Consider the following 112,172-nt stretch of genomic DNA (forward strand, 5'->3'; position numbering starts at 1 on the left):
CCCGTTGCGTCTGTGTGCCCGCTGCGTCCGTCGCCGCGTCCGTCGTTGCGTCAGTTCTGGTGCGACTCGTAGTGGGCGACCGCGTCCGCGGTGCGCCCGGCGCCGTACACCCGGAGGAACTCTGCCAGTTCCGGGTGGGCCGGGGCGAGGGAGTCGGCGGCGTCGATGATGTCGCCCGCGGCGGACACGGAGCGCAGCAGCGACTGGATCTCGCGGACGACGCGGCGCACGGTCGGGGCGCCCGTCCCGGCGGCGGCCTGGGTGGTACCGGTGAGGACGGAGCCGCCCTGGGACTTCTTGACCTCGTCCATGCGGGCGGTGGCCTCGGCGGCGCTGACGCTGCCGTCGGCGACCTGGACGGCGAGCTCCTGGAGGGCCTGGACGCGCTGGACGACGGCGGGGTTGCCGATCTTGGCCCGCTGGCCGCTCATCAGCTGGGACAGCATGGGCGCGGACAGTCCGAGCACGGCCGCGAGCCGGGCCTGGTTGAGCCCGAGGTCGTCGATCAGGCGGCGGAAGAGCGCCCCCAGCGGCTCCCCGTACCAACTGCGCTGAAGCTCTCTGGCTCTTGCCGTGGCTTCCTGCTGCGCTGCGTCCATTACTGCTTCTCCCCATCCCTTAGGTTCGCCACTGCGAACCTCGGGAGCATCTTACGGAGCGTGGTCGTGGACCGGGAGTCCCAATCCTTTTGCCGGACATGGGGGGAGACCCGGTACGCTGTTCTCGTTCCGGGGCCTTAGCTCAGTTGGTAGAGCGCTGTCTTTGCATGGCAGATGTCAGGGGTTCGACTCCCCTAGGCTCCACGGAAGAGCACCCCTCTGACCTGCGTTAACGCGGTCAGGGGGGTGTTTTCGTGCGGCGTCGGGGCCGGCGCCGGGGGCCGGGTCGGGGGCCGGGGCGGGGGCCGGCGTGGGCTTCGGGCGCCGGGGCAAGGTCACGGGGTGAGGGCGGCGATGCCCTCCCGGGCCAGGGCCTCCGCCGGGCGGTTGCCCAGGTCGAGGGCGAGCGCGAGGGCCTCCCGGTGGAGGCGGAGGGCCTCGTCGGGGCGGCCCGCAAGTCGGCAGGTCTCCGCGTAGCCGTCGAGGAAGTGGATCTTCCAGTGGGCCTCGAAGACCTCGTCGAGCAGGGTGAACGCCTCCTCGTGGGCGGCGAGCGCCTCCTCGTACCGGCCCATCCGGCGCAGCGCGACCCCCCGGCAGTTCAGGCACCACGCCTGGTTGTGGAGATGGCCGTCGGCGCGGGCCGCCGCGAGGGCGCGGTCCAGGTGGGTCACGGCCTCGTCGGGGTGCTCGTGGGCGACGGCCACGCCCAGGGTGATCCGGGCCGTCAGGACGGGCGGCCAGGCGGGGTCGGCGTGGGGGTCGGCGAGGAGCTCCCGGGCCCGGGCGGCGGCCTCCTCGCGGTGGCCGAGCTGGAGCATCGCCCAGGCCTCCGACGCGGCGGCGTGGGCCGCCCCCGCCGGGCTGCCGGCCTCCTCGAACAGCGTCCCGGCCCGGCGGAACAGGTCGAGTGGCTCCTCGACGTGGCCCGCGTCCCAGCTGAGGTAGCCGCGGCGCAGGGCGAGTTCGGCCTCGGCGCGGGGGTCGCCCGCCCTGGCCGCGTGGCGTCCGGCCTCCTCGTACTGCGCCGAAGCCTCCGCCATGCGGCCCGCGTTGTAGCGCGCGAACCCCAGGTCGCTGTGGGCCTCGGCGAGTTGGAGCGGGTCGCCGAGCCGCTCGGCGGCGGCGAGGGAGCGCTCGAACAGGTGGTTGAGGTGCGAGGTGCCGCAGCGGCGGGCGAAGTACGCCCGGAGGAACCGGGGCAGTTCGCACACGTGGGTGTCGGCCCCGAGGGCGGCCGCCGTCTCGAAGGCGGCGATGAGGTTTCCGTACTCCGTGACGAGCCAGCCGATCGCGGTGTTCTTGTCCGCGAACACCGGCAGGGCGGTGGGGACTTGCCCGGCCGAGGCCGGCCGGCCGGGCGCCAGGAAGGGGATCGCGGTGTCCGCCGCGGCCGTCGCGTGGACGTAGTAGTCGAGGGCGCGGTGGAGGGCGCGCCGCTGCTCGGACGGCGCGTCCTGCTCGGCGCACGCCCGGCGTGCGTGCTGGTGCACCAGGTCGTGGAGGCGGTAGCGGCCGGGCACCGGCTCCTGGACGAGATGGGCGTCGACCAGGTCCTCCACGGCGTCCCTCGCCTCGTACAGCGGCAGGTCCGCGAGGGCCGCCGCACCGTACGCGTCGAAGGACTCGCCGGGGAGCAGGCCGAGAAGACGGAACACGCGCGCGCGTGGAGGGTCGAGCTGGCGTACGGACATGGCGAAGGCGGCGGCGAACTCGGCGGCGAAGGCGTTGCCCGGCGGCGTGCCGGGGGCGGGAGGGCCAGCGGCGGTGCCGGGCCCCTCCGCGCCGTGCTCCGCGCCCTCCGTCATGCGGTCCACGAGGACGCCCACCGTCCACCCCGGCCGGTGCCGCAGCCGGGCCGCCGCGAGCCGCAGGGCCAGCGGCAGCCGGCCGCACAGCCGCAGCACCTCCGCCGTGGCCTCCGGGTCCCGGGCCAGCCTGCTGTCGGGGCCCCCGGGGTCGCCACTGGCCCGGGCGAGGAGCTCGGCGCTCTCCTCCGGGGTCAGCACGTCCAGGGAGACCGGGGGCACCTCGTCCAGGCCGACGAGGCGGTTGCGGCTGGTCACCAGGGCGACCGAGGGACCGGCCCCCGGCAGCAGCGGACGGACCTGCTCGGCGTCGGCGGCGTTGTCGAGGACGACGACGACCCGCCGCCGCGCCAGCTCCGAGCGCCAGCAGGCGGCGAGCTCCTCGATGCCCTCCTGCGGGACCTTCTCGGAAGGGACGTCGAGCGCGGAGAGCAGCATCCGCAGCGCCGAGTCCGGGTCGAGCGGCGGACGGCCCTCCGTGAAGCCGTGCAGGTCAACGTAGAGCTGGGCGTCCGGGAAGGCGGCGGCCAGCCGGTGCGCCGCGTGCACCGCGAGGCAGGTCTTGCCGACGCCCGCCATGCCGTCGACCGAGACCGCCCGGTGGCTCTCCACGGCCGCGAGGACGGCCGCGAGCCGCTCCTCGCGGCCCGTGAAGTCGGGTGCGTCCCTGGGCAGGTCGTTGCGGGGCAGCGGACGGATCTGGCGGCTGCTCTTCGGGGGAGCGGGGAGCGGGTTCGATGCCCGGTCCCACAGGGGCCGCAGGGGGCGCGGATCGCGTTTGACCAGGCGGCACAGGGCGACCACCGCGGGCCAGGGCGGCACGGTCAGGCCGTTGAGGTAGCGGGAGAGGGACGAGGAGCTGAGGCCCGTGTCCCGCGCGAGAGCCCGTACGCCGAGCCCGGACAGCTCGTGGAGCAGGCGCAGCCGGGCGGCCAGCTCGTCCTTCGGGTCCTTCGGGATCTTCGGGCCCTTCGGGATCTTCGGGTTCTTCGGGTCCTTCGGGTTCTTCGGGTCCTTCGGGTCGGCGTCGGTCACGTACGCGTCCATTTGCTGGTCCCCCGTCGTCAGGTGCGGTCTTCCGTCCCGTACGGGCCGAAATCCTCCGAGCCAATTCCTCGCAGGTCAAGGGTGGTTCACCTGTCCCACGGTGTCCCACGCGCGTGGCGGGGGCGAGCGGGACGGGCTGTCATGGGGTCACCGAGAACGGCGGGCCCGAAGAAACGACGGGCCCGAAGAAACAACGGACCCGAAGAGGTGAGGAGCGGACATGAGGTCCCGACTGCGCGACCCCGTCGCCGTCCTGCCCGCCGCGGACCGGCCGGCCAGGGAACTCCTGGACGCCGTGCGCGCCGGCGGCGTCGACGTGCGGACGCTCGAACTGGTCCGGCTGCGCGTCAGCCAGATCAACGGCTCCGCCGCCGGGGTCGAGGCCGCCGCGGGGGCGGCCCGCGCCGCCGGAGTGGGCGACGCGCCGCTGACCGCGGTCGCCGTCTGGCGGGACAGCCCGTGCTTCACCCCCGCGCAGCGGGCGGCCCTGGGCCTCGCCGAGGCCGCGACGCGGCTCGCCGACCGGCCCGAAGCGGTGAGCGACCGGGTCTGGGACCGGGCCGCCACCCACTACGACGAGAAGGGGCTGGCCGCGCTGATCCTCCTGATCGGCGTGACCAACCTGTTCGACCGGCTGGACACCACGACGCGCCGGATCGCCGGCGCCGCCGCACCCCGTAACTGAACTCCGTAACTGAACTCCGGCACTGAACTCCGGCACTGAACTCCGGCACTGAGAGAAGGACACCACCATGGCGAACGACCAGAAGACCCAGAAGACCCAGAAGACCCAGAAGACCGCCGCCGAGACGTTCACCGCCGACGAGCGCGCCGCGATGAAGGAGCACGCCAAGGAGATGCGGGCGGCCGCTCGCCGCGCCGCGTCCGCCGACAAGGCGGCGGCGGACGAGGCGGACGTGCTCGCGAAGATCGCCGAGATGCAGGAGTCGGACCGGGTCATCGCCGAGCGCCTGCACGTCATCGTCAAGGAGGCGGCCCCGGAGCTCGCGCCGAAGACCTGGTACGGGATGCCGGCGTACGCCAGGAACGGCAAGGTCCTCTGCTACTTCCAGAGCGCGCAGAAGTTCAACGCGCGGTACGCGACCTTCGGCTTCAACGACGTGGCGAACCTCGACGACGACGCCCTGTGGCCGGTCGTCTTCGCCGTCAAGGAGCTGAACGCCGAGGTCGAGGCGCGGATCGCGGAGCTGGTGAAGCGGGCGGTGAGCTGAGGACCGGAGGGGCCACCTGCAGGTGGCCCCAGGCCGGACAGCTCCGGACAGCTCCGGAGATCCGGGCTGCTCCGGAGATCCGGACTGATCCGGACGGGTGGTGTTCATCGGAAGAACTGCGCGGCGACGGCGTCGCTCCGCGGAATCCCGGCCCGCGTCCACATCATGTGGAAAGTACGTAAAGCGCGCAAACCGGAATGAATCATCCGAGAACACCACGAAAGTGAGGGGTCATGGCCACCGCCAAGGTCAAGCAGTTCTGGACCGCCTTCGTCTCCGTCCTCTTCGCCCTGCTCGCCTCCGTCGGCCTGGCGAGCCCCGCCGCCGCCTCCCAGCAGCCGGCCGTCCGGCAGCCCGAGGGGCCGACCGGGACCACCGCCGGGACCGCCGTCGCGGCCGCCGCCTCCGTCGCCCCGCCCGAGAAGCAGCGCGCCGCCGTCCCCGTACCGGCCCAGCGGACGCACCGCCTGCCGATCGCCGGTGACCGCTCGCTGCCGCCCACCATCAAGCAGCGCATCGGCGCCGAGGCGCACGGTTCCTCGCCGTCGGTCCGTCAGCGCCGTTCGGTCGACGCGGCCGGCGCGGCCGAGAACGACCCGGCCGCGCTGACGGAGCTCGCCCTCGCCGCGACCGCGGCGTGAGTCAGCGACGCTCGTCCGGCTCCACGGCGTCGGCCTCGGCGACCTCGGTGGCACCCGTGATGTCCTCGACATCGGTGACACCCGACGGATCGGCCCCGGCCTCCTCGTCCCGTACCGGCTCCGTCTCCAGCACCGAAGCACCCGAACGGTCCTCCACCTCGGTGGGAGCGGGTGGCTCGACCAGCCAGTCGGGATTGGACTGCTTGTCCCACCACTTCCACACGGCGAAAGCCGCCCCGGCCACCAGGCCGATGACCGCGAGGCCCTTGGCGAGGCGCCCGGCCCGGGCCCGCCGCTCATGCTTCTTCACGATCTTCTCGATGTCCCTCGGCGTCACCTGACCGCGCAGCGCGGCCCAGGCGGCGGTGGAACGCGACCCGGCCTCCTCCAGGACGGGACCGGTCGCGGCGACCGCGTGCTCGACACGCGGAACGGTGTAGTCGGTCGCCTGACGGGCGGCCGAGCGGGTCATGTCCACCGCGCGGTGAGCGGCGGCGTCGACCTTGGGCGGCACATGCGGTGCCACGTAGCACCTGTACTGCGCACGCGCCTGTACTCGGGCCTTCTTGGCGGCCCTCGAGACCTTCGGCGCGATGCGCACCCGCGCTTCGTGCGCGTAGTGCGTGGCCTGATCCCTGGCTGTCTCCGCGTACGGCGCCACCACTTCCGCGGCGTGCAGGACGCTCTCCTTCGCCGAATCAGTGGCGGCGCGCACGCTGTCCATGCGGGTCACAGGATTCCTCCTCCTCGGTGGCGACGATACTGGTTTGTCACCTTTCCACCCTTTCCGGAATCATGCCCGTCGGACCGGCGTCCGGCATGCGGGGCGGGCATCCGGGGCATGCGAGGATCGGGACGCCAGAGACAGACGAGGCGTCACATGACGTGGACGGAAGGCGACCGTGGCCGAGCAGCTGTACGCGATCCTCAAGACGAGCCTGGGTGACATCGAGGTCCGCCTCATGCCGTTCCACGCGCCGAAGACGGTCCGCAACTTCGTCGAGCTCGCGAGCGGCGAGCGCGAGTGGACCGACCCGGCGACCGGCAAGGTCTCCTCGGACCCGCTCTACGACGGCACGGTCTTCCACCGGGTCATCAAGGACTTCATGATCCAGGGCGGCGACCCGCTCGGGAACGGCACGGGCGGCCCGGGCTACCAGTTCGCCGACGAGTTCCATCCCGAGCTCTTCTTCGACCGCCCCTACCTGCTGGCGATGGCCAACGCGGGCCCGGGCACCAACGGCTCCCAGTTCTTCGTCACCGTCGGCGCCGCGACCTGGCTGAACCGCAAGCACACGATCTTCGGCGAGGTCGTCTCCCCGGAGAGCCGGAAGGTCGTGGACGCCATCGCGGCCACCGCGACCGACCCGCACACGGACCGTCCGCTCCAGGACGTGGTGGTCGAGTCCGTGGTGATCGAGAAGCGTTGACGACGTCGATGGATCCGACTGCCGGGCTCGCGCGCTGCTACCGCCATCCGGAGAGGGAGGCCGGCGTCCGCTGCACCCGCTGCGACAAGCCCGTCTGCCCCCAGTGCATGATCTCCGCCTCCGTCGGCTTCCAGTGCCCCGACTGCGTCCGGGGCGGCTCGGGCACGGGGCACGCCGCCGACGCCAACGTGCCGCGGACGCTCGCGGGGGGCAGGGTGGCGGCCGACGACCGGTTCGTCACCAAGCTCCTCATCGGGATCAACATCGCGGTCTACGGCCTGGTGCTGCTGCTCGGCGAGCGGTTCGTCGACGAGCTCGTGCTCATCGGCTACGCCTACAGCCCGTCGCTGGGCGAGGTCGTCGGCGTCGCGGACGGCGAGTGGTACCGGCTGCTCACGGCGACCGTCCTCCACCAGGAGGTCTGGCACATCCTCTTCAACGTGATGGGCCTGTGGGTGATCGGCGGGATCGTCGAACCCGAGCTCGGCCGGATCCGCTACGCGGTCCTCTGCCTGCTCTCCGGGCTCTCCGGCTCCGTGCTCGCCTATCTCGTCGCCCCGCAGAACCAGGCCTCGCTGGGCGCGTCCGGCGTGGTCTACGGCCTGATCGGCGCCTGGGTCGTCCTGGCCCGCCGCAAGCGGCACGACATGGGGCCCGTGGTCCTCTTCGTGGCGCTGTCGCTGCTCATGACGTTCACCCGTCCGGGGATCTCCTGGGAGGCGCACGTCGGCGGTCTCGTCGCCGGCGCCCTGGTGACGTACGCGTTGGTGAGCGCCCCGCGGGCGCGCCGGGACCTCGTGCAGTACGGCGCCTGTGGACTGCTGCTGGTGGTCGACGTGGGGCTCGTCCTGGCCAGGTCCGCAGCGCTCACCTGAGCGCGGGGGCGTGTGGACGAGCTTTTCCACGAGCTTTCCCCAGAGTTATCCACAGTGCGTGGCGGCTCGTCCCCGCTCTGTGGGGAAACACTGCACCCCTCGCCTCTGACCTGGTATTTCACCAGAGAGGCGAGGGGTGTTTTCGATATTCGAGACCGTGAGCGAGCTCATATATCGGTCATACCGGCGTCAATCCCGTGCGAGTTATCCACAGATCTTCGTAAGTTATCCAGTGCTGTGCACAACGCTGTGGATAAGTTCTGGGGAGAGCTTGACGAGGGGCCGGGACGGGCCCTACGGCCGGGCTACTTCCACTGTGTGGAGACGCCGAACCCGGCGGCGATGAAGCCGAAGCCCACGACGATGTTCCAGTTGCTGATCGACTCGATCGGCATCGACCCGTCGGTGACGTAGAAGACCACGATCCACACCAGCCCGATGGCGAACAGCGCCAGCATCACGGGCGCCACCCAGCTGCTGTTCGTCAGCTTGATGTTGGTGGCCTGCTTGGCGGGCGGAGGCGTGAAGTCGGCCTTCTTGCGGATACGTGACTTCGGCACGAGGGACTCTCCTGTCGATGCGCTGCGTGACCGCGCAGGGAACTGTGGCTGGCGCCGGGATGTGACGCAAGAGGATGCAAGCGGAAACCTGCGTCCCCCGGGCGTCCGTTAGCGTAGTGGTTCCGCGGCACCGAAGGGGATCAGGGTACGTTGAGCAATTCCGCCGACACTCCCGCCGGGCCGGGCCGCACCAGCAGGTGGCGCCCCGTCCGGGTGCTCACGCTTGCCGTTTTCGCCCTCGCCGGACTGATCTTCGTCACCAGCTTCAACACCGCCAAGGGCACCAACATCCGCACGGACGCCTCGCTGCTCCGGCTCTCCGACCTCATCGAGGAACGCAGCCACAAGAACGCCGGCCTCGACGAGTCCACCGCCGCCCTCCGCTCCCAGGTCGACGGCCTCGCCGCCCGCGACGACGGTTCCACCCGCGCGGAGGACGAGAAGCTCGCCTCCCTCGAAGCGACCGCCGGCACCTCCGAGGTCTCGGGCTCCGGCCTCACCGTCACCCTGAACGACGCCCCGCCGAACGCCCAGGCGGCCCCCGGCTACCCCGAGCCGCAGGCCAACGACCTCGTCATCCACCAGCAGGACCTCCAGGCCGTCGTCAACGCGCTCTGGCAGGGCGGCGCCACCGGCATCCGCGTCATGGACCAGCGCCTCATCTCCACCAGCGCCGTGCGCTGCGTCGGCAACACCCTGATCCTCCAGGGCCGCGTCTACTCGCCCCCGTACAAGATCACGGCCGTCGGCGACCGCGGAAAGCTGGAGGACGCCCTCGCCGAGTCCCCGGCCCTGCAGAACTACCAGCTGTACGTGAAGGCGTACGGGCTCGGCTGGAAAGTGGACGAGCACAAGGCGGTGACTCTTCCCGGCTACTCCGGCACAGTGGACCTCCACTACGCGAAGCCGGTGAGCTGACGGCCGACATTCGGGGGAGGGGCGCGCGGTGGCCTTGCGTCTCGTCGTACGGAGCCTCAGCGAACTCTGCCTGACCGTCGGCACCCTGATCGTCCTCTTCGTCGTCTACGTCCTGTACTGGACCGGCGTCCAGGCGCAGGGCGCGAGCGCCGACCAGATCGACAGCCTCCAGCGGGAGTGGACGACGGCCCCCGTCGAGAACGCCCCGGCGCCCGGTTCCGGGCCGGGTTCCGGGCCGGGTTCCGGGCCCGATTCCGTTCCCGCGCCCGTGGGCGAGCCCTCCGCCGCTCCCCCACGCGCGCGCGTGGCCCCGTCCCCGCCGCCCCCGTACACCCCCGGCAAGGGCATCGCCGTCATGTACGTCCCCCGGCTCGGCGCCGACTGGAAGTGGCCCGTCCTCGAAGGCACGGGACCCGCCGTCCTCAAGAAGGGCCTCGGCCACTACGCGGGCACCGCCCGGCTCGGCGAGACCGGCAACTTCTCCGTCGCGGGGCACCGCAGGACGTACGGCGACCCCTTCAAGGACTTCCCCCGGCTCCGCCCCGGCGACGCGGTCGTCCTCACCGACGGGACGACCTGGTTCACGTACCGCGTCGACCGCGGTCCGTACCGGACCGTCCCCGGCGACGTCGGCGTCGTCGCGCCCGTCCCCGAGCCGTTCAGGAAGAACGCGGCCGGCTTCACCGGTCCCGGCCGCTACCTGACCCTCACCACCTGCGACCCCGAGTGGGGCAGCAGCCACCGGCTCGTCGTCTGGGGCCACCTCGACGCGACGCAGCCCGTGACCGACGGTCGTCCACAGGCTTTGGACAGCTGACCCCCCGCCGCCCGCCGGACCCGTACTCTGGTCCCCGTAACGAACGGAAGGGGCGGTGGTCGACGTCATGTACGGCTGGATCTGGCGGCATCTGCCGGGCAACGCGTGGGTACGGGCGCTGATCTCGATCGTGCTGGTCCTCGCGGTCGTGTACGTCCTCTTCCAGTACGTGTTCCCCTGGGCGGAGCCCCTGCTTCCGTTCAACGATGTGACGGTGGACGGCCAGTGAGCGCGCGAATTCTCGTCGTCGACAACTACGACAGCTTCGTCTTCAACCTCGTTCAGTACCTCTACCAGCTCGGCGCCGAGTGCGAAGTGCTCCGCAACGACGAGGTCGAGCTGAGCCACGCCCAGGACGGCTTCGACGGCGTCCTGCTCTCGCCGGGCCCCGGCGCCCCCGAGCAGGCCGGCGTCTGCATCGACATGGTCCGCCACTGCGCCGACACCGGCGTGCCCGTCTTCGGCGTCTGCCTCGGCATGCAGTCGATGGCCGTGGCCTACGGCGGGGTCGTCGACCGCGCGCCCGAACTGCTCCACGGCAAGACCTCGCCGGTCACGCACGAGGGCAAGGGCGTCTTCGCCGGCCTGCCCTCGCCGTTCACCGCGACCCGCTACCACTCGCTCGCCGCCGAGCCCGCCGCCCTGCCGGCCGAGCTCGAGGTCACGGCGATGACCGAGGACGGCATCATCATGGGGCTCCGCCACCGCGAGCTGCCCGTCGAGGGCGTGCAGTTCCACCCCGAGTCGGTCCTCACCGAGCACGGTCACCTGATGCTGGCCAACTGGCTGGAGCAGTGCGGCGACGAAGGGGCCGTGGGCCGGTCGGCCGGGCTCGCGCCGGTGGTGGGCAAGGCCCTCGCGTGACGACGGGCTCGCCCTGGTTCCGGGACGAGACAGTCCGGGGACCCGAGCCGATACCCGCGCCCGTCACCCCGCCCGCGCCCGCACCCGCGGAGCCGTACGACCAGCCGTACGACCAGCGGTACGACCCGTACGGGCAGCAGCAGACGTACGAGCAGCAGCCCGCGTCGTACGAGCCGTACGCCTCGTACGAGCAGCGCAGCCCGTACGAGGCGGGGCCCGCCGCCTACGCGCAGCCCGCACAGCCGGCACAGCCCGTACAGCCCGTGCAGCCGGCACAGCCCGTGCAGCCGGCACAGCCTGTACATCCCGTACAGCCGGCGCAGGAGAACCCCTACGAGCCCGCCTACGGCTCCTACGAGCCCGAGGAGGCCCCGCAGGCCGCCGCGGACGAGACCGCCGTCCTGCGGGCCGTGGAGCCCCTTCCCGGGCCGGGGCGTGCCGAGCGACGCCGCGCCGCCAAGGGCGGCGGCAGGGACCGGGGCAGGGGTACGGCTCCGGCGCCTGAGCCGCAGCCCGACGGCCCCCGCCCACCGCTCTCCCGCGTCGAGGCCCGGCGGGCCGCCCGCGCCGCCAAGGACAGCGTCGGCGTCATCGCCAGCCGCTTCGTCGGCGAGCTCTTCATCACCCTCGGCGTCGTCATGCTCCTCTTCGTCACCTACCAGCTGTGGTGGACCAACGTCCTCGCCGGCCAGGAGACCGACCGCGCCAAGGAGCGGATCGCGGACACCTGGGCGAAGGAGGACGCCGCCGGCACGCCCACCGACGACGACAAGCCCGCCGCCTTCGAGCCCGGCGAGGGCTTCGCCATCATGTACATCCCCAAGCTCGACGTCGTCGTGCCCGTCGCCGAGGGCATCAGCAAGCCCAAGGTCCTCGACAAGGGCATGGTCGGCCACTACGCCGAGGGAGCGCTCAAGACCGCCATGCCCGCCGACAAGCAGGGCAACTTCGCGGTCGCCGGCCACCGCAACACCCACGGCGAACCGTTCCGGTACATCAACCAGCTGAAGCCCGGCGACCCGATCGTCGTCGAGACCAAGGACGCGTACTACACGTACGAGATGACGAGCATCCTGCCGCAGACCGCGCCGTCCAACGTCTCCGTGATCCAGCCCGTCCCCAAGGGCTCGGGCTTCACCAAGCCCGGCCGGTACATCACCCTGACCACGTGCACTCCCGAGTTCACCAGCACGTACCGGATGATCGTCTGGGGCAAGATGGTCGAGGAGCGCCCGCGGGCCGAGGGGAAGCCGGCCGCGCTCGTAGGCTGAGACCCCACATCGAGCACTCCTCCGGACGGGACGACCTAGTGGCACGCGCGCGCAACCGGATCGCCGGGATCATCAGCCTCTTCGGCGAATTCCTCATCACGGCGGGCATCGTGCTCGGCCTCTTCGTCGTCTACTCGCTGTGGTGGACGAACGTCCTCGCCGACCGCGCCGCCGACAAGAACGGCGACAAGGTCCGCGACACCTGGGCCGCCGAGGAGGCGCCCGGCGCCCTCGACACGAAGAACGGCATCGGCTTCCTCCACGTCCCCGCCATGGGCGACGACGAGGTCCTCGTCCAGAAGGGCACCACCAGCGACGTCCTCAACAACGGCGTCGCCGGCTACTACACCGAGCCGATCAAGTCGGCCCTCCCGCAGGACAAGCAGGGCAACTTCACGCTCGCCGCGCACCGGGACGGCCACGGCGCCAAGTTCCACAACATCCACAAGCTGAAGACCGGCGACGCGATCGTCTTCGAGTCCAAGGACACCTGGTACGTCTACAAGGTCTACAAGACGCTGCCGGAGACGACGAAGTACAACGTCGACGTCCTCCAGCCCGTCCCCGAGGAGTCCGGCAAGACCCGCCCGGGCCGCTACATCACCCTGACGACCTGCACCCCGATGTACACCTCGGACTACCGGTACATCGTCTGGGGCGAGCTGGAGCGCACGGAGAAGGTCGACCACGACCGCACCCCGCCGGCTGAGCTGCGCTGACCGCGCGGCGTACGGGAAGGGCCCCGGCATCCGTGGGGATGCCGGGGCCCTTCTCGTACACCTGACGGGGTCAGCCGAAGAAGCCGCCGCCGCCGTCGCTGTCACCGTTGTTGCCGCCGTCGTTGCCGCCGGTCTGACCGTTGGTCTGACCGCCCGGCTGACCGGTGGGTTCGCCGGTGGTCTGGCCCGTGGTGCTCGGGTCGCCGCCACCGCCCACGGTGATGACCTTCACCGTCTCGCCCTGGTTGATCATCGAACCCGGACCCGGGTCCGTGGTGATCACCAGTGCGTCCTCCTTGTCGGAGCCCTCCTGGACGACGGCCAGACCCAGCGCCTCAAGGGTCGCCTTGACGTCCTTGAACTGCTTGGTCGCCAGGTCCGTGGGGATCTGGACCTGGGTGACCTGCGGGCCCTTGGAGACGCGCAGCTTGACCTCGGAGCCCTTCGGGGCCGTCGCGTCGCCCTCCGGCGTCTGCCCGATGACCTCGTCCTTGGGCTTGTCCGAGTCGACGTACTCGGTGACCACGGTGAACCCGAGGTTCTTGAGCTGCTGATCGGCCTGGGCGAGCGGATTGCCGACGACCGGCGGGACCGTCGTCTGCTCCTGCTTGGCGACGGTGATCGTCACCTCGGAGTTCTTCTCGGCCTTGGTGTTGCCCTGCGGGTTCTGCTTCAGGACGGTGCCGGGGTCCTCGTCGGACTCCTCCTGCTCGACCTTCACCGTGAAGCCCTTGTCCTTGAGCTGCTTCTCGGCGCTCTCCTGGGACTTCTCGGTGACGTCCGGGACCTCTTCGAGCGGCGCGCCCTCGGAGACCCACACCTGGATCGAGCCGTTGGTGTCCATCTTCGCGGTGCCGTCCGCCACCGGCAGCTGCCGGCAGATGGAGCCCTTGGGCTCGTCGCACCGCTCGTTGCCGGACTCGACCAGCTTCACCTGCGCGTTGGCCGCGTACCCCTCGGCCGCCTTGACCGTCTGGCCGACGAGCTGGGGGATCACGACCTGCGGGGTGCCCTCGTCCTTGTCGAAGACGGCGACTCCGATGAAGATCGCGCCGATCAGGACGAGCACGCCCGCGAGCGCCAGCAGGATCGTCGAGGTGTTCGACTTCTTCTGGCCACCGCGACGTCGGTCGGGACGGTCGTCGTACCCGTCGTTGTAGCCGTACCCGTCGTTCGGGTTGACCGGCGGCATCATCGAGGTCTGCCCGCCCGGGTCGGCCTGGCGCAGGGCGGTGGTCGGCTGGTCCTCCGGGTAGCCGTAGCCCCCGCCGTAGCCGGGGCCGCCCGCCATGCCCATTCCCATGCCCATGGCGGCAGCCGCGGCGACCGGCTGGCCGTCGAGGCACGCCTCGATGTCCGCGCGCATCTCGTCGGCGGACTGGTAGCGGTAGTCGGGGTCCTTGACCAGGGCCTTCAGGACGATGGCGTCCATCGGCGGCGTGATCTCGGGGTCGAAGTTCGACGGAGGCTGCGGCTCCTCGCGGACGTGCTGGTACGCGACCGCGACCGGGGAGTCGCCGATGAACGGCGGCCGGACCGTGAGGAGCTCGTACAGCAGGCAGCCGGTGGAGTACAGGTCGGAGCGGGCGTCGACCTGCTCGCCCTTGGCCTGCTCGGGGGAGAGGTACTGGGCCGTGCCGATGACCGCGGCGGTCTGCGTCATGGTCATGCCCGCGTCGCCCATGGCGCGCGCGATGCCGAAGTCCATGACCTTGACCTGGCCGGTGCGCGTCAGCATGACGTTCGCCGGCTTGATGTCACGGTGCACGATGCCGGCGCGGTGCGAGTACTCCAGCGCCTGGAGGATGCCGACCGTCATCTCGAGGGTGCGCTCGGGCAGCAGCTTGCGGCCGGAGTGCAGCAGCTCGCGCAGGGTCGACCCGTCGACGTACTCCATCACGATGTACGGGATGGAGACCCCGTCGACGTAGTCCTCGCCGGTGTCGTAGACCGCGACGATCGCCGGGTGGTTCAGCGAGGCGGCGGACTGTGCCTCACGGCGGAACCGGGCCTGGAAGGACGGGTCGCGGGCCAGGTCGGCCCGCAGCGTCTTCACGGCGACGGTGCGGCCGAGCCGGGTGTCCTGGGCGAGGTACACCTCGGCCATGCCACCGCGGCCGAGCACCGAGCCCAGCTCGTACCGGCCGCCGAGGCGACGCGGCTCTTCCATAGCTAATCCAGCCCTCTCCGTCTGTCCCGACCGCACCCTTGGGTGGTCCGGCGGTGTGTGCTGTTCGCGCTGTTCGCGCATACGCTACCGGCCCCGGACAGGCGTTCCGCCCGGGGCCGGTAGCTGATACCTGACTGGTACCCGGCTCGTACGGTGCCGGGGATCAGCCCCGGCTCTTGATGACCGCCTTCATCACGGCCTTGGCGATCGGGGCCGCGAGACCACCACCGCTGATGTCCTCACGGTTGGTGCCGGCGGAGTCCTCGACGATGACGGCGACGGCGACCGGGGAGCCGCGGTCGTCCTTCGCGTACGAGATGAACCAGGCGTACGGGCGCTTCGCGTTCTTCTCGCCGTGCTGGGCCGTACCGGTCTTGCCGCCGACCTTCACGCCCCTCATGTTCAGGTCGGCGTTGCCGCCGGTGCCGTTCGAGACGACGTTCTCCATCATCTTCTGGAGCAGCTGCGCGTTCTCCGGGGAGACCGGGCGGCTCATCTCCTCCGGCTCGTTCTGCTTGATCACGTCCAGGTTCGGCGCGACCAGCTTGTCGATCATGTACGGCTTCATCAGCTTGCCGTCGTTCGCGATCGCGGCCGTGACCATCGCCATCTGGAGCGGGGTCGTCGCGGTGTTGAACTGACCGATCGAGGAGAGCGCGTTGCCACCGCGGTCGGCGTTCTTGTCGTAGACGGACGCGGCGGAGCGGACCGGGGTGAACTGCTCGGCGTTGAAGCCGAACTTCTCGGCCATCTCGACCATCTTGTCCCGGCCGACGTCGTCACCGAGCTTCGCGAAGACCGAGTTGCAGGAGATCTCCAGCGCCCGGTTCAGGCTCGCCTTCGCACACCCGCTGGCGTGGTTCACCATCTCCTTGGTGGAGAGGGGGATCTTCCAGCCCTCGGGGGTGTCGGTCGGCGCGTTGATGTCCGTGACCTTGCCGTTCTCCAGCGCGGCGGCGGCGGTGACGACCTTGAAGACGGAGCCGGGGGGGTAGATCTCGCGGATGGCGCGGTTGAGCTTCGGCTTGCTCTTGTCCTTCTCCAGCGCCACCCACGCCTTCTCGTCCTTGCCGGAGTAGCCGGCGAAGGAGGAGGGGTCGTACGAGGGAGTGGACGCGAGCGCCAGGATCTTGCCGGTGGAAGGCTCGATCGCGACGACGGCACCGGTGTTGTTGCCGAGGCCCTCGAAGGCGGCCTTCTGAGCGGCCGTGTTCAGGGTGGTGACGACGTCGCCACCCTTCTTCTTGTCGCCGGTGAACATGGCGAGCGTGCGGTCGAAGAAGAGCCGGTCGTCGTTGCCGGTGAGGATGCCGTCCTCGATCTTCTCGATCTGGTTGGCGTCGTAGGCCTGCGAGGCGAAGCCCGTGACCGGGGCCCACATGGGGCCGTCGGTGTAGGTCCGCTTGTACTTGAAGTACTCGTCGCCCGAGTCGACCGAGCCCGTGATCGGCTTGCCGTCGACCACGATGTTGCCGCGCTCGTTCGAGTAGCGCTCGATCTGGACGCGTCGGTTCTTCGGGTGGGCGTTCAGCTCGTCGGCACGGACGAACTGCAGCCAGTTGTCCCGCAGGAGCAGCGAAAGGACGAGGAGGCCGCAGAAGATCGCGACCCGGCGCAGAGGCTTGTTCACGGACGGACCACCTGCGTCATCTCGGCGTCGGAGTTCGGGGCGGGGGCGGGGGCCGGGCGGCGCGCGGTGTCGCTGATCCGGATCAGGATGCCGATGAGCGCCCAGTTCGCGATCACGGAGGAACCGCCGTACGCCAGGAACGGCATGGTCATACCGGTGAGCGGGATGAGGCCCATGACGCCGCCGGCGACGACGAAGACCTGCAGGGCGAAGGCGCCGGAGAGGCCCATCGCGAGGAGCTTGCCGAAGGGGTCGCGGGCGGCGAGGGCGGTGCGGATGCCGCGCTCGACGATCAGACCGTAGATCAGCAGGAAGACCATGACGCCGGCGAGACCGAGCTCCTCGCCGACGGTGGCGAAGATGAAGTCGGAGTTGGCGGCGAACTGGATCAGGTCGGAGTTGCCCTGTCCGAGTCCGGTGCCGAGGATGCCGCCGGAGCCGAAGGACATCAGCACCTGGGTCATCTGGTCACAGGCGTACGCCATGTTCGAGCCCTCGGGTGCCGTCTTGAGGCACTCGAAGGGATCGAGCCAGGCGGCGACGCGCGACTGTACGTGGCTGGCGGTGGAGCCGACGACCACCGCGCCCGCGACGGCCATCAACAGACCCATGACGATCCAGCTCGTGCGCTCGGTCGCCACGTACAGCATGATCACGAACATGCCGAAGAACAGCAGCGAGGTACCGAGGTCGTTCTCGAAGACCAGGATGAGAAGGCTGACCGCCCAGATCGTCACGATCGGGCCGAGGTCGCGGCCGCGCGGCAGGTAGAGCCCCATGAAGCGGCGGCTGGCCAGCGCCAGCGCGTCCCGCTTCACCATCAGGTACCCCGAGAAGAACACGGCCAGGACGAGCTTGGCGAACTCGCCGGGCTGGATCGAGAAGCCGCCCACGCGGATCCAGATCTTCGCGCCGAAGACGTCCGCGCCGAGGCCCGGGACGAGAGGCAGCAGCAGGAGGACCAGCGCCACGACCATGGAGATGTAGGTGTACCGCTGGAGGACCCGGTGGTCCTTGAGCAGCAGCAGCACGCCCACGAACATGGCGATGCCGATCGCGGAGTACATCATCTGGTTGGGCGCCGAGGGGCTGAACGCCCCGTACTGACGCTTCGCCAGGTCGATCAGCCGCGGCGACTGGTCGAGTCGCCAGATCAGCACCAGGCCCATACCGTTGAGCAGAGTGGCGAGCGGCAGCAGCAGCGGGTCCGAGTACGGGGCCCACTTGCGCACCACGAGGTGCGCGACGCCCGCGAGGAGGGTGAGGCCGAGTCCGTAACCGAGCATGCCGGCCGGGACCTTGCCGTCGATGGCCAGGCCCACGTTGAGGTACGCGAACACCGGGATGGCGACGGCGAACGCGAGCAGCGCAAGCTCGGTGTTGCGGCGGCTCGGTGCTTCGATCGCGCCGATGGTGGTCGTGTTGGTGACAACGCTCATGGTGGTGAAAGGCCCCCTACGGGTCTTACTGCTTGCCGCAGTTCGAGGCGAGCTTCTGCTCCTCCGCGGTGAGGGTGGGACCCGGGGACGGAGCGGCTGCGGTGGGCTTGGAGTCGGGGGTGGCGGCGCCCTCGGGCGTGCCTTCGGCCGTCTCGGCCGGCGGCTTGCTCGCCTGGTCCGCGGCCTTCTCGGCGGCGGCGTGGCGCTGCTCGGTCTTCTTGCACGCCGAGGCCTGCGTCGCCAGCTCGGAGATCTTCGTCTCGGCCTTGCCGAGGCTGCCACCCGCGATCGTGTCCTCGACCTGCTTCCGCTGGTAGGCGGGCAGGTACTTGAGTTCGATCTCGGGGTGGTCCTTCTCGACCTTCGACAGCGAGATCCAGGCCAGGTCCTGGCTGATGCCCTGGTAGAGCGCCACGTGCTCGTCCTTGGCACCCACGTAGTACTGCGTCTGCGTCCACCGCCAGGCGCCGTACAGACCGCCGCCGAGGACGGCGAGGCACAGGACGAGGAAGAAGGAGCGCTTGAGCCACTTGCGGCCGGTGCGCGGCTTCTGGAAGTCGTCGTCCGTGTACGACTCGTACGAGCCCTGCGGCGGCATGCCGCCGTAGCCGTACCCGTGGTCGTCGCCGCTGCCGGGCGGGCCGAAGGCGCCACCGGCGGGCGGCTGCTGCTGCGGGGCGGGACGGCCGAGGCCGGAGGCACGGCCGGCGGGGGTCTGCATCGCCCCGCCGTCGTTGAGCTGCGCCGCCTGGTTCTCGGCGACGGCACCCACGATGACGGGGGTGTCGCTGAGGTGGCCGGCGAGGGTGTCGCCTCCGTCGACGTCCAGGACGTCGGCGACGATCACCGTGATGTTGTCGGGGCCGCCGCCGCGCAGCGCGAGCTGGATCAGCTCCTGCACGGTCTCCTGCGGACCCTGGTAGCTGGCGAGGGTGTCCTCGAGGGTCTGGTGGGAGACCACGCCGGACAGGCCGTCGGAGCAGATCAGGTAGCGGTCGCCGGCGCGGACCTCGCGGATCGAGAGGTCGGGCTCGACGTGGTCACCGCTGCCGAGCGCGCGCATGAGCAGCGAGCGCTGCGGGTGCGTGGTGGCCTCCTCCTCGGTGATCCGGCCCTCGTCGACGAGCCGCTGGACCCAGGTGTGGTCCTGGGTGATCTGGGTGAGGACACCGTCGCGGAGCAGGTACGCGCGGGAGTCGCCGACGTGCACCAGGCCGAGGCGCTGGCCCGTCCACAGCAGGGCGGTGAGCGTCGTGCCCATGCCCTCCAGCTGCGGGTCCTCCTCGACCATCATCCGGAGCTGGTCGTTGGCGCGCTGCACCGCCGTACCGAGCGAGGTGAGGATGTCGGAGCCGGGGACGTCGTCGTCGAGCGTGACGAGGGTGGAGATCACCTCGGAGGAGGCGACCTCACCGGCGGCCTGACCGCCCATGCCGTCGGCGATGGCGAGGAGACGGGGGCCGGCGTAACCGGAGTCCTCGTTGCCCTCGCGGATCATGCCCTTGTGGGAGCCCGCGGCGAAACGCAGGGACAGAGTCATGCGCACCTGCCCTGTCGACGCTGCATCGGGGTACAGCCGGTCTCGACCCACACTGCCCACCCTCCGGTCGCTCCGCTCATTGTCGTACTACTTCCGCAGCTCGATGACGGTCTTGCCGATGCGGATCGGCGCGCCCAGCGGAATCGGCGTGGCGGTGGTGAGGCGGGTCCGGTCGAGATAGGTGCCGTTCGTGGACCCGAGATCCTCGACGATCCATTGGCCGTCCCGGTCCGGGAAGATCCTGGCGTGCCGGCTCGACGCGTAGTCGTCGTCGAGCACGATGGTGGAGTCGTGCGCCCGGCCCAGCGTGATCGTCTGGCCCTGGAGGGCGACGGTCGTGCCGGTGAGGGTGCCTTCTGACACGACCAGCTTCGTCGGGGCGCCGCGGCGCTGCCGCCCGCCGCCCGTCGGCTGCTGGCCGCGCTGCTGCGGGGGCGCGGAGGCCTGCTGCTGGCGCGCGTTCTGCTGCGGACGGGCGTCCTGGCGCCGCGAACCGCGCTGCGTCACCCGTGTTCCGAACAGGTCGCTGCGAATGACCTGGACGGCCACGATGACGAACAGCCACAGAACGGCCAGGAAACCCAACCGCATGACCGTCAGGGTCAGCTCTGACATTGCCCCCGCTTCACCCTTCGGCTTGCCGGTAAACGATGGTGGTGCTGCCCACGACGATCCGCGAGCCGTCGCGGAGCGTAGCGCGGGTGGTGTGCTGCCCGTCCACCACGATGCCGTTGGTGGATCCGAGATCCTGGATCGTCGAGGGCGTGCCGGTCCGGATCTCGCAGTGCCGGCGGGAGACGCCGGGATCGTCGATCCTCACGTCCGCGTCGGTGCTGCGGCCGAGGACCAGGGTCGGGCGGGAGATCTGGTGGCGGGTGCCGTTGATCTCGATCCAGCGACGGACCTGGGAGCCCTGTCCGCCCGCGGGCACGCCGGCGGTGCGGCCGGGCGTCGCCGGCCGGGCGCCGGGGGCGCCGGGCGGCGGGGACGCGGGCATGGGCGGGGCGCCGGCCGGCGGGTACCCGTAACCGCCGCGGCCCTGGGGCTGCTGCTGGTGCTGCTGGTGCTGCTGGTGCGGGGCCGGGGACGGCTGCGGCTGTGACGTACTCGACGCGAGGGTGCGGCTGCGCACCCGGTACAGACCGGTGTCGAGGTCGTCGGCCTTCTCCAGGTGGACCTTGATCGGCCCCATGAAGGTGTACCGCTGCTGCTTGGCGTAGTCCCTGACCAGGCCGGCGAGCTCGTCGCCGAGCTGGCCCGAGTAGGGGCTGAGACGCTCGTAGTCCGGCGTGCTCAGCTCCACGATGAAGTCGTTGGGGACGACGGTCCGCTCGCGGTTCCAGATCTGCGCGTTGTTGTCGCACTCGCGCTGGAGCGCGCCGGCGATCTCGACAGGCTGGACCTCGGACTTGAAGACCTTGGCGAAGGTGCCGTTGACCAGACCTTCGAGGCGCTGCTCGAATCGCTTCAGGACTCCCATGGGGCACCTCCTCCGTCGTTGTCGTCCTGGTACTGCTTACTGATCGTATCCACGCGTCGGGAAATCGGCTGGTTCCCCTTCTCTGCCCTGTGGACGAGTGTCACCTCTCACAGGCCGTTCCCCCGGATCGTAGAGGCGGCCTGTGGACAGTGTCCCGCACGCGGCCGCGGGACCGAAGGCTCGGTGCCAAGAGGAAGGGTGCGGTCCGTCACCTTCCTCCCCCTTCCTCTCTCTCCTTGTTCTGCGGGAGCGGGAGCGAAACAAGGGATGTGAATCCATGGCCTGCGACGTGCTAATCTTCAGATGTCGCCAGGCGCTCGCACCGGAAGGTGAGAGGGCAGGGAGACCACCCAATGCGCGGGTGGCGGAATAGGCAGACGCGCTGGATTCAGGTTCCAGTGCCCGAAAGGGCGTGGGGGTTCAACTCCCCCCTCGCGCACCAGTCGAAACGGCCGGCATCGTCTTCACGATGCCGGCCGTTTCGCGTTTCCCGCCTGTCGCCCCTCCCCCTCTGCGCCGGGGCTTCGCCGCGCGACTTTCGTCGGGGGAGGGCGAGACGAAAGGCGGACGCCGGTGCGGGCGGAGCTGCCTAGGGTGCGAGCGTGGACGTCATGTCGAAGCCGGGGGCCGGGGGCGCGAGCCTGACCGGGATGAAGGCCAGGGTCGCCGCCTGGTGGGAATGGTTCGTGGTGCCGGGGCAGTGGTCCCGCAGCAGGACCGTCGGCGAGTTCGCGCTCGCCGCGGTCGTCGCCCTGCTCGCCGCGGGCACCGAGGAGTTGCTCGGCGGCGAGGGGTGGCGGCTCGCCGGGGTCGCCGCCGCCGCCGGCGTGCTGTCGCTGCTCCGTCGGAGACTGCCCGCGAGCACCCTCGTCGTCTCCGCCGCGCTCGCTCCCTTCCTTCCCGGCTTCGGCCCGCTCCTCGTCGTCGTCAGCTGGTCCGCCGGCCGGTACATCGCCGGGGCGGGGCACGCGCTGGCCGCGTTCATCGCCGCGTTCGCCCTGAACATCGGCGGGACCCTCCTGGAGACCTGGGAGCAGCAGCGGCTGCTCACCATGGCCTTCCTCGCCACGCTCTACTACCTCGGCACCACCCTCGCGCCCGCGCTCGGGCACCGGTACTGGACCCAGCGGCGGACCCTGCTGCACGCCCTCCAGGAGCGCAACGCCCAACTGCTCTGGGAGCGGAGCATGGTGGCCTGGCAGGCGCGGCTGCGGGAGCGGCAGCGGATCGCGCAGGACATGCACGACAGCCTCGGCCACCAGCTGGCGCTGATCGCCGTGCACACGGGCGCCCTCGAAGTGGACCCGGAACTGACCCCGCGGCAGCGCGAGGCGGTCGGCGTCCTGCGGAACGCCTCGGTGACCGCCATGCGCGAGTTGCGGGAGGTCGTCGGCATACTGCGCGACGGCGTCGAGGCGACGGGCGGAACGGCCGCCGCACCCGCGCCGGCGGGGGACGAGACGGGGCGGGCGGCGCGGGGCACCGCCGGCATCGAGGGGCTGGTGGCGGCGGCCAGAGCGGCCGGCACCACCGTCGACCTGCGGCGGGTCGGCGAGGAACGCACGCTGGAACCGGCCGCCGACCACGCCGCGTACAGGATCGTGCAGGAGGCCCTCACCAACGCCTACAAGTACGCGCCGGGGGCGTCGATCGAGGTCGAGCTGCGGTACGAGCCGGACACCTTCGTCGTGGAGGTCACCAACGAGACGCCGGTCGCCGGGCCGGCGAAGGACGTGGTGAGCGGCGGACAGGGGCTCACCGGACTCGTCGAGCGGGCCCGGCTCGTCGGCGGCATGTGCCACGCGGGCCCGGCCGACGCCGGCGGGTTCCGGGTGGCGGGGATGCTGCCGTACGGGGCCGCGCCCGTCGCCCAGGCCGCGCCTTTGGTCGACGCGGCCGACGACTTCCGGCAGCAGTCGACGAAGCGCCTGGTGGGCGATGGTCGTCCGGCCGGGGTCGGGGTCGGGGTCGGTGTCGGCGTCGGGGCCGGGGGCGGGGTCGGACCGACCGACTGGACGATCGCGGAACGGGAGCTGGCGATGGCGCTGAGCGGGGGCACGGGCAGGAGCCGGGGCAGCGGGATCGCCCTGGGCTGCGGGATCGCGTTCGCCGTGGCCGTCCTTCTGGTGGTGGCGGCGGGCTTCGGCGTCTACTTCCTGGTGGGGACGTTCCAGAAGGGAATGATCGAGCCCCGGCAGTACGACGCGGTGAAGGTCGGCATGAGCGAGCGGGAGGTCCGGGACGCACTGCCTTCGGGTGACACGATCGCCACCATAGGCCTCGACGTCGGCGGGCCCGCGAGACCCGAAGGGGCCGACTGCCTGGTGCTGCTCTCCACGGAGACGGGCGAAGACTTCGACCAGGAGCCCGTTTTCCGGTTCTGCTTCAAGGACGGCAAGCTGATCGAGAAGAAGTCGTACGTGGTCGAGCAGTAGGAGCGCTGCTCAGGCCCTACCGGAGTCATGGGGGAGCAGCAGTGGCAGGGCAGCGCATCAGGGTCGTGATCGCCGACGACGAGCCGCTGATCCGGGCCGGGATCCGGATGATCCTCAACTCGGACCAGGACATCCTGGTGGTCGGCGAGGCGGCGGACGGCCGCGCGGCGGTCGAGGCGGCGCGGGCGCACGCCGCGGACGTCGTGCTGCTCGACATCCAGATGCCCGTTCTCGACGGGCTCTCGGCGCTGCCGGAGCTCCGCAGGGCCGCGCCCGCGGCCCGGGTGATCGTCCTGACGACCTTCGGGGAGCGGGAGAACGTGCTGCGGGCCCTGGAGCACGGGGGCGTCGGGTTCCTGCTCAAGGACACGGCCCCGGCCGAGCTGATCCTCGCGGTACGGGCTGCCGCCGCGGGCGACGCGTATCTGTCGCCGGCGGCCACCCGGCACGTGGTCGAGCGGCTCGCCGAGGGGCGGGAGGCGGCACGGTCCGAGCAGGCGCGGACGCGGGTGGCGGCGCTGAGCGAGAAGGAGCGCGAGGTGCTGTCGGTCCTGGGGGAGGGGCTGTCCAACGCGGACGCGGGGAGACGGCTCCACATGAGCGAGGCCACGGTGAAGACGTACGTGAGCCGGATCCTCGCCAAGCTGGACTGCGAGAACCGCGTGCAGGCGGCGCTGCTCGCCCGCGACGCCGGGATCTGACCGGCCGCGGCCGGCCCGGGCAGGTTCGGCGCGGCCCGGCGGCGGGTGGGCGGTCGGTCCGTACTGGGGGCGGCGGATCCGCACGGGGCGGCGGTCCGGGCCGGGGGCACGCGGGTCCGGGCCGGGAGGACGTGGGTCCGGGCCGGGGCACGCGGGTCCGGCCGGGGGGTGGGTCAGCGGGCCGGGGGCTCGGGGAAGTCGGCCGTGCTCGTGGAGTTGTAGCGGAGCAGGTAGTCGGCGAAGCGGGCGAGGTCGTCGGCCGACCAGTCCTGCAGGCGCTCCTGGTAGGCGGCGAGGCGGCTCGCCTGGGCCGAGGCGAGTAGCTTCGCGCCCGCCTCGGTGGGATGCAGGACCTGCACGCGGTGGTCGTCGGGGGCCGGACGGCGCTCGACGAGGCCGAGCTTCTCCAGGCTCGCCACCTGGCGGCTGACCGTGGACTTGTCCAGCAGGTAGTGGGCCGCCAGGTCGGTGGCGCGGCAGCCCCGCTGCTCCTCGATGTGGGCGAGGAGCGTGTAGGAGACGAGCGGGAGCTCGGGGTGGACGCGGGCCGCGGCGGCGCGGGCCCGCCGGGCGAAGGCCGTCAGCTCGCGCTGGATGACGTCCACGGACGCCTCGCGCGGTACCTCTGCGGCGCCGGTCATGTGCGTTCCCCTGTCCGTACGGTTTGCCGATCGACCTTTCGGTTGTATAGTACAACGGTTCTTTAGTTGTAAAAGCCAACCATGGAGGTCTCGTGTCCGCCTCGGTGTCCGCAGGACCGAACACCCGCGTCGCGTTGCGGCATGTCCTCGGACACCTGCTCACGCCCCTGCTGATGTGCGTCGGCATGGGACTCGCCTACCTCGGTGCCTTCCACGCCCCCGAACCCCACGACCTGCGCGTCGACGTCGTCGGATCCGCCCCCAGCGCCCAGGTCCTCGCCCAGTCGCTCCAGAACAAGGGCGCCGGCGCCCTGGACGTCCGTACCGTCGCCGACCGCGACACCGCCGTCGCCTCCCTCCGCGAACAGGGCAGCTTCGGCGCCTACGTACCCGGCGAGAAGCCCGAACTGCTCGTCGCCTCCGCCTCCTCCGACACCAGCGCCATGGCCGTCGAGAAGGTCTTCACCAAGGTCGCCGCGGCGGAGGGCGCCCCGCTCAAGGTCACCGACGTCGCCCCCGTCGCCTCCGGCGACCCCACCGGCCAGGGCGTCTTCTTCCTCCTCGTCGCCCTCAGCATCGGCGCCTACGCCTCGGTCGCCGTCATCGGCGCCGCCGGAGCCGTCCTCCCCATGCGGATCAGGGCCCTCCTCGCCGTTGGGATGTCGCTCGTCGTCAGCCTCGTCGGCACCCTCTTCGCCGGCCCCGTCTTCCACCTCGTCGACCAGGGCCTCGCCGGAGTCTGGGCGATGTCCTGGCTGTACGCGGCAGGCATCCTCCTCGTCGGCGTCGGCCTCCACACCTTCCTGCGCCGCTGGACCACGCTCGGCGTGATGGTCCTCTTCGTCATGCTCAACTTCACGAGCTCCGGCGGCATCTACCGCCCCGAGCTCCAGCCCGGCTTCTTCGGCTCCCTGCACGCCTTCTGGAACGGCGCGGGATTCGTCGAGGGACTCCGCAGCCACGTCTACTTCGACGGCCACGCGCTCGGCGGCCACATCCTCGTCCTGGCCCTGTGGCTCCTCGCCGGAGCCGCCCTCGTCGTTGCCGCCGGGATCTTCGAGTCGAGGAAGTCGAAGGCCGGTCTCGCACCCGCGCCGGACGACGCGGCCCACGCGAACCCGCGGGGAAGGGATCAGCAGACGGAGGAGGAGAGGCAAGAGGAGATCGAAGAGGAGATGGAAGAGGCCGTCGCGGTCTGACACGCCCCGACACCTCCATGACCGCGAAAAATCCTCCCCGAACGTTGTCCACAGGCGTTGTCCACAGGGGGAGACGGCCCGTCGGATGCGGCGGTACGGTCGGCACCGGATGATGTTGGACATCGCATCGGGGGAGGACGTCCCATGGACGAGATCCGGGCCGTGGTGCCGGGACAGCGCGGTACGGACGGAGCGGCGGACGCCGAGCGCGTCCCGCACGTGACGGGCTTCGCGCGCCGCGCGGCCGACGGCGGGACGCGCATCTCGCCCCGAGCCGTGGGCAAGGAACTGCGCGCCCGCGTTGCCCGCACCGCCCACGCCATGCCCGCCCTCGCCGCCGACCGGCCCGACGCCGTCCGGGCCGTCGAGGAGTCGAGCAAGGGGCGCGTCCCCGAGCTCACACCGATACGGGTCGGACGCATGGCGGCAAGCCCCTTCGCCTTCCTGCGCGGATCCGCCGGCCTCATGGCCCAAGACCTCGCCGCCACCCCCGTCACCGGGATAGCGGCCCAGCTGTGCGGCGACGCCCACGCCGCCAACTTCGGTCTCTACGGCGACGCCCGCGGCCGGCTCGTCATGGACCTCAACGACTTCGACGAGACGATCGTCGGCCCCTGGGAGTGGGACCTCAAGCGGCTCGCCACCTCCCTGGTCCTCGCCGGGCGCGAGGTCGGCGCGACCGAGGACGAGTGCCGGGCGGCGGCGTTCGACACGGTCGGCGCCTACCGGCGCACGATGCGACTCCTCGCCCGCCTCCCCGCCCTCGACGCCTGGAACGCCATCGCCGACGAGGAACTCGTCTCGCACACCGACGCCCGCGACCTCCTCGGCACCCTGGAACGGGTCTCGGCCAAGGCCCGTAACAACACGAGCGCCCGGTTCGCCGCCAGGTCGACCGAGGCGGTGACGGACGCCGAGGGCGGCGGCCGCAGGTTCGTCGACGCGCCCCCGGTGCTGCGGAGAGTCCCCGACGCCGAAGCGGCGGCCGTCGCGGCCTCCCTCGGCCCCTACCTGGACACCGTCTCCGAGGACCGGCTGCCGCTCCTCGCGCGGTACGCCGTCCACGACGTGGCCTTCCGGGTCGTCGGCACCGGCAGTGTCGGCACCCGCTCCTACGTCGTGCTGCTCCTCGACCACCGGGGCGAGCCGCTCGTCCTCCAGGTCAAGGAGGCCAGACCCTCGGCCCTCCTGCCGTACCTCCCCGCCGCCGGCTTCACCGTGCCGGACCCCGGCCACGAGGGAAGGCGCGTGGTGCTCGGACAGAAGAGGATGCAGGTCGTCAGCGACAGCCTGCTCGGCTGGACCACGGTCGACGGGCGCCCCTTCCAGGTGCGCCAGTTCCGCAACCGCAAGGGCAGCGTCGACCCCGCCGCGCTGACGGTCCCGCAGGTCGACGACTACGGCCGGATGACCGGTGCCCTGCTGGCCCGCGCCCACGCCCACAGCGCGGACCCGCGTCTCATAGCCGGTTACTGCGGCAAGAACGAGGAGCTGGACGAGGCCGTCGCGTCCTTCGCCCTCAGCTATGCCGACCGCACCACAGCGGACCACGCCGACCTGCTCGCGGCTGTCCGCGCGGGCCGCATAGCGGCGGAACTGGGCGTCTGACCGCTTCTGAGTACGGCACGGAGCACGGCACCGAGCAGGATGCCGAGCAGGGTGCTGCGCCGGAGCGGGGGTGGTGCTCGGCGTGCGGTTCGTGGGGGCGGCGGGGTGGGGCAGGGAGGGGTGGGCGGGGAGGGAGGGGGGAGGGGCCCCCTCCCTGGACCGTAGGCTTGGTGGGAGTAGCCGGAACGAGGACGTGGGCGGTCGTGGACGTGAGCGTGGACCAGGGTGCGAACGAGGAGCCCGCGGGTACGGAGCCTCGGAGCGAGCAGGTTGGCGGCGGGCCCGGCGAGGAGCGGCACGAGGAGCGGCCCGAGGCTCGGCACGAGGAGCGGCCCGAGGCTCGGCTTGAGCGGGCCGTGCGGGCTGCTGAGCAGGCGTTGATCGAGTTCGAGATCGCCGTCGAGACCTTCCGCGTCGAGGTGGAGAACTTCTCCCGGCTGCACCACCAGAAGCTCGGCCCGATGTACACGCGGCTCGACGAGCTGGAAGCGCTGATCGCCGAGGCGCGGGCCGCGCGCAGCGGCGATCCCGAGGACCTGCGGCGGGCCCGCGAAGCACGCGCGGCGGTCATGCCCATGCCCGGGGTTGAGGAACTGTTCCACGACTGGCTCGACACCGACGGCCTCTCCCCGGAGGCCTCCGCGATGCTCACCGAGCGCACGGTGCGCGCGCCGAAGCGGGTCCGCCCCAGTGAGGAGGCGCGTCGGCTCTACCGCGAGCTGGCCCGCAAGGCCCACCCCGACCTGGCCCGCGAGGAGGGCGAGCTGCGGCGGCGCGAGGAGTTCATCACGCGGGTCAACGCGGCCTACGCCCTCGGTGACGAGGAGCGGCTGCGGGAGCTGTCGGCCGAGTGGGAGGCCGGTCCCGTGCCGGCCGAGGAGCGGCTCAGCGAGAGCGAGGAGCTGTACGCGCGGCTGGAGTGGCTGGCGGAGCGCAAGGACATGCTGTCCGGTGTGGCGCGCGAGCTGGAGGAGTCGGCGATCGGTGCGATGTTGCGGATGGCCCCGGACGACCCGGACCGGCTGTTGGAGGAGATCGCGGAGCAGTTGCTCGCCCAGGTGTCCGAGCGGGAGAGCGAGCTCGCCGGGCTCGTGCAGTAGTTTTTCGGTGCGCCCGAACCGGTCGGGTGCTTCTTCGACGAGAGAAGGCCTGTCCCATGAATTTCTCCCCTCTGCCCTCGGTGGACGCGGCGTCCGTGCCGGCCGATGCCCTGGTGCTGGACGTCAGGGAGGACGACGAGTGGGAGGCGGGCCACGTCGAGGGCGCGATGCACGTGCCGATGAGCGGTTTCGTGGCGCGCTTCGGTGAGGTGACGGAGGCGGTGGCCGAGCACGGCCGTGCCTACGTGATGTGCCGGGTGGGTGGCCGTTCGGCGCAGGTCACGCAGTACCTCGTGCAGCAGGGCTTCGACGCGGTGAACATCGAGGGCGGCATGCTGGCCTGGGACGGTGCCGGGCGGCCGATGGTGACGGGGAGCGGGCGCCCGGCGTTCGTTCTGTGAGTCGGGGCTGACGCCGCCTCCTCGCCGTCAGGCGAGGGGGTGGGTGGCCAGGAGGTCGCCCAGGGCGTCTTCGTGGGCGGCGGCGGGGCCGAGGGACAGTTCGAGCTGTTTGGCCCAGGCGTGGTAGCGGTGCAGGGGGTAGTCGGTGTCCGCGCCGAAGCCGCCGTGCAGGTGCTGGGCGGTCTGGACGACGCGGCGTACGCCTTCGGAGGCCCAGATTTTCGCGACGGCGATGTCGCCGGCGGCGGGGAGTGCCCCGGTGGCGCTGGTGGAGATGCGCCAGGCGGCCTGCCAGAGGGTGGCTTCCATGGCGCGGAGGTCGATGTAGCGGTCGGCTGTCTGGACGGCGACGGCCTGGAAGGTGGCCACGGGGTGGCCGAACTGTTCGCGTTTGCCGGTGTACTCGCTGGTCATGGCGAGGACGGCTTCGCCGAGGCCGAGGGCGAGCGCGCAGGTGCCGGTGGTGAGGAGTTCCCGGAGGGTGTCCCAGGCGCCTTCGGCGTCGATGACCTGGTCGGCGTCGAGGCGTACGGCGTCGAGGTGGAGTTCGGCGAGGAGTTCGCCGCTGGTGGAGTACTGCTCGGCGAGGGTGACGCCTTCGTGGGTGCGGGGGACCAGGGCGAGGACGGTGCGGCCGTCGGTGGTCCGGGCGGGTACGGCGACGAGGTCGGCGGCGTACGCCCAGGGGACGGCGGTCTGGGTGCCGTCGAGGTGCCAGGTGGTGTCGTCGCGGTGGGCGGTGACGGCCTGGTCGGCGGGGTCGTGGCCGGTGCGTCCGTGGGAGGCGGCGGTGAGGACGAGTTCGCCGCGGGTGACGCGGGGGAGCAGGGCCGCGGCGGTGGCCGGGTCCGCGTACCGGTCGATGGTGGTGGCGACGGCGCCGGTTTCCAGGAGGGGTACGCGGGCGAGGACGCGGGCGGCTTCGCGCAGGACGAGGCAGAGGGCGACGGGGTCGAGGCCGGCGCCGCCGTGCTCGGGGGAGAGGGTGAGTCCGAGCAGGTCGGAGGTGGCGAGGCGGGCCCAGAGGGGGCGGTCGATGTCGTCGGAGACGGCGCCCGGGGTGAGGGCGGGGCTCGGTACGGCGTCGGGTGCCACGTCCGCGAAGACCGTCCTGGCCGCTTCGACGGCGGCTTGTTGTTCCTCGGTGAAGGTGAAGTCCACGGTCCTGCCCTCCCGTTGGCGCTCCTGGTCTCTCTGCCCTGACGAGCCGTCAAGATAGAACAGGTTCTAGCGGAAGGGAATGGCGAGGGAGGGCCGAGGGAGAGGCGAGGTGTCCTCTCCCGGGGAGGGCGGGAGCTGTGGGGGTGTCGGGTCAGCGGTCGAAGTCGAGCTCCACGTCCGGGGTGACGGGGCGGGACTGGCAGGCCAGGACGTATCCCGCCTCGGTCTCGTCGGGTTCCAGGGCGAAGTTGCGGTCCATCCGGACCTCTCCGCCGACGACGAAGGCGCGGCAGGTGCCGCACACGCCGCCCTTGCAGGCGTACGGGGCGTCCGCGCGGGCGCGGAGCACCGTGTCGAGGAGGGTTTCGCCGCGGTCGACGGGCCAGGTGCCGGAGCGGCCGTGGAGGGTCGCGGTCAGGGTGGCGTGCGCGGGGGTGTCGGCGGGGGCGACGGGTGCGGGGGCGGAGCCGTCGTCGACGTGGAAGATCTCCTGGTGGATGCTCGCGCGCCGCACGCCGAGGTCGCGGAGGGCCTGCTCGGCGCCCTGGACGAGGCCGAAGGGTCCGCAGAGGAACCAGCCGTCGATCCGGTCGACGGGCAGGAGGGCGGGCAGGAGGGCGGTGAGCCGCTCGCGGTCGAGGCGGCCGGAGGGGAGCCCGGCCTGCTGTTCCTCGCGGGAGAGGACGGTGACCAGCTGGAAGCGGTCGGGGTAGCGGTCCTTCAGGTCGGCGACCTCGTCGAGGAACATCGTGGACGCGGCGGTGCGGTCGCTGCGGACGAGGCAGAACGTGGCGTCCGGTTCGCGGTCGAGGAGGGTGGTCGCGATCGACAGGACGGGGGTGATGCCGCTGCCTCCGACGACGGCGGCGAATCGGCCGGGCCGGGGGGTGAGCGTGAAGCGTCCGGTGGGCTCCATGACCTCGACGAGGTCGCCTTCGGCCAGCTCCTTGAGGGCGTACGTGGAGAACGCGCCGCCGTCGACGAGGCGGATGCCGACCCGCAGGACGGGCGTCTCGCCGGCGGGTGCGGCGGGGGCGCAGATCGAGTAGGTGCGCCGGATCTCCTCGCCCTGTTCGGTGATGCGGCGGAGGGCGAGGTGCTGGCCGGGGAGGTGGCGGTACGCCTCGTGGAGCTCGGGCGGTACGGCGAAGGTGACGGCGACGGAGTCGTCCGTGAGCCGCTCGATGCCGCTCACCCGGAGCGGATGGAACCCGGCCCGTCCGGAGCCTGCGGTCGTCATCTACAACTCCTTGAAGTGGTCGAACGGTTCGCGGCAGGCGGTGCAGCGGCGCAGGGCCTTGCACGCGGTGGAGGAGAAGCGGCTGAGGAGCTCGGTCTCGATGGATCCGCAGTGGGGGCAGCGGATCGCGAGGTTGAGCGGGACGGGGCCGTCGGAGGTGCCCTGCGGGCGGGGCGGGGCGATGCCGAACTCGGCGAGTTTGCGGCGGCCTTCGGCGCTGATGTCGTCGGTGGACCAGGCGGGGGTGAGGACGGTGACGACGGAGACGTCCCGCATGCCGTGGGCGTGGAGGGCGCGCTCGATGTCCTCGGACATGGCCTCGATGGCGGGGCAGCCGGTGTAGGTCGGGGTGAGGGACACCTCGACGCGGCCGCCGTCGGTGATGTGGACGCCGCGCATGACGCCGAGTTCCTCGAGGGTGAGGACGGGCAGCTCCGGGTCGGGAACGGCGCCGGCGATCCGGCTCAGTTCCTCCTCCAGGGCCGTCATGGTCACCATGTCGCGCCCGGGTGGCTGCGGTGGAGGTGCTGCATCTCGGCGATCATCCGGCCGAAGGGCTCGGTGTGGAGGCCCTGGCGGCCGGCGCCCGCGCTCCAGGCGCCGGTGCGGGGGCTGGTGGGGACGGTGAGGGTGGCGCGGCCGAGGACGTCGGTGACCGATTCGAGCCAGGCGTTCTCCATGGCCGCGTGGTCGACGTCGAGTCCGTCGACGGGCTGGAACAGTTCGCCGGTGTAGCGCCAGAGGGCGTCGCAGGCGCGCTGCATGCGCTCGTGGCTCTCGGGGGTGCCGTCGCCGAGGCGGAGGGTCCAGTGCTCGGCGTGGTCCTGGTGGTAGGCGACCTCCTTGACGGCCTTCGCGGCGAGGCCGGCGAAGGGGCCGTCGCCGGTGGCCAGGCGGCCGTACAGGAGGCGCTGGTAGGTGGAGAAGTACAGCTGGCGGGCGATGGTGTGGGCGAAGTCGCCGTTGGGCTGCTCGACCAGCTGGGCGTTGCGGAAGGAGCGCTCCTCGCGGAGGTACGCCAGTTCGTCCTCGTCGCCGACGAGGGAGAGCAGGACGCGGGCCTGGCCGAGGAGGTCGAGCGCGATGTTGGCGAGGGCGACCTCCTCCTCCAGGACGGGGGCGGAGCCGGCCCATTCGCCGAGGCGGTGGGAGAGGACGAGGGCGTCGTCGCCGAGGGCGAGCGCGGCGGCCGTGGGCGCGGTGGTGGCGGTCGTGGGCCGGGTGCCGGTGCTCACAGGTGCTTCACCCCCTCGGGGATCTCGTAGAACGTCGGGTGCCGGTACGGCTTGTCGGCGGCGGGCTCGAAGAAGGGGTCCTTCTCGTCGGGCGAGGAGGCGGTGATCGCCGAGGAGGGCACGACCCAGATCGAGACGCCCTCGCTCCTGCGGGTGTACAGGTCGCGGGCGTTGCGCAGGGCCATCTCGGCGTCGGGGGCGTGGAGGCTTCCCGCGTGGGTGTGGGACAGTCCGCGGCGGGAGCGCACGAACACCTCCCACAGCGGCCAGCTGTCGCTCGTCATGCCTGTGCTGCCTCTCGGTGTCCGGTGTGCTTCTCCGCGTAGGCCGCGGCGGCCTCTCTGACCCAGGCGCCGTCCTCGTGGGCCTGGCGCCGCTTGGTGATCCGCTGGTCGTTGCAGGGGCCGTTGCCCTTGAGGACGTCCCAGAACTCGGTCCAGTCGATCGCGCCGAAGTCGTAGTGCCCGCGCTCCTCGTTCCACCGGAGGTCGGGGTCGGGGAGGGTCAGGCCGAGGGCCTCGGCCTGGGGCACGGCGATGTCGACGAAGCGCTGGCGCAGCTCGTCGTTGGAGTGGCGCTTGATCTTCCAGGCCATCGCCTGGGCGGTGTGGGTCGACTCGTCGTCGGGCGGGCCGAACATCATCAGCGAGGGCCACCACCAGCGGTCCACGGCGTCCTGGGCCATGGCGTGCTGGGCCTCGGTGCCCTTCGACAGGGCGAGGAGGGCCTCGTACCCCTGGCGCTGGTGGAAGGACTCCTCCTTGCAGACGCGGACCATCGCGCGGGCGTACGGCCCGTAGGAGCAGCGGCAGAGGGGGACCTGGTTGGTGATGGCGGCGCCGTCGACGAGCCAGCCGATGGCGCCGACGTCGGCCCAGGTCAGGGTGGGGTAGTTGAAGATCGAGGAGTACTTCTGGCGGCCGGAGTGGAGCTTGTCGAGGAGCTCGTCGCGGCTGGTGCCGAGGGTCTCCGCCGCGCTGTAGAGGTAGAGGCCGTGGCCGGCCTCGTCCTGGACCTTGGCCATGAGGATCGCCTTGCGGCGCAGGGAGGGTGCGCGGGTGATCCAGTTGGCCTCGGGCTGCATGCCGATGATCTCGGAGTGGGCGTGCTGCGCGATCTGCCGGACGAGCGAGGCGCGGTACGCCTCGGGCATCCAGTCGCGCGGCTCGATCCGCTCGTCGGCGGCCACGGCGGCGTCGAACACGGCCTCGTAGGCGGCCTGTGTCGCCGCCAGGTCCGCGTCCGACACGCCGGGCGCGTCCGTGGTTCCTGCCGTCCCTGCCGTCACTGCGGTCATCGGACTCCCTACCGACCGATCGTTCGGTTGAATGACTTCAATGGTGAGTCGAGGGCCCGTATGGTGTCAACCCTGTGGATAACCGAGGTGGGCTGATCGGGATCGGGGCGGGATGAGCGCGGACGTCGAGCAGCACGCGGACGAGGTGTCGGACGGCCCTGGGGACGGCACCGCGGGCGATCTCGGCGACGGCCCCGGCGATCCCCGGGACGCTCTCGCGGACGACCCGGGCGGCCCCCTCACGGGCGGCCCCGGAGGCGGCTCACCGCCCCCTCCGGCACCGCGGACGCCCCCCTCCGGCACCGGGATCACGGCCCTGTCGATGCCCTACCAGGTCGCCGCCGCCGTGGCGCTCGCCGTCGTCGCGGTCTTCGTCTGCGTCCACCTCGCGATGGTGTTCCTGCACGTCGCGCCCTCGAACACGGTCACCAAGCGGCACGGGCAGGCTGTGGACGACTGGGTCTATCCCGAGTTCGAGCAGAACTGGAAGCTCTTCGCTCCCAACCCGCTCCAGCAGAACGTCAGCGTCGAGGCACGGGCCGAGATCGTCCCCGCCGACGGCGGGGGCGTGACCACCACCGGCTGGATCGACCTCACCGCCCAGGACACCGCCGCGATCCGCCACAACCCGATGCCCAGCCACACCCAGCAGAACGAGCTCCGCAGGGCCGTGGACTTCTACCTCAACTCGCATGCCGACGACGACGCCCCCCACGGGATGCGCGGCCGGCTCTCGGAGGAGTACATGCGCCGGATCGCCGCCCTCCGCCTCGACGGCCTCCCGTCCCTCGACGGGTACGACGTGCGGCGCGTCCAGCTCCGTACCGTCACCCGGCCCGTGCCCGCCCCGCGCTGGAGCACCGAGAAGAACGACACCGCGTCGTCGTACCGCGAGCTGCCCTGGTGGAAGGTGACCTCCGCCGACCTGCCGGGCGGCGCCGCCGCCCCGGGCCGTACGGAGGCGGGACGATGAGCGAAGCAGCCGCCACCGCGCGCGTGCGCGAGCCGTTCGACCGGCGGATCGCCCGCGCCGTCCAGGCCGTCACGGGGCGCGCCCTCGGCCCGTACCAGACCGCGATCGTGCGGATCGGGTTCTCGCTGACCTGGCTCGTGTTCCTGCTGCGCGAGCTGCCGCACCGGCACGAGATGTACGGCCCCGACGGGCCCTGGTCCTGGGAGATGGCGCGCCGCCTCATCGCCGACAACCGGGCCTTCACGGTGCTGATGTGGTCGGACGGGCAGCTGTGGTTCGAGCTCGTCTACGGGCTCGCGGCGCTCTCCGCCCTGCTCCTTCTGCTCGGCTGGCACACCCGCGCCGTGTCGGTCGTCTTCATGGTCGGCGTCCTGTCGCTGCAGAACCGCTCCGTCTTCCTGGGCGACGGCGGCGACAACGTCCTGCACCTCGCCGCGATCTACCTCGTCCTGACCCGCTGCGGGCAGGTGTGGTCGCTCGACGCCCGCAGGGCCGCCCGTCGATCGCGCGAAGAGCGGGACGAGCGGGACGAACGCGAAGAGCGGGACGAGCGCGACGAGCGGGGCGGGGACGGGGCGGGCGCGCGGCGGGAGCTCGCCGGGCCGCTGCTGTGGATCGTGCTCGGCGGCTTCCTCCTCGCCACGATCTGGTTCGGCGACGTCACCGGCGAGTGGTGGGTATCCGTGCTGCTCTGGGTGCTGTGGCTCGGCCACGGCCTCTGGTGGCTGGTCTGCCGGTACGCGCCCGGCGAGCCGCGCACCCTGCTCGACGTCCTCGCCAACCTCGCGCACAACGCCGCCCTCGTCGTGATCATGGCCGAGGTCTGTCTGATCTACGCCACCGCCGGCTGGTACAAGATCCAGGGTTCGCGCTGGCAGGAGGGCACGGCGCTGTACTACCCGCTCCACCTGGACTACTTCTCGCCCTGGCCCGCCCTGTCCGAGCTCCTCGGCTCCAGCGGGATCATGGTGCTGCTGCTGAGCTACGGCACGGTGATCGTGCAGGTCGCGTTCCCGTTCACGCTCTTCAACCGCAAGGTCAAGAACGTCCTGCTCGTCGCGATGATGCTGGAGCACGCCGGGATCGCGGTGCTCCTCGGTCTTCCGGTCTTCTCGCTCGCGATGATCTCCGCCGACGCGGTCTTCCTCCCGACGGCCTTCCTCGTGGCCCTCGGCGTGCGCGTCGCGCGGGGCCGCGACCGGCTGCTCGGGCCGCTGCGCGGTCGGCTGACCGGCCGGGGCCCGGCCGGGGCGCTGCCCGAGCAGCGCCGTACGGCCGAGGAACAGGGGCCCCGTACCCTCGTCGGGTGAGTGCCATGGAAGAACAGCCCGAGCCGGTCCAGTACGACGAGGGGTTCGGCCCCGAGATCGGTGTCGGGCCGCACCCGGAGCCGTGGCCGGAGGGCGAGCGGTACGACCCCGAGCTGCTCGCCGGGGGAGACAGGCGCAACGTCGTGGACCGGTACCGGTACTGGACGCGGGAGGCGATCGTCGAGGACCTCGACACCCGGCGGCACGACTTCCACGTGGCCGTCGAGAACTGGGGCCACGACTTCAACATCGGGTCTGTCGTGCGGACCGCCAACGCCTTCCTCGCGAAGGAGGTCCACATCGTGGGCCGGCGGCGCTGGAACCGGCGCGGCGCCATGGTGACCGACCGCTACCAGCACGTCCGTCACCACCCGGACACCGCGTCACTGACCTCGTGGGCGGCGGCCGAGGGCATTCCCGTCATCGGCATCGACAACCTGCCGGGCGCCGTGCCGCTGGAGCGGACCGTGCTGCCCCGCCGCTGCGTGCTGCTCTTCGGGCAGGAGGGCCCGGGCCTCACCGAGGAGGCCCGCGCCCACGTGGAGATGGTCTGCTCGATCGCCCAGTTCGGCTCGACCCGCTCGATCAACGCGGGCGCGGCCGCCGCGATCGCGATGCACGCGTGGGTGCAGCGGTACGCGGAGATCGACGCCCCCTAGCGGGCGTGTGTGTGGGGGGTCGTGGAGGCCCCGTGGGGAGGACCTCCACGACGGTGGGGACCGGTGGTCCGCGCCGGACCGGTGGTCCGCGCCGGTCCGGTGAGGAGGGTCAGGCCTGGCGGCGGACCTCCACCACCCGGAAGCGGTTGGAGACGAAGGCGCCGTCGCACAGCGCCGCGTTCGCCGCCGGGTTGCCGCCGGAGCCGTGGAAGTCGGAGAACGCCGCGGTCTGGTTGACGTACACCCCGCCCGTGAGGTTCAGCGAGAGCTGCGCCGACTCGTCGAGGCAGACCTCCTCCACCGCGCGCTCGGTCTCGGCCGAGGTCGTGTAGGCGCCGACGGTCATCGCGCCCTTCTCGCGGACCGTGCGCCGCAGCAGCTCCAGGGCGTCGGCGGTGGAGTCCACCGAGACGGCGAAGGAGACGGGGCCGAAGCACTCGGAGAAGTACGCGGCCTCCGCGTCGGGCTTCGAGCCGTCGAGCTTCACGATGACCGGCGTGCGGACGACGGCGTCCGGGAAGTCCGGGTTGGTGACCTCGCGGGAGGCGAGCGCCACCTCGCCGAGGCCGGCCGCCGCTTCGAGGCGCGCCTTCACGTCCGGGTTGACCAGGGCGCCGAGCAGGCCGTTCGCCCGGGCGTCGTCGCCGAGCAGGCCGCCTACGGACGCCGCGAGGTCGGCGACGACCTCGTCGTACGTCTTCGGGCCCTGGTCGGTGGTGATGCCGTCGCGGGGGATCAGCAGGTTCTGCGGGGTGGTGCACATCTGGCCGCTGTAGAGCGAGAGGGAGAACGCCAGGTTGGCGAGCATGCCCTTGTAGTCGTCGGTGGAGTCGACCACGACCGTGTTGACGCCGGCCTTCTCGGTGTAGACCTGGGCCTGGCGGGCGTGGGTCTCCAGCCAGTCGCCGAACTCGGTGGAGCCGGTGTAGTCGATGATCCGGACCTCGGGGCGGACGGCGAGCGTCTTGGCGATGCCCTCGCCGGGCCGCTCGACGGCGAGGGCCACCAGGTTCGGGTCGAAGCCGTTCTCGGCGAGCACCTCGCGGGCGACGCGGACGGTGAGCGCGAGCGGCAGGACGGCGCGCGGGTGCGGCTTGACCAGGACGGGGTTGCCGGTGGCCAGGGAGGCGAACAGGCCCGGGTAGCCGTTCCAGGTCGGGAAGGTGTTGCAGCCGATCATCAGGGCGATGCCGCGGCCGACCGGGGTGAACTCCTTGGAGAGTTCCAGGGGGTCGCGCTTGCCCTGGGGCTTGGACCAGGAGGCACGGCCGGCGGGGGTGCGGGTCTGCTCCTCGTACGCGTACGCCACGGCCTCCAGACCGCGGTCCTGGGCGTGCGGGCCGCCGGCCTGGAACGCCATCATGAACGCCTGTCCGCTGGTGTGCATGACGGCGTGGGCGAACTCGTGGGTGCGGGCCGAGATCCGGGACAGGATCTCCAGGCACACGAGGGCACGGGTCTCGGCCCCGGCGTCGCGCCAGGCGGGCATGGCGGCGCGCATCGCGGGGAGCAGGACGTCCACGTCCGCGTGCGGGTACTCGATGCCGAGCGCGGGGCCGTACGGAGAGATCTCGCCACCGGTCCAGCCGTCGGTGCCGGGCTGGTCGAGCTCGAAGCGGCCGTTCAGCAGGGCCTGGTAGGCGGCGAGGCCGGCCGCCGCGTCGAGCGAGCCGTCCTCCCCGTACGCCTTGGGGTGCTCCGGGTGGGGAGACCAGTAGGCGCGGGTGCGGATCGTGGCGAGGGCCTGGTCGAGCGTGGACCGGTGCTTCTCGGCGAGACGGTCCGGACGGTCGGTGGTCGGCTGGGCGGTGGCCATGGATGGACCAACTCCTCGTCGAGCTGGGCAGGGAGACGCGTACGGAGTTAGAGTAACCGAACGATCGGTCGGGACAAGGGGGTCCGTCGATCCTGTGGAAAACCCATCGGGGAGGATCACTCCTATGAGCGCCGACACCAGCGCCACCGTGACCGTCAGGGGGAGCGACGACGTGACCGCCGCCAGTGAGACCGCCGCCGTGGGACAGGACCTCGCCGTAGCCGTCGTCGGCACCGGCACCATGGGCCAGGGCATCGCCCAGGTCGCCCTGGTCGCCGGTCACCCCGTCCGCCTCTACGACAGTGCTCCCGGCCGGGCGAAGGAGGCCGTCGCCGCGCTCACCGCCCGCCTCGACCGGCTCGTCGAGAAGGGCCGCATGGAGGCCGCGGCCCGTGAGACGGCCGTCGGGCGCCTGTACGCGGCCGAGGAGCTCGCCGAGCTCGCCGACGTGGCCCTCGTCGTCGAGGCGATCGTCGAGCACCTTCCGGTCAAGCGGCAGCTCTTCGCCGACCTGGAGACGGTCGTCGGCGACGACACCGTCCTCGCCACCAACACCTCCTCCCTCTCCGTCACCGCCATCGCGGGCGGCCTGCGCCTGCCCGGCCGGTTCGTCGGACTCCACTTCTTCAACCCGGCGCCGCTGCTCCCGCTCGTCGAGGTCGTCAGCGGCTTCGCCACCGACGCGGACGTCGCCACGCGCGCGTACGAGACGATGAAGGCCTGGGGCAAGACGCCCGTGCGCTGCGCGGACACCCCCGGCTTCATCGTGAACCGGGTCGCCCGCCCCTTCTACGCCGAGGCGCTGCGGATCTACGAGGAGGGCGCGGCCGACCCCGCGACCATCGACGCGGCCCTGCGCGAGTGCGGCGGCTTCCGGATGGGCCCCTTCGAGCTGACCGACCTCATCGGCCAGGACGTGAACGAGGCCGTGACCCGCTCGGTCTGGGACTCCTTCTACCAGGACCCCAAGTTCACCCCCTCCCTCGCGCAGCGCCGGCTCGTCGAGTCCGGGCGCCTCGGCCGCAAGTCGGGCCAGGGCTGGTTCTCGTACGCGGACGGGGCCGAGCGGCCCGAGCCGCACACGGCGGAGCCGGCGGAGGCGCCGAAGCGGATCGTCGTCCGGGGCGACCTGGGACCGGCGGAGCCGCTGGTCGGGCTCTTCGAGGCGGCCGGGATCACCGTCCGGCGCAAGAAGGGCGACGGCGGGTTCATCCAGCTCCCGAGCGGCGGCGAGCTCAACCTCGCGGACGGGGAGAGCGCCTTCGAGTACCACCGCGAGGAGATCCTCTACTTCGACCTCGCGCTCGACTACGCGCGCGCGACCCGGATCGTGCTCTCCACCGGCGACCACACCTCCGCCGAGACCCTCGCGGAGGCCGTCGGCCTCTTCCAGGCGCTCGGCAAGAAGGTCTCCGTGATCGGCGACGTGCCCGGCATGATCGTGGCCCGTACCGTCGCGATGCTCGCGGACCTCGCGGCCGATGCCGTCGCCCGAGGAGTGGCGAGTGAGGAGGACATCGACACAGCGATGCGGCTCGGCGTGAACTACCCCCTGGGTCCGCTGGAATGGGCCGCCAAGGTGGGGTACCGGAACACGACGGCCGTCCTCCAGGGGCTGCACAAGCGGTACCCGACCGGGCGGTACGCGCCAAGCTTCGGACTCATGCGCCGGTGCTACACCGAGGAAGCGGAGGACGAGAGATGACGACGGCGAAGCGCGACACGTACACCCCCGAGACCCTGCTCTCGGTCGCCGTACGCGTCTTCAACGAGCGCGGTTACGACGGCACCTCGATGGAGCACCTGTCGAAGGCCGCGGGGATCTCCAAGTCCTCGATCTACCACCACGTCTCCGGCAAGGAGGAGCTGCTGCGGCGGGCGGTCAGCCGGGCGCTCGACGGGCTCTTCGCGGTCCTCGACGAGCCGGGCGCGCAGCGCGGCAGGGCGGTCGAACGGGTCGAGTACGTCACCCGGCGCACCGTGGAGGTGCTGATCGCGGAGCTGCCCTACGTGACGCTGCTGCTGCGCGTGCGGGGCAACACCGCGACCGAGCGGTGGGCGATGGAGCGGCGGCGCGAGTTCGACCACCAGGTGGCCGAGCTCCTGAAGGCGGCCGTCGCGGAGGGCGACCTGCGGGCGGACGTGGACATCCGGCTCGCGACCCGGCTCCTCTTCGGCATGATCAACTCGCTGGTGGAGTGGTACCGGCCGCACCCGGACGCGGTGGCGGAGCGCGAGCAGCTCGCCGAGACCGTCGCGCACCTCGCCTTCGACGGGCTGCGCACGGCCCGCTGAGGCCCACCCGGCCCGGGGCCCTGGTCAGAGGCCAGGGTTCCTGGTCGGAGGACCGGGCCCCTGGTCAGAGGCCCTGGTCTCCGGTCAGAGGCCCGGGTCCAGGTCCGTTTCCTCGAAGACCAGCAGGGTCCGGGTGGAGAGCACCTCGGGGATCGACTGGAGCTTGGTCAGCACGAGCTCGCGCAGGGTCCTGTTGTCGGGGGTGTGGACGAGCAGCAGGACGTCGAAATCGCCGCTGACCAGCGCGATGTGCGTGGCGCCCGGCAGGGCCCCGAGCTGTTCGCGGACCGTCCGCCAGGAGTTCTGGACGATCTTGAGGGTGATGTAGGCGGAGGCGCCCTGGCCCGCGCGCTCGTGGTTCACGCGCGCGCTGAAGCCGCGGATGACCCCGTCGTCGATGAGCCGGTTGATCCGCGCGTACGCGTTGGCGCGGGAGACGTGCACCCGCTCGGCCACCGAGCGGACCGAGGCCCGGCCGTCCTTCTGGAGTATGCGCAGGATGTCCCGGTCGATGGGGTCGAGGGGACGTGCGGGAACGCCCGGTACGGGCGGTGTCTGCGCTGGTGTGACGACCTGGTCCCAGTCCTCGGCCATTTGTTCATCCGCCATGTGCCCCCGCCTCTCTCCGGTGGACGACCTGCTCCTATCCCAGGCCGTGGAGAACCGTTTGTCCACAGGCTGGTGGCGCCTGTAGCCAAAATGCCTCCACGACCGAACAATCGGTAGGTGAGGCGCGACACACTCGCGCTGCCCGCCTGAGGGTCTTATGCCCGCCCCCACGAGGAGGTGGACTCGTTGCAACAGCGCAGTTCGACAGTCCAAGAGCCGCCCGCTGCCGCTTCCCCCCACCGGCCGACGCCGCCGCCGGCCTGGCAGCCCCGTACCGACCCCGCTCCGCTGCTGCCCGACGCCGAGCCGCTGCGCGTGCTCGGCACGGACGCCGTGGCCGACACCGACCCCGCGCTGCTGCTGCGGCTGTACGCGGAGCTGATCCGCGGCCGCCGGTACAACGCGCAGGCCACCGCCCTCACCAAGCAGGGCCGCCTCGCCGTGTATCCGTCCACCACCGGCCAGGAGGCGTGCGAGATCGGCGCCGCCCTCGCCCTGGAGGAGCGTGACTGGCTCTTCCCCTCGTACCGCGACACCCTGGCCGCCGTCGCCCGCGGCCTCGACCCCGTCCAGGCGCTGACGCTGCTGCGCGGCGACTGGCACACCGGGTACGACCCGCACGAGCACCGCATCGCGCCGCTCTGCACCCCGCTCGCCACCCAGCTCCCGCACGCCGTGGGCCTCGCCCACGCGGCCCGCCTCAAGGGCGACGACGTCGTCGCCCTCGCCATGATCGGCGACGGCGGCACCAGCGAGGGCGACTTCCACGAGGCGCTGAACTTCGCCGCCGTCTGGCAGGCCCCCGTGGTCTTCTTCGTGCAGAACAACGGCTTCGCGATCTCCGTGCCGCTCGCCAAGCAGACCGCCGCCCCCTCCCTCGCCCACAAGGCCGTCGGGTACGGGATGCCGGGCCGGCTCGTCGACGGGAACGACGCGGTCGCCGTCCACCAGGTGCTGACCGAGGCCGTGGCCCGCGCGCGGGCCGGCGGCGGACCCACCCTCGTCGAGGCCATCACGTACCGGATCGACGCCCACACCAACGCCGACGACGCCTCCCGCTACCGCGCGGCCGGCGAGGTCGAGGCCTGGCGGGCGCACGACCCGATCCTGCTGCTCGAACGGGAGCTGACGGAGCGCGGCCTGCTCGACGAGGACGGCAGGCGTGCCGCGGCCGAGGCCGCCGAGACGATGGCGGCCCAGTTGCGCGAGCGGATGAACGCCGACCCGGTGCTCGACCCGATGGACCTGTTCTCCCATGTGTACGCGGAGCAGACCGCGCAGCTGCGCGAGCAGGCGGCGCAGCTGCGCGCCGAGCTCGACGCCGAGGGTGAGGCGTGATGACGACCGCGACGACGAGCGGTCCCGCCGCGGCGAAGGCCGCCGCGGGCGCCGCGAAGGCCAAGCCCGCGACGATGGCGCAGGCGCTCCAGCGCGCCATGCGCGACGCGATGGCCGAGGACCCCACCGTCCACGTGATGGGCGAGGACGTCGGCACGCTCGGCGGCGTCTTCCGCGTCACCGACGGGCTCGCCAAGGAGTTCGGCGAGGAGCGCTGCACCGACACCCCGCTGGCCGAGGCGGGCATCCTCGGCGCGGCCGTCGGCATGGCGATGTACGGGCTGCGGCCGGTCGTCGAGATGCAGTTCGACGCCTTCGCCTATCCGGCGTTCGAGCAGCTGATCTCCCACGTGGCGAAGATGCGGAACCGCACGCGCGGGGCGATGCCGATGCCCATGGTGATCCGTGTGCCGTACGGCGGCGGGATCGGCGGCGTCGAGCACCACAGCGACTCCTCCGAGGCGTACTACATGGCCACCCCCGGCCTGCACGTCGTCACCCCGGCGACCGTCGAGGACGCCTACGGGCTGCTGCGCGCGGCCATCGCCTCCGACGACCCCGTGGTCTTCCTGGAGCCCAAGCGGCTCTACTGGTCCAAGGCCGACTGGTCCCCCGAGGCGCCCGCGCCCGTCGAGCCGATCGGCAAGGCGGTCGTACGGCGCCGGGGCACCGGCGCGACCCTGATCACCTATGGCCCGTCCGTCCCGGTCTGCCTGGAGGCCGCGGAGGCCGCCCAGGCGGAGGGCTGGGACCTGGAGGTCGTCGACCTGCGCTCGCTCGTGCCGTTCGACGACGAGACCGTCTGCGCCTCGGTGCGGCGCACCGGCCGCGCGATCGTGGTCCACGAGTCGACCCGCTTCGCGGGACCGGGCGCGGAGATCGTCGCGCGCGTGACCGAGCGCTGCTTCCACCACCTGGAGGCCCCGGTGCTGCGGGTCGCGGGCTTCGACCTCCCGTACCCGCCGCCGATGCTGGAGCGGCACCACCTGCCCGGCGTGGACCGGGTCCTGGACGCGGTGGCGCGCCTGCAGTGGGAGGCGCAGAGCTGATGGCCCAGGTCCTGGAGTTCAAGCTGCCCGACCTCGGTGAGGGACTCACCGAGGCCGAGATCGTCCGCTGGCTCGTCGCCGTCGGCGACGTCGTCGCCATCGACCAGCCGGTCGTGGAGGTCGAGACGGCCAAGGCGATGGTCGAGGTGCCCTGTCCGTACGGCGGTGTCGTCACCGCGCGGTACGGCGAGGAGGGCACCGAACTGCCCGTCGGCGCGCCGCTCCTGACGGTCGCCGTCGGTGGCACGGGCGCGCCGGAGGAGCTCGCCCAGGCGGCCCCCGAGGCCGCGCGGACGACCGCGGGCGACGCGGTCTCCTCGGAGTACTCGGGCAACGTCCTCGTCGGCTACGGCACGGCGGGCCCGGCGGCCCGCCGTCGCCGGGTGCGGCACGAGAACCCGGCCGCCGCGGCGTCCCAAGCCCCCGCCCCCGCCCCCGCCCCGGCCCCGGTCGCGGCCGCGGCGCCGGCCCGGGCTCTCGCTCCGGCGCAGGCGCCTGCTCCCGCCTCCTCGGTGGCGGTCTCCGCGGTGCCCGAAGGGCCCGTGCCCGTCATCTCGCCGCTCGTGCGGAAGCTGGCCCGGGACCGGGGGCTCGACCTGCGGGCCGTCCGCGGCTCGGGTCCCGAGGGTCTGATCCTGCGCGCGGACGTGGAACGGGCGCTCGCGGACCTGGAGCGCCCGGCCGTCTCCCCCGCACCCGTCCCGGCGTCGGCCCCCGCCGCCGCCCCGGCGGGCGAGCGGGTCCCGCTGCGCGGTCTGCGCGGTGCGGTGGCGGACAAGCTGTCCCGCAGCCGCACGGAGATCCCCGACGCGACCTGCTGGGTCGACGCCGACGCGACCGAACTGATGGCGGCCCGCGCGGCGATGAACGCGGCGGGCGGGCCGAAGATCTCGCTCCTCGCGCTCCTCGCCCGGATCTGCGCCCACGCCCTGGCCCGGTTCCCCGAGCTCAACTCCACGGTGGACACGGCGGCCCGGGAGATCGTCCGGCTGCCGGCCGTGCACCTCGGCTTCGCCGCCCAGACCCCGCGCGGTCTGGTCGTCCCGGTGGTCCGCGACGCGGGCACACGGACGGCCGAGTCGCTCACCGAGGAGTTCGCCCGGCTCACCGAGTCCGCCCGGCAGGGCGCGCTCACGCCGGCCGACCTCACCGGCGGCACGTTCACGCTCAACAACTACGGGGTGTTCGGGGTCGACGGCTCCACGCCGATCATCAACCACCCCGAGGCGGCGATGCTCGGCGTCGGCCGGATCATCCCCAAACCCTGGGTCCACCAGGGCGAGCTGGCCGTGCGTCAGGTGGTGCAGCTCTCGCTCACCTTCGACCACCGGGTCTGCGACGGCGGCACGGCGGGCGGCTTCCTGCGGTACGTCGCCGACTGCGTCGAACAGCCGGCGGTCCTGCTCCGTACGGTCTGACGCCCCGTCCGGCGCGTCCGCCCTGCCGGGTCCGTCCCGTCCGAACCGTCCCGTCCGAACCGTCTCGTCCGCCGCGCCTCGTCCGGCCCGTCTCGCCCAGAGAGACGGGCCGGACGTCTGTACGCCCCGGTGGACCACGCGGACCATACTGCTGGGGTGACCACAGCAGATGACGCCGTACGTGACGACGCGTCCGGCGGGTACGACGTCGTCGTGCTCGCCGGGGGCGCGGCCCGGCGGCTCGGCGGCTCCGACAAGCCCGGCGTGCGGGTCGGGGGGCGGACCCTCCTCGACCGGGTCCTCGCCGCCTGCCCCGACGCCGACCGGGCCGTCGTCGTCGGCGCTCCCCGCCCGACCGCCCGCCCCGTCCGCTGGACCCGGGAGGAGCCGCCGGGCGAGGGCCCCGTCGCCGCCCTCGCCGCGGGCGTGCGCGAGACCGGGGCGGCCGTCCTCCTCGTCCTCTCCGCCGACCTGCCCTTCCTCGACCGGGACACCGTCCGGCGCCTGCTCGCCGCGCTCGTGGAGACCCCAGACGCCGAGGCCGCCCTCCTCACCGACGCCGAGGGCCGCGACCAGCCGCTCGTCGCCGCGTACCGGAGGCGGCCGCTGGAGCGCGAACTGACCGGTCTCGCGCACACCCACCGCGGCCTCGCCCACCTTCCGCTGCGGTACGTCACCGACGGCCTGCGCCTCACCCGGGTCGCCGCCGGGCCGCTCGCCTCCTTCGACTGCGACACCTGGGAGGACATCGCCGCGGCCCGGGCCCGCATCAGGGAGCATGGGGCTGTGCTGGACGAATGGATCACCGCAGTCAAGGACGAACTGGGCATCGAACTGGACGTCGACACCGGCGTGCTGCTCGACCTCGCCCGCGACGCCGCCCACGGGGTCGCCCGGCCCGCCGCGCCCCTGACCACCTTCCTGGTCGGATACGCGGCGGCGCGCGCGGGCGCCGACGGCGGCCCGGAGGCGGTCGCCGAAGCGGCCCGCAAGGCGGCGGAGCTCGCCAAACGCTGGGCCGCCGAGCAGGACGAGGCGGGATGACCCTCCAGGAGACCGCCCCCGTGGCCCCCGAGACCGTCCCCCGCCCGCAGCCCGACGAGCCGCCGCACCGCGCCACCGCCTGGCCCGAGGCGCGGTCCCGCGCAGCCCTGGCCGGCGCCGGGGCCCGCGCCGGCCGGGAGGGCCGCGAGCCGCTGCGCCTGCCGCTCGGCGCCGCGCTCGACCGGGTCCTCGCCGAACCGCTCACGGCCCTCACCGACCTGCCCTCCTTCGACACCTCCGCCATGGACGGCTGGGCCGTCGCGGGGGAGGGGCCGTGGACGGTACGGGAGGAGGGCGCCGTCCTCGCGGGCCACGCGCCCGCCCCCGCCCTGTCCGAGGGCGAGGCCGTACGGATCGCCACCGGCGCCCGCGTCCCCCCGGGAACCAGCGCCGTCATCCGCACGGAACACGCGAGGACCGAGCAGACGGGGGGTGCACCCGCGCGGACCGAGCAGCGGGGAACCGACACCGCGAGAACCGAGCAGGCGGGAGTCGACGCCGCGCGGCCCGAGCCGACCGCCGCGCCGGTGGGACGGCGTGTGCACGCGCTGCGCGAGGTGCGGGACCGGCAGGACATCCGTCCCCGGGGCCAGGAGTGCCGCGCCGGGGACGAGCTGCTCCCCGCCGGAACCGCCGTCACCCCCGCCGTCCTCGGCCTCGCCGCCGCCGCCGGGTACGACGCGCTCCCCGTCCGGCCCCGCCCCCGCGTGGAGGTCCTGGTGCTCGGTGACGAGCTGCTCACGGCCGGGCTGCCCCACGAGGGCCTCATCCGTGACGCGCTCGGCCCGATGCTCGGCCCCTGGTGCGAGGCGCTCGGCACCGAGCCCGTCACCACCCGCCGGATCGGCGACGACGCCGAGGAGCTGTACGCGGCCGTCACCGGCTCCACCGCCGACCTGTTGATCACGACCGGCGGGACCGCGGCCGGGCCCGTGGACCACCTGCACCGCGTGCTCGACGCTGCGGGAGCCACCCTCCTCGTCGACGGTGTGAAGGTCCGCCCCGGCCACCCGATGCTCCTCGCCCGCCTCACGGGGCCGGACGGCGCAGCCCGCCACCTCGTGGGGCTGCCCGGCAACCCGCTCGCCGCGGTCTCCGGACTCCTCACGCTGGCCGAGCCACTGCTCGCGGCCCTGCTGGGGACCCGTAACGGAACCGGCGAGGGCCACCACGTCCCCGCCGGGGACGAGATCCAGGGGCATCCCCACGACACCCGGCTCGTCCCCGTCGTCCTCCGCGCCGGACGGGCCGTCCCCCTGCACTACAACGGCCCCGCCATGCTCCGGGGCATCGCCGTCGCGGACGGCCTCGCCGTCGTCCCGCCCCACGGCGCCCGCACGGGTCGGCCACTGGAGATCCTCGGTCTCCCCTGGACGACCGCGCGGGGAACCGGTCCGGCCGCCATAGGAGCGTGTTTCACGTGAAACTTCCCAGTCGTGACGTCATGGCCCGCCAGGCCGACGAGAAGATCGCGGGACCCCAGATCCGACTGCCCCGCCGCGTCATCGAGAAGCCGCTGCGCCAGGTCGGCAAGCGGCTCCTCATGGCGCTGGGCGTGCTGATCCTGACGGTGCTCATCGTCTACGTCGACCGCGCGGGCTACCACGACAACGCCAACGAGACGCTCGACTTCCTCGACTGCGTCTACTACGCCACCGTGACGCTCTCTACCACCGGGTACGGCGACATCGTCCCGTACAGCGACTCGGCGCGGCTCGCCAACGTCCTGCTGGTCACGCCCCTGCGCGTGCTGTTCCTGATCATCCTGGTCGGCACCACTCTCGAGGTCCTCACGGAGCGGACCCGGGAGGAGTTCCGGCTGAATCGCTGGAGGTCCACCTTGCGCGACCACACCGTCATCGTCGGCTTCGGTACGAAGGGCCGGTCCGCGATCCAGACGCTCTGCTCGACCGGTCTCCGCAAGGACCAGATCGTCATCGTCGACCCCTCCAACAAGGTCATCGAGAGCGCGAACGCGAACGGCTTCGTCGGGGTCATCGGCGACGCCACCCGCAGCGACGTCCTGCTGCGGGCCGAAGTCCAGAGGGCCCGTCAGATCGTCATCGCCACCCAGCGCGACGACACGGCCGTCCTGGTCACCCTGACGGCCCGCCAGCTCAACAAGGGCGCGAAGATCGTCGCCGCGGTCCGCGAGGAGGAGAACGCGCCGCTGCTGCGCCAGTCCGGCGCGGACGCGGTCATCACCAGCGCCAGCGCCGCCGGCCGGCTCCTCGGCCTCTCGGTCCTGAGCCCCAGCGCGGGCACGGTGATGGAGGACCTCATCCAGCAGGGCTCCGGCCTCGACCTCGTCGAACGCCCGGTGACCAAGAGCGAGGTCGGCAAGAGCTGCCGGGAGACCGAGGACCTCGTGGTGAGCGTGCTCCGCGGCCACCGGCTGCTCGGCTACGACGACCGGGCCGCGAGTCCGCTCCAGGCCACCGACCGCGTGATCACCATCGTCCGCGCCGCGCCGGTGGCACCGCTCTCCACGCCGGACGAGGACTGAGCGAACGGCGGTCACGGGAGTAGCCTCGCCGCCATGTACGCGATCACGATTCCCGAACCCGGTGGTCCCGAGTCGCTCGTGTGGGCCGAGGTCCCCGAGCCCGTGCCCGGCGAGGGCGAGGTGCTCGTCGAGGTGGTGGCGAGCGCCGTCAACCGCGCCGACCTGCTCCAGCGCCAGGGCTTCTACGACCCGCCGCCGGGCACGTCCCCGTACCCCGGCCTCGAATGCTCCGGGCGGATCGTCGCCCTCGGCGCCGGGGTGACGGGCTGGTCCGTCGGCGACGAGGTGTGCGCGCTGCTCGTCGGCGGCGGCTACGCCGAGAAGGTCGCCGTCCCGGTCGGCCAGCTCCTGCCCGTGCCGGAGGGCGTCGACCTGACGACGGCCGCCGCGCTCCCCGAAGTGGCCTGCACCGTCTGGTCCAACATCTTCATGATCGCCCACCTGCGGCCGGGCGAGACGCTGCTCGTGCACGGCGGGGCGAGCGGGATCGGCACGATGGCGATCCAGCTGGCGAAGGCGGTCGGCGCCCGGGTCGTGGTCACGGCCGGAAGCCCCGCGAAGCTCGCCCGCTGCGCGGAGCTGGGCGCGGACGTCCTCATCGACTACCGCGAGCAGGACTTCGTCGCGGAGCTGCACAAGGCGACGGACGGGGCCGGGGCGGACGTCATCCTCGACATCGTCGGCGCCAAGTACCTGGAGCGGAACATCGAGGCGCTGGCCGTCAACGGCCGCCTGGTGATCATCGGACTCCAGGGCGGGGTGAAGGCCGAGGTGAACCTCCGGGCGCTGCTCGCCAAGCGGGCGGCCGTGATGGCGACGACCCTGCGCACCCGCCCGGAGCAGGAGAAGGCGGCGATCGTCGCCGCCGTACGGGAACACGTGTGGCCGCTGATCGGCGCGGGCACGGTCCGCCCCGTCGTCGACCGGACCGTTCCGATGCCGGACGCCGCCGAGGCCCACAGGATCCTGGAGTCCGGCGACCACGTCGGCAAGGTGCTGCTGCTCGCGCCCGGCGCCTGACCCGTACCCGTACCCGTACACAGGCAAGCGAAGGGCCCGGCACAGGAGTTGTGCCGGGCCCTTCCCCGTACGCCTGCTCGGGACCTACAGGTACGGTCCAGAGCGGACCGCGTGGCCGTGGCCGCGGTCGTCGTCGTCATCGTCGTGCGAGGCGCCCGGCGGGAGTGCCCGGCGCATCTGCTCCAACTGGGCGCGGGCCGCCATCTGCTGGGCGAACAGCGCCGTCTGGATCCCGTGGAAGAGTCCTTCGAGCCACCCCACCAACTGGGCCTGGGCGATCCGCAGTTCCGCCTCGGAGGGGATCGCCTCGTCGGTGAACGGCAGGGAGAGCCGCTCCAGTTCCTCGACGAGCTCGGGAGCGAGCCCGTCCTCCAGCTCCTTCACGGAGCTGGCGTGAATGTCCTTGAGCCGGACACGGCTGGCCTCGTCGAGAGGTGCCGCCCGTACTTCCTCCAGGAGCTGCTTGATCATGCTGCCGATCCGCATGACCTTCGCGGGCTGTTCGACCATTTCCGTCACCGGGACCTCGCGGGGTTCGTCGCCACCCTGAGCGCCGCCGAGCGCCATTCCGTCCTGTCCCACGATGAGGACCTGGGGGCTCTCCTGCGACCTGTCATTCCTCGGCATCTCCATGCCGCCATTCTCTCGCACACATGCCTCATCACACGGTGTGCCCCTGTACGAGAATGATCCACCCTCGTACAGGGGCACAGGAAAGCAACGGACCGTACGGGCCCGGATCCGTCAGGTCGCCTCGCGGCGGGACATCGCGCCGCGTGAGCGGGTGACGAGCGCGGCGAGGAGGGCGGCGCCCAGCGGCACGGCGATCAGGAGGCCGCCCAGGGTCTCCCAGGGGATGACGATCGGCGTTTCCGGCGGGCCCGACATGCCGTTGTCCCAACCCTGGGCGAGGGCCTGCTCGTAGAAGGCGAGGCGTTCGCGCCCCTCGGTGAGGCGGAGGCCGACCGCGGGCAGAACGCCCGCCGCCGCACCGAGGAGCACACCCATCGCGGCGACCACACCGCACTGGAAGCCGCTGAGCGTGCGGCGGACCCTCGGCGGGGCGCCGACGGCCGCGAGCGTCTTCAGGTCGGCCTCGGCGTCGGCCTGGGCCAGGCCGGTTGCGATGCCGGCGGCACCGATGGTGACGAGACCGGCGAAGACGGCCAGCGAGATCACGAAGATGCCCCGGTCGTCGACGAAGCCCTCCTCCAGGTACAGGTCGACACCGCTGCCGAGCTTGGCGATCTCGGCGTCGAGCTTCTGGCGCTGCTCGCCGTTCGGCATCCGCTCGGTGCTGACGTACGCGCCGAGCGGCGCGGTCCCGAAGCCGGCGGCCTTGGCGGTGGCCGGCGTCATCAGCATCTCGACGCCGTAGGACTCCTTGTCGCCGGGGACCAGGTAGGCGCGGACCGGGGTGATCTTCCCGGGGGTGGGCTTGCCCTCCTCGGAGGCCTTCTCGACGGCGGCCATGTCGGTGACCTTCTTGATGCCGACGGTGCCGTCCTTCGCGAGCGGGGACCGGGTGAAGGTGACGATCTTCCCCTCGGCGAGGGCCTTCGCGGCGTCCGGGTCGTCGATGCCGAGGACCTGGAGGACCTTCGCGTCGCCGACGACGAGACCGGCGTCGGTGGCCTGCCAGCCGACGGAGGAGCGCGAGCAACGCCAGTCGTCGGTGAGCATCTTCCGGCGCTGCTCGGGCGTGAACTTCTCCGCGGGGTCGCTGCCGTCGGACGTGAACGCGTACAGCGGGCACTCGTTCGCCCGGGGGATCACGACCTCGTACCGGCCGCAGCCCGCCGCGCTGCTCCACGGCTCGCAGCCGGGCTTGCCGACCGCGATCCGCTCGACGTCGGCGCGGACGTCGACGGGGAAGGTCCGCTGGATCGCCTCGCGGACGGCGGGGACGTCCCGTCCGCCTTCCTCCGTGACGAAGGCGGAGACCACACCGTGCGGCAGCCGTGCGGTGTACTCGGCCTCCTGCTGCGCCGTGCTGCTGGCCATGAAGGTGGAGACGGCGACCGTGCCCGCCACGGCGGCGAGGACGGCGGCGACGGCCGGTGCCGTACGTCCCCGGTTGCGGACGGCGTCCCGCAGCGCGAGCCGCGGCGAGAGCGGCAGCCAGCGCCCGGTCCGGCCGAAGAGACCCACCAGGGCGGGGGTCATCGCCACGATGCCCAGCTCGGCGAGGGCGGAGCCCGCCGCCACGAGGAGGAACTGCTCCGTGACGAGCGAGCCGAAGAGCGCGATGGCGGCGCCCGCGAGGGCGGCCACGAGACCGATCACCGGCAGGACCCGGCTGCTGTGCCGGATCCCGCGCCGGCCCGTGAGCGAGGCGAGGACGGTCTGCCGCGAGGCGGTGATCGCCGGGACGATCGCGGCGAGCAGACCGGTCAGGACGGCGAGGAACGCGATGCCGAGGAGTTCGAGCGGCCGGATGTCGAAGGCGCCGAACCGCTGGTTCATCATGTCTTCGAGGACCGGCTGGAGCAGCAGGGTGAGGATCACGGCGAGGACCGTGCCGGTGACGGCCGCGGCGACGCCGATGACCAGACCACCGCTGAGCACGATGGCCCGGATGTGGCTGCGGGTGCCGCCGTTGGCTCCGACCAGGCCGAGCTGACGGCGCGAGCGGCGGGCGCCGACCGCGAACGCGGGACCGGCGAGCAGGCAGATCTCCAGCATCGCCAGGCCGACGACGGTCCCGATGACGGCGAGGGCGTAGGCATCGGCACCAGAGCTGGTGTCCCAGCTGCCGTAGTTGTCCTTCGCGTACAGCGGGACCTCGGACTTCGCGGGCGGGTCGAGGAGGACGGCCCGCGAGGTCATGTAGACGCCCTTGGTGTTGATCTCCTTGACGTTGTTCCACGTGAAACCACCGGGCTTCTTCACCAGCCACGCGGTGGAGACGTCGGGGGCCGGCAGGCCCGCCTTCTCGACCGCCTTCGCGTACGGGGCGAGGAAGGCGCCCGGCAGCGCGTTGATCTGGTCGGTGGCGAGCGAGTCGGGAAGTTCGTAGGAGCCGACGATCCGATACGTGCGGTCGAAGTTGCGGGCGGAAAGGGTCGAGCCGACCGACAGACCGCTGCTCTCCAGGAAGTGCGAGGTCGCCATGACCTCGTCGTCCTTCCCCGGGAAGCGCCCGTCGAGGAGCGTCGTGATGCCGCGCGTCACCGGGTCGGAGGCCTTCAGCTCACGGATCTCGGCGGTGAGCAGACCGTGGACCGTCGTCAGCTTGGCCGAGCCGGACCGGTCCGTGAGGACCGTGGCACCGGCGGGAATGGCCCGGGAGACGTCGGTGGGACCGCTCGGCCACGGCTCGTCCTCGTAGTCCTTCGCCGGGACGTTCATGTCGCCCTGCGGGTCCTGGAGGATCGGGACGCCCTCGACGTTCGCGTCCCGGAAGACCGCGTCGGCCGCGCCCATCGTGCGTTCCACCCGCTCGGCGGGCGACAGCTCGGAGCTGCGGTAGGTCAGGTCGAGGCCGCTGACGCCGAGGATGGGCAGGGCGATCATCGCGAGGACGAGCGCGCTGCGGCCCTTGGAACGCCAGGCGTCACGGCGGGCGATGCGGATCGCGGCCCGCCAGGAGTGGAGCCAGGTCTTCACGCCTCCGCCACCTGGCCCGTCAGGAGGGAGTCGGCCTCGCTGCGCACGGTCTGGTCGACGATCGCGCCGTCCCGCAGGAACACGACCCGGTCCGCCCAGGCCGCGAAGCGCGGCTCGTGGGTGACGAGGACACCGGCGGCGCCCGCGTCGCAGCGGGAGCGGAGCAGGGCGAGCACGGACTCGCCGGTCTCGGAGTCGAGAGCGCCGGTCGGCTCGTCGGCGAGGACGAGTCGGCGCTCGCCGACGAGCGCGCGGGCGACGGCCACGCGCTGCTGCTGTCCACCGGACATCTCGTCGGGGAACCGCTCGGCGAGGTGGCCGAGGCCCATCTCCTCCAGGGCGGCCACGGCCTCGCCGCGCGCCTTGCGGGCGGAGACGCCGTCCAGCTCGCGGGGGAGCGCCACGTTCTCGGCGGCGGTGAGCGCCGGGATGAGGTTGTAGTCCTGGAAGACGTACCCGATGCTGCGGCGGCGCAGGGCGGCGAGCTGCTTGGGGGTCGCGGTGGTGATGTCGGTGTCCTCGACGATCACCCGGCCCGAGCTCGGGGTGTCCAGGCCGCCCGCGATGGTGAGCAGCGTGGACTTGCCGGAGCCGGACGGGCCCATGACGGCGACGAGCTCGCCGGGGTACACGGCGAGGTCGATGCCGCGCAGGGCGTGGACCTCGGTGGCGCCCGAGCCGTGGACGCGGGTCAGGTTCTGGAGTTGCAGCACGGGCTGCTGTGCGGACATGAGGGGTCCCCCTTGGGCGTACGCGGCGGGTCGGCCGGTACGGATCGAGCGGTCGAAGAGGTGCGTCCGGGCGCCCGGAAGCGGGCGCGGAAGCGGATGGGCGAGTGCGTCCGGAAGTGGGCGCGGAAGCGGATGGGCGAGTGCGTCCGGAAGTGGGCGCGGAAGCGGATGCGCGAGCGAGAGCGGGCGCGGGAGCGCCGGGTCAGCGCGCCGCGCTCGTGCTGGTGGCGTCGGGGACGGCCGGAGCCGGGGCGGCCGGTGGGGCCGGTGTGCTCGGCGCGGTCGCCGACAGGCGGATCAGCCGGGACTCGCAGTGGTCGAGCCACCGGGCCTCGGCCTCCGTCTGGAAGATCAGCTGCTCCAGGACGAGCAGCCAGGCCACGTCGTCGCGTTCCCGCGAGCCCCCGGCCTCGACGGCGGCGAGCGCCTGGGCCTTGAGCCGGGTGTAGTCCTGCATGGCCTTCACGGTGTGCCGGCGCTGGGACTGGATGACGTCGCGGATGTCGACGCAGGGCGCGCCCACGGCCATGGCGAGCTTGATGGCCAGTTCGTCACGGGCGGGGCTGGTGCGGTCCACCGGCTTCTCGAACCAGCTCCTGAGCTCGGCGAGACCGGCGTCGGTGATCGTGTAGAGCGCGTGCCCCGCCTCGTCCTGGCCGCCCTGCGCGACCATCCCGTCGCGTTCCAGACGGCTCAGGGTCGTGTAGACCTGCCCGACGTTGAGCGGCCAGGTGGAGCCGGTGCGGGACTCGAACTCCGTACGGAGCTGAGAGCCGTACCGAGGCCCGCGTTCGAGGAGGGCGAGGAGCCCGTGGCGGATCGACATACTCAGTATGTATACCGAGTATGCCGACGAGGACAACCGTCCTGAGAGGGAAGCGGAGGGTCCGACTCAAGGGGGACGGAGCCGGGGCGGAGCGGGGCGGGCGGCCTCAGCGGCGGCGCATGCGGAGTCCGAGGAAGCCGATGCCGAGACCCATGAGGGCCAGCCCCACGCCGAGGGTGAGGACGGGAATCCGCTGGTCGGAGAAGGCGGGCGCGGCCTCGGCCGCCATGCCGGGGGCGGCGGCGGGCGCGCTCGCGGCCGGCGTCGTGGGCACCGCCTCGGGCAGGACGGCGTCCTCCTCGCGTACCGCCTCGGCCTCCTCCAGGGCTCCGCGCGGCCGGGATTCTGTTGCCGTCCTGGTACGTGCGGACTCGGGCGACGGGGTGGTGTCGCTCGGCGACGCGGCGGGCGTCTCGGGCCGTCCGGGGCGCGGCCGGCCCTCCGCGGCGGGGCGTCCGGCGAGGGAGGCGGAGCCGCTGGGGGTGGGGGCGTCGGTGGGCGGGGTGGTGCTGGGCACGGAGGAGGAGGCGGACGGGGAGGCGGAGCCGGAGGGGGAGGCCGGGCCGGTGCCGCCGGGCGCGGGGGCGCCGGTCGCCGTCCCCTTGGTGCGGCCGGGCGTGGCCGAGGCCGAGGGAGCGGTGGAGGGAGCGGTCGAGGTGGGCGGCGTCGTGGCGGGGGGCGTCGTCGCGGGTTCCGTGGCCCCGGGGCCCGGAGGCCGGGTGGTCCCCGTGGGCCGTGCGGAGGGCCTGTCCGGCTTCGGGGGAGCGGTCGACGCGGGCGGCGGCGTGTCCGGCCGCACGGCCGGCCGCGTCGTCGGTGCGAGCGCCGAGGATGCGAGTACCGAAGACGCGAGCGCCGAAGACGCTCCCGACGGTGCCGCGGCGGGTCGCACCGAGGGCGCCCCGATCGCGGCGGGCGCGGCCACCAGGGTGACCGCGCAGGCGAACGTGCAGGCCAGCGCGGGTCCGAGGGCCCGCGCCCGCGCCCTTCGCAGTGCTGGAGTCACCGGGGGAACCCCTCCCGTACCGAGCCGCCGAGGTGTCGACTCAGCGTCACATGTCGGGACAGTTCCGGCATCCGGGGCGGCGGAGGAGAGGGCGGGCGGAGGCCCGGGAATCCGGGCCGTCCGGCCTGCCGCGGTGGGCCGTCCGGCCTGCCGCGGCGGTTGCCGGTCCTACTGCGGCGGGTTGCCCGTCGAGACGTTGAGGGTGAACTCCGCGTCCGCGTCGGTGATGTCCTGGCCGGCCGGCGGGTACTGCTCCAGGACCGTGCCCTCGCCGTACGTCGCCTCGTCCACCGGGGTCTGGTTCATGATCTTCCACCCGGCCGCCTGGACGCAGGCCTTCACCGACTGGATGTTCTTGTACTTGAAGTTCGGGACCTCGAACTTCTCCGGGTCGTCGTTCGACTCCGACGGCTCCGTGCACTTCTTCGTGTCGATGGTCTTGGTCAGGTCGGGGCCCTTGTGCCCGGGGGCCGCGGTCGGGTCCGCGGGCTGGCTCGAACCGCCGGTCGGACCGGCGCTGGTGCCGCCGTCGCCGCCGGCGTTCGTGTTCGGGTCGTCCTGCTGGGTGAGCGCGACGACCAGGCCGCCGATCGCGAGCAGGGCGACGACGATCGCGCCGACCAGCACGGGCGTGTTCCGCCGGGAGCCGCCGCCGGACTGCGCGGGCAGCGGCGGGGGCGTGTGGACGGGGGGCTGCTGGGCGTACGGCGCGGGCGTCGGCGCCGTCGGGAAGACGGGCGCGGTCGGACCCTGCGGGTAGCCGTAGGCCGGGCCGGGCGCCGGCGTCGCGGGCCCGTACGGACCGGGCTGCGGCGTCGGCGGAAGGTACGGCTGCTGCACGCCGCCGTGCTGCGGACCGGGCTGGGGCGTCGGCGGCGGGGTCTGGCCGACGGGCGGGAAGACCGCCGAGCCGACGCCCGAGCCGCTGCTGACCGGACCGCCCTGGACGATCACCGGGGCGCCCGTCTGGCCGGCGGAGAGGACCCGCAGGCACTCGTCGCGCATGGCGGCGGCGCTCGGGAACCGCTCGTTCGGGTTCTTCCGCAGCGCCCGCGCGACGAGCGCGTCCATCGCCGGCGTCACGGCCCGGTTGACCGTGGACGGGGCGACCGGCTCCTCCTGCACGTGCGCGTAGGCGATGGCGAGCGCAGAGTCCGCGTCGAAGGGGAGACGGCCCGTCAGCAGCTGGAACAGCATGATGCCGACCGAATAAAGGTCGGAGCGGGCGTCCACCGCGCGGCCGAGGGCCTGCTCGGGGGAGAGGTACTGCGGGGTGCCGACGACCATGCCGGTCTGCGTCATCGACGTGACCCCGGACTGCATGGCCCGCGCGATGCCGAAGTCCATGACCTTGACCACGCCGCGCTTGGTCGTCATCACGTTGCCCGGCTTGATGTCCCGGTGGACCAGGCCCATCTCGTGGCTGACCTCGAGGGCGGCGAGCACGTCCGCCGTGACCTTGAGCGCCTTGTCCGCGGGCATCGCCCCGTACTGCCGGACGTCGGCGGCGAGGACCGAGCCGAGCGGCTGGCCCTCGACGTACTCCATGACGATGTACGGCATGACGGCGCCGTCGAGGGTGTCCTCGCCGGTGTCGAAGACGGAGACGATGTTGGTGTGCGACAGCTTCGCGACGGCCTGCGCCTCGCGGCGGAACCGCTCGCGGAAGGACTGCTCGCGGCCGAGCTCGGTGTGGAGCGTCTTGATCGCGACCTGGCGGTCGAGGGCGGAGTCGTAGGCCAGGTACACCGACGCCATGCCGCCCTCGCCGAGGAGGTCGCGCAGCTGGTAACGGCCGCCCGCTACCGAACCGCCCGCATAGCGGCCCTGTGCGCCGTCCTGGCTCATCTGTGCTTCCCCCTACGCGCGCGTGGCGGCGTCGAATTCCGGAATTTCCTGGCCAAGTCTGCCCCAGGGCCCGGACACGTCAAGCCGCGTGCCCGTTCCGTGACCCTCCGCACAGGCCGTGTCCGCGAACCGTTCCCGACGTGTCCGGGGAAACCGTCGGAATTTGCACAGGTGTACGCGGACGGGGTTGGATGGCCGGTCCATCGCGGACCGTGATGTCGTACGGAGCCTGTAGCGTGACGACTGGACACGGCACGACGGACGACGGCGAGGACTGATGGCACCCGATTCCGAAGCAGGTGGCGGTGTGCCGGAATCCGGCGGGGAGTGGGGCGTCGGTGGCGTCGTCGGCGACGGCCGGTACCGCCTGACGCACCGTCTGGGACGCGGCGGCATGGCCGAGGTCTTCGCCGCCGAGGACGTGCGCCTCGGGCGGACGGTCGCGGTGAAGCTCCTGCGTTCCGATCTCGCCGAGGACCCGGTCTCGAAGGCCCGCTTCACGCGCGAGGCGCAGTCGGTCGCCGGCCTGAACCACCACGCGATCGTCGCCGTCTACGACTCCGGCGAGGACATCGTCGGCGGCCGTCCCGTGCCGTACATCGTGATGGAGCTGGTCGAGGGGCGCACCATCCGTGACCTGCTGATCAGCGCCGACGCACCCGGCCCCGAGCAGGCCCTCATCATCGTCTCCGGCGTCCTGGAGGCGCTGGCGTACTCGCACCAGCACGGCATCGTGCACCGCGACATCAAGCCGGCCAACGTGATCATCACGCACAGTGGCGCGGTGAAGGTGATGGACTTCGGCATCGCCCGCGCCCTGCACGGCGCGCAGTCGACGATGACCCAGACCGGCATGGTCATGGGCACGCCGCAGTACCTCTCGCCCGAGCAGGCGCTCGGCAAGGCCGTCGACCACCGCTCCGACCTGTACGCGACGGGCTGCCTGCTCTACGAGCTGCTCGCGCTGCGACCGCCCTTCACGGGTGAGACGCCGCTCTCCGTCGTCTACCAGCACGTGCAGGACGCGCCGGTCCCGCCGTCCGAGGTCAGCCACGGCGTGCCGCCGGAGCTCGACGGCCTCGTGATGCGCTCCCTCGCGAAGGACCCGGACGACCGGTTCCAGAGCGCGGAGGAGATGCGCGGGCTCGTCCAGTACGGCCTCCAGATGCTCCAGCAGGTCGGCGGCCACACGGGCGCGTGGAACACCGGCCCGGTCGCCATGCACGACGGCGGGCAGACGCCGGTCGGCGGCATGGCCGCGACGTCCCCGATGGGCCACCCGATGCACGGCGAGACCGCGCAGGGCCCGATCCTCCCGCCGATGAACCCGCACGACGGGGCCGCCGGCGGCTACGGGGGGTACGACGGCGGGACGGGCGGCAACGGCGGCTACGGCCAGGACGGTGCCTACGGCCCGCAGGGCGGTGGCAAGGGCGGCCGCGGCAAGGTGGTCCTGTTCGTGGCGCTCGCGCTGGTCGCGGTCGTCGCGGGCGTCGTCTTCGCCCTCGACAAGGCGAAGGAGGACACGAAAGACCCGGTGGTGACGCCGACGACGGTCAGCAGCTCGCCGTCGACCTCCGCGTCCGAGGAGACCAGTACGCCGTCGGAGGAGCCGACCCAGGAGCCGACGCGCGGCGAGACGGGCAGCTCGGACGGCGGTCAGACGCAGGCGCCGTGGACGCCGCCGCCGACGACGTACGTGCCCACCACGCAGCCGCCGACGACCGAGCCGCCGACCACCGAGCCGACGACGGAGCCGCCCACCACGGAGCCGCCGACGACCGAGCCGCCGACGACGGAGCCGCCGACCGTGGATCCGACGACGGAGCCGCCGGTCGAGCCGACCGACGACACCACCGGGGGCGGCGGCAACGGCGACCCGGGCACGGAGCCGACCGCGGAGGACCCTCCGACGACCGGCTGATCCGGGGATCCCGGCGGCAGGCGGGGGTCAGCACGCGAACGCGTCGCGGACCGCCTCGTACTGCCGGGTCCACCAGACCGCCAGGGCCGACACCGCGGGAAACTGCGGGTCGGCCCTTCGGTCGTGCAGCTGGTACCGCCAGCGCAGCGTCCAGAAGTCGTTGAGCCGCTCCCACCAGACCCGGTGCGCCGCCGCGGCCAGCTCGCCGCCGTTCGCGCCCGTAGCCCGCCGGTACGCGCGCGCGTACGGCCGTACCTTCTCCAGGGCCAGCTCCCCGCCGGGCCGTACGAAGAAGATCGCGGCCGCCCTGACCGCCTCCTCGGCGCGGGGGCGGACCCCGAGGCGGTCCCAGTCGACGATCGCGACGGGCTTCGCGCCCTGGTAGAGCAGGTTGAACGGGTGGAAGTCGCCGTGCACCCAGCCCGAGGCGGCGGCCGGCGGCGGCCGGTGGTGGGCGTGCTGGGCGAGGAGCCGGCGCCGTTCCCTGAGCCGGTGCTCGGCGAGCGCGTCGAAGCTGTCGTGGGGGCGGTGGGCGCGGGCGAGGCGGATGAGCTCCTCGATGGCCTCGAAGGTGTCCTCGGGGCGGGCGCTCGGGTGGTCGTCGCCGGGCGGCGGGGACTCCATGACCCGCTCCAGGCAGGTGTGGACGTGCCCCAGGAGGGCGCCGAGGCGACGGGAGCAGCCGGTGGAGAGCTGGGCGCCGTCGCGGTGGCGGCCGTCGATCCAGGGGTGCAGGGCGTAGCAGAGGCCGTCGACGACCGCGACCGTACGGCCCCGGCTGTCGGCGAGGGGCGGCGCCACGGGCAGCCCGAGGGCGTGCAGACGCTGGGTGGCGCGGTGCTGGCGGGCGATGGTGGCGCGGTCGGCCGTGGGGGCGTCGAGGTGCTGTTTGAGGAAGTACGAGCCGCGTGTGGTGGAGAGGCGGTAGCCCCGGTTGAGCAGGCCCTGCGTGACGGGTTCGCAGGAGAGGGGCTCGCCCGCCGCCCGGTAGCGACTCAGGAGTAAGCCGACGGGCGGGGCGAGGGTTGCAGATGAGCGCGGCACCCCGCAGATGTTAGATCACGCTACGTGGTGGAGGTGTCGCTCCACGGAGTGGCGGTCGGAGGGGCGGACGCCGGGGAGCTCGGCGGGGCGGGCGGGGGCGCCGGAGGTGTAGTCGAGCTCGTGCACGGTCACGAACTGCGGTTCGATGCGGAGGAAGACCGCCTCGAAGGGGTCGCCGTCCACGGACAGGGGCTCGGGACCGAAGGAGGCGCGCTCCGCCTCGGTCGGCTCGACGACCGCCGCGGTGCCGGTGAACTGCACCGACCAGATCCACTCGGCGCCCGAGCTGTAGTTGTCCGCCTCGTAGGCGACGACACTGCCGTTGCACGCCCGGTGGTAGCCGAGTCCTCTGTGCATGCGGATCACGACTCGTCCATCGGACACGATGTGCCGGGCGGGGGCGACGAAGGGCATCGCCCGCATGCTCGTCGCCACCCGGCCGTACGACACTCGGCCGAGCAATTCGATGGCGCGGATCTCGTCGGCGCTGATCTCATCGGTGGACATGGCTACCACTCTCCGCCACCGGCAATGTGTCGGGAAAGGGGCCCCTGCCCCGCTTTTCCGGGGACGTAGGTCCCTAATCCGGGTTATCGGCCTGGATAGGGCCAAACGGGTGAGGCAAGTGAGACGGGTGAGGCAAGTGGGACGGGTGAGTCCGTGAATGACGACGGGCCGGAGCGGTGTCCCGCCCCGGCCCGGAGATACGGCCTCAGTGACGCTCGGCCTGGAGCCGCGCCACGTACGCCGCGGCCTGCGAGCGCCTCTCCATGCCCAGCTTCGACAGCAGGCTGGAGACGTAGTTCTTGATGGTCTTCTCCGCAAGGTGGAGCCGCTCTCCGATGACCCGGTTGGTCAGGCCCTCGCCGATCAGGTCCAGGATCTTGCGCTCCTGCTCGGTCAGGTTGGCGAGCTTGTCGTCGCCCTTGGGGTTGTTGCCGTCACGCAGCCGCTCCAGGACGCGCGCGGTGGCCACCGGGTCGAGCAGCGACTTGCCGGCCGCCACGTCGCGGACGGCGTTGAGCAGCTCGTTGCCACGGATCGCCTTGAGGACGTAACCCGAGGCCCCGGCCATGATCGCGTCGAAGAGCGCCTCGTCGTCGGCGTACGAGGTCAGCATCAGGCACTTGATCGACTCGTCCTGCGAGCGGATCTCGCGGCACACCTCCACCCCGCTGCCGTCCGGCAGCCGCACGTCGAGCACGGCGACGTCGGGGCGGGTCGCGGGGATCCTGACCAGGGCGTCCGCCGCTGTTCCGGCCTCGCCGACCACCTCGATGTCGTCTTCCACGGAGAGCAGCTCGTGGACGCCGCGCCGGACGACTTCGTGGTCGTCCAGCAGAAATACCCGGATTTTTCCTTCTTCGCGCACGCAGCCAGTCTCACATATTGGCTCTTCCCGCGCCCGGGGTGCGCGGGATAACGTGCCGGATGTTCCGACGGGCCGTCCGGCCGTTGCCGACGCGCTGACCAGCCGCTGTTCCCCGTTTTCTCGATTTACTTGGAAATCCAAGCAAAATCGCAGGTCAAGTGGGGTTTCGCGGGAATGCCGCGCTGTGGGTAACGTGCCTATGACAGGGCGCTCGCCGGGGCACCTGTCACGCCCGACCCCGGCCGCGTCGCACCCACCCCGTGCGAAGGGTACGGATAAGGCGGAGAGCCGCACTGGCTTACCGGCGAACCCGGAGGCCGGACCGACGGAGGAGCACGCACGTGACCGTGGAGAGCACTGCTGCCGCGCGCAAGACGACGCGACGCAGCAGCGGCACCAAGCGCACCGCAAGCGCGAGCACCAGCACCACCAAGAAGACGAGCGCGCGCGCCGAGGCGGACGCCCTTGAGCCCGAGCTCGTCCAGCTGCTGACGCCCGAGGGAGAGCGCGTCCAGCACCCCGATTACGACATCGACCTGAGCGCCGAGGAACTGCGCGGTCTCTACCGCGACATGGTCCTCACGCGCCGCTTCGACTCCGAGGCCACCGCGCTCCAGCGCCAGGGCGAACTGGGCCTGTGGGCCTCGCTGCTGGGCCAGGAGGCCGCGCAGATCGGGTCCGGTCGCGCGCTGCGCGACGACGACTACGTCTTCCCGACCTACCGCGAGCACGGCGTCGCCTGGTGCCGCGGGGTCGACCCGACGAACCTGCTGGGAATGTTCCGCGGTGTGAACCACGGCGGGTGGGATCCCCACACCAACAATTTCCACCTGTACACGATCGTCCTCGGCTCGCAGACCCTGCACGCCACCGGCTACGCGATGGGCATCGCCAAGGACGGCGCGGACTCCGCCGTGCTCGCCTACTTCGGTGACGGCGCCTCCAGCCAGGGCGACGTGAACGAGTCGTTCGTCTTCTCCGCGGTCTACAACGCCCCGGTCGTCTTCTTCTGCCAGAACAACCAGTGGGCGATCTCCGAGCCCATCGAGAAGCAGACCCGCGTCCCGCTCTACCAGCGCGCCCGCGGCTTCGGCTTCCCCGGCGTCCGCGTCGACGGCAACGACGTCCTCGCCTGCCTGGCCGTGACCCGCTCCGCCCTGGAGCGCGCCCGTCGCGGCGAGGGCCCGACGCTCATCGAGGCGTTCACCTACCGCATGGCCGCCCACACCACCTCCGACGACCCGACGCGCTACCGCCGCGACGCGGAGCGCGAGGAGTGGGAGGCGAAGGACCCGATCGCCCGCCTCAAGGTGTACCTGGAGAACGAGGGCCACGCCGACGCGGCCTTCTTCGAGGAGCTGGAGGCGGAGAGCGAGGCGCTCGGCAAGCAGGTCCGCGAGGTCGTGCGCGCCATGCCCGTCCCGGAGCACATGGCGATCTTCGACCACACGTACGCGGACGGGCACGCGCTCGTCGACGAGGAGCGCGCGCAGTTCTCCGCCTACGAGGCGTCCTTCGCGAACGGAGAGGCCGAGTAATCATGGCTGTTCAGAAGCTTCCCCTCGCGAAGGCCCTCAACGAGTCGCTGCGCAAGGCCCTGGAGACCGACCCGAAGGTCGTCATCATGGGCCTCGACGTCGGCAAGCTCGGCGGCGTCTTCCGCATCACCGACGGCCTCCAGAAGGACTTCGGCGAGGACCGCGTCATCGACACCCCGCTCGCCGAGTCCGGCATCGTCGGCACCGCGATCGGCCTCGCGCTGCGCGGCTACCGGCCCGTCGTGGAGATCCAGTTCGACGGCTTCGTCTTCCCGGCGTACGACCAGATCGTCACGCAGCTGGCGAAGATCCACGCCCGGTCGCTCGGCACCGTGAAGATGCCGGTCGTCATCCGCATCCCGTACGGCGGCGGCATCGGCGCCGTCGAGCACCACTCCGAGTCCCCCGAGTCGCTCTTCGCGCACGTCGCGGGCCTCAAGGTGGTCACCCCGGCGAACTCCTCCGACGCCTACTGGATGCTCCAGCAGGCGATCCAGAGCGACGACCCGGTCATCTTCTTCGAGCCCAAGCGCCGCTACTGGGACAAGGGCGAGGTCGACACCGAGGCCATCCCCGGCGAGCTGCACAAGGCGCGCGTCGCCCGCGAGGGCACGGACCTCACCCTCGTGGCCTACGGGCCGATGGTGAAGACCTGCCTGGAGGCGGCCGAGGCCGCCGCCGAGGAGGGCAAGTCGATCGAGGTCGTCGACCTCCGCTCGATCTCCCCGCTCGACTTCGACACCATCCAGGCCTCGGTCGAGAAGACCCGCCGCCTGGTCGTCGTCCACGAGGCCCCGGTGTTCTTCGGCTCCGGCGCGGAGATCGCCGCCCGGATCACCGAGCGCTGCTTCTACCACCTGGAAGCCCCCGTCCTGCGGGTCGGCGGCTACCACGCGCCGTATCCGCCGGCGCGCCTGGAGGAGGAGTACCTGCCGGGTCTGGACCGCGTGCTCGACGCCGTCGACCGCTCGCTGGCGTACTGAGGAGAGCATCGTGACGATCCGCGAATTCAAGATGCCCGACGTGGGCGAGGGCCTCACCGAGGCCGAGATCCTCAAGTGGTACGTCCAGCCCGGTGACACCGTCACCGACGGCCAGGTCGTCATCGAGGTCGAGACGGCCAAGGCGGCCGTCGAGCTGCCGATCCCGTTCGACGGCACGGTCCACGAGCTGCTCTTCCCCGAGGGGACCACGGTCGACGTCGGCCAGGTCATCATCTCGGTGAACGTGGGCGGCGGGGACGCGCCCGTCGCCGCCGCTCCGGAGGCCGCCCCGGCCGCTGCTGCGGCCCCCGCGGCACCCGCGGCTCCCGTCGCCGAGGAGGCGGAGCCGCAGGGCCGCCAGCCGGTCCTCGTCGGGTACGGCGTCGCCGCCAGCTCCACCAAGCGCCGGCCGCGCAAGGAGGCGGCCGGTGCGGCCGCCGCGCCCGTCGCAACCGTCGCCGCGCCCGCCGTCGTCTCCGTTCCGGAGCAGCTCAACGGCCACGCTCCGGTCGTGGCACGGCCGCTGGCCAAGCCGCCGGTGCGGAAGCTCGCGAAGGACCTCGGCGTCGACCTGGCGACGGTCACCCCGACCGGCCCGGACGGCGTCATCACCCGCGAGGACGTCCACGCGGCGGCGGCCCCGGCGCCCGCGCCGGCCGTCGAGACCCCGGCTCCCGCGGCCGCCCCGGTCGCCGCCCCCGCCCCGGTCGCGGCGCCCGCCGTCGCGGCGGACGCGCGGGAGACCCGTATCCCCATCAAGGGCGTACGGAAGGCCACGGCGGCGGCCATGGTCGGCTCGGCCTTCACCGCGCCGCACGTCACCGAGTTCGTGACCTTCGACATCACGCGCACGATGAAGCTGGTCGAGGAGCTCAAGTCCGACAAGGACATGGCGGGCCTGCGGGTCAACCCGCTCCTCCTCATCGCCAAGGCCGTGCTCGTCGCGGCCAAGCGCAACCCGGAGATCAACGCGGCCTGGGACGAGGCGGCGCAGGAGATCGTCCTCAAGCACTACGTGAACCTGGGCATCGCCGCGGCCACCCCGCGCGGTCTGATCGTGCCGAACATCAAGGACGCGCACGCCCAGACCCTGCCCGAGCTCTCGCGGTCCCTGAGTGAACTCGTCGCCACCGCCCGCGAGGGCAAGACGACCCCGGCGGCGATGCAGGGCGGCACCTTCACCATCACCAACGTCGGCGTCTTCGGCGTCGACACCGGCACGCCCATCCTGAACCCCGGCGAGTCCGCGATCCTCGCGGTCGGCGCGATCAAGCTCCAGCCGTGGGTCCACAAGGGCAAGGTGAAGCCGCGTCAGGTCACCACGCTCGCGCTCTCCTTCGACCACCGCCTGGTCGACGGCGAACTCGGCTCCAAGTTCCTCGCGGACATCGCCGCGATCCTGGAGCAGCCGAAGCGGCTCATCACCTGGAGCTGACGCCCTTCTTGCGTCGTTTCACGTGAAACAGGCCCGTCCGCGATGCGGACGGGCCTGTCTGTTGCACCTCTGTTGTATCTAAGCTGTGCGCATGCCGTCAGCTCCCCCCTTGAAGCAGCCCGCCGCCGCCGACCGCGTCTACATGCACGTCAAGCAAGCCGTACTCGACCGGCGCTACGAGGGGGGCACCCTCCTCACCGAGGGCGAGCTCGCGCAGGCCGTCGGGGTGTCGCGGACGCCCGTTCGCGAGGCGCTGCTCAAGCTGGAGATGGAAGGGCTGCTCAAGCTCTACCCGAAGAAGGGCGCCCTCGTTCTCGCCGTCTCCGCGCAGGAGATCGCCGACGTCGTCGAGACCCGGCTCCTCGTCGAGGAGTTCGCCGTCCGGCGGGCCGTGCCCGCGCCCGCCGCGCTCGTCGCGCGGCTCGAAGAGCTCCTGGAGGAGCAGAAGCGGCACGCCGAGACCGGGGACCTCGCCGAGGTCGCCGCCACCGACCGCTGCTTCCACGCCGAGATCGTCCGCCACGCCGGCAACCAGATCCTCGCCCGCCTCTACGACCAGCTCCGCGACCGCCAGCTCCGGATGGGCGTCGCCGTGATGCAGTCCCAGCCCGACCGGGTCGCCAAGAACATCGCCGAGCACGCCGAGATCCTCGACCGGATCCGCGCCGGCGACGTCGAGGGTGCGGCCCACTGCGTCCGCGCGCACCTCAGCTGGGTCAAGGTCCTGGTCCGGGGCGAGGCCCGATGAACACCTCGTACGGCTCCGCCGTGACGCTCCCCGGCGACCCGCCCGGCGGCCGCCGCGCCGTCCTCGTCTGGGGCGTCGGCGTCGCCGTCTACTTCGTCGCCGTCATCTTCCGTACGTCCCTGGGCGTCGCCGGCCTCGACGCCGCCGACCGCTTCGACGTCAACGCCTCGGCGCTCTCCACCTTCTCCATCCTCCAGCTGCTCGTCTACGCCGGCATGCAGATACCCGTCGGCCTCATGGTCGACCGGCTCGGCACCAAGAAGGTCCTCGCCCTCGGCGTCGTCCTCTTCACCATCGGCCAGCTCGGCTTCGCGCTCTCCCCGTCGTACGGCACCGCGCTCGCGTCGCGCGCGCTCCTCGGCTGCGGCGACGCGATGACCTTCATCAGCGTGCTCCGGCTCGGCACCCGCTGGTTCCCCGCCCGGCGCGGCCCGCTCATCGGCCAGGTCGCCGCCCTCTTCGGCATGGCCGGCAACCTCGTCTCGACCGTCTTCATCGCCCGCGCCCTGCACGGCCTCGGCTGGACGACCACCTTCGTCGGCAGCTCCCTCGCGGGCGTCCTCGTCCTCGTCCTGCTGCTGCTCTTCCTCAGGGACCACCCCGAGGGGTACGAGCCCCAGCCCGCCGCGCACGCCGGCGCCGCGTCCGTCCGCCGCCAGATCGCCGAGTCCTGGCGCGAGCCCGGCACCCGCCTCGGCATGTGGGTCCACTTCACCACCCAGTTCCCCGCGATGGTGTTCCTGCTGCTCTGGGGACTGCCGTACCTCGTCGAGGCGCAGGGCCTGTCCCGGGGCACCGCCGGGGAGCTGCTCACCCTGATCGTGCTCTCGAACATGGTCGTCGGCCTCGCGTACGGGCAGATCATCGCCCGGCACCACAAGGCCCGCGCGCCCCTCGCCCTCGGCACGGTCGCGGCCACCGCCCTGCTGTGGGCGGCCACCCTCGCGTACCCCGGCGACCACGCCCCGATGTGGCTCCTCGTCAGCCTGTGCGTCGTCCTCGGGTCCTGCGGCCCGGCCTCGATGATCGGCTTCGACTTCGCCCGCCCGGCCAATCCGCCGGAGCGTCAGGGCACCGCGTCCGGGATCGTCAACATGGGCGGTTTCGTCGCCTCGATGACGACGCTCCTCGCCGTGGGCGTGCTGCTCGACGCGACCGGCGACAACTACCGGATCGCGTTCTCGTCCGTCTTCGTCCTGGAGGCGCTCGGCGTCGCGCAGATCCTCCGCCTCAAGGCCCGCACCCACCGCAGGGAACGGGAACGGCTCGTGGCGAGCCGCGTGGAGGCCGTGCACGTCCCCGCCTGAGCGAGGCCTAGGGCCTGTCCGGCGGATCGGGGTCGGACAGGCCCTAGCGGGGCGTGACCGCGAAGTTGTCGAGGATCGCGCGGGCGAGGGCCCCGTCGCCCTCGATCCGCACCCGGTCGGCCACGTCGGCCGGCCGGACCCGGCCGCAGGCGAGCCGCACGAAGGTCTCCCAGTCCGTCGCCAGCGACACCGCGGGCCCGAGCGAGGGCGCGCCGTCGATCGAGCCGCGCCCGTCCGCGTCGACCCGTACCGTCCGCAGGAACTCCACCGGGCCGGTCACGTCGAGGACGACCGCCGAGTTCGGGGGGGCGCCGGCGTCCTTGGCGACCACCTTCGGCAGCGCCTCCAGGAGGACGTCCCGGGTGACGTGCGCCCCGGCCGAGTCCAGGTTGCCGGGGACGCCGAGCGCCGCCCGCAGGTCCTGCTCGTGCACCCAGACGTCGAAGGCGCGCATCCGGTAGGCCAGTTCGAGGGTCTGCTCGGCGCCGAGGGGCGCGCGGATGAGGTGCTCGGGGGAGCGGTTCTCGTTGCGGAGCTGCCGGGCCCGGCGGATCAGGATGTACTCCAGCTCGGAGGTCATCTCCGGCGCGGTGTGGTGCCGCCGCACATCGACCTGGACCTCCATGTAGCGGGCGAAGTCACTGCGTACGTGGTAGAGGTCGCGCGGCAGGGAGTGGATCGGGCGCGGGTCGCCGAGTATCTCCGTCTCCATCCCGATGACGTGGGAGACGATGTCCCGCACCGACCATCCGACGCACGGTGTCGGCCGGTTCCATTCGCCTTCCACGAGCGGCTGCACCAGCTCGGCTATCGCTTCGATGGAGTGGGTCCAGGCGTCGGCGTAGTTCTGGAGGCTGGGATGGACGGTCACGGGACCCCTCGGCGGTTCTTCGGTGCGCGGGCTGAAACACGACTGCGGGCTGAAAACACGACTGGGCGGGCGGCTCGAACGCTAAGTTACGCTGCCCGAAGGCACCCCGGCAGTGCTTTCGTGTGACGATCGTAGGCCGGAGTTGACGGCTCGAATGCCAGGACGGTGGTAGTGTGCGCGCCTCGCTGATCCAGATCGCGGTAGACCCGGACGAACCGGTCGACGCACGTCGAGCCCGCGTTGCGGAGCTCGTACGGGCGGAATCCGGCCATGCGGACCTCGTCGTCCTGCCGGAGCTGTGGACGGTCGGCGCGTTCGCGTCCGACCTCTTCGCCGCCGAGTCCGAGCCGCTGAACGGGCCCACGCACGCGGCGATGGCGGCCGCCGCGCGCGACGCCGGGGTCTGGCTGCACGCCGGCTCCTTCGTCGAGGCCGAGGGCGGAGCGCTGTACAACACCTCGCTCGTCCTGTCGCCCGACGGCGAACTCGCCGCCTCCTACCGGAAGATCCACCGCTTCGGCTTCGACAAGGGCGAGGCGGTGATGATGGCCGCGGGCGAGGACCTCGTCACGGTCGACCTGCCGCACCTCACGCTGGGCGTCGGCACCTGCTACGACCTGCGCTTCCCCGAGCTCTTCCGCGGCCTCGTCGACGCGGGCGCCCAGGCCTTCGTCCTCCCGGCCGGCTGGCCGGCCGCCCGCCTCGCGCACTGGACGCTCCTCGCGCGGGCCCGCGCGGTCGAGAACCAGGCGTACGTCCTCGCCTGCGGCACGGCGGGCACCCACGCCGGTGTCGAACAGGCCGGTCACTCGGTCGTCGTCGACCCCTGGGGCGAGGTGCTCGCGGAGGCGGGACCGGGGGAGGAGACGCTGCGGGTCGTCCTCGACCCGCAGAAGGTCACGACGGTCCGCGACCAGTTCCCGGCCCTGAAGGACCGCGTCCTGGGAGTGGCGACCCCGCGTCGCGCACGGGCCTGACCGGCGGGGCGGTAAGGGGGCAGGGGCGGTACGGCAGGGGACGCGGTACGGGAGAGAACGCGGTACGGCGGTGGACGCGGCACGGCGGCTCAGTACTGCGACTCGGTCCAGAAGTGGGTCGCGCGGGAGATGCCCGCCCTCACCGCCCCCAGCCGGGTCAGCGTCGAGCGGTCGACGCCCGCGAAGACCAGGGCGAGGGACAGGTCCCCGGCCTCCGCGCGGCCGTCGGCCCGCACGGACAGCCGGCGGCCCTTGCCGCGCCCGGTCTCGCGGACCGTGATCGTGACGCCGGGGTCCTCGTCGTCGGCGGCGCGCGTCAGCACGTAACCCCGCTTGTCGAGGGCGGTGAGCCGGTAGCGGTCGCCCGCGTACCGCATCTCCAGGGCGCGCTGGTCGAGCGTGGCGCCGAAGCGGTTCCGGGTCACGTACACCACCCGGTCGCCGACCCGCAGCGTCGACCGGTTCAGGCCGGGCAGCCGCATCCCCTCGACGTGCGCCCCGCGTGCCTCGAAGGAGGCGGTGGGGAGCAGCCCGCCGCGCGTCTCGGAGACGAGGGAGTCGGGAGACGTCCGGGGGAGGGGGCAGGTCAGGGTGATCGTGCCGAACTCGGCCGAGACGCCCCTCCAACCGGCGCGGTAGTCATGCCGGTTGCCCTCCTTCCACGCCGTGAGGTCGAAGGGGGTGAGGGAGGTGTGCATGCACCAATCCAACGGAATTGGCCCTGGAAAAGGCAAGTTGCTGCACTGCACACTCGGTTCATGAACTCCCCGCGTCCCGAGACCCTCGCCGTCCATCCGCCCGTCGTCGAGGTCGTGGGCAGCAAGCCCATCGGCGTGCCCCTGCACCAGGGGCACGTCTTCGCCTTCGACTCGGCCGACGCCCTCGCCACCGCGTTCACGTCGACGGACACCTTCCTCTACAGCCGCACCGGCAACCCCACCGTCCGCACGCTGGAGGACGCCGTCGCGCGCCTCGAAGGCGGGGCCGCGGGGCTGTCGTTCGCCTCCGGGATGGGCGCGATCAACGGGGTGCTGCTCGCGCTGCTCGCCAGCGGCGGGCACGTCATCGCGCAGACCTGCCTGTACGGGGGGACGTACGCGACGCTCAGCGACCTCGCCGCGCGCTGGGGCGTCGACGTCACCTACGTGTCGGGCACGGACCCGGAGGAGGTGCGGGCCGCGCTGCGGCCCGAGACGCGGCTGCTGTACCTGGAGACCATCGCCAACCCGACGACCCGCGTCTCCGACACTCCCGCGCTCGCCGCCGTCGCCAACGAGGCCGGGGTGCCGGTGGTCGTCGACAACACCTTCGCGTCGCCGCTGCTCTGCCGGCCGCTCGACCACGGCGCCGACGTCGTCGTCCACTCCGCCACCAAGTACCTCTCCGGCCACGGGGACGTCCTCGGCGGTGTCGCCGTCTTCAAGGACGCCGAGCTGTACCGTGCCGTCCGCCGCCACACGGTCGAACAGGGCGCGTCCAGCGACCCGTTCGCCGCCTGGCTGACCCTGCGCGGGATGCAGACGCTGTCGTTGCGGGTCGCGCGCCAGTGCGCGAACGCCGCCGAGCTGGCGGCGCGGCTCGAGGCGCACCCGGCGGTCGCGGCCGTCCGCCACCCCGCGCTCGCGAGCCACCCGGACCGGGCGATCGCCGAGCGGCTGCTGCCGGACGGGGGCGGCGGCGTGGTCTCGATCGACCTCGCGGGCGGGCGCGCGGGGGGCCGTGCGTTCGTCGAGGCGGTACGGGTGGCCTCGCTCAGCGTCTCACTCGGCGACGTGAAGACCCTGGTCATGCACCCGGCGTCCACGTCCCACCACCAGCTGGACGCGGAGGCGCTCGCGGCGGCGGGCATCGGCGAGGGGACGGTCAGGCTCTCGGTGGGCATCGAGCACGTCGAGGACCTGTGGGAAGACCTGGAGCAGGCGCTGGAGGCGGCCCTGAAGGCGGGCGACGGGCAGGCCGGCTAGCCGGACGTCAGTCCTCCCGCTCCGCCATCCGGATCACGCACACGGCGACCGCCACCAGCAGCGCCGCGTCCGCGTCCTCGTGGACCACGTTCACGGCGTACGTGTCGCGGACGCGGAACCACTTCCGGGAGATGTGGGCCAGGAGTTCGCCCTCGTACTCGACGGTGAACTCCCGGTCCAGGATCCGCCCGCTGACGTCCAGTTCGGTGCCGTCGACCAGCGTCACGCGATAGTGGTTGCGCAGGAGGGAGAGCCGCTTGCGGCGGATGGTGGCGAGCGGCCGGTCGTCGCGTTCGAGGGTCATCGCGTCGCGCAGGCTGAACACCTTCTGGCGCAGGGTGATGAGCACCTGCCCGTCGGGGTCCTTCAACTCCAGGGTGTCGCGCAGCCGCATGGCCTTGCCGTCGACGAGGAAGGCGTGGCGGCCGTCCTCGTCCTCGATCCAGTAGTCGTCGCCGATCGCGAAGATCTTGTCCCGTACGAGATATTTCATGGCGGTATGCCTGCCCGTGTTGGCGATGTTTCATGTGAAACATCAGGCGAAATAGCGGATGAAGGCATCGGGAGTCGCGCCCAGCATCTCGCCGAAGGGCGAATCCAGTTGATGGATCAGCAGCACGGTGAAGGCGATGAAGCCGGAGAGGCCCATCACCATCACCACATGGGTGGTGCTCCGCTTGATCCCGAAGAGGAACATGAACGCGAGCGTGAGCGATCCGCCGATGAGCAGCCCGGTCCACAGGACGGGGGAGAGCCGTTCCTGTGCGGCCGCCTCCCGGCCGCGCCGGGCGTCGTCGACGTACCCGAGCTGGGCGAGGACCTCCTGCGAGGCGAGCTGGGCGGAGACCTTGTCGGTGTCGGAGACCGCGCTCGCGTGGCGGAGCTGTTCGAGCATGGTCCACCCCTCCTGGTCGAGCGGTTCACGGGCGACCATGGCCGGCCACTCGACGTCGACGACGTGCCCGGCGTACGTCCGGGCCGCCTCGCGCAGCGACGTCCGCTGGTCGGCGGGGAGGGCGTCGGCGAGCAGGTAGGTCTGGTGGAGGGCGCTGGCCTCGGCCTGGACGTGGTCGGCGGCCGAGGTGCGGGTGTCCCAGACGGAGACGAGGCAGAGGCCGAGGACGACGGCGTAGAGGACCGAGACCATCATGGCGATGTACTCGGCGACGTCCTCGCGGGGCTCCTCGTCCTCGGCGACGGGGAAGAGCTTCGTCTTGGCGAAGACGAGGACCGCGGCGACGAGCGCGACGCCGAGGACGACGACGAGCGTTTCGAGCAGGGCCACGGTCAGCTCCGCCGGCTGCCGAGGAGGGCGGCGGCGACGGCCGCGGGGATGAGCATGAGCAGCAGGATGACGACGACACCGAGCTCCCGCCCCTCCCTGCTCCGCCGCCGCAGCCGCCCGAGGAACCCCTCGTCGTCGAGCGCGGCGTGCCGCGCGACTTCCCGCTCCTGACCGACCGCCAGGGACACGGTGTCCCTCCTCTCCGGTACGGGAAGCGGCGCGGCCTGCGGGGCGGTAGCGACGGGAGCCTCCACCGCCCCCGCCACCCCGGCCCCCTCAGCAACCGCCCCACCGGCGACACCCGCGGCGCCGGGGACCTCAGGCGCCCCCGCCACCCCGGGCGCCGGGGCCCCTGCGGCGGCCGTGGCGCCCCCGGGAGCGGCCGTTCCCGGAACCGCCGGCTGCCCGGGAACGGCCCGGCCGCCGGGCGCCCCGGCGCTTCCCGGCCGGGCGGGCTTCGGGCGGCGCGGCGGGGCGACGGCCCGGGGCGGCTGCGGTCCCACGAGGGTGAAGACGGCCGAGGACCGGGCGGTCAGGGTGGGCGCGGGCAGCCGCTGCCCCCCGGCCGCGTACGTCCGGACGAGGTCGCTGCCGGAGGCGAGCCCGGTGCTGCGATGGGTCCCGTAGGGCCGCCGGACGGTCGCGGTGCACCGGGCGGAGGCCCCGGGAGCGAGCGGCGGGACGGCCCGGCGGCCGGGGCCGCCGCAGGAGGCGGTGAGCCCCAGGGCGGGGTCGGTGACGCGGACGCCGTGCACCTCCCGGTTCCCGAGGTTGGTCACGACGTACGTGACCGTGGCGAGCCCCGACCCCGCCCGCCCGACCCCGCGCCCCGCCCCGTGCCCGGAGCCCCCGCCCCGTGGGGCCACCACGACCCGCTCGGAGAGCCGGAGGCCCCCGACGACCCCGGCGTATCCGCTCCTGGCGGCCGTCGTCAGCCGCCGCCGCAGGGACGGGACCTCTCCCTCCGCGCGGACGGAGGCCCGGTGCTCGCCGCCCAGGGCGCGGAACCGGGCGACGCAGACCATCTGCCCGAGCGCGGCGAGCGTCCTTCCAGTGCAGCGCACGGCGCCCTCGGGCACCGCGGGATCGACGACCCGGACCCCGTACAGGTGCGCCTCGCCGCGGTTGAGGAGCCGGTACCGCTTCACGACCTCCGCCCCGACCCGTACGGCGGGCGGCCGGGCGGCGCTGTCCGCGCGCCCGTTGACGGTGACGACGAGCTTCAGGGAGCCGTCCCCGACCCCGCCGGCCACGGCGTGCGGGGGCAGCACGGCGCCCCCGGCCACCAGCCCGACGGCCGCGATCCCCACGGCGACCGATGTCATTCCGCGGCTCATTCCACGGCCTGCTCCGCGGCTTGCTCCGCGCCTCACTCCACGGAAGCAATAGTCAGATGATCTGCCCGCAAACGTCATGCGGGCATGCTGACCACCCCCGTCCGCGCACCCCCGCCCCAACACGCACCCCCTCCCCACCCGGCCCACGCTTTCCACCCGTACGGCACCCTTGACCCATGACCGACTCCGCATCCGCGCCCACTCCGCGCCGCGCCCGTGTCCGTGCCCCCGAGCTGATCGGCAAGGGCGGCTGGCTGAACACGGGAGGGGACGACCTGACCCTCGCCGACCTGCGGGGAAAGATCGTTCTTCTCGACTTCTGGACCTTCTGCTGCGTGAACTGCCTGCACGTCCTCGACGAGCTCCGGGACCTGGAGGAGAAGCACCGGGACACGCTCGTCATCGTCGGCGTGCACTCGCCGAAGTTCGTGCACGAGGCGGAGCACCAGGCCGTCGTCGACGCCGTCGAGCGGTACGAGGTGCACCACCCCGTGCTCGACGACCCGGAGCTCGCGACCTGGAAGCAGTACGCGGTGCGGGCGTGGCCGACGCTCGTCGTGATCGACCCCGAGGGGTACGTCGTCGCGCAGCACGCCGGTGAGGGGCACGCCAACGCGATCCGGACGCTCGTCGAGGAGCTGGAGGCCGAGCACGGGGCCAAGGGGACGCTGCGGCGCGGGGACGGCCCGTACGTGCCGCCGGAGCCCGTCGCCACCGACCTCCGCTTCCCCGGCAAGGCGGTCCTGCTGCCCACCGGTACGTTCCTCGTCTCCGACACCACCCGCCACACGCTCGTCGAGCTCGCGGCCGACGGCGAGACCGTCGTGCGGCGGATCGGCGAGGGCGTCTTCCGGGAGCCGCAGGGGCTCGCGCTGCTGCCCGACGGGAAGGTCGTGGTCGCCGACACGGTGAACCACTCCCTGCGCACGTACGACCCGGAGACCGGGGCGATCACGCGCGTCGCCGGCACCGGGAAGCAGTGGTGGCAGGGCTCTCCGACCTCGGGCCCCGCCCTTGAGGTCGACCTGTCCTCGCCGTGGGACGTGGCCTGGTGGCAGGGGAAGGTGTGGATCGCCATGGCCGGCGTCCACCAGCTGTGGACGTACGACCCCGCGACCGGGACCGTCGAGGTCGCCGCGGGCACCACCAACGAGGGGCTCGTCGACGGGCCCGCCGCCGAGGCCTGGTTCGCGCAGCCCTCCGGGCTCGCCGCCACCGAGGACCGCCTCTGGATCGCCGACTCGGAGACCAGCGCCGTCCGCTGGATCGACACGGACGGCACCGTCCACACCGCCGTCGGCACCGGCCTCTTCGACTTCGGGCACCGCGACGGCGCCGCCGGCCAGGCCCTGCTCCAGCACCCGCTGGGCGTCACCGCCCTCCCGGACGGCTCGGTCGCGGTCTCCGACACGTACAACCACGCCCTGCGCCGCTTCGACCCCGCCACCGGCGAGGTCACCACGCTCGCGACCGACCTGCGCGAGCCGAGCGGCGCCGTGCTCGTCGGCGAGGACATCGTGGTCGTCGAGTCCGCCCGGCACCGGCTGACCCGGCTCCGGCTCCCCGAGGAGGCCGTCCAGGTCGAGTCCGCCGCCTACCGCACCCAGCGCGAGGCGACCGAGGTGGCCCCCGGCCGCCTCCGCCTCGACGTCGTCTTCCAGGCCCCGACCGGGCAGAAGCTCGACGACCGGTACGGGCCCTCGACCCGGCTCCTCGTCTCCTCCACCCCGCCCGAGCTGCTCGTCGGCGGGGAGGGCACGGGGACCGACCTCTTCCGGGAGCTGGAGCTGAACCCGGAGCTCGCGGAGGGCGTGCTGCACGTCTCCGCGATGGCCGCCTCCTGCGACGACGACCCGGCCAACGAGTACCCCGCCTGCCACGTCCACCAGCAGGACTGGGGCGTCCCGGTCCGGATCACGGAGACGGGCACGGCCCGCCTCCCGCTGATCCTCGCCGGGATGGACGCCCTGTAGGACGCGACTCCTGGAGGGCGCTCAGCCCTCCAGGAACGCCACCAGGGCGTTCGCCAGGAGGTACGGGTCGTCGGCGCCGCAGAGCTCTCGGGCGCTGTGCATCGAGAGGATCGCGACGCCGATGTCGACCGTCTGGATGCCGTGGCGGGCGGCGGTGATCGGACCGATCGTGGTGCCGCAGGGCATGTCGTTGTTGGAGACGAACGACTGCCACGGCACGCCCGCCTTCTCGCAGGCGGCGGCGAAGACGGCCCGGCCGCTGCCGTCGGTGGCGTAGCGCTGGTTGACGTTGACCTTGAGGATCGGGCCGCCGTTGACGCGCGGGTGGTGCGTCGGGTCGTGGCGCTCCGCGTAGTTGGGGTGCACGGCGTGGCCCGTGTCGGAGGAGAGGCAGATCGTGCCGGCGTAGGCGCGGGCCCGGTCCTCGTACGAGCCGCCGCGGGCGTAGACCGAGCGCTCCAGGACGTTGCCGAGCAGCGGGCCCTGGGCGCCGGTGTCGGCCTCGGAGCCGTTCTCCTCGTGGTCGAAGGCGGCGAGGACCGGGATGTACGGGAGGTCGTCGCGGCCCGCGAGGGAGGCGAGCGCGGCGACACCGGCGTGGACGGAGAGCAGGTTGTCCATGCGCGGGCCCGCGAGGAGCTCGCGGTCACGGCCCAGGTAGGCCGGGGCCTCGACGGCGTGGACCATCAGGTCCCAGCCGGAGACGTCCTCGGGGTCGACGCCCGCCTCGCCCGCGACGAACTCCACGAGGTCGCCCTCGTGGACGTCGCCGAGGCCCCACACGGGCTGCATGTGGCGCTGGCGCTCCAGCTTCAGCCCGTCGTTGGCCGAGCGGTCGAGGTGGATCGCGAGCTGCGGGACGCGCAGCAGCGGCCGGTCGATGTTGACGAGGCGGTGGCTGCCGTCGCGGAGGGTGAGGCGGCCGGCGAGACCGAGGTCGCGGTCGAGCCAGGTGTTGAGGAGCGTGCCGCCGTAGATCTCCACGGCCACCTGGCGCCAGCCCTGCGCGCCCATGTCGGGGCGGGGCTTCACGCGCAGGTTGGGGGAGTCGGTGTGCGCGCCGACGATGCGGTACGGCGTGTGGGCGCTCGCGCCCTCGGGGACGTACCAGGCGATGATCGCGCCGCCGCGCGTGACGAACTTGCCGCCGGACGTCCCGTCCCAGGCCGCCGTCTCCTCGACGCGGCGGAATCCGGCCTTCTCCAGGCGCTCCGCGGCGTTCGCCACCGCGTGGTACGCCGACGGGGAAGCCGTCAGGAAGGACATCAGGTCATCGGTGTGACCTCGGTCGAAGGGGCCGGCCGTGGGGCGGGAAGCTGCGCTGCTCATGGGATCACCTTACGCAGAGTCCGGAACGTGGACGCGGGGCCGCCGACGCACCTGTGGAAAACCCCGGAGACCCGTGGAAAACCCCGGCGGCCCGGGAGGAACCCGGCGGCCCGGGGGGAACCGCGGTCGCCCGTGGCGAACCCCCGCGGCCCGGGGAAAGCCGAACGGCCCGCCCCCCTCCCCGGGAGCGAGCCGTTGGTCTGGTGGAGCGGGGCGCGTCCTAGAACGCGGCCTCGTCCAGGTCCATCACCGAGCCGTCGACGGCCTCGGCCAGGGCGCGCTCGGCGCCGACGCCGGGCAGGACGTTGGCGGCGAAGAACTTCGCGGCCGCGATCTTGCCCTGGTAGAAGGGGACGTCCTTGCCGGTGGCGCCCGCGGCCAGCTTCTCGGCGGCGACGGCCGCACCGCGGAGCAGCAGGTAGCCGACGACGACGTCGCCGGAGGCGAGCAGCAGGCGGGTGGTGTTGAGGCCGACCTTGTAGATGTTGCGGACGTCCTCGCCGGTGGCGGTGAGGTCCGTGATCATCGTGCCGACGATCGCCTCCAGGTCGACGGCCGCCTTGGCGAGCGCGTCACGGGCCACGGACAGCTCCTCGCCGCCCGTGCCGACCGCGAGGAACTTCTTGATCTCCTCGGACAGCGCGTTCAGGGACGCGCCCTGGTCGCGGACGATCTTGCGGAAGAAGAAGTCCTGGCCCTGGATGGCCGTGGTGCCCTCGTAGAGGGTGTCGATCTTGGCGTCCCGGATGTACTGCTCGATCGGGTACTCCTGCAGGAAGCCGGAGCCGCCGAAGGTCTGGAGCGACTGCGCGAGCTGCTCGTAGCCCTTCTCGGAGCCGTAGCCCTTCACGATCGGGAGCAGCAGGTCGTTCAGGCCGTGCAGCGCCTTGACGTCCTCGCCGGCCGCTTCCTTGACCGCGATCTCGTCCTGCACGGAGGCCGTGTAGAGGACGAGGGAGCGCATGCCCTCGGCGTACGCCTTCTGCGTCATGAGCGAGCGGCGGACGTCGGGGTGGTGCGTGATGGTGACCTTGGGCGCGGCCTTGTCCATGAAGTTGGCCAGGTCGGTGCCCTGGACGCGCTCCTTGGCGTACTCCAGGGCGTTGAGGTAGCCCGTGGAGAGGGTGGAGATCGCCTTCGTGCCGACCATCATGCGGGCGAACTCGATGATGAGGAACATCTGGCGGATGCCCTCGTGCTTGTCGCCGACGAGCCAGCCCTTGGCGGGGTGCTGGTCGCCGAAGGTCATCTCGCAGGTGTTGGAGGCCTTGAGGCCCATCTTGTGCTCGACGTTCGTCGCGTACACGCCGTTGCGCGCGCCCAGCTCGCCGGTCTCCCAGTCGAACTCGTACTTCGGGACGAGGAAGAGGGAGAGGCCCTTGGTGCCGGGGCCGGCACCCTCGGGGCGGGCGAGGACGTAGTGGAGGATGTTCTCCTCCATGTCGTGCTCACCGGACGTGATGAAGCGCTTGACGCCCTCGATGTGCCAGGAGCCGTCCTCCTGCTGGATCGCCTTGGTGCGGCCGGCGCCGACGTCCGAGCCCGCGTCGGGCTCGGTGAGGACCATGGTGGAGCCCCAGCGCTTCTCGACGGCGATCTGGGCGATCTTCTTCTGCGCCTCGTTGCCCTCGTTGTAGAGGACGCCGGCGAACGCCGGGCCGGAGGAGTACATCCAGATGGCCGGGTTCGAGCCGAGGAGGAGCTCCGCGTACGCCCAGACGAGGGAGCGCGGGGAGACGGTGCCGCCGATGCCCTCCGGGATGCCGAGGCGCCAGTACTCCGAGTCCATGAAGGCCTTGTAGGACTTCTTGAAGGAGGCCGGGACCGGGGCGGTGTTGGTCTCCGGGTCGAAGACCGGCGGGTTGCGGTCGGCGTCGGCGAAGGACTCCGCGAGCTCGTTCTCGGCGAGGCGGCGGATCTCGTCGAGGATGCTCTTCGCGGTCTCGACGTCCATCTCCTCGAACGGACCGGTGCCGTACACCTTGTCGCGGCCGAGGACCTCGAAGAGGTTGAACTCGATGTCGCGGAGATTCGACTTGTAGTGCCCCATGGCGACGGCTCCGTTAAGGCTCGGGGAGGCAGGTTCCCGTCCGGTTCCCCGGACGACTCCTTCGTACACGTACCAGCGAGTAGCAACACGCTCTCTCCGATGATGCTACCCGCCGGTAATAAGGGCAACCCCTTTCGGGCCATCTGTGACGCAGTAGGCTCGTGGCCCATGTACGGCTACGAGCAGAATCCGGGTGCCCAGCAGCAGTACGCGCAGCAGCAACAGCAGTACGCGGCACCGCAGTACGCCCAGCAGCACCAGCACCAGCAGCAGCCCCCGCTCTACCCGGAGCCGTCCCCGCCGTCCCTCGCCGACGCCGTGCGCGCCTTCACGACCGGGACGCTCGCGCCCGAGGACTTCCAGCAGATCTTCGCGACCTCCAAGGTCTACTGCCCGCGCGGCGACAACCCCGGCTTCCTCGCGCTGCACAACACCCAGCAGCCCGTCATCCCGATGTTCACCTCGCTCAAGGAGCTGCGGCGGTACGCGGGCAAGGAGTCGAAGTACTTCGTCATCACCGGCGCCGAGGTGATCGACCTGCTCCCGACGGGCTACGGCTTCGTCCTCGACATGGAGGGCGACCACCGCATGGTCTTCGACGCCAAGGCCGTGGAGCAGATGGTCGACTACGCGATGCGGCGGATGTACGGCTGAGCGAGTCTGAGTACGTACGGGAGCGCCCGGGAGGAATTCCTTCCGGGCGTTCCGCGTTCCCGGTGGCAAGAAGTTCAGTCTTCAACTAAAGTGGACGTACAAGGTCGCCGAACACGGTCGCCGTACGAGGTCGTCGTCCCCAGGTCGCACCAAGGAGGTCCGGTCATGCCCGCCGTGACTGTCGAGAACCCGCTCACCCTGCCGCGCGTCGCCGCCCCGGCCGACGCCGTCGCCCGCCCCGTGCTGGCCGTCACCACGGCCCCGTCCGGCTTCGAGGGCGAGGGCTTCCCGGTCCGCCGCGCGTTCGCCGGGATCAACTACCAGTACCTCGACCCGTTCATCATGATGGACCAGATGGGAGAGGTGGAGTACGCCCCCGGGGAGCCCAAGGGCACGCCCTGGCACCCCCACCGCGGCTTCGAGACCGTCACCTACATCATCGACGGGATCTTCGACCACCAGGACTCCCAGGGCGGCGGCGGCACCATCACCAACGGCGACACCCAGTGGATGACGGCCGGCTCCGGCCTCCTCCACATCGAGGCCCCGCCGGAGGCGCTCGTCGTCAGCGGCGGCCTCTTCCACGGCCTCCAGCTGTGGGTGAACCTCCCCGCCGCCGACAAGATGATGGCCCCCCGCTACCAGGACATCCGCGGCGGCCAGGTCCAGCTGCTCACCTCCCCCGACGGCGGCGCGCTGCTCCGCGTCATCGCGGGCGAGCTCGACGGCCACGACGGCCCCGGCATCACCCACACGCCGATCACGATGATCCACGCCACCCTCCGCCCGGGCGCCGAGATCACCCTGCCCTGGCGCGAGGACTTCAACGGTCTCGCGTACGTCATGGCCGGCCGCGGCACCGTCGGCGCCGAGCGCAGGCCGATCCACGTCGGCCAGACCGCCGTCTTCGGCAAGGGCGGCTCGCTCACCGTCCGCGCGGACGAGAAGCAGGACGGCAACACGCCGGACCTGGAGGTCGTCCTCCTCGGCGGGCAGCCGATCCGCGAGCCCATGGCCCACTACGGCCCGTTCGTCATGAACACCCAGGCCGAACTGCGCCAGGCCTTCGAGGACTTCCAGGCCGGCCGCCTCGGGACCGTCCCGGCGGTCCACGGAATGGGCGAGTAGCGGGCACGCGTACGTGCTGCCGCGCGCCGGCGGGCCGTCATCGGACGGCCGTCGGCGCGCGGCCTCGCGGCGGCGGGGACGCGCGGCCGGACGGTGGTCAGAACGCGGGCCTCGCGGCGGCGGGAACGCGCGGCCGGACGGTGGTGACAATGCGATAAGCAGGCGGGCGTGTCGCGCCCCCGAACCACAGACCGCCGTGGTCGTCTGGACGGGTGCAGACCACCAGCCAGACGCTCCTCCCCGAACCCGCCCGCCGCTTCGCCGCCTGGTGCGTCGTCCTCCTGCTCGCGGCGGGTGTCGCAGCGGTGGGCATCTGGCTGTGCATCGTCTTCCAGACGGCGGTCACCCCCGTCCTCCTCGCGATCCTCGGCACCGCCCTCCTCGGGCCGCTCTTCCGCTGGCTCCTGCGGATGAAGATGCGCCGGGGGCTCGCCGCCGCGCTCACCGTCGTCGCCGTCGTCGCGGTCGTCGGCGGAGCCACGTACATCGTCGCCGTCGCGCTCATCGAGACCGGCGACCAGATCATCGCCTCCCTGCGGGAGGCCGCCGCCGACATCGCCAAGCACTTCGGCGCGGCCGGCACCTCCCTCGACGACCTCGCGAAGAACGCCGAGGGCCTCCTCAAGCGGTTCGGCGGCACCGCCGCGTCCGGAGTGATCAGCGGGCTCAGCGTCGTCGGCGAGATGCTCGCGACCGGCGTCCTCGCCCTGCTCCTCATCTTCTTCTTCCTCAAGGACTCCGACCGGGCCGTCGGCGCCCTGCGCTCCTTCGCCCCCCAGGCCACCGGCGACGTCGTCGAGGCCATGGCCCGGCGCGCCTACGAGGCCGTCGAGGGCTTCATGCGCGGCACCACCTTCGTCGCCTTCGTCGACGCCGTCCTCATCGGCACCGGCCTCGTCGTCCTCGACGTCCCCGGCGCGATCGGTCTGGCCGCGCTCGTCTTCATCACGGCCTACATCCCGTACCTCGGCGCCTTCCTCTCCGGCGCCGTCGCCGTCCTCGTCGCCCTCGCCGACCGGGGCTTCGCGATCGCGCTCTGGGTCCTCGGCATCGTCCTCGCCGTGCAGATGCTGGAGGGGAACGTCCTCCAGCCGCTCGTGCAGAGCAAGACCGTCCAGATGCACCCGGCCGCAGTCATGCTGGCGATCACGGCCGGCGCCTCGGTCGCGGGCGTCCTCGGCATGCTCCTCGCCGTCCCGGTGACCGCCGCCGCCACGGGCATCCTCAGCGAGCTGCGGGCCCGGCTCAAGGCGCGCGCGGAGGCGGAGGCGGCGGCCGCCGGGGACGGGGCCGGCGGGACCGGGGCCGTGCCGGAAGCGGGCTGAGAGCGGGAGCCGGCTGAGGCCGGGAGCGGGCTGAGAGCGGGACCGGGGCCGTGCCGGAAGCGGGCTGAGAGCGGGAGCCGGCTGAGGCCGGGAGCGGTCTACGCGGGCGCCATCCCGCCCGACACCTCGAACGAGGCCAGGAGCTGTTCCAGGGCCACCTGGTCGGGCCCGACCCACGGGTCGGAGTCAGGGGCCAGCGCCACCGTCTCCAGCAGCCGGTCCGTCATCCGCACCGCCGGCGGGAGGTGCGTGCCGAGCACGATCTCCGGGTCCATCTCGCGCAGCGGCGCGATCGTCGCCCGGTACTTCGCCGGGTCGACGACGTGCACCCACGGGCTGTCGATCGTCGCCCACAGGAGCTGCGCCTGCCGCAGCTCCTCCGGCCCCAGATCGCTCGCGTGCCCGCTCTCCGCGATCTCGGCGGTCGGCATCGGGCCGCCGAAGCAGTCGGAGCTGAAGCAGACCCGGGTGCGGTCGTCGTAGAAGCCGACGGTGGCCGGGCTGTCGAAGAGCGGCGGTCGGAAGGCGTGCAGACGACGGTCGCCGACGTCGATGGACTGGCCCGGGTTGAGGAAGTACACCCGGTCCATCGGCAGCGGACGCTCGGTCGACATGATGCCGAAGCCGAGGAAGGTCGTGATCACGCGCGCGCGTGGCGCCGCTTCGAGGAGGTCGAAGATGCCGCCCGTGTGGTCGCGGTCCGGGTGGGTGAGCCAGATCCAGCGGACGTCCGCCGGGTCGACCACCCCGCCGAGCGCGCCGAGGAAGTCGCGGTCGGGGAGGGAAAGTCCGGTGTCGACGACGAGGGGTTCGGCGGCGGTGAGGACGTAGGCGTTGACCGGGATGTGGCCGATCCCGGGGATGTCGAGGCTGTCGGCCAGGACGGTGGTGTCACTGCCGACCTTGTGAGTGTCCATGGCGTACCGCTCCGTGGTCCCCCCGGGCGACCGTGCCCGTACCCGACCAGTCTCCTCCCGCGGGCCGGGAGCCGCCCGTCAGCGGGCCCCGGGGGTCTCCTCGCGCGCGCCCTCGTTCAGTTCGAACCAGATCGACTTGCCCTCGCCGCGCGGGTCCACGCCCCACGCGTCCGCCAGCATCTCCATCAGGACGAGTCCGCGTCCGCTCGACGCCATCTCGCCCGGGTGCCGCTTGTGCGGCAGCTCGTCGCTCGTGTCGGAGACCTCCACGCGCAGCCGCCGCTTCCCCGGTGCCACGCAGGCGACCTCGGCGACGAGGAGCGCGTCGCCGTCGGTGTGGACGAGGACGTTCGTCGTCATCTCCGAGACCATGAGGACCGCCGAGTCGAGCTGGTCCTCGTCCGCCCAGTCGTGCAGCAGCTGACGCAGCTGCTCGCGCGCCTCGGCGATCCGCTCCGGCTCCGCCTGCGCGATCGTCATCAGCGTCCGGCGCGGGGCCTCCACCACGGGCCCGGCCGGCCGGCGGGAGAGCAGCAGGACGGCGATGTCGTCCTCGCGGCGGTCGGCGAGCGGGCCGGTCGTGTGGTGCGAGCCGGGGCCGTGGACGGCCTCGACGAGGGTGTCGGCGAGCCTCTCCAGGTCCTCGCCGTCGTGGGACTCCAGGAGCTGTTTGACCCGCTCCCAGCCGCTGTCGAGGTCGTGTCCGCCGGTCTCCAGGAGGCCGTCGGTGCAGATCATGAGGGTGTCGCCGGGCTCCAGGGTGAGCCGGGTGGTCGGGTAGTCGCCCTCGGGGTCGATGCCGAGGGGCAGCCCGCCGGCGGTGGGCCGGAGGAGAACCGTTCCGTCGTTCATCCGGACGGCCGGGTCGGGATGACCCGCGCGGGCGATGTCGACCGTGCCCGTCTCCAGGTCGACCTCCAGGTACAGGCAGGTCGCGAAGCGCGGGCCGCCGTAGGCCGTGACGGCGTTCCCGTCGTCCCCGTCGTCGCCGTCGGTGATCTCGTACAGGAAGCGGGAGGCGCGCGCGAGGACGGCGTCGGGCCGGTGGCCCTCGGAGGCGTACGCGCGCAGGGCGATCCGCAGCTGGCCCATGAGGCCCGCGGCGCGGACGTCGTGGCCCTGGACGTCGCCGATGACGAGCGCGATGCGGGAGGGCGCGCGCCCGCCGGCGCGGGAGGTGCCGCCGGGCAGCCGGATCATGTCGTACCAGTCGCCGCCGACCTGGAGGCCGCCGCCGGTCGGCACGTACCGGGCGGCGACCTGGATGCCGGGGATGCCGGGGCCGAGGACCGGCATCATCGTCCGCTGGAGACCGAGGGACAGCTCGCGCTCCGACTCGGCCACGCCCGCGCGTGCGAGGGCCTGCGCGAGCATCCGCGCGACCGTCGTGAGCACCGAGCGCTCGTCGGGGGTGAAGGCGACCGGGTGCTTGAAGGCGGCCATCCAGGCGCCCATGGTGCGCCCGGCGACGACCAGCGGCACGAAGGCCCAGGAGCGGCGGCCGAAGCGCTGGGCGAGCGGCCAGGTGGTGGGGAAGCGGCGGAGGTACTCCTCCGGGCTCGGCAGGTAGATCGCGCGGCCGGTCCGCACGACCTCGGCGGCCGGGTAGTCGGTGTGGAGGGACATCGAGGAGAACGGGCCCTCGTCGCCCTGGCTGTGGCCGTGGTGGCCGATGACGGTCAGCCGGTCGCCGGCGACGCCGAAGACGGCGAGCCCGTCGGGGGAGAAGCCGGGCATGGAGAGGGAGGCGGCGACCCGCAGGACCTCGGCGGTCGAGCGGGCCTCGGCGAGCGCGCGGCCCGCGTCGAGGAGGAAGGCCTCGCGGGAGCGGCGCCAGTCGCCGGTGATGGGGGTGCGCGCGGCGGTGCCGGGCTGCTGCTCGGCGACCTCCTGGATGGTGCCGACGAGCTGGTAGTCGTCGCCCTCGATCAGCGGCTTGGAACGGCTCCGTACGGTACGGACGACCCGCCCGTGCTCGTCCATGATCCGCAGCCGGGCCTCCGCGAGGGTGCCCTCGGCGACGGCCAGGTGGACGACGCCGTCGATCTCGTTCCAGTCGACGGGGTGGAAGCGGGATCTGACCTGGGCCTCCGTGACCTGGACGGCCTCCGCGGGCAGCCCGAGGAGCCGGGCCGCCTCGGCGTCGAGCGAGACGATTCCGGAGGCGTTGTCCCAGCGCCACAGGCCGGTCGCGATGGCGGCCAGGACGTCCTCGGTGCGCATTGCCCCACTTTATGAATATCGGATAAGCGCCCGCCACATCGGGTCGCCACTGAGCGTATTCGAAGAGGGACCGGAGGAGGCGTCGGGACGGCGTCGAGGCGGCGTCGAGGCGGCGTCGAGGAGGGGCCGGAGGACGGATCGCAGCGGGATCGGAGGAGCGATCGCAGACGGAGCGGAGGAGCGATCGCAGACGGAGCGGAGGAGCGATCGCAGACGGATCAGAGGACGGATCGCAGAGGGATCAGAGGAGGGATCGGAAGGCGGCCGGTACCCTGGGTGACGACGTAAACCAAGCTCCCAAAGACTGGATGAACGACGATGCATCGGTACAGGTCCCACACCTGCGGCGAGCTCCGCTCCTCTGACGTCGGCACCGACGTCCGGCTGAGCGGCTGGCTGCACAATCGGCGCGACCTGGGCGGCATCCTCTTCATCGATCTGCGCGACCACTACGGCATCACGCAGCTCGTCGCCCGCCCCGGTACCGCCGCGGCCGAGGTCCTCGACAAGCTGACGAAGGAGACCGTCGTCCGCGTCGACGGCAAGGTCGTCTCGCGTGGCGCGGACAACGTGAACCCCGAGCTCGCCACCGGCGAGATCGAGATCGAGGCCGCCGAGGTCGAGGTCCTGGGCGCGGCCAAGCAGATCCCCTTCACGGTCAACGCCGACGACGGCGTGAACGAGGAGCGCCGCCTGGAGTACCGCTTCCTCGACCTGCGCCGCGAGCGCATGCACCGCAACATCATGCTGCGCTCGGCGGTCATCGCCTCCATCCGCAGCAAGATGGTGGCCCTCGGCTTCAACGAGATGGCGACCCCGATCCTCGCCGCGACCTCCCCCGAGGGCGCCCGCGACTTCGTCGTCCCGTCCCGCCTCAACCCGGGCAAGTTCTACGCGCTGCCGCAGGCGCCGCAGCAGTTCAAGCAGCTGCTGATGATCTCCGGCTTCGACCGGTACTTCCAGATCGCGCCCTGCTTCCGCGACGAGGACGCGCGCGCGGACCGCTCGCCGGGCGAGTTCTACCAGCTCGACGTCGAGATGAGCTTCGTCGAGCAGGAGGACGTCTTCCAGCCGATCGAGAAGCTCATGACGGAGATCTTCGAGGAGTTCGGCGGCGGCCGCCCGGTCACCTCGCCGTTCCCGCGGATCCCGTTCCGCGAGTCGATGCTGAAGTACGGCAACGACAAGCCCGACCTGCGCACCTCGCTCGAACTCGTCGACATCTCCGACGTCTTCGAGAACTCCGAGTTCAAGGCCTTCGCCGGCAAGCACGTCCGCGCGCTCGCCGTCCCGAACACCGGCGACCAGCCGCGCAAGTTCTTCGACGGCCTCGGCGACTTCGCGGTCTCCCTCGGCGCGCGGGGCCTGGCCTGGGTGCGCGTCGGCGAGGAGAACGCCCTCACCGGCCCCATCGCCAAGTTCCTCACCGAGGAGAACGTCAAGGTCCTCGCCGAGCGCCTCGGCCTGGAGCCGGGCCACGCGGTCTTCTTCGGCGCGGGCGAGTTCGACGAGGTCTCCAAGATCATGGGCCCGGTCCGGGTCGAGGCCGCCAAGCGCGCCGGCCAGTTCGAGGAGAACGTCTTCCGCTTCGCGTGGATCGTGGACTTCCCGATGTACGAGCGGGACGAGGAGACCGGCAAGCTGGACTTCTCCCACAACCCGTTCTCCATGCCGCAGGGCGGCCTGGAGGCCCTGGAGACCCAGGACCCGCTGGACGTCCTCGGCTGGCAGTACGACATCGTGTGCAACGGCATCGAGCTCTCCTCGGGCGCGATCCGGAACCACGAGCCCGAGATCATGTTCAAGGCGTTCGAGATCGCGGGCTACACCCGTGAGACCGTCGAGACCGAGTTCGCGGGCATGCTCCGCGCCTTCGAGTACGGCGCCCCGCCGCACGGCGGCATCGCCCCGGGCGTCGACCGCATCGTGATGCTCCTCGCCGACGAGCCGAACATCCGCGAGACGATCGCCTTCCCGCTCAACGGCAACGCCCAGGACCTCCTGATGGGCGCCCCGCACGAACTGGACGAGTCCCGCCTGCGCGAGCTGAACCTCCAGCTCCGCAAGCCGGTCGAGAAGAAGACCGCGGACGTCACGACGTCGGTCCACCCGGACGCGGCGCGGTAGGCCTCGCCCGTCATACGCCGAAGGGCCCGGGATCCCCTCTGGATCCCGGGCCCTTCGTGTATCCCGGATACCGTTCTACCGAAGGTGCTGGACGACGACCCAGTGGTCGTATTCCTCCTCTGTCCCGGCTGCTTCCGGAAACACTCAGAAGGAAGGAGCCTCCGTCGCTGAACAAGCCGTTCTCTGTGGCGTGGGCGTGCCATTGCCGGTCTACTTCCTCCTGGACGTTCGGGTCGTTCAACGGGACTTTCGTGACGGGCTCGACATCCCAGCCGATGACGCTCTTCCATGCCTGCAGTGTGAGGGGAACGCCTTCGGGTGCGGAGGCGTCGGAGACGGTGAGGCCGGTGACGGCGATGCGGTTCAGCCACTTTTCCCTTGCCGGCTCAGTCATGTGCGAGACGCTGCTCCGTGAGCGTCCGGACGAAGGCCGACAGGCCTTCCAAGGAGTCCTTGTCGCACGTCAGAATGACGGACAGTCGGCTGAGCGTGATGCCCTCCGGGCGCTTCACATAGGACCTGTCGCGGCCGGAGCGCCACAGGGACGTGAGGAGCTTCCTGCGGCCGGCGTCATCCTCGGCCAGTGCCTGGTCGGCGGATTCGATGATCACCACATGGTGATCCGCTGACAGCCACTGCAGGTCGCGGAGGCAGTCATGGAAGGCGTCCCAGTTCCAGCCGAAATACGGCGGGAACTTCAGTACCGCATCGAATTGTTGGAAGGTGGAAACCTCGCCGGTCATAAGTGGACCGCTCAGGCGTGCCACATGGACATTTCCCGACGCGGGAAGGAGTTCGCCCAAAGGGATTCCGGCATCAGGTGGAATGATGTGCATCCAGGGCGCGATGTGATGCGTGGACGGCTCTACTGTCACGGTTCCATCCATCCAGGACTTTCTGCGACGATATATGTCTGGTAGTGGTTCGGAGTGTGGTAGGCGGACCCGTCGCTACCGAACACCCGGCGTTCACCGCCTGGCTCCGGGTTCTCCGGTGACGGGTAGGTGCCGTATTCCTGATAGGTGATGGGCTTCCCGGAAGGGTCATGCGTGGGCAGCTGGTAGGCGTTCTTTCGTCCGTCGTTCTCGAAATGCTCTGTCCACCGCTTCGGGCCGTGGAATCCCGGGCCGCCCCACCATCCGAGGCCGTGCTCCTTGACGTCTCGGAGTACCTCCATCGCCGATCCCGGGCCCTTCGTGTTCCTGGCGGGAAGCGTCAGGCCGACGCGGCGCGGAACCTCTCCAGCGAGGAGGTCAGGTCACGGCCCGCGCCGCCCCCGGCCGGAAGGTGCGAGAGGAGCTCCCGCTCCAGCTCCAAGGCGGGCGCGAGCACGGCGTCCCGCAGCTCGTCGGTACCGCACTTCCCTACCGCCGTCCCGCACGTGCCCCGCCGACCCGCCGGTCCCGCTCTCCCCCTCGCACAGGATGTCCCCGAGGTCGAAGTCGCTGGGCTCGCCCTGGTCGGGGCGCACGGTGAACGTCATCTCGATCACGGTCTGTCGCTCTTTCCTCTGGGGAAGAAGGTGACGATCCGATTCCCGTCGGTGGAGTCCACGACCAGACGGCAGTTGGGCCCCCTCGCCTCCACGCGCGCATGTCGGCACGGGGCCCGTTCGCGTGAGCGAGGCGGCCGGGGCATTCCGTCAGGTCGCCGAGGGGTCCGAGACAGCCGGTGCGGGCAGCGGCGGGAGGGGGAGGGGGAGGCCCGGGAGGCCGTCCATGCTCTGGGCTATGTGGTCCTTCTTCGCGAAGTACGCGCTCAGGGAGGCGTCGTCCTCGCGGGCGAAGCGCTTGCCGTGGAGGTCGCGGTCCTCGTCGTACGACATGAAGGGGACGCCGTATCCGCAGGAGTCGCGGACGAGTTCGGCGGTGACCACGATGATCGCGCGGAGACCGTGGAGGGTGGGGTCGATGTCGGGGAAGTGCGCGAGCAGCTCCGCGAACCGCTCGTCGTCGCGGAAGACGGGCTCGCCCCGGCCGTGGACGCGCACGATGTTGGGCGGGCCCTGGAAGGCGCACCACATGACGGTGATGCGGCCGTTCTCCCGCAGGTGCGCGACGGTCTCCGAGGTGCTGCCCGCGAAGTCGAGGTAGGCGATGCGCTGTTCGTCGAGGACGGCGAAGGATCCCTTGAGGCCCTTGGGGGAGAGGTTGACCGTTCCGTCGCCGTCCAGGGGCGCGGTCGCGGTGAAGAAGATCGGCTGCTGCTCGATGAAGGTCCGGAGGCGGCCGTCGATGCGCTCGTAAGTCTTTCCCATGTCTAAGGATTATGCGGCTTAATCTTTCGCATGTCTAACGGTCTTCGCAGGCAGTCAACTCCCCTATCTGACTGATTAGTTGAGGCGTTCTTTTGTGATGCGCACCCTTCTGTCATCGTCCGACGACGACGTTCGCGGGCAAGGGGGAGGGAGCGAGCCGTGTGGAGGAGAGCGTTCCCCGCGCTGATCGCCTTCGGGCTGGTCGCGCTGACAGGGGCCACGGCGCAGGCGTACAACACGTACAGCGGTCATCGTCTCAAGTACGGCGTCTACAACCAGTACTTCTGGCTGGACTCCCAGGCGGAGTACTGGCACCCGACCGCGATCAGGGCGGGCGTCGGACACTGGAACGCCACCACGGACACGACCGTCTGGTACGTCAACACCGGCGACAGGAGCAAGAGCCGCCTCGACTTCTACCGGCGGGACGACCCCGACGTGAGGTACTGCGCGACCACCCAGATGTACGTCGGTACGGACCAGGTGGAGCCGCGCCAAAGCGACTGGGTCTGGGCCAAGGTCATCATGCACTCCAACCTGCTGAAGGACTGGTACTGCGGCCCCGACACTCATCGCGACGGGATCGTCGCGCACGAACAGGGTCATGCGATGGGCCTCGACCACAACGGGAACGCGAGCTCCCTCATGTACAGCGACGTGGCCAACACACGTGTCGACGTTCCGATCGGGGATGACAGGAATGGCATCAACTACCTCTACTGAACGACGGCGGGCGTCCCGGCGGCGGATCGCCCTGGGGGTGGCCGGTGCCCTCCTGCTGCCGGTGACTCTGTCGGCGTGTGCCGGTGACGCCGGCGGGGCGGACGGCTCCGGGGGGTCCGAAGTCACCCGTACGGTGCTGATGCAAGGCACGCGGAACCGTACGTACAGCGCACCGAGCTTCGCCGCGTTCACCCGCTACCCCCACGTCACCAACGTGATCAGCGGCACGGTCACCGCCCTGCGGGCAGAGGTCAGCGACCCCGAAGGCGCCGCCATGGTCCACACGGTCCTGACGATCGACGTCGAGAGCCAGCGGAAGGCCGGGGCGCCCACCACCGCCTACGTGCGGGAGGGGGGTGGAGTCGTCACCGTCGAACAGGTGCGTGCCACCTTCGAGGACAAGATGCGGCGCAAGCTGACGAAGAAGGAACTGGACCAGAAGATCGACTACCGCTACGAGGGAACCGAGCACGCGCGCGTCGGTGACCACGTCCTCGTCGTGGTCACCGAGGACAGCTCCGTACGGCGGCCGGACGCCTACTCCCTTCTGGCCAGGCTCGTGGACCGCCGCGACGGCATCCCCTCCGGCTCCGGAGCCCCGGCGAAGGCCGCTTCGGTGGCCTTCACTTGGGCTGGTGAAGCGCCCAACGCCGCCTGGGAGAAGACGGTCGACGCGGACTCCCTCGCCAGCCTCATGAAATGAGTCCCCCGGCGCAGTCGCGGCAACGACCTGGCTCGGGAGCGCGATAGGCGCGGTCACACGTCTCGCAGTTCTGCATGGGGTTGACGGTCGGCGGGGCACCTCCGGGTTCGTGGAACGGGGGCAACGGCGGGAGGTTCGCCGTGAGGCGATGGGCCAGGAGGGCCGCCGGGCGGATCAGGGCGGGCCCCGGGAGGTCGTTCGTCAGCGCGTACGTCACCGCCTCGGCGGTCACCCGGCGCTCCAGCCAGGCAGCGACTCCTGGGGTGAGGTGTTCCACGTCCGTCGCCGAGAGGTGCAGGCGGGGGTCCACGCGGTGGAGTCCCGAGAGGACGAGGAGGGCGGTGACCTTGAGGTCGGGGGTCGGGTAGATCGGCTGCGGGACCGGGGGGAGTGCTCGGCGTGACGTGGGTGGGGGTGTGGGTGCGGGTGGGGGTGGGGGTGGCTGGTCCTCGGGAGAGGGGGCCGGCGGCGGGGCCGGAATGTCTGGGGGCCGGGCGTCCGGGGGCCGAGCGTCCGGCTCTTGAGTGGCCTGGCCTGCCGGGTGGTTGCAGAAGTACGTGCGCGTCACCACCCGCCCGTCCGGGCCCCGCTCGACGATCCTGCGGAGGTACCCGTACAGCTCCAGCTCGCGCAGGGCCTTCGCGATGGCGACGACGCCGTTGGGGAACTTCCCCGCCAGGGTCTTGATGTCGATCGCCGTCCCGTTGGGCACCGACGCGATGTGCGTGCCGAGCCCGATCGTCACCAGGTCCATGCCCTCGTGCTGGGCCAGGTCGTTGCTGACGACCGTGAAGCGGGTCGTCAGCCGGATGGTCTGGTGGACGACCCCACCGACACCCGAACGTGTCTGCGTCCGCCTGGGAAGGTGATTTTTCCAGCTGTTACGGGACTGGGAGCGCTGGCGCGCGCTAGTGTTCTGCATACCCACAGGGAAGGTGCTTCTTCCTCGGTGGTCAGGCCCTCGCACTGGGATTCGCAGTCCCGGCGAGGGCTGACTTATGTCTGCGGTCGGTCATATGCCAACCCGGTCGAGCTGAGCGTAAGGCAGGCAACCGGGTTCAAATCCAGTCGAGTTGGGCTTCTTCACTCTGATGAGTGAGCCGCCCCTGGACGGGGGAGGACCGGTGGGGGTTGGTGAGGTTTCTTTCTCTCTCGTCGTTCCTTGGGGAGGTCGCCCGGCCCACCGGAACCCAGAAAACCGAGCTCCGGTGAGCATGCCGTTTTCCCTGGTCAGGGACGTGACGCAGCGAGCTCCGCCCACACGGTCTTCCTCGGTACGGGGCCGGTCTCCACGCCCCACCTGTCCGCGAGCGCCTCCACCAGGAGCAGCCCCCTCCCGGACTCGCGTTCGGGGCAGAGGGGCGCGATGCGCGGGAGATCCGCGCCCCGGGTGTCCGTCACTTCGATCCGCAACAGCGTGTCGTCGTGCACGCGGAGCTCCAGCCGGAAGTCCCTTCCCGGGACCCGTCCGTGCGTCGTCGCGTTCAGGGCCAGCTCGGCGACCACCTGTTCGGCCGCCTCGACGACCTCGTACGGCAGTTCCCGTGCCCTCAGCCATTCCCCCGCGAGCAGCCGGGCGAGACGCGCGCCTCGCGGTGTGGAGGAGAGCAGAACCATGAAGTGCTCTGCGTGCGGCGGTAGTTGGATGGTGGTGTTCTTCTCGTTCACACCGCCGAGCCTGGCCGCGCCGCACTACCGTGAACAGTGACTTCGCCGTTGCGTAGAGCGACTGTCCGGAGCTTGTCCACTGCTGTCCGGGCTGTCCACACCCCCGCCACGGGTAGGGGTGTCGCGCCATCAAGAGGGGCGAGGGAAGGGTGCGGTATGTCGGTGGACGGTGGGACCCAGCGGCTCAAGACGGAGGCGGACGAGCCGGGTTGGGAGGTCGATCCCGACGACGAGTGGGGCGTCGCCGTGGTCGAGACGGTGGGGCGGCAGCTGCGGCTGCGACGGGAGGCGATCGGGATGCGCGCCGCCGAGCTCGGTGAGGCCACCGGGTACGGCGAGGACATGATCTACAAGATGGAGGGTGGGAAGCGGATCCCCCGACCCGAGTTCCTCGACCAGGCGGACGAGGTGTTGCGCGCGGGTGGGTTGATCGCGGCCATGAAGGAGGACGTGGCGAAGGTCCGGTACCCGAAGAAGGTGCGCGCCTTGGCGAAGATGGAAGGGAAAGCGGTCGAGATCGGGGTGTACGAGTGCAACAGCATCCACGGGCTGTTGCAGACCCTGGAGCACGCCCGGGCTGCGATCGAGGCAGCGCAACCTCCGTACTCGCCGGATGATGTGGAACGCATGGTGGCCGCCCGACTAGCCCGGCAGTCGGTCTTCGAGAGGGACCCGGCCCCGTCGATCCACTTCGTGCTGGAGGAGGCACCGCTGCGCCGACAGGTTGGGGGCACAATGGTGTGGCGACGGCAGCTCGAACATCTTCTGGAGGTGGGGCGGTTGCGTCATGTCACCCTTCAGGTCATGCCGACGAACACCGAGGCCCACCCGGGGCTGGACGGCAGGATCGAGCTACTGAAGTTCCCGGACGGGACGGCGGTGGGACGCTCCGATGGTGCGTTCAGCGGTCGGCCGGTCACCGATCCCAAGCAGCTCCGCATCCTTGAGCTGCGATATGGCACCATCCGGGCGCAGGCTTTCTCACCGAGGGAGTCGCTGGCCTTCATCGAGCAACTGCTGGGAGAAACATGATCCACAAGGCCTCCGCCGGCGACGCCTCCGAACTGGCGTGGTTCAAGAGCAGCTACAGCAGCGGCACCGACGGCGAATCTTGCATCGAGGTCGCCTGGCGCAAGAGCAGCTACAGCGGCGGCACCGACGGCGACTCCTGTGTCGAGATCGCCACCACCCCCGCCACCGTCCACGTCCGCGACTCCAAGAACATCGGCGGCCCCCAGCTCGCCCTGACCCCGACCGCGTGGGCCGGGTTCGTGTCGTACGCCGTCAGCGGCTGACGGCGAGCCGGTCGCCCTCCACGGCACCGTCCTGCCGTAGCGCTCGATGCCGTCCACGACGTACCTCTCCCCGGTTCCCTCCAGGGAGAGGACGTCGCCGACGCGGATCACGCCGCCAGTGGATCTCGATCAGGCCGCGCGTCTCGTCTTCCGAAGAATTCTTCCCCGGGCTGTCACACATGACGTCCCCGCTCCGTCAGTGCTGTGTCCGGCTCGGTCGAGGCGGACACGGAGAGGCCGAAGGAGCCCGAGATGTTCGACCAGACGTTCGCCGAGATGACCACCGCCGTCGCCGTCCTCGCCGGGATCGGCGCCTTCATGGCCCTCTTCTCCGGTGGCGCGATCTTCGCCCGCGCCGCGTTCGTCGTCCAGCCCCTCACCGAGTACGGCGTCCCGCGCTCCTGGTGGAACTGGCTGGGGGCCGCCAAGGTCGCCGGTGGGCTCGGGATCGTCCTCGGGTTCTTCGTCCCGGTCATCGGGATCCTCGCCGCCGTCGGGGTCGTCCTGTACTTCGCCGGGGCCGTCGTCACGGTGCTCCGCGCCCGCGCCTACGGACACGTCGCCTTCCCGGTGATCTACATGGCGCCCGCCCTCGCCGCCCTCGTCCTGGCCGTGTGAGCGTGCGCGTACGGCGAAGGCCGCCGTCCCTCCCGAGAGAGGGGCGGCGGCCTTCGCGCTGTGACGCTGTGACGTGTGGCGTCAGTCCTTCTTCGGCTCCTCCAGGCGCGGGAACAGCACCGCGCCCTTCGTCACCGTCGCGCCCGCCGGGAGCTTGCCCCAGACGCCCGCGTCCTGGACCGGCTGGTCGGCCAGCGCGCCGAGGGACTCCTCCGCGCCCAGGGACTCCCACAGGGCCTGCGAGGTCTCCGGCATGATCGGGTTCAGGAGGACGGCGACGGCGCGGAGCGACTCGGCGGCCGTGTAGAGGATCGTCGCGAGGCGGGCCTTGCCGGCCTCCGACTCGTCCTTCGCGACCTTCCACGGCTCCTGCTCCGTGATGTAGCCGTTGACCTGCTTCACGAAGTCGAAGATCGCCAGGATGCCGGCCTGGAAGTCCAGCTCCTCGCCGATCTTCGCGTCCGCCGTCGCGACCGCCTTGGCCAGGCCGTCGTGGATCGCCTTCTCCGCGTCGCCGTCGGCCGCCGAGGCCGGCAGCGCTCCGCCGAAGTACTTGCCGACCATCGCCGCCACGCGCGAGGCGAGGTTGCCGTAGTCGTTCGCCAGCTCGGACGTGTAGCGGGCGGTGAAGTCCTCCCACGAGAACGAACCGTCCTGGCCGAACGCGATCGCCCGCAGGAAGTACCAGCGGTACGCGTCCACGCCGAAGTGCGAGGTCAGGTCCTGCGGCTTGATGCCCGTCAGGTTCGACTTCGACATCTTCTCGCCGCCGACCATCAGCCAGCCGTTCGCCGCGACCCGGCCGGGGACCGGCAGGCCCTGCGCCATCAGCATCGCGGGCCAGATGATCGCGTGGAAGCGGAGGATGTCCTTGCCGATGAGGTGGACGTCCGCCGGGAAGGTCTCGTCGAACTTCGCCTGGTCGGAGCCGTAGCCCACGGCCGTCGCGTAGTTCAGGAGCGCGTCGATCCACACGTAGATCACGTGCTTGTCGTCCCACGGGACCGGGATGCCCCAGTCGAACGTCGAGCGGGAGATCGACAGGTCCTCAAGACCCTGCTTCACGAAGTTCAGGACCTCGTTGCGGGCCGACTCCGGCTGGATGAAGCCCGGGTTCGCCTCGTAGAACTCAAGGAGCTTCGGGCCGTACTCGCTCAGCTTGAAGAAGTAGTTCTCCTCCTTGAGGATCTCCACCGGCTTCTTGTGGACGGCGCAGAGCTTGGTGCCGTCCTCCGCCTCGATGAGATCGCCCGGGAGCTTGAACTCCTCACAGCCGACGCAGTAGGGGCCCTCGTAGCCGCCCTTGTAGACCTCGCCCTTGTCGTACAGGTCCTGCACGAACTCCTGCACGCGGTCCGTGTGACGCTTCTGCGTGGTGCGGATGAAGTCGTCGTTCGCGATGTTCAGGTGCTCCCAGAGGGGCTTCCACGCCTCTTCCACGAGCTTGTCGCACCAGGCCTGGGGCGTGACGTTGTTCGCCTCGGCCGTGCGCATGATCTTCTGACCGTGCTCGTCCGTGCCGGTGAGGTACCACACCTTCTCGCCGCGCTGACGGTGCCAGCGCGTGAGCACGTCGCCTGCGACGGTCGTGTAGGCGTGGCCCAGGTGAGGAGCGTCGTTGACGTAGTAGATGGGGGTCGTGACGTAGAACGCCTTCGCCCCCTGCTTCTCGGATCCAGTGGCCGCCATGGTCGGAATTTTAACGGGCTTAACGAGACCCGTTCACACGGTTAAACATCGGGGGCGGGCGCGGAGGTCTCCCCTCCGCGCCCGCCCCCTCGTCCGTGCCTTCCGGCTCAGAGCTCCAGGCCGGCCAGCAGGCCCCGGTAGAACGCGGCGTGCGCCGTCTCCGACGGGGTCGCGCCGGGGAAGTACGCGGCGGTACGCGGTGCGGCGGCGATCTTCCTGAGGTAGTCGAACGCCTTGTTCTCCTCCTCGCCCCAGGCCACGAAACGCCAGTGCAGCGGGCGGTCCGCCGCCGTCGCCTCGGCGAGCGCCTGGGTGGCGGCCGTCTTCGCGTCCGGCGCGCCGTCCGTCTGGAAGACGACCACGGCGGGACGGGTCGGGTCGGTCTTCTCGTGGTGCGCGAGGACCTCCTCGACGGCCAGGTGGTAGTGCGTGCGGCCCAGGCGGCCCAGGGTGCCGTTGATCTCCTCGACGCGGGTCGGCGTGAGGCCGGCGGGGGTCAGGTCGACGGTGCCGTCGATCTCCGTCGAGAAGAAGACGGTCGTGACGGTCGCGTCCTCGTCGAGGTGCGCGGCGAGCGCGACGGTCTGCTCGGCGAGGCGCTGGACGGAGCCGTCCTTGAAGTAGCCGCGCATCGAGCCGGAGCGGTCGACGACCAGGTAGACGGCGGCGCGGGCGCCCGTCAGCCCCTGCTTCTTCAGCACGGCCCCGGCGGCCTTGTAGGCGTCCGCGAGGTGCGGGGCGGCGGCCTTGAGCGCGGCGAGCGACGTCGCGGGAACGCCCGCCTCGGCGGGGGCCGCCTCGCTCGTGGCCGGGCTCGCGTCGGCGGCGGCGGTCGTGACGGTGGCCTCCGGCTCCGCCGCGTCGTCGTCCTGCGCCTGCGCCTGCGGGGCTGGCGCGGCCTCGGCGTCTGCGTCTGCGGCGCCGTCGGTCGCAGCGGTCTCGGACTCGGCGGTTACGGGCTCCGCCGGGTCCTCGTCCTGCCCCTGCGGGGCGGCCGGGAGCGCGGGCTCCGACGACTCGTTCGTGCTCGCGTCCGGGGTCGCCTCGGCAGCCTCGGAAGGCGCGTCCGTGTCGGCCTCCGCCTGCGTCTCCGCCTGCGGCGTCGCCTCCGTCTCGTCGGCGCCGGTCTCTTCGACGGCGGTCTCGCCGGTCGTCGCCTCGGCGGTCTCGACGGCCTCGGCCGCGACGGTCGCGGTGGTCTCGTCGGCGTCAGCCGCTTCGACGGCCTCCGGCTCGGCGGGCGCAGTGGCCTCGTCCACGGCCTCCGCTTCGGCGGCCTTCGGCTCGGCGGCCTCCGTGGGCGCCTTCGCCTCCACGGCTTCCGCCTCCACTGCCTCAGCCTCGACGGCGCTCGACGTCTCCGCCCCCGCTGCCCCCGTGGCCGGCGTCTCGGCGCGGGCCTTCGGTACCTGGGGGTTGTCGAAGGACGCCGCCACCAGGTCGTCCGCCGCGCGGCGGGCCGCCGCTTCGGGGGTGTCCGATCCCTCGGACGTGGTCTCACGCGTCTGGGGCGGGACGGAGGTTGCCGGGGTGGTGTCCTCGCGGTCCCGGCCGAATACCTTGCGCAGCATGCTCCGAATACCCATGGGCGAACCCTTTCGCATGAGTGAGGGGTGCAGTGTGAATGTCCGAACTGGGCGTTTCGGGGCTTTCATCCCTGGCCAGGGCAGACACGTAAGGTTAGCGGCCACCCCCTCCGCTTCCCGTGACCCGGTCGCCCCCGGTCGCCGTGCATTCATTCGGCGTTCATTCCGCCGCCGTCCCCGTGCAGATATGCCCCCATAGCGTCGCCGCCGATGGACCCCCCTACGGGGCCCCGACACATGTCGGCGCGGTGTGCGCCGGAGGAGGACGAAGTGCGCAAACTGCTGCCGCTGCTGAGCACCAACCCGCACGGAGGCGGCCGTTCGGCTCTCACCTGCCGGTACCGGTGTGGTGACGCCTGCTTCCACGAGGTGCCCAACACCAGCGCCAACGAGTACGTCGGCGACGTCATAGCCGGCGCGCTCTCGCGCCGTTCCGCGCTGCGTGCCGCCGCCGTCGTCACCGTCGCCTCCGCCGCCGGTGGCGCCGTCGTGTTCGGCGGGACGCCGGAGGCCGTCGCCGCGCCCGAGCGGGACCGGGGCAACCGCCGCCCCGACGGTGCCCGCGGGCTGCGCTTCACCCCCGTCGCGCCCAACACCGCCGACCAGGTCACCGTGCCCGCCGGGTACGAGCAGAACGTCGTCATCCGCTGGGGCGAGCCCATCCTCCGCGGCGCCCCCGCCTTCGACGCCGAGAAGCAGACCGCGAAGGCCCAGGCGGGCCAGTTCGGCTACAACAACGACTTCCTCTCCCTGCTGCCGCTGCGCGGTGAGCACCACCGTCAGGTCCTCGTGGCCAACCACGAGTACACCGACGAGGTGCTGATGTTCCGGGGCTACGACCCCGAGAACCCGACCCGCGAGCAGGTCGAGATCGCCTGGGCCGCGCACGGCCTCTCCGTCGTCGTCGTGCAGGAGGAGCACCGCTCCGGCAAGCTGACCCCGGTCACCCGGCACCAGCTCAACCGCCGCCTCCACACCAGCAGCGAGTTCGAGCTCACCGGCCCCGCCGCCGGCAGCGCCCTCGTGAAGACCTCGGTCGACCCGGAGGGCCGTACCGTCCTCGGCACGCTCAACAACTGCGCGGGCGGCACCACCCCGTGGGGGACCACCCTCCACGGCGAGGAGAACTTCAACCAGTACTTCGCCAACGGCAGCTCCGTGACCGACAAGCGGTACGGCGTCGGCACCGGGGCCACCGAGCGCAAGTGGGAGCGGTTCGACAAGCGCTTCGACCTCAAGCAGGAGCCCAACGAGGTCCACCGCTTCGGCTGGGTCGTCGAGCTCGACCCGTACGACCCCGACTCCACGCCCCGCAAGCGCACCGCGCTCGGCCGCTTCAAGCACGAGGCCGCGCAGCCCCGCCTCACCGAGGACGGCCGTCCCGTCGTCTACATGGGAGACGACGAGCGGTTCGACTACTTCTACAAGTTCGTGTCGAGCAAGCGGATGAAGAAGGGCGGCTCCCGGGCCGCGCGTGAGCACAACCTGACGCTGCTCGACGAGGGCACCCTCTACGTCGCCAAGCTGACCGGCGACTCGCCCGCCGCCGAGATCGACGGCACCGGCAAGCTTCCGAACGACGGCGAGTTCGACGGCTCCGGCCAGTGGATCCCGCTCGCCACCGCCGGTCCCGACGGCGCCGTGTCGCACGTCCCGGGCATGACCGCCGAGGAGGTGTTCGTCTTCACCCGCATCGCCGGTGACAAGGTCGGCGCCACCAAGATGGACCGCCCCGAGGACGTCGAGCCCTCCCCGCGCAGCGGCCGCGTCTACGTCGCGCTCACCAACAACTCCAACCGCGGCAAGGGCACCAACCCCGGCGCCGACGAGGCCAACCCGCGCAACCTCAACAAGCACGGGCAGATCCTCGAACTCGCCGAGCACTGGGACGACCCGTCCTCCGACGGCTTCGCCTGGCGCCTCTTCCTCGTCGCGGGCGACCCGAACGACCCGGCCACCTACTTCGCCGGCTTCCCGAAGGAGCGGGTCTCCCCGATCTCCTGCCCGGACAACGTCGCCTTCGACCCGCACGGCAACCTGTGGATCTCCACCGACGGCAACCAGCTCGGCTCCCACGACGGCCTCTTCGGCGTCGCGACCCACGGCGAGCGCCGCGGTGAGCTCAAGCAGTTCCTGACCGTGCCGCGCGGTGCCGAGACCTGCGGCCCGATCATCCAGGACCGTCGCGTCCTCGTCGCCGTCCAGCACCCGGGCGAGATCGACGGCGCCTCCGTCGAGAAGCCCGCCTCCGCCTGGCCCGACGGCCCCGGCAGGATCGTCCGCCCGTCGGTCGTCTCCGTCTGGCGCGCCGACGGCGGTGACATCGGCGTCTGAGACGCCGACCGAGTTCCCGTGGGCCTGGGAGGGGAGTGCTGCTACTCCGCTCCCAGGCCCTCCCTGAAGCGCGTGAACTGCTCCTCCGGGTCGCCCGTGTACGCCCACGGCACCCACGCCGCCCGCGCTCCCAGCATCCGCAGCAGGTGCTTCGCCACCTCCACCTGGCCCGCGTAACACGCGGCATGTGCCAGGAAGTTGAGGTCCGCCACCTCCTCCGGTGCCACCGGACGGCCCGGGTCGCGCTCCCCGATCCACCGCGCGTACGTACGGCGCAGCTCCGTCACCGCGAGCTCGTGCTTCCAGTGCTGGTCGAAGCCGCGCACCGGACCCCGCCCGAGCGCCCCGTCCGCGATGTAGCGGTACTCCTCCACCCGCGCGACCTGCACCAGGACCGGCAGCGACGAACCGGGCGGCGCCACGCCCGCCGCGTCGCGCGCGAAGTCGTACATGCTGCCGTGCGTGCCGTGCCACCGCGCCGACCAGTAGCGCAGCACCTGGATGTGGCCCTCCGTGTTGTACGGGTCCCGCCGCCGCAACTCGTCGAACCAGTGGCGCAGTTCACGCCGGGCGACCCCGCCGTCGTACAGCCGTGCCACGGAGAGCAGGGATATCCACGGCATCGGGTCCTCGGGGGCCGCTTCCGCCGCGCTCATGCAGGCGTCCACCGCCGCGTCGATGCGGGCCCGGTCCACGGAGGCGCCCCGGCCGGCCGCGATGGCGGCGTCGAAGACCCGGACGACCTCGGTCGCCGCACGCAGCACCTCCGCGTCGGGGTTGCCCGGCTCGGCCGCCCGCCAGGTCTCGACCGTCGAACTCCCGGCGGCGGCGTGCGAGAGGAGCCGGAGGCGGTGGGTGCGCCGCGCCCAGTCGTCGCCGGTGGCCGCGATCAGGTTCCGTACGCCCTGCCACCGGCCGATGACGATGTCGTGGCGCGCCTCGGTCAGGGCCCGGTCGCCGAAGTCCGGATCGAAGTCGGGCGTGAAGCGCTCGGCTCGCGCCGCACGCGCCGCACGCGCGGAGCGGCGGTAGACGGCCATGGGGCCTCCTTCGTCATCGGCCTTCGGACGGTGGGACATGCCGTCAGAAGTCACAGCGTTTCCCGAGGACATGGTGTTTCACGTGAAACGTGCTCTGGGGTGTTTCACGTGGAACACCCGTAAGCCAGTCAGAAGTCCGTCGCGTAGCTCTTGTCCCGGCCGCGCGGTCTGCGCGCCGTCGGGACCGAGGCCTCCGTGGCCGCCAGCGCGCGCACGGCGTCCAGGCGGGCCGGACGGTAGTAGTCGCTGCCCTTGCGCCAGTAGACGAGGAGCGGGACGACTCCGAGGAGCAGGCCGCCCAGGCCGATGGCGAGGGCGGTCGTGGAGAGCTCGCCGAGGGACTCGTAGAAGCACCAGAGCATGAACCCCGAGCCGAGCAGCGGCCACAGCCCGCCGAGGACGAAGTTCCGCACGGAGCGCAGGAGGAGGGACTTGTAGGCGACGACGGCGGCGATGCCCGCGAGGCCGTAGTAGAAGGCGATCTGGAGGCCGATGGCGGCGACGGCGTCGCTGAGGATCCGCTGCACGGACTCGGCAGCGGCGGCGGCGAGGAACATCACGGTGGCCGCGACGCCGACGGTGGCGATGGCGACCCAGGGCGTGTTCCAGCGGCGGTGCACGGTGCCGAGCGCGGCCGGGAGGGTCCGGTCGCGGCCCATCGCGAAGAGGGAGCGGGTGACCTGGAGGAGGGTGGTCTCCAGGGTGGCGACGGTCGACAGGACGACGGCCACGACCAGGAGTTTGCCGCCGACGCCGGGCCAGATCTCCTCGCCGAGGACGGCGAGGACGTTGGGTCCCGCGGTCCGGATCTCCTCCTTGCTGAGCACGACGTTCACGGCGACCGTGAAGGCCTCGAAGAGCACGAAGACGAAGCCGACGCCGACGAGCGCGGCGAGACCGGCCGTCCTGCGGCTGTTGCGGGTCTCCTCGCTGAGGTTGCTGGTGACGTCCCAGCCCCAGTAGTAGAAGGCGGCGATCAGAGCGCCCGCCGCGAAGCCCTGCGGGCCGTCGAAGCCCTCGAAGCCGAACCAGGACCAGTCGAAGGCGGTGGCGCTGCCCCGGTGCAGGACGGCGGCGACGACGAAGCCGACGAGGACGATCATCTCGACGCCGGACATGACGAGTTGTGCCCGCACGGTCAGCCGGGCGCCGCCCAGGACGACGAGCAGCATCATCAGGAACCATCCGGCGCCGACGGCGGCGGCGAGCGGGGTCCTCTCGGCGAGGGCCGGGTCGATCAGGGAGAGCGTCAGGGAACCGGCGGGGAGGGAGCCCGCGACCATGAAGACCGTGGCGGCGAAGACGAGGGCCCAGCCGGAGAGGAAGCCGAGGAAGGGGTGGAGGGTGCGGCCCACCCAGGAGTAGCCGGCACCGGCGTTGACGTCGATCCGGCCGAGGCGGGCGTAGGCCAGGACGATGCCGAGCATCGGTATCGCGCAGTAGAGCAGGGCGGCGGGGCCCGCGTAGCCGACGGCGCCGAAGAGGACGGCCGTGGTCGCGGCGAGCGAGTACGCGGGCGCGCTGCCGGCGACGGCCATGACAATCGTGTCGAAGGTGCCGAGGACGTTGGGCTGGAGACCTCTGCTGTGGGTGGTGGTGCGCATGGTGGCGGTGTCCGTCCTCGGAGCGCAGGGGAGGGCGTGGCAGGAGGCGGTGCGGTGGGTGGGGAGGCGGGGCGGTGGGGGGGCGAACGCATGAGTCCTGGCGGTTCGTCCGGTCGGCCGGGGGTGGTGGCGGAGCGCACGGATCACCGGGAATGGAGCGCATCGTAGCCCCCTGGCTCCCCGCCGGTAACCGGGAAGAGGAGCCTTCCGTTCGGCGACCGGCGGTAACGCGTCCGGTATGCCCTTCCCGGGACGGTTACCGCAGGTCGGGACCGGCGATGGCGCGGGCCGCACGGACCTCCTGACGCAGCGGCGCGAGGACTCCGTTCTCGTCGCCGGGCAGCTCCGTGTGGACCTCGAAGAGGTTCTCCGAGGAGCGCAGTCCGTCCGCGAGCTCGCGCAGCTCCCGTTCGACGGCGGTGACTTCGGCAGGGTCGGGCGTCGGGGCACCGTGGTCGACGCGGATGCGGGCGGCGGTCGTGGCGTCGACGATCCGCTCGACGGCGACGAGGAGCGGCGACCAGGCGGCGGCCCGGGGACCCGTGGGCGGAGGCTCGGTCAGGGCCCGCTGGAACTCGGAGCGGACGGTGGAGAGGTCGCGGTAGAGCTTGCGGCGGGCGCGGTGGCGCGCGACGCGGTCGCCCTCCCCGCTGAACGCGCAGCGCACGTACGCGGCGGTGTCGGCGACGGCGTCGGCGAGCCGGTCGCCGATCCGCGTGTGCCAGGACTCGGGCCACAGGAGGTAGCCGGCGACGAGGGCGATGGCGCAGCCGATGAGGGAGTCGTAGAGGCGGGGCAGGACGAGGTCGAAGCCCTGGTGGTTGAGCATGTCGGAGAGGAGCAGGATGACCGGTGTGATGGCCGCGGTCTGGAAGGCGTACCCCTTCGCGAGGAACGCGGGGACCAGTGCCGCGAGGACGGCCATCACCGGCACGTCCCACCATCCGCGCGGGACCTCGGCGAGGACGAGCGCGGCGAGCACGAGCCCGGCGGCGGTGCCGAGGGCGCGGAGGACGGCCCGGGAGAAGACCGAGCCGAAGTCGGGCTTCAGGACGAAGGTGACGGTGAGCGCGACCCAGTACGAGCGGGGCACGGGGATCAGCGAGACGAAGGCCTGGGCGAGGCCGATGCAGAGCGCGAGCCGGAGGCCGTACCGCCAGGAGGCCTCGGAGAGCAGGACCGCGCGGGCGGCCCTGCGGGCCCTGACCCGGAGGGCGGCGGGGCGGCCGAGGCGGTCGTCGACGTTGTACGGGTCGGGCTCGGCCTCGTGGACGACGGTGGCCGCGTGCCGCAGGGCGTGGTCCACGGCCTTCTCCGCCGGCCGCTCGGGGGCCGGCAGGTCCAGGACGGGGGTGCCGGTGCGGCCCTCCTCGACGGCGTCGGCCAGTTCGCGGACGGCCGCCGGGATCGCGGGGGGCAGCGGGCCGACGAGCCGGGCCCGGAGGTGGGCGGCGGGAGCGGCCTCCAGGAGCGGCACGAGGACGTTGAGCTGGGCGAGCAGCCGGACCAGCTGGGGCGCGCGGCCGTGCTGCCGGGTGCGGCGGGCGAGGACGAGGTCGTACGACTGGTTGAGCGAGGTGGTGACGGCCTGCCGCCGGGCGTCGTAGGCGCCGGGGTCGCCGGTGGCCTCGTAGAGCGCGGCGACGGCCCGGTAGGTCCCGGCGACGGCGGCGCGCTCGGGGGCGGCGCGGCGCAGGGGCCAGCCGAGGAGGGTGAGGAGGAGGACGAACAGGCCGCCGACGGTGAGCAGCAGCGGCGCCTTCCACCAGGGCCCCGGCATCGGCAGGCCCGCGCCGACGACGGCGTTGAGGAGCAGCAGCAGGCCCGACACGGAGGCCACGGCGCCGATCGACGAGATCATCCCGGAGACGAGCGCGACGAGCGTGAGCACGCCGACCGCGAACCAGCCCTGCCCGTAGACCAGCGCCCCGAGGGTGACCCCGAGCGCGCCGAAGAGCTGGGGCACCGCGATGTTGAAGATCCGCATGCGGTAGGCGTCGGCGGTGTCGCCGATGACCCCCGACAGGGCCCCCATCGACACGAGCGCGCCGTACTGCGGCTGCCCCACGGCGAGCCCGACGGCGAGCGGCGCCGACATCGCGACGGACGCGCGGACCACGGCCGCCCACGGGACGGGCGTCGGCGCGGGCTTCAGCCCGGCGGTGAGCCAGGCGGGCGGCGCCAGGCGGGCGGGGCGGTCGGGTCGTGCGGGGCGTGGCATGCGTCCAACTTAGAAGGCGCGGGCCGCCGGGGGCATGTCCGAAGGTCCCCCGACCACCGGCGTCGGGCGTCCGGCGGGGCCTCGGTGGTCCACCGGCGTGGGGCGTCCGGCGGCGTCGGTCGTCCCGTCGCGTCGGGCGTCCGGGCCGCCTCAGTTGCGGTACGACTCGACCTCGGAGGCCGGGCGGAGGGCGGCGGTGTCGGGGTCCTCGCCGAACTCGGCCTTCGCGCGGCGCTGGCGGAGCAGGTCCCAGCACTGGTCGAGGCGGACTTCGAGGTCGGCGAGGCGGGTGCGTTCCCCGGGGGAGAGGCCGCCGGTGCCCGCGCGCTCCCGCAGGGCGCGTTCCTCTTCGACGAGGCCGCCGATGTCGTCCAGGATCTGCTCGTTGTCCATGCCCTCCAGCGTGGCCCCTCGCCGCGCGTCGCGCAGGTCGGGAGCGGCCGGAACGGTGACGGCCCCCCGGGAGGCCGGGGGGCCGTGGTGCCGTGGCTCTCAGTGGCGGACGGCCTGGCCGATCTCCGCCTTCGTGTCGCCCGAGAGCGCGCGGTTGCTGCGCGCCGTCCCCGTCTTGGAACCGCCGGGCTCGACGCCGTCGATGTTCAGGACGACCGTGTCGAGGAAGTTGCCCTCCGCGTCGCGGAAGTCCACCTTGACCGTGTAGTCGGCGTTCTTGTCCTTGGGGTTGGTCGCCGTGATCTCGGCGACCGTGCGGTCACCGTCGACGCTGGTCGGCCCGGCGCTCACGTCGCCGGTGGCGTTCACTCCGTCCTTGACCTCGTTCAGCTTCTCCTGCGCCGCCGAGGCCGCGGCGGCCGTCGCCGAGGAGACGATGTCGCCGGCGGCCTCCTTCGCCTGGTCGCAGCCGGTGAGGGAGAGGGCCGCCGCGGCGGCGAGGGCGAGGACTCCCGCCGTGGGGCGGAGACGTGTGCGCATGGCCGGCCCGCCTAGTACTTCTCGGAGGCGCCGTAGCCCTCATCCGTGGCGAGCGCCCAGATCACGAAGATCGAGATCGCCATGGAGAAGAGCGCCCACCAGGGCTGGTACGGCAGGAACAGGAACTGGAACAGGATGTTGAGCGAGGCCAGCGCGATACCGGCCACGCGGCCCCACTCGGCGCCCTTGAGGATGCCGAAGCCCGCCACGGCGATGATCACGCCGAGGATGAGGTGGATCCAGCCCCAGGTGGTCAGGTCGAACTTGAAGACGTAGTCGCCGATGTGCGTGTAGACGTCGTCCTCGGCGATACCGACGATGCCCTGGAAGATGTCCAGGAATCCGGTGACCAGCATGAGGACACCGGCGAAGAGGGTGCCTCCGGTGGCCCAGGCCATGGCGTTTCCACCCCGACGGGGCGCAGTGTTCTGACTCATGAGCCCATCGTGGGAGGGAGCGCGCGGCGGCGAACTTTCAAGTGGGCCGAACGAGTGACCGGAGGTAGGAGGAGAGGACCGTGTCGAACTCCTCGGGCCGTTCCAGGTTGGGCAGGTGGGCCGCCCCCTCGATGACCGCGAGCGTGGAGTCCGGGAGCAGCGCGTGCATCTCCTCCGCGTCGCCGACCGGCGTGTACGTGTCGTCGCGGCCGACCACGACGAGCGCGGGGACGGCGGCCGTCGTGAGCGATTCCCGGTAGTCGGGACGCTCCGCGCGCCCGCGCAGGGCGGCGGCGGCCGCGACGGGGTCGGTCTCGCGCATCATGCGGTGGACGTGGGGGGCCGCGTGGGTGTTGTACGGGGCGACCATCCGGTCCAGTACCTCGTCGGCGTACCCCTGCATGCCCTCCTTCAGGAGCCGGTCGGCCATCGCGTTCCGTACGGCCTTGCCGTTCTCGGTCTCGGCGGCGGCGAAGGTGTCGACGAGGACGAGGCCCCGGACGCGTTCGGGGTGGCGGCGGTGGAGTTCCATGGCGATCTGGCCGCCCATGGAGAGGCCGACGACGACGGCCGTGCCGACGCGGAGGTGGTCGAGGACGGCGACGAGGTCCTCGGCGAAGTCCCCGAGACCGGTGAGGTCCGTCCGGGCTCCGAGCGGGGTGCGGCCGTAGCCGCGCAGGTCGGGGGCGATGACCCGGTGGGTACGGGAGAAGCGCGAGATCTGCGGCTGCCACATGGTGTGGTCGAAGGGGTGGCCGTGGATGAGGAGGAGGGCGGGTCCGGTGCCCCGGTCCTCGTAGAAGACGTCGGTGGCGAGGCTTTCGGCGTAGGGCATGTCGGCAGGCTAGGCAGCCCCAACTGCTCGGTGCAATAAGATCTTTGCTCTCGGTGCAATGTCGATCATCGCTGATCAGGCAGCCGGTAGGCCGGTAGGTCGGTAGGTCGGTAGGCAGTCAGGCAGTCAGGCAGTCAGGCAGTCAGGCAGGCAGGCAGGCGGCAGGGAGGGGACGGGCGAGTGGAGGAGTACCGGAGGATCGCCGACCGCGTCGAGGCGGCGGTGCGGGACGGGCGGCTGCGGCCGGGGGACCGGATGCCGCCGCAGCGGGTCTTCGCCCGCCGCCACCGCATCGCCAACTCGACGGCCATCCGCGTCTACGGGGAGCTCGCCCGGCGCGGCCTCGTCGTCGGCGAGGTCGGGCGCGGGACGTTCGTACGGGCCGCGCCGCCGCTGCCCGGCCCCGCGCTCGCCGAGGCGACCGGGACCGCGCCCGTCGACCTCCAGCTCAACTACCCCGTCGCCGAGGGCCAGTCGGAGCTGATGGCCCGCGCGCTCGCCGCCCTCGCCCGGCCCGACGTCCTCGCCGAGTCCGTCTCCCGGCCCGCCGCCGCGACCGGCACGGCCGAGGCGCGGGAGGCCGCAGCCGCGGTCCTCGCCCGGGCCGGCTGGGCGCCGGACCCCGATTCCGTGCTCTTCGCGGGCAACGGCCGCCAGGCCATCGCCGCAGCCCTCTCCGCGCTCGCCCCGCCCGGCGGCCGGGTGGGCGTCGAGGCGCTCACGTATCCGCTGGTCAAGGCGGTCGCCGAGCGGATCGGCATCCGGCTCGTGCCGCTGGCCCTCGACGACAGGGGCGTACGGCCGGAGGCGCTCGCGGCGGCGCACCGGGCGACCCCCCTCGCCGCCGTGTACCTCCAGCCGACCCTGCACAACCCGACCTCCGTCACCATGGACGGCGAGCGGCGGGCCGAACTCGCCGAGCTGCTGCGTGCCCTGGACCTGACAGCCGTCGAGGACACCACCTGGGCGTTCCTGCACCCGTGCCCGCCCGCGCCGCTCGCCGCCCACGCCCCCGAGCGGGTCCTCCTCGTCGACAGCCTCTCCAAGCGGCTCGCGCCCGGCCTGACCGTCGGCTACCTCGTGGTGCCGGCGCGGCTGCGCGCGGACGCGGCGGCGGCGCTGCGCTCCGGCGCCTGGACGGCGGGCGGGCTCGCGCTCGCGGCGGCGACGCGGTGGGCCGGGGACGGCACGGTCGCCGAGGCGGTCGCGGCCAAGCGTGCGGAGACGGAGGCCCGGCACGCCCTCGTCCGACGGCACCTCGGCGGGCATCCGATCAGGACCTCCCCGCACGCGTACTACTGCTGGTGGGAACTGTCGGCGCCCTGGCGGGCCGAGACCTTCACGGCCGCCGCGGCCGGACGGGCCGGGGTCGCGGTCACCCCCGGCAGCGCCTTCGCCGTGGGCCGGGGCACGGCCCCGGACGCGATACGCGTGGGCCTCGCGTCCCCGCCGCGCGAGGTCCTGGACGACGCGCTGGGACGGCTCGCGGCACTGGCGGCGACGGGGCGGGGACCCGCCGACGGGAACTGATCCACTTGCGGGAGCCCGGCCGCGGGTGTGCCCTGGAGGGTGCGAGAACCCAGGGGGCGGAGGGGGCGAGCGCGAAGGAGCTCCTGCCATGGCCGCACACGCAGCGGTACCGGTACGGCGCCGGGCGAGCAGTACCGGCGCGACGACCCCCGGCTGGGCACTGCCCGCCACACTCGGCGTGGTCTACGGCTGGTGGACGGCCTTCGTCGCCAAGTCCGGCGCCCCCGTCAGCTGGGGACAGTTCTGGCTCGGCCTGATCTCGGCGGTCGTGCTCGCCGGGGCGGTGTACGGGCTCCGCAAGGTCGGCCGCACCCTGCCGCGCGAGCTCCACGCGGCGGCCTGGGGCGCGCTCGCCGGCATCGCGATCGGCTTCCTGTACAGCCTGTCCGACGTGAGCATCCTGTCGGCGACCGTGCTCGGCCTCATCGTGGGCGGCGGCGTCGGCGCGGCGGCGTTCTACCTCTACTACACCCACGAGGACGCGGAGGGCCGCCCGGCGCCGTACTGAGGCCCTCCCCGCCCCGTACGCCTGCGGTAGTACGCGACCGCCACGGCGGCCACGAGCACCGGCCAGGCCAGGAGCGGCAGGTAGCAGGCGGCGAGCAGGGCTTCCTGCGCCGGGGAGGCGGGGATTCCGGGCCCGAGGTCCGCGAAGGAGGCGTACGCGCCCCACGCGGCGATCGCGCACAGCCCCGCCACCCCGGCGAAGGCCGCGCCCGTCGCGGCCACCGGAGGCACCCGGCGTCCGCCGAGGAACGGCATCCACCGGGGGAACACCTCTCCCCAGGAGCGGACGAGCCCCAGGGTGAGGAAGGCGAAGAACTCGGAGACGACGCTGAGGGAGACGGCGTACGCCGACGTCCAGAACCCCATCGCCCCGAGCTCGGCGTCCTGCGTCACCGGAAGACCGGCGACGAGCGCGAGGCGCCAGAGCCCCGACGGAAGGGTGACGAGCGGGACGGCGTGAGCGGCGAGGACGGCCCAACGGGGCACGTCCGGCAGTGCCTTGATCTTCATCATGGGTCCAGCGTCCCGCCGGCCCCCGGCCCGGGACGTCCCCCGGCCGACCTGTCCGCCTCCGCCGCGCGGGGGAGGAAGGCTCCTCCGCTGGTGGCGGGGTGGCCGACGGCCTGTGGTGGTCCGGTGGCCGACCGCCGGCAGCGCTCTCACGGCCGACCGCCGGCAGCGGTCCCACGGCCGACCGCCGGCGGCGCTCCCACGGCCGACCGCCGGTTGGCACTGCGCGGGCCGCCGACGGAGACTGGGAGAAGCGCTGTCTTCTCCCCGGGGGGTCTCCGGAAGGGCAGGTACGACGCATGACCGACCTCGCCATCGAGACCGAGGGCCTGGTCAAGGTCTTCGGCGCGAACCGCGCCGTCGACGGAGTCGACCTGCGCGTGCCCGCCGGCACGGTCTACGGGGTCCTCGGCCCCAACGGCGCGGGCAAGACCACCGCCGTGAAGATGCTGGCCACGCTCCTGCGCCCCGACGGCGGCCGGGCCCGCGTCTTCGGCGAGGACGTCGTCGAGGACGCCGACGCGGTCCGCGGCCGGGTCAGCCTCACCGGCCAGTACGCCTCCGTCGACGAGGACCTCACCGGCACCGAGAACCTCGTCCTCCTCGCCAGGCTCCTCGGCCACTCCCGACCCGCCGCCCGCGAGCGCGCCGCGCAGCTCCTCGCCGCGTTCGGCCTCGCGGAGGCGGCGGACAGGCAGGTCAAGCACTACTCGGGCGGCATGCGACGGCGCATCGACATCGCCGCGTCCATCCTCAACACCCCTGACCTGCTCTTCCTCGACGAACCCACCACCGGCCTCGACCCGCGCAGCCGCAACCAGGTCTGGGACATCGTCCGCGCGGTCGTCGCCCAGGGCACGACCGTGCTCCTCACCACCCAGTACCTCGACGAGGCCGACCAGCTGGCCTCCCGGATCGCCGTCATCGACCACGGCAAGGTGATCGCGGAGGGGACGAAGGGCGAGCTGAAGGCCTCGGTCGGCTCCGGGTCGGTCCACGTACGGCTCCGGGACCCCGAGCAGCGCCCGGAGGCCGAGCGGGTCCTGCGGGCCGCCC

At 72.0% G+C, this 112,172-nt stretch carries 103 protein-coding genes and 2 tRNA genes (1 of these 105 cut by a window edge); 53 read left to right on the forward strand and 52 right to left on the reverse strand.

Annotation, left to right across the window (positions count from 1 at the left end; all coding sequences use genetic code 11):
* Positions 1-50 precede the first annotated feature (50 nt).
* On the reverse strand, positions 51-599 hold the full coding sequence (locus AB0G79_RS01375; RefSeq protein WP_360798293.1) for a DNA-binding protein: 549 nt from the start codon (positions 597-599) through the stop codon (positions 51-53).
* 131 nt (positions 600-730) lie between these two features.
* Between AB0G79_RS01375 and AB0G79_RS01380 the strand changes: the two genes are divergently transcribed.
* Positions 731-803: transfer RNA gene (locus AB0G79_RS01380), tRNA-Ala, on the forward strand.
* Positions 804-934: 131 nt separating this feature from the next.
* Here AB0G79_RS01380 and AB0G79_RS01385 read toward each other — a convergent pair.
* Positions 935-3,454: a tetratricopeptide repeat protein gene (locus AB0G79_RS01385; protein WP_360798295.1), complete on the reverse strand. Its 2,520-nt coding sequence runs from the start codon at positions 3,452-3,454 to the stop codon at positions 935-937.
* Positions 3,455-3,674: 220 nt separating this feature from the next.
* Here AB0G79_RS01385 and AB0G79_RS01390 point away from each other — a divergent pair, with 220 nt between their 5' ends.
* The 3 genes from AB0G79_RS01390 (at position 3,675) to AB0G79_RS01400 (ending at position 5,327) form a co-directional block, all read left to right on the forward strand.
* Positions 3,675-4,139, forward strand: coding sequence for a carboxymuconolactone decarboxylase family protein (locus AB0G79_RS01390; protein ID WP_360798297.1), 465 nt, complete (start codon positions 3,675-3,677; stop codon positions 4,137-4,139).
* A 67-nt stretch (positions 4,140-4,206) separates the two neighbouring features.
* The gene (locus AB0G79_RS01395; protein WP_360798299.1) at positions 4,207-4,686 is read left to right on the forward strand and encodes a hypothetical protein; all 480 of its coding nucleotides are present in this window, start codon (positions 4,207-4,209) and stop codon (positions 4,684-4,686) included.
* Positions 4,687-4,919: 233 nt separating this feature from the next.
* Complete coding sequence (locus tag AB0G79_RS01400; RefSeq protein ID WP_360798301.1) at positions 4,920-5,327, forward strand: DUF6344 domain-containing protein; 408 nt, start codon at positions 4,920-4,922, stop codon at positions 5,325-5,327.
* Position 5,328: 1 nt separating this feature from the next.
* Here AB0G79_RS01400 and AB0G79_RS01405 read toward each other — a convergent pair whose 3' ends face one another.
* Entirely contained in the window at positions 5,329-6,060 is a 732-nt protein-coding gene (locus AB0G79_RS01405) for a DUF5324 family protein (protein WP_360798303.1), read from the reverse strand.
* 169 nt (positions 6,061-6,229) lie between these two features.
* Between AB0G79_RS01405 and AB0G79_RS01410 the strand changes: the two genes are divergently transcribed.
* Both AB0G79_RS01410 and AB0G79_RS01415 read left to right on the forward strand, forming a co-directional pair.
* Entirely contained in the window at positions 6,230-6,757 is a 528-nt protein-coding gene (locus AB0G79_RS01410; RefSeq protein ID WP_360798305.1) for a peptidylprolyl isomerase, read from the forward strand.
* A gap of 8 nt (positions 6,758-6,765) precedes the next feature.
* A complete protein-coding gene (locus AB0G79_RS01415; RefSeq protein WP_360798307.1) occupies positions 6,766-7,632 on the forward strand; it encodes a rhomboid family intramembrane serine protease in 867 nt (288 codons plus the stop codon).
* A 305-nt stretch (positions 7,633-7,937) separates the two neighbouring features.
* Here AB0G79_RS01415 and crgA read toward each other — a convergent pair whose 3' ends face one another.
* Positions 7,938-8,192: a cell division protein CrgA gene (gene crgA / locus AB0G79_RS01420; RefSeq protein ID WP_360798309.1), complete on the reverse strand. Its 255-nt coding sequence runs from the start codon at positions 8,190-8,192 to the stop codon at positions 7,938-7,940.
* A gap of 150 nt (positions 8,193-8,342) precedes the next feature.
* Between crgA and AB0G79_RS01425 the strand changes: the two genes are divergently transcribed.
* Genes AB0G79_RS01425 through AB0G79_RS01450 form a run of 6 tightly spaced genes read left to right on the forward strand, consistent with a single transcriptional unit; the run spans position 8,343 to position 12,781 of the window.
* Positions 8,343-9,110, forward strand: a complete 768-nt coding sequence (locus AB0G79_RS01425) for a DUF881 domain-containing protein (protein ID WP_360798311.1) — start codon at positions 8,343-8,345, stop codon at positions 9,108-9,110.
* 28 nt (positions 9,111-9,138) lie between these two features.
* Positions 9,139-9,927: a class E sortase gene (locus AB0G79_RS01430; protein WP_360798313.1), complete on the forward strand. Its 789-nt coding sequence runs from the start codon at positions 9,139-9,141 to the stop codon at positions 9,925-9,927.
* A gap of 55 nt (positions 9,928-9,982) precedes the next feature.
* Positions 9,983-10,156 (forward strand): hypothetical protein, encoded by a 174-nt coding sequence (locus AB0G79_RS01435; RefSeq protein ID WP_360799188.1) that lies wholly within the window; start codon positions 9,983-9,985, stop codon positions 10,154-10,156.
* Positions 10,153-10,791, forward strand: a complete 639-nt coding sequence (locus tag AB0G79_RS01440; RefSeq protein ID WP_360798315.1) for an aminodeoxychorismate/anthranilate synthase component II — start codon at positions 10,153-10,155, stop codon at positions 10,789-10,791. Before AB0G79_RS01435 ends, AB0G79_RS01440 begins: the two co-directional genes overlap by 4 nt.
* A complete protein-coding gene (locus AB0G79_RS01445; protein WP_360798317.1) occupies positions 10,788-12,062 on the forward strand; it encodes a class E sortase in 1,275 nt (424 codons plus the stop codon). Before AB0G79_RS01440 ends, AB0G79_RS01445 begins: the two co-directional genes overlap by 4 nt.
* A gap of 38 nt (positions 12,063-12,100) precedes the next feature.
* Positions 12,101-12,781 carry a class E sortase gene (locus AB0G79_RS01450; protein WP_360798319.1) on the forward strand — a complete coding sequence of 227 codons (681 nt, stop codon included), beginning with the start codon at positions 12,101-12,103 and terminating at the stop codon, positions 12,779-12,781.
* Between the two features lie 70 nt (positions 12,782-12,851).
* Here AB0G79_RS01450 and pknB read toward each other — a convergent pair whose 3' ends face one another.
* The 6 genes from pknB to AB0G79_RS01480 form a co-directional block, all read right to left on the reverse strand.
* On the reverse strand, positions 12,852-14,951 hold the full coding sequence (pknB, locus tag AB0G79_RS01455; RefSeq protein ID WP_360798321.1) for a Stk1 family PASTA domain-containing Ser/Thr kinase: 2,100 nt from the start codon (positions 14,949-14,951) through the stop codon (positions 12,852-12,854).
* A gap of 163 nt (positions 14,952-15,114) precedes the next feature.
* The gene (locus tag AB0G79_RS01460) at positions 15,115-16,581 is read right to left on the reverse strand and encodes a penicillin-binding transpeptidase domain-containing protein (RefSeq protein ID WP_360798323.1); all 1,467 of its coding nucleotides are present in this window, start codon (positions 16,579-16,581) and stop codon (positions 15,115-15,117) included.
* On the reverse strand, positions 16,578-18,020 hold the full coding sequence (locus AB0G79_RS01465; RefSeq protein ID WP_360798325.1) for an FtsW/RodA/SpoVE family cell cycle protein: 1,443 nt from the start codon (positions 18,018-18,020) through the stop codon (positions 16,578-16,580). The genes AB0G79_RS01460 and AB0G79_RS01465 overlap by 4 nt, the downstream gene beginning before the upstream one ends.
* Before the next feature lie 25 nt (positions 18,021-18,045).
* A complete protein-coding gene (locus tag AB0G79_RS01470; protein WP_360798327.1) occupies positions 18,046-19,560 on the reverse strand; it encodes a Stp1/IreP family PP2C-type Ser/Thr phosphatase in 1,515 nt (504 codons plus the stop codon).
* An 87-nt stretch (positions 19,561-19,647) separates the two neighbouring features.
* Positions 19,648-20,175, reverse strand: a complete 528-nt coding sequence (locus tag AB0G79_RS01475; protein WP_360798330.1) for an FHA domain-containing protein — start codon at positions 20,173-20,175, stop codon at positions 19,648-19,650.
* A gap of 10 nt (positions 20,176-20,185) precedes the next feature.
* Positions 20,186-21,040, reverse strand: a complete 855-nt coding sequence (locus tag AB0G79_RS01480; protein ID WP_360798333.1) for a DUF3662 and FHA domain-containing protein — start codon at positions 21,038-21,040, stop codon at positions 20,186-20,188.
* Between the two features lie 355 nt (positions 21,041-21,395).
* On the opposite strand from AB0G79_RS01480, the gene AB0G79_RS01485 reads away from it, so the two are divergent.
* The 3 genes from AB0G79_RS01485 (at position 21,396) to AB0G79_RS01495 (ending at position 24,176) form a co-directional block, all read left to right on the forward strand.
* Positions 21,396-21,482 (forward strand) — tRNA-Leu (locus tag AB0G79_RS01485).
* 169 nt (positions 21,483-21,651) lie between these two features.
* Positions 21,652-23,475, forward strand: a complete 1,824-nt coding sequence (locus tag AB0G79_RS01490) for a histidine kinase (protein ID WP_360799142.1) — start codon at positions 21,652-21,654, stop codon at positions 23,473-23,475.
* A 41-nt stretch (positions 23,476-23,516) separates the two neighbouring features.
* A complete protein-coding gene (locus AB0G79_RS01495) occupies positions 23,517-24,176 on the forward strand; it encodes a response regulator transcription factor (RefSeq protein WP_360798336.1) in 660 nt (219 codons plus the stop codon).
* Between the two features lie 173 nt (positions 24,177-24,349).
* Here AB0G79_RS01495 and AB0G79_RS01500 read toward each other — a convergent pair whose 3' ends face one another.
* Complete coding sequence (locus tag AB0G79_RS01500; protein ID WP_360798338.1) at positions 24,350-24,817, reverse strand: MarR family winged helix-turn-helix transcriptional regulator; 468 nt, start codon at positions 24,815-24,817, stop codon at positions 24,350-24,352.
* Positions 24,818-24,921: 104 nt separating this feature from the next.
* Between AB0G79_RS01500 and AB0G79_RS01505 the strand changes: the two genes are divergently transcribed.
* The 4 genes from AB0G79_RS01505 (at position 24,922) to AB0G79_RS01520 (ending at position 29,125) form a co-directional block, all read left to right on the forward strand.
* A complete protein-coding gene (locus AB0G79_RS01505; RefSeq protein ID WP_360799144.1) occupies positions 24,922-26,016 on the forward strand; it encodes a hypothetical protein in 1,095 nt (364 codons plus the stop codon).
* Between the two features lie 144 nt (positions 26,017-26,160).
* On the forward strand, positions 26,161-27,624 hold the full coding sequence (locus AB0G79_RS01510; protein WP_360798341.1) for a DUF2252 domain-containing protein: 1,464 nt from the start codon (positions 26,161-26,163) through the stop codon (positions 27,622-27,624).
* A 356-nt stretch (positions 27,625-27,980) separates the two neighbouring features.
* The gene (locus AB0G79_RS01515; RefSeq protein ID WP_360799146.1) at positions 27,981-28,724 is read left to right on the forward strand and encodes a hypothetical protein; all 744 of its coding nucleotides are present in this window, start codon (positions 27,981-27,983) and stop codon (positions 28,722-28,724) included.
* A 56-nt stretch (positions 28,725-28,780) separates the two neighbouring features.
* Positions 28,781-29,125 carry a rhodanese-like domain-containing protein gene (locus tag AB0G79_RS01520; RefSeq protein ID WP_360798344.1) on the forward strand — a complete coding sequence of 115 codons (345 nt, stop codon included), beginning with the start codon at positions 28,781-28,783 and terminating at the stop codon, positions 29,123-29,125.
* A 27-nt stretch (positions 29,126-29,152) separates the two neighbouring features.
* Here AB0G79_RS01520 and AB0G79_RS01525 read toward each other — a convergent pair whose 3' ends face one another.
* From AB0G79_RS01525 to paaA, 6 genes are all read right to left on the reverse strand, one after another.
* Positions 29,153-30,286 carry an acyl-CoA dehydrogenase family protein gene (locus tag AB0G79_RS01525; RefSeq protein ID WP_360798347.1) on the reverse strand — a complete coding sequence of 378 codons (1,134 nt, stop codon included), beginning with the start codon at positions 30,284-30,286 and terminating at the stop codon, positions 29,153-29,155.
* 151 nt (positions 30,287-30,437) lie between these two features.
* Entirely contained in the window at positions 30,438-31,526 is a 1,089-nt protein-coding gene (locus AB0G79_RS01530; RefSeq protein ID WP_360798350.1) for a 2Fe-2S iron-sulfur cluster-binding protein, read from the reverse strand.
* Positions 31,527-32,024, reverse strand: a complete 498-nt coding sequence (gene paaD / locus AB0G79_RS01535; RefSeq protein ID WP_360798353.1) for a 1,2-phenylacetyl-CoA epoxidase subunit PaaD — start codon at positions 32,022-32,024, stop codon at positions 31,527-31,529.
* The gene (gene paaC, locus AB0G79_RS01540; protein ID WP_360798356.1) at positions 32,018-32,761 is read right to left on the reverse strand and encodes a 1,2-phenylacetyl-CoA epoxidase subunit PaaC; all 744 of its coding nucleotides are present in this window, start codon (positions 32,759-32,761) and stop codon (positions 32,018-32,020) included. The genes paaD and paaC overlap by 7 nt, the downstream gene beginning before the upstream one ends.
* Complete coding sequence (gene paaB / locus AB0G79_RS01545) at positions 32,758-33,045, reverse strand: 1,2-phenylacetyl-CoA epoxidase subunit PaaB (RefSeq protein WP_360798359.1); 288 nt, start codon at positions 33,043-33,045, stop codon at positions 32,758-32,760. The genes paaC and paaB overlap by 4 nt, the downstream gene beginning before the upstream one ends.
* The gene (paaA, locus tag AB0G79_RS01550; protein WP_360798362.1) at positions 33,042-34,058 is read right to left on the reverse strand and encodes a 1,2-phenylacetyl-CoA epoxidase subunit PaaA; all 1,017 of its coding nucleotides are present in this window, start codon (positions 34,056-34,058) and stop codon (positions 33,042-33,044) included. The genes paaB and paaA overlap by 4 nt, the downstream gene beginning before the upstream one ends.
* Before the next feature lie 112 nt (positions 34,059-34,170).
* Between paaA and AB0G79_RS01555 the strand changes: the two genes are divergently transcribed.
* Genes AB0G79_RS01555 through AB0G79_RS01565 form a run of 3 tightly spaced genes read left to right on the forward strand, consistent with a single transcriptional unit; the run spans position 34,171 to position 37,000 of the window.
* Positions 34,171-35,031: a DUF5819 family protein gene (locus tag AB0G79_RS01555; protein ID WP_360798364.1), complete on the forward strand. Its 861-nt coding sequence runs from the start codon at positions 34,171-34,173 to the stop codon at positions 35,029-35,031.
* Complete coding sequence (locus tag AB0G79_RS01560) at positions 35,028-36,341, forward strand: HTTM domain-containing protein (RefSeq protein ID WP_360798367.1); 1,314 nt, start codon at positions 35,028-35,030, stop codon at positions 36,339-36,341. Before AB0G79_RS01555 ends, AB0G79_RS01560 begins: the two co-directional genes overlap by 4 nt.
* A 5-nt stretch (positions 36,342-36,346) precedes the next feature.
* A complete protein-coding gene (locus tag AB0G79_RS01565; RefSeq protein WP_360799149.1) occupies positions 36,347-37,000 on the forward strand; it encodes a TrmH family RNA methyltransferase in 654 nt (217 codons plus the stop codon).
* A gap of 109 nt (positions 37,001-37,109) precedes the next feature.
* Here the strand turns inward: AB0G79_RS01565 and paaN are convergent, their stop codons facing one another.
* Complete coding sequence (gene paaN, locus AB0G79_RS01570; protein ID WP_360798370.1) at positions 37,110-38,816, reverse strand: phenylacetic acid degradation protein PaaN; 1,707 nt, start codon at positions 38,814-38,816, stop codon at positions 37,110-37,112.
* A gap of 124 nt (positions 38,817-38,940) precedes the next feature.
* Here paaN and AB0G79_RS01575 point away from each other — a divergent pair, with 124 nt between their 5' ends.
* Both AB0G79_RS01575 and AB0G79_RS01580 read left to right on the forward strand, forming a co-directional pair.
* A complete protein-coding gene (locus AB0G79_RS01575; RefSeq protein WP_360798373.1) occupies positions 38,941-40,521 on the forward strand; it encodes a 3-hydroxyacyl-CoA dehydrogenase in 1,581 nt (526 codons plus the stop codon).
* Positions 40,518-41,111, forward strand: a complete 594-nt coding sequence (locus AB0G79_RS01580; protein WP_360798376.1) for a TetR/AcrR family transcriptional regulator — start codon at positions 40,518-40,520, stop codon at positions 41,109-41,111. The genes AB0G79_RS01575 and AB0G79_RS01580 overlap by 4 nt, the downstream gene beginning before the upstream one ends.
* Before the next feature lie 84 nt (positions 41,112-41,195).
* On the opposite strand, the gene AB0G79_RS01585 is transcribed toward AB0G79_RS01580, so the two are convergent.
* Positions 41,196-41,720 (reverse strand): Lrp/AsnC family transcriptional regulator, encoded by a 525-nt coding sequence (locus AB0G79_RS01585; RefSeq protein ID WP_360798379.1) that lies wholly within the window; start codon positions 41,718-41,720, stop codon positions 41,196-41,198.
* 177 nt (positions 41,721-41,897) lie between these two features.
* Here AB0G79_RS01585 and pdhA (AB0G79_RS01590) point away from each other — a divergent pair, with 177 nt between their 5' ends.
* The 7 genes from pdhA (AB0G79_RS01590) (at position 41,898) to AB0G79_RS01620 (ending at position 50,095) form a co-directional block, all read left to right on the forward strand.
* The gene (gene pdhA / locus AB0G79_RS01590) at positions 41,898-43,058 is read left to right on the forward strand and encodes a pyruvate dehydrogenase (acetyl-transferring) E1 component subunit alpha (protein WP_360798382.1); all 1,161 of its coding nucleotides are present in this window, start codon (positions 41,898-41,900) and stop codon (positions 43,056-43,058) included.
* Positions 43,058-44,107 carry an alpha-ketoacid dehydrogenase subunit beta gene (locus AB0G79_RS01595; protein ID WP_360798384.1) on the forward strand — a complete coding sequence of 350 codons (1,050 nt, stop codon included), beginning with the start codon at positions 43,058-43,060 and terminating at the stop codon, positions 44,105-44,107. The genes pdhA (AB0G79_RS01590) and AB0G79_RS01595 overlap by 1 nt, the downstream gene beginning before the upstream one ends.
* Positions 44,107-45,525, forward strand: coding sequence for a dihydrolipoamide acetyltransferase family protein (locus AB0G79_RS01600; protein ID WP_360798387.1), 1,419 nt, complete (start codon positions 44,107-44,109; stop codon positions 45,523-45,525). Before AB0G79_RS01595 ends, AB0G79_RS01600 begins: the two co-directional genes overlap by 1 nt.
* A 156-nt stretch (positions 45,526-45,681) precedes the next feature.
* Positions 45,682-46,569: an NTP transferase domain-containing protein gene (locus tag AB0G79_RS01605; protein ID WP_360798391.1), complete on the forward strand. Its 888-nt coding sequence runs from the start codon at positions 45,682-45,684 to the stop codon at positions 46,567-46,569.
* Positions 46,566-47,993 carry a molybdopterin molybdotransferase MoeA gene (locus AB0G79_RS01610; RefSeq protein WP_360798394.1) on the forward strand — a complete coding sequence of 476 codons (1,428 nt, stop codon included), beginning with the start codon at positions 46,566-46,568 and terminating at the stop codon, positions 47,991-47,993. The genes AB0G79_RS01605 and AB0G79_RS01610 overlap by 4 nt, the downstream gene beginning before the upstream one ends.
* A gap of 20 nt (positions 47,994-48,013) precedes the next feature.
* Entirely contained in the window at positions 48,014-49,075 is a 1,062-nt protein-coding gene (locus AB0G79_RS01615; RefSeq protein ID WP_360799152.1) for a potassium channel family protein, read from the forward strand.
* Between the two features lie 33 nt (positions 49,076-49,108).
* Positions 49,109-50,095 (forward strand): NAD(P)H-quinone oxidoreductase, encoded by a 987-nt coding sequence (locus AB0G79_RS01620; RefSeq protein ID WP_360798397.1) that lies wholly within the window; start codon positions 49,109-49,111, stop codon positions 50,093-50,095.
* Positions 50,096-50,179: 84 nt separating this feature from the next.
* Here AB0G79_RS01620 and AB0G79_RS01625 read toward each other — a convergent pair whose 3' ends face one another.
* The 6 genes from AB0G79_RS01625 to AB0G79_RS01650 form a co-directional block, all read right to left on the reverse strand.
* Positions 50,180-50,728 (reverse strand): bacterial proteasome activator family protein, encoded by a 549-nt coding sequence (locus AB0G79_RS01625; protein WP_360798400.1) that lies wholly within the window; start codon positions 50,726-50,728, stop codon positions 50,180-50,182.
* Between the two features lie 111 nt (positions 50,729-50,839).
* On the reverse strand, positions 50,840-53,704 hold the full coding sequence (locus AB0G79_RS01630; protein ID WP_360798403.1) for an ABC transporter permease: 2,865 nt from the start codon (positions 53,702-53,704) through the stop codon (positions 50,840-50,842).
* Complete coding sequence (locus AB0G79_RS01635) at positions 53,701-54,435, reverse strand: ABC transporter ATP-binding protein (protein ID WP_360798406.1); 735 nt, start codon at positions 54,433-54,435, stop codon at positions 53,701-53,703. Before AB0G79_RS01635 ends, AB0G79_RS01630 begins: the two co-directional genes overlap by 4 nt.
* 202 nt (positions 54,436-54,637) lie before the next feature.
* Positions 54,638-55,261, reverse strand: coding sequence for a PadR family transcriptional regulator (locus tag AB0G79_RS01640; RefSeq protein ID WP_360798409.1), 624 nt, complete (start codon positions 55,259-55,261; stop codon positions 54,638-54,640).
* A gap of 106 nt (positions 55,262-55,367) precedes the next feature.
* Entirely contained in the window at positions 55,368-56,267 is a 900-nt protein-coding gene (locus AB0G79_RS01645; RefSeq protein ID WP_360798412.1) for a hypothetical protein, read from the reverse strand.
* Positions 56,268-56,435: 168 nt separating this feature from the next.
* Positions 56,436-58,115: a protein kinase gene (locus AB0G79_RS01650; protein WP_360798415.1), complete on the reverse strand. Its 1,680-nt coding sequence runs from the start codon at positions 58,113-58,115 to the stop codon at positions 56,436-56,438.
* 277 nt (positions 58,116-58,392) lie between these two features.
* Here AB0G79_RS01650 and AB0G79_RS01655 point away from each other — a divergent pair, with 277 nt between their 5' ends.
* Positions 58,393-60,039: a protein kinase gene (locus AB0G79_RS01655; RefSeq protein ID WP_360798418.1), complete on the forward strand. Its 1,647-nt coding sequence runs from the start codon at positions 58,393-58,395 to the stop codon at positions 60,037-60,039.
* A 27-nt stretch (positions 60,040-60,066) separates the two neighbouring features.
* Here the strand turns inward: AB0G79_RS01655 and AB0G79_RS01660 are convergent, their stop codons facing one another.
* From AB0G79_RS01660 to AB0G79_RS01670, 3 genes are all read right to left on the reverse strand, one after another.
* Complete coding sequence (locus AB0G79_RS01660; RefSeq protein WP_360798421.1) at positions 60,067-61,083, reverse strand: phosphotransferase; 1,017 nt, start codon at positions 61,081-61,083, stop codon at positions 60,067-60,069.
* 15 nt (positions 61,084-61,098) lie between these two features.
* Positions 61,099-61,575 (reverse strand): pyridoxamine 5'-phosphate oxidase family protein, encoded by a 477-nt coding sequence (locus tag AB0G79_RS01665; protein WP_360799155.1) that lies wholly within the window; start codon positions 61,573-61,575, stop codon positions 61,099-61,101.
* 220 nt (positions 61,576-61,795) lie between these two features.
* Complete coding sequence (locus AB0G79_RS01670) at positions 61,796-62,455, reverse strand: response regulator transcription factor (RefSeq protein ID WP_360798424.1); 660 nt, start codon at positions 62,453-62,455, stop codon at positions 61,796-61,798.
* Between the two features lie 341 nt (positions 62,456-62,796).
* Between AB0G79_RS01670 and pdhA (AB0G79_RS01675) the strand changes: the two genes are divergently transcribed.
* The 5 genes from pdhA (AB0G79_RS01675) to AB0G79_RS01695 all read left to right on the forward strand — a co-directional run bounded on the left by pdhA (AB0G79_RS01675) (position 62,797) and on the right by AB0G79_RS01695 (position 68,466).
* Positions 62,797-63,993 (forward strand): pyruvate dehydrogenase (acetyl-transferring) E1 component subunit alpha, encoded by a 1,197-nt coding sequence (pdhA, locus tag AB0G79_RS01675; protein ID WP_360798427.1) that lies wholly within the window; start codon positions 62,797-62,799, stop codon positions 63,991-63,993.
* A 2-nt stretch (positions 63,994-63,995) separates the two neighbouring features.
* Positions 63,996-64,976, forward strand: a complete 981-nt coding sequence (locus AB0G79_RS01680; RefSeq protein WP_360798430.1) for an alpha-ketoacid dehydrogenase subunit beta — start codon at positions 63,996-63,998, stop codon at positions 64,974-64,976.
* 31 nt (positions 64,977-65,007) lie between these two features.
* The gene (locus tag AB0G79_RS01685) at positions 65,008-66,411 is read left to right on the forward strand and encodes a dihydrolipoamide acetyltransferase family protein (protein ID WP_360799158.1); all 1,404 of its coding nucleotides are present in this window, start codon (positions 65,008-65,010) and stop codon (positions 66,409-66,411) included.
* A gap of 91 nt (positions 66,412-66,502) precedes the next feature.
* A complete protein-coding gene (locus tag AB0G79_RS01690; RefSeq protein WP_360798433.1) occupies positions 66,503-67,159 on the forward strand; it encodes a GntR family transcriptional regulator in 657 nt (218 codons plus the stop codon).
* Positions 67,156-68,466, forward strand: a complete 1,311-nt coding sequence (locus AB0G79_RS01695; RefSeq protein WP_360798436.1) for an MFS transporter — start codon at positions 67,156-67,158, stop codon at positions 68,464-68,466. The genes AB0G79_RS01690 and AB0G79_RS01695 overlap by 4 nt, the downstream gene beginning before the upstream one ends.
* A 43-nt stretch (positions 68,467-68,509) precedes the next feature.
* On the opposite strand, the gene AB0G79_RS01700 is transcribed toward AB0G79_RS01695, so the two are convergent.
* A complete protein-coding gene (locus AB0G79_RS01700; protein ID WP_360798439.1) occupies positions 68,510-69,337 on the reverse strand; it encodes a maleylpyruvate isomerase family mycothiol-dependent enzyme in 828 nt (275 codons plus the stop codon).
* Between the two features lie 173 nt (positions 69,338-69,510).
* Here AB0G79_RS01700 and AB0G79_RS01705 point away from each other — a divergent pair, with 173 nt between their 5' ends.
* Entirely contained in the window at positions 69,511-70,314 is an 804-nt protein-coding gene (locus AB0G79_RS01705; protein ID WP_360798442.1) for a carbon-nitrogen family hydrolase, read from the forward strand.
* Positions 70,315-70,403: 89 nt separating this feature from the next.
* Here the strand turns inward: AB0G79_RS01705 and AB0G79_RS01710 are convergent, their stop codons facing one another.
* Positions 70,404-71,012 carry a hypothetical protein gene (locus AB0G79_RS01710; RefSeq protein WP_360798445.1) on the reverse strand — a complete coding sequence of 203 codons (609 nt, stop codon included), beginning with the start codon at positions 71,010-71,012 and terminating at the stop codon, positions 70,404-70,406.
* Positions 71,013-71,072: 60 nt separating this feature from the next.
* Here AB0G79_RS01710 and AB0G79_RS01715 point away from each other — a divergent pair, with 60 nt between their 5' ends.
* Positions 71,073-72,278 carry an aminotransferase class I/II-fold pyridoxal phosphate-dependent enzyme gene (locus AB0G79_RS01715; RefSeq protein ID WP_360798448.1) on the forward strand — a complete coding sequence of 402 codons (1,206 nt, stop codon included), beginning with the start codon at positions 71,073-71,075 and terminating at the stop codon, positions 72,276-72,278.
* A 7-nt stretch (positions 72,279-72,285) separates the two neighbouring features.
* Here the strand turns inward: AB0G79_RS01715 and AB0G79_RS01720 are convergent, their stop codons facing one another.
* The 3 genes from AB0G79_RS01720 to AB0G79_RS01730 are packed head-to-tail and all read right to left on the reverse strand — an operon-like array spanning position 72,286 to position 74,888.
* On the reverse strand, positions 72,286-72,771 hold the full coding sequence (locus AB0G79_RS01720; RefSeq protein ID WP_360798451.1) for an LURP-one-related family protein: 486 nt from the start codon (positions 72,769-72,771) through the stop codon (positions 72,286-72,288).
* A 42-nt stretch (positions 72,772-72,813) separates the two neighbouring features.
* A complete protein-coding gene (locus AB0G79_RS01725) occupies positions 72,814-73,563 on the reverse strand; it encodes a hypothetical protein (RefSeq protein WP_360798454.1) in 750 nt (249 codons plus the stop codon).
* Positions 73,564-73,565: 2 nt separating this feature from the next.
* Complete coding sequence (locus AB0G79_RS01730) at positions 73,566-74,888, reverse strand: hypothetical protein (protein WP_360798457.1); 1,323 nt, start codon at positions 74,886-74,888, stop codon at positions 73,566-73,568.
* Positions 74,889-75,076: 188 nt separating this feature from the next.
* On the opposite strand from AB0G79_RS01730, the gene AB0G79_RS01735 reads away from it, so the two are divergent.
* Positions 75,077-76,873 carry an NHL domain-containing thioredoxin family protein gene (locus AB0G79_RS01735; protein ID WP_360798460.1) on the forward strand — a complete coding sequence of 599 codons (1,797 nt, stop codon included), beginning with the start codon at positions 75,077-75,079 and terminating at the stop codon, positions 76,871-76,873.
* A gap of 21 nt (positions 76,874-76,894) precedes the next feature.
* Here the strand turns inward: AB0G79_RS01735 and AB0G79_RS01740 are convergent, their stop codons facing one another.
* Both AB0G79_RS01740 and AB0G79_RS01745 read right to left on the reverse strand, forming a co-directional pair.
* On the reverse strand, positions 76,895-78,202 hold the full coding sequence (locus AB0G79_RS01740; protein ID WP_360798462.1) for a M18 family aminopeptidase: 1,308 nt from the start codon (positions 78,200-78,202) through the stop codon (positions 76,895-76,897).
* 220 nt (positions 78,203-78,422) lie between these two features.
* Positions 78,423-80,252, reverse strand: coding sequence for an acyl-CoA dehydrogenase (locus AB0G79_RS01745; protein WP_360798465.1), 1,830 nt, complete (start codon positions 80,250-80,252; stop codon positions 78,423-78,425).
* Positions 80,253-80,420: 168 nt separating this feature from the next.
* Here AB0G79_RS01745 and AB0G79_RS01750 point away from each other — a divergent pair, with 168 nt between their 5' ends.
* The 3 genes from AB0G79_RS01750 to AB0G79_RS01760 all read left to right on the forward strand — a co-directional run bounded on the left by AB0G79_RS01750 (position 80,421) and on the right by AB0G79_RS01760 (position 83,359).
* A complete protein-coding gene (locus AB0G79_RS01750) occupies positions 80,421-80,906 on the forward strand; it encodes an SseB family protein (RefSeq protein WP_360798468.1) in 486 nt (161 codons plus the stop codon).
* A gap of 165 nt (positions 80,907-81,071) precedes the next feature.
* Positions 81,072-82,034, forward strand: coding sequence for a pirin family protein (locus tag AB0G79_RS01755; RefSeq protein WP_360798471.1), 963 nt, complete (start codon positions 81,072-81,074; stop codon positions 82,032-82,034).
* Between the two features lie 212 nt (positions 82,035-82,246).
* Positions 82,247-83,359: an AI-2E family transporter gene (locus tag AB0G79_RS01760; protein ID WP_360798473.1), complete on the forward strand. Its 1,113-nt coding sequence runs from the start codon at positions 82,247-82,249 to the stop codon at positions 83,357-83,359.
* 98 nt (positions 83,360-83,457) lie between these two features.
* Here AB0G79_RS01760 and AB0G79_RS01765 read toward each other — a convergent pair whose 3' ends face one another.
* Together AB0G79_RS01765 and AB0G79_RS01770 are read right to left on the reverse strand one after the other, a co-directional pair.
* Positions 83,458-84,276: an MBL fold metallo-hydrolase gene (locus AB0G79_RS01765; RefSeq protein WP_360798476.1), complete on the reverse strand. Its 819-nt coding sequence runs from the start codon at positions 84,274-84,276 to the stop codon at positions 83,458-83,460.
* A gap of 78 nt (positions 84,277-84,354) precedes the next feature.
* Entirely contained in the window at positions 84,355-86,499 is a 2,145-nt protein-coding gene (locus AB0G79_RS01770; RefSeq protein ID WP_360798479.1) for a SpoIIE family protein phosphatase, read from the reverse strand.
* Between the two features lie 318 nt (positions 86,500-86,817).
* On the opposite strand from AB0G79_RS01770, the gene aspS reads away from it, so the two are divergent.
* The gene (aspS, locus tag AB0G79_RS01775; RefSeq protein WP_360798482.1) at positions 86,818-88,626 is read left to right on the forward strand and encodes an aspartate--tRNA ligase; all 1,809 of its coding nucleotides are present in this window, start codon (positions 86,818-86,820) and stop codon (positions 88,624-88,626) included.
* Between the two features lie 10 nt (positions 88,627-88,636).
* Here aspS and AB0G79_RS01780 read toward each other — a convergent pair whose 3' ends face one another.
* From AB0G79_RS01780 to AB0G79_RS01790, 3 genes are all read right to left on the reverse strand, one after another.
* Positions 88,637-89,020 carry a hypothetical protein gene (locus tag AB0G79_RS01780; RefSeq protein WP_360798485.1) on the reverse strand — a complete coding sequence of 128 codons (384 nt, stop codon included), beginning with the start codon at positions 89,018-89,020 and terminating at the stop codon, positions 88,637-88,639.
* A complete protein-coding gene (locus AB0G79_RS01785) occupies positions 89,013-89,513 on the reverse strand; it encodes a barstar family protein (protein ID WP_360798488.1) in 501 nt (166 codons plus the stop codon). The genes AB0G79_RS01780 and AB0G79_RS01785 overlap by 8 nt, the downstream gene beginning before the upstream one ends.
* Positions 89,514-90,268: 755 nt before the next feature.
* Positions 90,269-90,883, reverse strand: a complete 615-nt coding sequence (locus tag AB0G79_RS01790; RefSeq protein WP_360798491.1) for a pyridoxamine 5'-phosphate oxidase family protein — start codon at positions 90,881-90,883, stop codon at positions 90,269-90,271.
* Between the two features lie 159 nt (positions 90,884-91,042).
* Here AB0G79_RS01790 and AB0G79_RS01795 point away from each other — a divergent pair, with 159 nt between their 5' ends.
* Both AB0G79_RS01795 and AB0G79_RS01800 read left to right on the forward strand, forming a co-directional pair.
* Positions 91,043-91,606 (forward strand): matrixin family metalloprotease, encoded by a 564-nt coding sequence (locus AB0G79_RS01795; protein WP_360798494.1) that lies wholly within the window; start codon positions 91,043-91,045, stop codon positions 91,604-91,606.
* 139 nt (positions 91,607-91,745) lie between these two features.
* Complete coding sequence (locus tag AB0G79_RS01800) at positions 91,746-92,309, forward strand: hypothetical protein (protein ID WP_360798496.1); 564 nt, start codon at positions 91,746-91,748, stop codon at positions 92,307-92,309.
* Here the strand turns inward: AB0G79_RS01800 and AB0G79_RS01805 are convergent.
* Positions 92,299-93,231 (reverse strand): helix-turn-helix domain-containing protein, encoded by a 933-nt coding sequence (locus tag AB0G79_RS01805; protein WP_360798499.1) that lies wholly within the window; start codon positions 93,229-93,231, stop codon positions 92,299-92,301. The genes AB0G79_RS01800 and AB0G79_RS01805 overlap by 11 nt on opposite strands.
* 308 nt (positions 93,232-93,539) lie before the next feature.
* Complete coding sequence (locus tag AB0G79_RS01810; protein ID WP_360798502.1) at positions 93,540-93,977, reverse strand: ATP-binding protein; 438 nt, start codon at positions 93,975-93,977, stop codon at positions 93,540-93,542.
* 156 nt (positions 93,978-94,133) lie between these two features.
* Between AB0G79_RS01810 and AB0G79_RS01815 the strand changes: the two genes are divergently transcribed.
* The 3 genes from AB0G79_RS01815 to AB0G79_RS01825 all read left to right on the forward strand — a co-directional run bounded on the left by AB0G79_RS01815 (position 94,134) and on the right by AB0G79_RS01825 (position 95,890).
* On the forward strand, positions 94,134-95,009 hold the full coding sequence (locus AB0G79_RS01815) for a helix-turn-helix transcriptional regulator (protein WP_360798505.1): 876 nt from the start codon (positions 94,134-94,136) through the stop codon (positions 95,007-95,009).
* Positions 95,006-95,272 carry a DUF397 domain-containing protein gene (locus AB0G79_RS01820; protein ID WP_360798508.1) on the forward strand — a complete coding sequence of 89 codons (267 nt, stop codon included), beginning with the start codon at positions 95,006-95,008 and terminating at the stop codon, positions 95,270-95,272. Before AB0G79_RS01815 ends, AB0G79_RS01820 begins: the two co-directional genes overlap by 4 nt.
* A 252-nt stretch (positions 95,273-95,524) precedes the next feature.
* Complete coding sequence (locus AB0G79_RS01825) at positions 95,525-95,890, forward strand: DoxX family protein (RefSeq protein WP_360798511.1); 366 nt, start codon at positions 95,525-95,527, stop codon at positions 95,888-95,890.
* Between the two features lie 81 nt (positions 95,891-95,971).
* On the opposite strand, the gene metG is transcribed toward AB0G79_RS01825, so the two are convergent.
* Positions 95,972-97,579, reverse strand: coding sequence for a methionine--tRNA ligase (gene metG / locus AB0G79_RS01830; RefSeq protein ID WP_360798514.1), 1,608 nt, complete (start codon positions 97,577-97,579; stop codon positions 95,972-95,974).
* Positions 97,580-97,686: 107 nt separating this feature from the next.
* Positions 97,687-99,150, reverse strand: coding sequence for a VWA domain-containing protein (locus AB0G79_RS01835; protein WP_360798517.1), 1,464 nt, complete (start codon positions 99,148-99,150; stop codon positions 97,687-97,689).
* Between the two features lie 285 nt (positions 99,151-99,435).
* On the opposite strand from AB0G79_RS01835, the gene AB0G79_RS01840 reads away from it, so the two are divergent.
* Positions 99,436-101,499 carry a PhoX family protein gene (locus AB0G79_RS01840; protein WP_360798520.1) on the forward strand — a complete coding sequence of 688 codons (2,064 nt, stop codon included), beginning with the start codon at positions 99,436-99,438 and terminating at the stop codon, positions 101,497-101,499.
* A gap of 41 nt (positions 101,500-101,540) precedes the next feature.
* Here AB0G79_RS01840 and AB0G79_RS01845 read toward each other — a convergent pair whose 3' ends face one another.
* From AB0G79_RS01845 to AB0G79_RS01875, 7 genes are all read right to left on the reverse strand, one after another.
* Positions 101,541-102,539, reverse strand: a complete 999-nt coding sequence (locus AB0G79_RS01845) for a hypothetical protein (protein ID WP_360798522.1) — start codon at positions 102,537-102,539, stop codon at positions 101,541-101,543.
* A gap of 128 nt (positions 102,540-102,667) precedes the next feature.
* A complete protein-coding gene (locus tag AB0G79_RS01850; protein ID WP_360798525.1) occupies positions 102,668-104,143 on the reverse strand; it encodes an APC family permease in 1,476 nt (491 codons plus the stop codon).
* A 256-nt stretch (positions 104,144-104,399) separates the two neighbouring features.
* Positions 104,400-106,364, reverse strand: a complete 1,965-nt coding sequence (locus tag AB0G79_RS01855) for an FUSC family protein (RefSeq protein ID WP_360798528.1) — start codon at positions 106,362-106,364, stop codon at positions 104,400-104,402.
* Between the two features lie 150 nt (positions 106,365-106,514).
* A complete protein-coding gene (locus AB0G79_RS01860; RefSeq protein ID WP_360798531.1) occupies positions 106,515-106,757 on the reverse strand; it encodes a DUF2630 family protein in 243 nt (80 codons plus the stop codon).
* 99 nt (positions 106,758-106,856) lie between these two features.
* Positions 106,857-107,297 (reverse strand): hypothetical protein, encoded by a 441-nt coding sequence (locus tag AB0G79_RS01865; RefSeq protein ID WP_360798534.1) that lies wholly within the window; start codon positions 107,295-107,297, stop codon positions 106,857-106,859.
* Between the two features lie 11 nt (positions 107,298-107,308).
* On the reverse strand, positions 107,309-107,734 hold the full coding sequence (locus tag AB0G79_RS01870; RefSeq protein ID WP_360798537.1) for a hypothetical protein: 426 nt from the start codon (positions 107,732-107,734) through the stop codon (positions 107,309-107,311).
* Between the two features lie 37 nt (positions 107,735-107,771).
* Positions 107,772-108,569: an alpha/beta fold hydrolase gene (locus AB0G79_RS01875; RefSeq protein WP_360798539.1), complete on the reverse strand. Its 798-nt coding sequence runs from the start codon at positions 108,567-108,569 to the stop codon at positions 107,772-107,774.
* A 180-nt stretch (positions 108,570-108,749) separates the two neighbouring features.
* On the opposite strand from AB0G79_RS01875, the gene AB0G79_RS01880 reads away from it, so the two are divergent.
* Positions 108,750-110,099, forward strand: a complete 1,350-nt coding sequence (locus tag AB0G79_RS01880) for a PLP-dependent aminotransferase family protein (protein ID WP_360798542.1) — start codon at positions 108,750-108,752, stop codon at positions 110,097-110,099.
* Positions 110,100-110,187: 88 nt separating this feature from the next.
* Complete coding sequence (locus AB0G79_RS01885) at positions 110,188-110,607, forward strand: hypothetical protein (RefSeq protein ID WP_360798545.1); 420 nt, start codon at positions 110,188-110,190, stop codon at positions 110,605-110,607.
* Here AB0G79_RS01885 and AB0G79_RS01890 read toward each other — a convergent pair.
* Positions 110,565-111,119 carry a hypothetical protein gene (locus tag AB0G79_RS01890; RefSeq protein WP_360798548.1) on the reverse strand — a complete coding sequence of 185 codons (555 nt, stop codon included), beginning with the start codon at positions 111,117-111,119 and terminating at the stop codon, positions 110,565-110,567. The genes AB0G79_RS01885 and AB0G79_RS01890 overlap by 43 nt on opposite strands.
* 296 nt (positions 111,120-111,415) lie before the next feature.
* Between AB0G79_RS01890 and AB0G79_RS01895 the strand changes: the two genes are divergently transcribed.
* Positions 111,416-112,172, forward strand: the 5' portion of a protein-coding gene (locus AB0G79_RS01895; protein WP_360798550.1) for an ATP-binding cassette domain-containing protein. It continues 212 nt past the right edge of the window; 757 of the gene's 969 nt are visible here — the first part of the coding sequence; its start codon is at positions 111,416-111,418; the stop codon falls past the right edge of the window.

It is taken from the genome of Streptomyces sp. NPDC020807 (assembly GCF_040641575.1).
Classification (GTDB): domain Bacteria; phylum Actinomycetota; class Actinomycetes; order Streptomycetales; family Streptomycetaceae; genus Streptomyces.

Bases quoted from the DNA above. Each gene is read 5' to 3' on its own strand.
- AB0G79_RS01375 (WP_360798293.1), bottom strand. From the start codon at position 599: ATGGACGCAGCGCAGCAGGAAGCCACGGCAAGAGCCAGAGAGCTTCAG.
- AB0G79_RS01385 (WP_360798295.1), bottom strand. From the start codon at position 3,454: ATGGACGCGTACGTGACCGACGCCGACCCGAAGGACCCGAAGAACCCG.
- AB0G79_RS01390 (WP_360798297.1), top strand. From the start codon at position 3,675: ATGAGGTCCCGACTGCGCGACCCCGTCGCCGTCCTGCCCGCCGCGGAC.
- AB0G79_RS01395 (WP_360798299.1), top strand. From the start codon at position 4,207: ATGGCGAACGACCAGAAGACCCAGAAGACCCAGAAGACCCAGAAGACC.
- AB0G79_RS01400 (WP_360798301.1), top strand. From the start codon at position 4,920: ATGGCCACCGCCAAGGTCAAGCAGTTCTGGACCGCCTTCGTCTCCGTC.
- AB0G79_RS01415 (WP_360798307.1), top strand. From the start codon at position 6,766: ATGGATCCGACTGCCGGGCTCGCGCGCTGCTACCGCCATCCGGAGAGG.
- pknB (WP_360798321.1), bottom strand. From the start codon at position 14,951: ATGGAAGAGCCGCGTCGCCTCGGCGGCCGGTACGAGCTGGGCTCGGTG.
- AB0G79_RS01465 (WP_360798325.1), bottom strand. From the start codon at position 18,020: ATGAGCGTTGTCACCAACACGACCACCATCGGCGCGATCGAAGCACCG.
- AB0G79_RS01470 (WP_360798327.1), bottom strand. From the start codon at position 19,560: ATGACTCTGTCCCTGCGTTTCGCCGCGGGCTCCCACAAGGGCATGATC.
- AB0G79_RS01475 (WP_360798330.1), bottom strand. From the start codon at position 20,175: ATGTCAGAGCTGACCCTGACGGTCATGCGGTTGGGTTTCCTGGCCGTT.
- AB0G79_RS01480 (WP_360798333.1), bottom strand. From the start codon at position 21,040: ATGGGAGTCCTGAAGCGATTCGAGCAGCGCCTCGAAGGTCTGGTCAAC.
- AB0G79_RS01490 (WP_360799142.1), top strand. From the start codon at position 21,652: ATGTCGAAGCCGGGGGCCGGGGGCGCGAGCCTGACCGGGATGAAGGCC.
- AB0G79_RS01500 (WP_360798338.1), bottom strand. From the start codon at position 24,817: ATGACCGGCGCCGCAGAGGTACCGCGCGAGGCGTCCGTGGACGTCATC.
- AB0G79_RS01510 (WP_360798341.1), top strand. From the start codon at position 26,161: ATGGACGAGATCCGGGCCGTGGTGCCGGGACAGCGCGGTACGGACGGA.
- AB0G79_RS01520 (WP_360798344.1), top strand. From the start codon at position 28,781: ATGAATTTCTCCCCTCTGCCCTCGGTGGACGCGGCGTCCGTGCCGGCC.
- AB0G79_RS01530 (WP_360798350.1), bottom strand. From the start codon at position 31,526: ATGACGACCGCAGGCTCCGGACGGGCCGGGTTCCATCCGCTCCGGGTG.
- paaD (WP_360798353.1), bottom strand. From the start codon at position 32,024: ATGGTGACCATGACGGCCCTGGAGGAGGAACTGAGCCGGATCGCCGGC.
- paaB (WP_360798359.1), bottom strand. From the start codon at position 33,045: ATGACGAGCGACAGCTGGCCGCTGTGGGAGGTGTTCGTGCGCTCCCGC.
- paaA (WP_360798362.1), bottom strand. From the start codon at position 34,058: ATGACCGCAGTGACGGCAGGGACGGCAGGAACCACGGACGCGCCCGGC.
- AB0G79_RS01555 (WP_360798364.1), top strand. From the start codon at position 34,171: ATGAGCGCGGACGTCGAGCAGCACGCGGACGAGGTGTCGGACGGCCCT.
- AB0G79_RS01560 (WP_360798367.1), top strand. From the start codon at position 35,028: ATGAGCGAAGCAGCCGCCACCGCGCGCGTGCGCGAGCCGTTCGACCGG.
- AB0G79_RS01565 (WP_360799149.1), top strand. From the start codon at position 36,347: ATGGAAGAACAGCCCGAGCCGGTCCAGTACGACGAGGGGTTCGGCCCC.
- paaN (WP_360798370.1), bottom strand. From the start codon at position 38,816: ATGGCCACCGCCCAGCCGACCACCGACCGTCCGGACCGTCTCGCCGAG.
- AB0G79_RS01575 (WP_360798373.1), top strand. From the start codon at position 38,941: ATGAGCGCCGACACCAGCGCCACCGTGACCGTCAGGGGGAGCGACGAC.
- AB0G79_RS01580 (WP_360798376.1), top strand. From the start codon at position 40,518: ATGACGACGGCGAAGCGCGACACGTACACCCCCGAGACCCTGCTCTCG.
- AB0G79_RS01585 (WP_360798379.1), bottom strand. From the start codon at position 41,720: ATGGCGGATGAACAAATGGCCGAGGACTGGGACCAGGTCGTCACACCA.
- AB0G79_RS01595 (WP_360798384.1), top strand. From the start codon at position 43,058: ATGACGACCGCGACGACGAGCGGTCCCGCCGCGGCGAAGGCCGCCGCG.
- AB0G79_RS01600 (WP_360798387.1), top strand. From the start codon at position 44,107: ATGGCCCAGGTCCTGGAGTTCAAGCTGCCCGACCTCGGTGAGGGACTC.
- AB0G79_RS01610 (WP_360798394.1), top strand. From the start codon at position 46,566: ATGACCCTCCAGGAGACCGCCCCCGTGGCCCCCGAGACCGTCCCCCGC.
- AB0G79_RS01615 (WP_360799152.1), top strand. From the start codon at position 48,014: ATGGCCCGCCAGGCCGACGAGAAGATCGCGGGACCCCAGATCCGACTG.
- AB0G79_RS01620 (WP_360798397.1), top strand. From the start codon at position 49,109: ATGTACGCGATCACGATTCCCGAACCCGGTGGTCCCGAGTCGCTCGTG.
- AB0G79_RS01625 (WP_360798400.1), bottom strand. From the start codon at position 50,728: ATGGAGATGCCGAGGAATGACAGGTCGCAGGAGAGCCCCCAGGTCCTC.
- AB0G79_RS01635 (WP_360798406.1), bottom strand. From the start codon at position 54,435: ATGTCCGCACAGCAGCCCGTGCTGCAACTCCAGAACCTGACCCGCGTC.
- AB0G79_RS01640 (WP_360798409.1), bottom strand. From the start codon at position 55,261: ATGTCGATCCGCCACGGGCTCCTCGCCCTCCTCGAACGCGGGCCTCGG.
- AB0G79_RS01650 (WP_360798415.1), bottom strand. From the start codon at position 58,115: ATGAGCCAGGACGGCGCACAGGGCCGCTATGCGGGCGGTTCGGTAGCG.
- AB0G79_RS01655 (WP_360798418.1), top strand. From the start codon at position 58,393: ATGGCACCCGATTCCGAAGCAGGTGGCGGTGTGCCGGAATCCGGCGGG.
- AB0G79_RS01680 (WP_360798430.1), top strand. From the start codon at position 63,996: ATGGCTGTTCAGAAGCTTCCCCTCGCGAAGGCCCTCAACGAGTCGCTG.
- AB0G79_RS01685 (WP_360799158.1), top strand. From the start codon at position 65,008: ATGCCCGACGTGGGCGAGGGCCTCACCGAGGCCGAGATCCTCAAGTGG.
- AB0G79_RS01690 (WP_360798433.1), top strand. From the start codon at position 66,503: ATGCCGTCAGCTCCCCCCTTGAAGCAGCCCGCCGCCGCCGACCGCGTC.
- AB0G79_RS01695 (WP_360798436.1), top strand. From the start codon at position 67,156: ATGAACACCTCGTACGGCTCCGCCGTGACGCTCCCCGGCGACCCGCCC.
- AB0G79_RS01710 (WP_360798445.1), bottom strand. From the start codon at position 71,012: ATGCACACCTCCCTCACCCCCTTCGACCTCACGGCGTGGAAGGAGGGC.
- AB0G79_RS01715 (WP_360798448.1), top strand. From the start codon at position 71,073: ATGAACTCCCCGCGTCCCGAGACCCTCGCCGTCCATCCGCCCGTCGTC.
- AB0G79_RS01720 (WP_360798451.1), bottom strand. From the start codon at position 72,771: ATGAAATATCTCGTACGGGACAAGATCTTCGCGATCGGCGACGACTAC.
- AB0G79_RS01730 (WP_360798457.1), bottom strand. From the start codon at position 74,888: ATGACATCGGTCGCCGTGGGGATCGCGGCCGTCGGGCTGGTGGCCGGG.
- AB0G79_RS01735 (WP_360798460.1), top strand. From the start codon at position 75,077: ATGACCGACTCCGCATCCGCGCCCACTCCGCGCCGCGCCCGTGTCCGT.
- AB0G79_RS01740 (WP_360798462.1), bottom strand. From the start codon at position 78,202: ATGAGCAGCGCAGCTTCCCGCCCCACGGCCGGCCCCTTCGACCGAGGT.
- AB0G79_RS01745 (WP_360798465.1), bottom strand. From the start codon at position 80,252: ATGGGGCACTACAAGTCGAATCTCCGCGACATCGAGTTCAACCTCTTC.
- AB0G79_RS01750 (WP_360798468.1), top strand. From the start codon at position 80,421: ATGTACGGCTACGAGCAGAATCCGGGTGCCCAGCAGCAGTACGCGCAG.
- AB0G79_RS01755 (WP_360798471.1), top strand. From the start codon at position 81,072: ATGCCCGCCGTGACTGTCGAGAACCCGCTCACCCTGCCGCGCGTCGCC.
- AB0G79_RS01765 (WP_360798476.1), bottom strand. From the start codon at position 84,276: ATGGACACTCACAAGGTCGGCAGTGACACCACCGTCCTGGCCGACAGC.
- AB0G79_RS01770 (WP_360798479.1), bottom strand. From the start codon at position 86,499: ATGCGCACCGAGGACGTCCTGGCCGCCATCGCGACCGGCCTGTGGCGC.
- aspS (WP_360798482.1), top strand. From the start codon at position 86,818: ATGCATCGGTACAGGTCCCACACCTGCGGCGAGCTCCGCTCCTCTGAC.
- AB0G79_RS01780 (WP_360798485.1), bottom strand. From the start codon at position 89,020: ATGACTGAGCCGGCAAGGGAAAAGTGGCTGAACCGCATCGCCGTCACC.
- AB0G79_RS01785 (WP_360798488.1), bottom strand. From the start codon at position 89,513: ATGGATGGAACCGTGACAGTAGAGCCGTCCACGCATCACATCGCGCCC.
- AB0G79_RS01790 (WP_360798491.1), bottom strand. From the start codon at position 90,883: ATGGGAAAGACTTACGAGCGCATCGACGGCCGCCTCCGGACCTTCATC.
- AB0G79_RS01800 (WP_360798496.1), top strand. From the start codon at position 91,746: ATGCAAGGCACGCGGAACCGTACGTACAGCGCACCGAGCTTCGCCGCG.
- AB0G79_RS01805 (WP_360798499.1), bottom strand. From the start codon at position 93,231: ATGCAGAACACTAGCGCGCGCCAGCGCTCCCAGTCCCGTAACAGCTGG.
- AB0G79_RS01815 (WP_360798505.1), top strand. From the start codon at position 94,134: ATGTCGGTGGACGGTGGGACCCAGCGGCTCAAGACGGAGGCGGACGAG.
- AB0G79_RS01820 (WP_360798508.1), top strand. From the start codon at position 95,006: ATGATCCACAAGGCCTCCGCCGGCGACGCCTCCGAACTGGCGTGGTTC.
- AB0G79_RS01825 (WP_360798511.1), top strand. From the start codon at position 95,525: ATGTTCGACCAGACGTTCGCCGAGATGACCACCGCCGTCGCCGTCCTC.
- metG (WP_360798514.1), bottom strand. From the start codon at position 97,579: ATGGCGGCCACTGGATCCGAGAAGCAGGGGGCGAAGGCGTTCTACGTC.
- AB0G79_RS01835 (WP_360798517.1), bottom strand. From the start codon at position 99,150: ATGCTGCGCAAGGTATTCGGCCGGGACCGCGAGGACACCACCCCGGCA.
- AB0G79_RS01845 (WP_360798522.1), bottom strand. From the start codon at position 102,539: ATGGCCGTCTACCGCCGCTCCGCGCGTGCGGCGCGTGCGGCGCGAGCC.
- AB0G79_RS01850 (WP_360798525.1), bottom strand. From the start codon at position 104,143: ATGCGCACCACCACCCACAGCAGAGGTCTCCAGCCCAACGTCCTCGGC.
- AB0G79_RS01855 (WP_360798528.1), bottom strand. From the start codon at position 106,364: ATGCCACGCCCCGCACGACCCGACCGCCCCGCCCGCCTGGCGCCGCCC.
- AB0G79_RS01860 (WP_360798531.1), bottom strand. From the start codon at position 106,757: ATGGACAACGAGCAGATCCTGGACGACATCGGCGGCCTCGTCGAAGAG.
- AB0G79_RS01865 (WP_360798534.1), bottom strand. From the start codon at position 107,297: ATGCGCACACGTCTCCGCCCCACGGCGGGAGTCCTCGCCCTCGCCGCC.
- AB0G79_RS01870 (WP_360798537.1), bottom strand. From the start codon at position 107,734: ATGAGTCAGAACACTGCGCCCCGTCGGGGTGGAAACGCCATGGCCTGG.
- AB0G79_RS01875 (WP_360798539.1), bottom strand. From the start codon at position 108,569: ATGCCCTACGCCGAAAGCCTCGCCACCGACGTCTTCTACGAGGACCGG.
- AB0G79_RS01885 (WP_360798545.1), top strand. From the start codon at position 110,188: ATGGCCGCACACGCAGCGGTACCGGTACGGCGCCGGGCGAGCAGTACC.
- AB0G79_RS01890 (WP_360798548.1), bottom strand. From the start codon at position 111,119: ATGATGAAGATCAAGGCACTGCCGGACGTGCCCCGTTGGGCCGTCCTC.